The following is a 115,343-nucleotide window of genomic DNA, read 5'->3' as shown; positions in this document are numbered from 1 at the left end:
CAGCCCAAGCGGCCATGAATGGCTTAAAGTGCATTGTTGTACAGGAGTGCTATGATAATGATAAAATGGGCCAGCCTGAAATTTTGGAAAAACAGCGTATTTGTGAGGCATATGGAGCAGAAGTGGTTCAGCTTACTGTTGGGCCTGAACTGTTTACAACATTCCTTGGTCTTTTGGAAGAAACAGGATACTTTAATGCTTCTTTATATACTCCATTTGGCATAGCGGGAGTGGAAACACTGGGTTATGAATTGGCAGAGCAATGTAGGCAACGTTATGGTAAAGATCCAGATGTGGTTGTTTGTACCAATGCAGGTGGTGGCAATTTAACTGGTACAGCCAGGGGGTTAATTAAAGCAGGGGCAACCAAAACACAGGTGGTTGGTGCCAGCATTGACTTAAAGGGCTTACATATGGCTTCAAACGGAGATTTTAACAAGAAGTCTTGTACCACAGGTCACACTGGTTTCGCAATTCCTTTTGTAACATGGCCTGACCGTTCTGATTGCCCTAGAAATGCAGCCAGAACACTACGTTATATGGATCGCTATGTCATTGTAAAGCAAGGGGAAGTATTTTATATGACACAGGCATTGGCCATTTTGGAAGGCTACGAAAGAGGCCCTGCAGGAAATACATCTCTGACGGCAGCATTTGTGCTAGCACAGGAGATGAATGAGGATGAAATTATTATTGTGCAGGAAACAGAATATACAGGTGCGGGTAAACATACTATGCCTCAGCTAACTTTTGCAAAACAAAATGGTGTGGAAGTTCTTTTTGGTGATCCCGATACGGAAGTGCCAGGTAAAACTTTGGTATTCCCCGAAGATCCTGGTATGATTAAGGCTAGAGAATACGACTTATCTAAGGCAAAGAAATCATATATTCATAATTGTGTGAAAAACTACGACATGGCTATGGCCTCAGAAGAAGATATAAACTACATTATGGATGAAATTCAGGAAAGTAGAGAGTTTGTACTTGCTGAATTAAATGAAGCTGGAATTACAATATAAAACAATTTAATTGGACTGGGTGAAAAAAGGCTATAAAGTGTCTAAGTTTATGGCATATGATGCTTTTTTAGACAATCCAGTTATAAATCATCAAATTAGTTATGATTTAAAAGAATAGCTCTTTGTATTTCATGCGATACAAAAAGAGTGTTTTCTTATTCTTTTAACTTTGACAGAACCCCTTCCCAAGAAACCCCTTCAAAATTTTGAGGGGTTTTTCTTTGCTGTTTTCATAAGGGATTTGGTCACTTTTTGATTGCGGAAAAAAGTTGATAGCCTATAAAATTTCTTTTATGAAGCAATACTGAAGAAGATGTTCAAAAGTTTTTCCCTAAGAATGCATTGAGTTACATGGCTTGATGTGGTATGATTTTTTCTAAACAGGCCAATTTGCGTTAGAATATTAAAACTTTTTTCTTGTACGGCGGAAGAAAATTGTCATTCCCTGCCGTCAAAAAGGGATATTAACGAATGAATAAAATAATAAAAATGAAAATTGGTTAGAATACTAATAAAATAGTCTTATTAGAAATAAAAAACTAGGTTTAATTGTAAAGTTAGAAAGGTAGGTTGGCTTATGCCAGAAATTTGGTTTCCAAATTTGGGAATAGAAATTGATCACTTAAGCAGAGTTGCTTTTACAGTTTTCGGAAATGATGTTTATTGGTACGGTATTTTTATTGGCACCGGTGTGTTTCTGGGAATTTTATTGGCAATGAAAGAGGCTAAGAGAACGGGGCAAGATCCAGAAATCTACTTGGATTTTACACTGTATGCTTTGATTTTTTCCATTATTGGGGCACGATTATATTATGTCTTATTTTCCTGGGAGTATTACAGCCAAGATATCTCAAAAATATTTGCCCTTAGAGAAGGTGGGCTTGCTATTTATGGCGGCGTTATTGGTGGCGTTTTAACAGCATTGGTTTATTGTAAAATAAAGAAGTTGAATTTTTGGCAATTGGCAGATACTGCTGCACCAAGCTTGATTTTAGGGCAAATGTTAGGACGTTGGGGAAACTTTTTTAACAGAGAAGCTTTTGGCGGTTTTACCGATAACCTATTTGCAATGCGCTATCAGCTTTCCCAAGTTCGCCTGGGGGATATTTCCGACCAAACTTTGAGTCAACTTCAGGTGGTTAATGGGGTTGAATATATTCAGGTACATCCCACATTTTTGTATGAATCTTTGTGGAGCTTAGGTGTATTTATCTTATTAATTTATATGAGTCGTCGGAAGAAATTCCATGGGCAAATTGCGGGGTTGTACTTCCTTGGTTATGGATTGGGCCGTGTGTGGATTGAAGGTTTGCGTACAGACCAGTTGATGTTAGGTGGCTTTGCTGTTTCTCAAATCTTATCTGCAGTGCTGATTGTTGTAGCGGCAGGGTTCCTGGTTTGGAAAGGTAGGCAAACTAAGCTTGCCCATGCATCTGTTGGTGGGGATGGTTCGTCCCAAGACCATGAAGGGGAAGACAAATAAGAAAATTAAGAAGATTTATTGGCCTCTGCCATTTTTATGGCAGGGGCAGTGTTACATATTGGAGGAAGATATATGGTTTTATTAACGGCAGAACATATACAAAAAAGTTATGGAACAAGAGTTATATTTGATGATATTTCATTTAGTATCCACGAGGGAGATAAAATCGGCGTTATTGGGGTTAATGGTACAGGCAAAACAACCCTGTTAAAGATTGTAGCTGGGGTTGGCCATGCTGATGGTGGCGAAATCATTACCATGAATGGGATGAGAATTGCGTATCTTTCTCAAAATCCAGAGTTTTCAGTGGGAACAACCGTGTTACAGCAGATTTTTGCTGGGGATAATCCAAAGCTTGCATTAGTCCGTGATTATGAGGAGACTATGGCTAAACTGGCGGAGAACCCTGAAGATAAATCGTTGGTTGCCTTGTCGGCAAAGCTCACAGAGGAAATGGATAAGGCGGAGGCATGGTCCTTGGAGAGCGAGGCCAAAAATATTTTAACTCGCCTTGGAATTACTGATTTTGGCCAAAAGGTTGATAACTTATCGGGCGGGCAGAAAAAAAGGGTTGCTTTGGCAGCAGCACTAATTGCTCCAGTGGAACTTTTGATTTTAGATGAACCTACAAACCATATTGACCATGGTACTGTTGAGTGGCTGGAAAAGCATCTTGAAAAGTACTCAAAAGCGTTATTAATGGTTACCCATGATAGATACTTCTTGGACCGTGTTGCCAACAGAACTTTAGAGTTGGAACAAGGAAAGATATATTCCTATCAAGCCAACTACACAAAGTTTTTGGAGATGAAAGCTGAACGTGAGGAACTGGAAGCCGCAGGTGAAAGAAAACGACAAAATTTTTTACGCACAGAGCTTGAGTGGGTGCGCCGTGGGGCACAGGCAAGAACAACGAAACAAAAGGCTAGGCTCCAACGTTTTGATGAAATATCCTCTGTTAAGGCACCTGAAGAAAAACAGAATGTGGAGTTATCCTCTGTGGGTAGCCGCCTTGGGAAAAAGACTATTGAATTAGAAAATATATCTAAGGTCTATGATGATAAGGAGTATATCAAAGATTTTAGCTACATTCTCCTTCGTGATGATCGCATCGGTATTACGGGGAAAAACGGATGTGGAAAAACAACACTACTCAAAATTATGACAGGAAAGCTACAACCCGATGGTGGTTTGGTGCATTGGGGCGAAACGGTCAAGATAGGTGTGTTTGCCCAGGAAAACGATGAGATCGACGAGAGTGTAAAGGTAATCGACTATATCCGTGACGTTGCTGAATACATTCAAACTGGCGACGGTAGAATTAGTGCATCCCAGATGCTGGAGAAGTTCTTATTTCCCATGGATATGCAAAGGGGACCTATCTCCATGCTTTCAGGTGGAGAGAAACGTAGACTTTATCTTGCTAAGGTTTTGATGAGCTCACCAAATATTTTGTTTTTAGATGAACCTACCAATGATTTGGATTTGGAAACCCTAATGATTTTAGAAGATTATCTAGAAGGATTTCAGGGGGCAGTTGTGGCGGTATCCCATGATCGATATTTCTTAGACAAAACAGTTAATCGTATTTTTGCATTTTTGGGAAATGGGAAGATAAAACAATATGAAGGTGGTTATTCTGATTACAAGTTGGCTAGAGAAAAAGAAGCACCGGTGTTGGACGACATAAAAGTTAAAAAAACCGAACCAGTTAAGGGTAAAGGACCAGCTCCCATCACGAAAATGAGCTATAAGGATCAGCGGGAATATGACACCATTGGTGATGAAATTTCAAAATTAGAAGGAAAAATTGAAAATATAGAAAAAAGCATGGAATCTTGCATGGCTGACTACACTAAACTTCAGGAATTATCCCAAGAGAAGGAAATATTGGAAGGCCAATTAGAATGCAGAATGGAACGCTGGATGGAATTAATGGAATTGGCGGAAGAAATTGAAAGAAACCGCATAGATCGGGGATAAATTTGATTTTTCTCTAGACGGGAAGAAGCTTTTATGGTATCTTGTTATATTGTAAATAAGGATGGGTTTTTTAGAAATGGAGAGTGATTTTAGTGGACGGTGCCAGTCCGTACCTGATAGGGCTTTTATTATTTTTAGTATGTTGTTCCGCATTTTTTTCTGCCTCAGAGACAGCTTTGACTTCACTTAGCAAGATAAGGCTTCGGAATATGGTGGAGGAAAAAATAAAGAACGCAGATAAAATTAGCAGACTTTTGGATGATCCAAATCGATTGCTCAGCTCTATCCTAGTAGGCAACAACTTGGTAAACAACGGTGCATCTGCATTGACAACAGCTTTGGCAATTCAGTTGTTTCATGGAGATGCAGGCAGTGGAGCCAGTGTTGCAACGGCATTTATAACGGTTGTAATATTAATTTTTGGTGAAATTACGCCAAAAACCATCGCAGCCCAACAAGCGGAAAGGGTTGCATTGATTGTTGTTAATATTATTGCGGCAGTAGTGTTTATTTTACGTCCTGTGGTTGCAATTTTAAATGTGGTAACAGGTGCGTTGATTCGATTTTTTGGATATAATCCCAACCAGAAAACCCCTACTATCACAGAGGCTGAATTGAAAACCATTGTGAATGTTAGCCACGAGGAGGGCGTTTTAGAGTCGGAAGAAAGATTTATGATTAATAATATCTTTAACTTTGGGGATGCCAAGGCAAGAGATGTAATGACACCCAGAACAGATATGTTAACAGTATCTTGTGATGTTTCGTACGAAGAGTTTGTTACTTTAGTGAAAGAGGAAGGATTTTCTCGTCTGCCTGTTTATCAAGAGGATATTGATGATATTGTAGGGATTCTTTATGTAAAAGACGTGTTTTTCGTTGACGAAAGTGAGTTCTCAGCGGAAAAGTATATGAGGGAGCCTTATTTTACTTACGAAAGCAAACCTGTGGCTGAACTTTTTGCCGAAATGAGAGCAAACCGATTAGCGGTTGCAATTGTTTTGGATGAATATGGCGGAACATCGGGTTTAGCAACCATGGAAGATATTGTGGAAGAGATTATGGGCGAAATTGCTGATGAATATGATGATGAGCAGGATGAAATAGAAATCATTAAAGAAGATGAGTTTGTAGTTGATGGTAGTACACGTCTAGAAGAATTTAATAATTTAGTAGGTAGCCAGTTGGAATCTGATGAAGTGGATACCATTGCAGGTTATGTTTTGATGATTTTAGGGAGTTTCCCAGAGGGCGGGGAAGAATTGGAGTTGGATGGATTAAAATTTATCGTGGAAGAGATGGATAAGAATCGTATTTCTAAGTTACGGGTTTATTTAAATCAGCCTTCTAAAACAGAAGAAGAAAAATGAACAAAAGAATCATAGCCCTTTTGGTAGGCACTTATATGACGGAAGTAAAAACGGAGAAACGGCGTAGCTTTGGCTATGCCGTTTCTCCGTTTTGCAGGTCATTGAGTAAGACCAGAGGGTGTATTCCCACAAGGCTGCAGTTAATTTCTATTTACTGTTATTATGCACCTTTGAATGGTCTGTTCCTCTCCGCCTTGTCAGCTGCCAAACTTTTTAATATCATAAAGGTTAGATAGTAACAGCCAATTTTGAATGAATGGCCGCATGATATTCCAATATCCCACGCCTGCGAACCCATATTCAGAGGCTGTTTTCAATTTGGCTTCTATGCTTCTTGCATCCTCAAACCAAACAACATGGGCTCTGCCAGTATCATCAGTATAGTAGAAGTAGGGGCTTTGACTGGGTTCGTCAAAAAGAATTTCTGCGCGTAAGTCCATAGCCATTTGCGCAGCTGCTTGGTTTCCTATGGAGAGTGCCTTGTCATCGCCCCTTAAGAAAGGCAACGTCCAGTCGTATCCATAATTAGGAACTCCCATAATAATTTTTTCGGGCGGGATTTCGGTAATGGCATAGTCTAAAACGGCCCGAACGCTGTTTAGGGGGGCTACAGCCATTGGGGGTCCATATGCATATCCCCACTCGTAGGTCATAAGCAATATAAAGTCTGCTATCTCGCCAATTCTTTTATAGTCGTGAGACTCGTAGAGCAATCCTTGTTGTCCAGCGGAGGTTTTTGGTGCTAGTGCAACAAAAACCTTATATCCGGCGGCACTCATTACTGCTTTTAAATCAGAAATAAATGCAATAAAAGCATCTTTATCCTCAGGGAAAACATATTCGAAATCAACATCAATACCATAATAACCTTTTTCGTTCATTACGGTTAATAGGTTTTGAATGAGGGCCTCCTTTGAGGAGGGATTATTTAGCATTTTAGAGACCAATTCGTTGCTAAATTTTCCGCTTTCATCAAAGGGGGTTAACACTAAAATTGGAGCAGCCCCATACTTTGCAGCTGATTCAAGCAATTGTCTATCATCTAATGGGATTAGTTGGCCGTCTTCTTTAAAACCATAGGAAAAGACGGAGAGTAAGGATAAATAGGGAACCGTTTGGTTTAATAAGTCTGTGTTTATATGTGGATAGGCATAACCGTTAACCAAATATTGCCCTATGGGGTTTTGCTTAAAAGCAATAATTAAACTTTGACCAGAATAAATATATTCTTGCGATGTTACTTGAGGGTTATTTTGCAACAAAACATTTTGGGAAATTCCAAATTGCTGGGCTATGGTAAAAATACTATCACCCGGTTGCACAATATATGTTACTTCAGGTTCTAAAATCAACAATGCCTGCCCTTTGGTTAAAAGATTAGGATTGGTGATAGCGTTGTTTTGCATAATTTGTTTTGCTGGTACGTTATATTTTGCTGCAATAGAAAAAATTGTTTCACCAAGATCAACAACATGGATTATCATTCCGCCACCTCCGGTAATATTTTATGCCAAATTTTATAAAAAAGAATTGAAAAAAGAACGTATCCGAGAGATACGTTCTTTTTAAAATCATTTTTTAGGTTTTACTTCGTTTAACATTGATTCGGTTGTGGTGATATAATTACCCAAATCTTGGACTCCCTCAAGTTTTTTAGACAGAGGCTTCCCTGTGTTATCAACAAAAATTGTTGTAGGCAATCCCTGTAAATGTTCGATAACCCAAGATGCCATATTTTGATCCGGAACAATTGTTGTAAAGGTTACACCTGCTTCTTTTTGGGCTTTTTTAACAATTTGTTCGGCTTCCTCACCGGGGGTATCAATAATAACTTGTACAAAGTTAACGTTTGGGTATTTTTGCTTTAGCTGCTCATAAAAAGATTGCAGGGTATCTAGTTCATTTATGTCTGGATAACAGTAGGAAGCCCAAAAGTTCACAACAGTTAAATCATAATCATAAAACATTGTACTTGTAATTGAGTCACCATCTAGTGTGGTAGACATAAAGTTTAAATATTTTTTATCTTCTTCCGTTTGAGATTTTACAACGGTTTCATCGGGCACAAACGTTTCAATTGAGTCTCTGAGAAGGGGTAAATCTGCTTTTAGGGCATCAAAAATTTTCTCGGCGTTTTTGGTAAATTTGGGGACAGCACCGATGTAATCTGTTAGATAGTAGAAACGGAAACCATCTTGCAGAGGTAATTCTTCACAATTTTCATATAGGTCTATTTCGTCTTGGACAGTGTCGGAATCAACATTCTCATCTCTTACAACTAAGAGGGTAAAAATAGGAATCATTAATTCTTCCACAGGGATTTGAGAGTCAATATTATTTAACTCATCAAGATTTTCACTTGGAGCATAGTCATATTCAACCTTAGCGTAAATCTCCCCAGCGGTGTCTACAAAGCTTACAGGAATTAAGTTCACATTTTCCTGTTCTAACCATTGCATTGGCAGACTATATGCCAAACCACATTGTTCAAAGCGGTAATCTGTTTTTAATTCAGTGTTTTTGTTTTCTGCTGGAGCGGTATCCTTTTTTCCACACCCGCCAAGGATGCTAAAGCTCATAATCAGCACAAGAAAAAGTGCTATTTTTTTAATCATTGTTATTCCTCCTAAAAATGATTGCGTAAAAAGCTGAAAATTCATTTTTATTAATTGAATTTTAATTGCTTAACAAAATGCAATTACTTGTAATTTTTAAACATACTACATTATTATACAGAAATAAATGGCCTGTCGCAATGGTAAAAACTATGGAAAATAAACAATTATTATGATTTTTAATTGCATTTTAATCCGTCGACAATATGCTTTTAACTGCAAAAATGTATACTGGATTTAAATTGTGGATAAATAAAGCTAGAATATTTTATAAACACAGGCATGGTTTTTTTATACAGTAAATTAGTTTTTTTATACTCTGTGGAAAAGTAGCTGAAAAATTTTGTATATGAAACAAACTACAGTTGTGATATGTGATATGCAGAAAGAGGATAGGAGATTATCGGATCCTACCTATAAGCAAAATAGTCATAGAAACACTAAAGAGCCAATTGAATTTCACTTTACCTGTTTTTTGTCTAGTTTTATAGGTTTTATGGTATAATAAACCAACAATATGAAAAGGAGAATTAACATATGGCACAGAAGAAGATTCTTTTAATTGAAGATGAAGTGAAGCTAGCAAGATTTGTCGAGTTAGAGCTCAAATATGAAGGGTATGAAGTGAGTGTAAGCCATGATGGACGCGAGGGCATGGCATTAATCAACGAAGAACACTTTGACATGATTCTCTTGGATTTAATGTTGCCTGGGTTAACAGGAATAGAAATTTGTCGCCGCGTCCGTAAAACATCTAATGTGCCAATTATTATGTTAACGGCAAAAGATGAGGTTATTGATAAGGTGGCAGGTCTTGATAGTGGTGCTGACGACTATTTGACAAAACCATTTGCAATCGAAGAGCTACTGGCTAGGATGCGTGTGGCTTTCAAGCATTGTGAAGATAGAATGACCAAAAAGGTATTGTTGCAGGTGCAAGATCTAGAAATTGATACAGAAAAACGTTTGGTTACGGTTGGCGGTATTGTTGTTGAACTTACGAAAAAAGAATATGAGCTTCTTTTATATTTGGTGCAGAACAAAAACATAGTGTTAACAAGAGAACAGATTTTAAACGAAGTTTGGGGTTATAGTTATATTGGTGAGACTAATGTTGTGGATGTTTATGTTCGTTATTTGAGAGCGAAAATTGATGAAGCTTTTCAAAAGAAATTTATCCATACCATTCGTGGGGTAGGCTACTATGTCAAAGAAGAATAAAAGAACATTTTTTGGCGGAATACGACACATGGCTATCGCTAAAAAAATCACACTATTATATGGTGGAATTTTCTCCTTTTCCCTGTTTATCATTAGTTTGTTTATGACATTAAATATTACTGCAATACAACAGCATAATATTCGCAGGGAGCTAACCTATACTATTTCAAATATTGAAAATTATTTGAAACAAGGGAAGAAACTGAGCAATGAAGCACTAAGAGGTTTGCTAGACAACAAATATGTTGAGATATGCGTATACGATCAGATAGAAGATTGCTTTTATTATAGTCACTTTGGGGAAGGTCCTTCGCTAATTCAGTCTCAGGAGTTTAACTTGCAAAAAGACAATGGCAACCTTGTAAAAGATGAAGAGCTGAGAGAAAAGAGGAAGAAAGCTTTTGAAGAGGATGGCTTTAAAATTACCGTTCAAAAAGAAAGCGCAGGTAATAGCACAGAGTATATTTTGGAAAACAATAGAAATCAACAGCTTATGTTGATTTCTACATCAATTCCTACAAAGGATAGAGTATACCGTGTTGAAGCGTTTAAGCTGATTGACATCAATTCCAATTTCTTAAAAGGTTTCATCGTCAAGTTGACAATGATAGATTTTATTGGAATTTTTTGTGCATTCTTGATTGGTCGTTATATTAGTCGGCGTATGCTACAACCAGTGGAGGCAATTCGCTCAGCGGCAGAACGCATTACCATTGAAGACTTAAGCCAGCGAATAGATACGGATGGGCCGGATGATGAGATGAAAGAGTTAACAGTAACGTTTAACTCTATGATCGACCGTTTGGAAAGTTCGTTCCAGCGGCAAAACCAGTTTGTGTCGGATGCTTCTCATGAATTAAGAACACCCATATCTGTCATTCAAGGATATGCGAACCTAATCAATCGTTGGGGCAAGAGTGATCCTGATATATTGCAAGAGTCCATAGACTCGATTTTAACCGAAACAGAGCATATGAGTGCGTTAATACGTAAACTTTTATTTTTGGCGAAGGGTGATCAGAACCGTATGCTTGTGCAGAAGCAGTCAGTGACACTAAACGAAATTGCCAATGAAATCGTAAAGGAATTAGAGATCTTGGAGGTAAACCGACAAGTGATTTTTGATGGGCAGGATAAGGCTGAAATTTGGGGCGACTCTGATTTAATCAAGCAGTTGCTATGGATTCATGCTGAAAATGCTTTGAAATACACAAAAGATGGTGATCTAATAACGATACGAGTTTGGAAGGATAAAAAAAATGCATATGTGTCAGTAGGTGACAATGGTGCAGGAATTTCGAAGGAGCATCTGGGCAAAATTTTCGATCGATTTTACCGAGTAGATCAATCTAGAAACAAAGGGATTTCTGGTACAGGATTAGGACTTTCAATTGCGAAGTGGATTGTTGACAGCCATTTTGGTCAAATTTCCGTAGAAAGTCAAGAAGGCAAAGGCACAACTTTTACGAATGCTTTTCCGCTTATCATGAGGCCCAAAAAGGAAGAATTGAAAAAAGAAAGCTAGTCTTACAACATTTAAGAATTCCTTAAGGTTTCCCCTTTTGTTTGATAAAGGAAATTAAAGGGAGTATAATTATTGATACACATCTGTGTAAACAATATTTAAGGGGGAAATACTTATGAGAAAGAAGTTAGCAGCACTACTATGTGCAGTAATGTGCATCACAGCATTTACTGGGTGCTCCAAGGCAGAATTAGGTTATCTGCAGATGAGCGTGGATATGTTGAACAGCCTTGAGGTTTGTGAAGCATCTGGAAAGGTTAACGTAGATTTAGATGTAGACGCAATGAAAGAGTATGTTGCAGAATTGTCTAAGGTAGCGGGGTACACCGATGAGGTAACTCAGGAATCTTTAAAAGAACTTGGCACTCTGAAAGGAAAGCAATCTGTTGTAATAGACTATACTTTAAAAATGAACATGGATACCCTTGATTACTATTTAGGCATGGATATGACTTATGGCGGTAAGAAGTATGCTATGGGTGATATGTATTTTGGTATGACAGATGGTATTTATGTTTCCAGCAAAACAATTTGGGGCATATATGAATTGACAAGAGATATGGCAGGCGCTGACAAAACAAGTTATTTGTTAGATGAAAATTTTGCAAAAGAACTGAAGGCTACTTTGGACCAAAGTAAGTACATCAACCTGATTTCTATGGAGGAAATGGGTTTGACGGAAGAAGAAATGGCCCAGATCTCACCTGATGGTGGTTTCAGTGAGTTGTACGCATCCGTATTTGAATTTTATAAGAATGCGTTTGCCGGCTTCACTACAAATATGGTAAGTGAAGTTTCTGGTGGATATAAAGTTCAGGCAGATGGCAAGGCAGTGGCACAATTGGTAGTCGATTTATTAGACTATGTGGGCAGTAACCCAGACACCGTAATGACTGCGACAACAGCATATATGATGGACGTAATGAAAGTAATGAAGTCTTCCGAAGAAGAAATTGCCGAGTTTAAAGCACAGATGGATGCTGTAAAGGGTGAAGTTGCTTCTATGAAAGAAACAACGGATGCATTAAAGGCAATGATCCAGCAGGCAATAGCTACACCAGTTGTTTCTGATGTTTTGGATAGTTTTAAATATGAAGCAACTATTACAAGGTCTGGAGCAGGTTATAATGCAAAAGAATCTTTTGGCATCACAAATGGATCTAAGAGTGTATTGAAAGTTACAAGTGATAGCGCAATGAAAGCTGGAAGCGGCAAAGTTGTTATGCCAACATCCAGTGTAAGTGTATCTGCTTTCCAAGAAAAATTAGTGGGTTTGACAGAAAAATATAACCCTGTGACCGCTATTTCCGTTCTTTGGGGATGGGAAGGCGATTCAGAGGCTATGTTGACAAAAGAAAGAGCGGAAGTCTCTTTGGCTTCTAATGATACAGAAATGACGGACTATGTTGTGAAAGACGGTCGTGTATATTTACCTTTGCGTATGATTTGTGAAGCAATGGGTGAAACTGTTGAATGGAACAAAGATGATAAGACAGCTTATGTAGTTCGTGAAGGTGGCAAGACTGCCATGGACGGTGTATTGCAGGATGGAAAATCTTTTATCAGCGTTCGTGACTTTGAAAAATTGGGTTATACCGTTGACTACAAAGCTGTAGATGGCTTAAAAGAAGCAACTGTATCCAAGTAAAAAGAATTTTAAAGCAAAGAAAAAGGGCAGCATCAAATGGATGTTGTCCTTTTCATATTGCAGCAATATTTTTGTGCTTGCAGTAAGGGGCGATGAAGAAAGGGCTTTGCCTAATTTAGCCTAACCCTTTGTTTTTCTCTTTATTATGATTTCTTAGATTTTCCCAAATAGAGTAGGGTATGGCAAGGTTGCCTCTGCCTGTGCCTAAGCGAATAAGTGGTTTATTTTCACCATGAAAGTCACTTCCGCCGGAAGGGCATAAATGATATTTGTTTGCAAGCTTTATCATATTTTTTCTTTGGGAAGGTGTATAGGAGGAGTAATAACATTCGATGCCATCTAAACCTAGCTTTGCTAAGTCATCACAAAGAATATCCAATTGGTCTTGGGCGAGGGCGTAAAGAGTGGGATGGGCAAGTATACTGATTCCACCAGCTTGATGGATCATTTGAATGCATTGCTCCGTTGTAAAAAGGGTTTTGGCCACATAAGCTGGCATTCCGGGGGAAAGGAATTTTACAAATGCCTCATCCCGGGTGTATATGTACCCCTTTTTAAGCAGAACATTGGCAAAGTGGGCTCGTGTTATGATTTCGCCACCAGCATTTTGCATGATATCTTCAATTGTAATGTCTAACCCTAATTGCGCTAGTTGATTCACCATTTTAATGTTTCTATCCATGCGGTTTTGACCCATGGTTTCCATTTGTTCATTTAAAATTGGGGCTTTTGGATCCAGACCCAAACCCACAATGTGTAGCTCGGGTTGATGAAAGAGATGGCATTGGCCACCAAGTTCAATTCCAGGAATGGTTTCTATTCCGTGTTTTTTACCTGCTTTCATGAACTCTTCTAATCCGTCAATGGTATCATGATCTGTAAGAGCAATTGCCCTAAGTCCCTGTTTTTTTGCCAATATAACAAGGCCCTCTGGCGAGTAGGTGCCATCGGAGCAATAAGAGTGGGTATGCAAATCAATAGTATTGTTTTTATTCATAGTCCTACCTCCTTTGTTTCCTTTTAGTATAACATATTAAAAGGTGAGCGGACGGGCAATGGAAGTTTGCTCTTGAAGTATGTTATGACAGTTTTGTTATGAGCAATATAATAATGACACAACTGCTTTAAAATAGATTTACCTGTTAGAGTAACCACAGTACAATCATTATAACACAAAAGTAGAGCGTTTAAACTGGACGGAGAAAAAAACAATATGAACTGAGCTGAGTTTTGGCAATCTCACAGGATTTTAAGATTGTATCATAATTATCCTGCTCCTCCCATAAAATAAACCAAAGCAAATTGGGAGAGGATATCTTTGGAAAAGAAGAAGAAGGAAAACAAGAAAAAAATACAGAAAAAAAGAGAGAGTATGGAAAAGCAAGGAGGGCAGGGCTGGATTTGTATGGTGAAGGGGATGGCTGTTGCTTATGCAATCACCTGTATATTCTTTATTGCCTATGGGCTTATTCTTACATACACAAATATTTCCGAACAAAGTTTACCCATGGTTGCGCTGGTATGTACTGCCTTGTCTTCAGCGGTTGCTGGGTATGACTGGGCCAAATGCCGTAAAAGAAAGGGCTTTTTAATGGGTTTAGCGGCGGGTCTGGTTTACACGGTCATTCTTTTTATTGTAACAGGTTTGGCCAGTGATACATTTACTATAGGTATGTCTAAAGTCATGACTCTAATCGTTGCTCTTGCAGGTGGGGGAATTGGTGGTATCATGGGTGTTAATGGAAAAAAATGAAAAAACACTTGAAAATTTTCTTCAGTGTGATATACTGACTGCTAAGAGAGTATACAATTTTCTAAATCAAAATTGTGTGAGCTTTGCAAATAAGTGCGAAATAGGCTGGTTTCTCCTTTTATACAAAAAGGAGAGCCGCCTTTCTTTTGTGCAAAAACTTAAGCACAAAGATTTCAGGAGGGAATCAGGATGAAGACAAAGGGAAGATTAATGCTATTGCTTATGCTGGTTGTGGCATTGGGATTAAGCGCATTAACCTATTATGGACTAGGGCGGGACAAGCAATTTAGCGTCAATGACATCAAACAGGGCCTGGATTTAAGTGGCGGCGTTGACATTGTGTATGAGGCAGATAAAGAGAATGTTACAGCAGAGGAGATGGCAGCGGCAATTTCTTTGTTGCAAGGGCGTTTAGACTGGAACGGTTGGACAGAGGCGGAAGCCGCCAAAGAAGGTACTAATAGAATCCGTGTGCAAATTCCTGGTGTAGATGATGCAGAGGAGGCAATACAAGAAATTGGACAAACAGCACAACTTGCCTTTGTAGATGAGGCAGGGAATGTTTTACTTACGGGTAGCATGATAAAAAATGCAACCAAACAGGTTGGGGCAACCTCAAAAAATGGTCCCTCAATTCCTTATGTTTCTTTGGAATTTAATGAGGAAGGAAAAGAGAAATTTGCACAGGCCACGGAGGAGAATATTGGGAAGACCATACGCATTGTAATGGATGATGAGGTGATAAGCGCACCTGTGGTTCAGACTAAGATTACGGATGGCAACGCTATGATTTCCGGTCAATTTACAGGTGAAAGTGCTGAAAATTTGGCTGCTTTGATTCGTGCAGGTTCTTTGCCATTTAACTTAAATGTAATTCAAATGAAAAATGTTGGCGCAAGGTTGGGAGCCGATGCACTTTCCACTGGCGTTTTAGCTGGTTTGGTTGGCATTGCGCTGGTGCTTGTATATATGGTATGTACTTATAGAATGCTAGGCCTTGCTGCTGACTGGGCTTTGATAATCTATATTGCCCTAGACTTAATTGTTTTGAGCCTGTTTAATGTTACACTGACATTGCCGGGTATTGCAGGTATTATTCTCTCTATTGGTATGGCAGTTGATGCCAACGTCGTTATATTCGAGCGTATTAAGGAAGAGTTGATTTTGGGCAAGACCCTGCGTTCAGCGGTTAAGACCGGATTTTCAAGAGCATTACCTGCAATCATTGATGGCAATGTGACAACATTAATTGCAGCTATTGTATTGTTCTTCTTAGGCTCGGGTACAGTTAAGGGCTTCGCAACAACGCTAATGATTGGTATCATAATTTCTATGTTTACTGCTTTGGTTGTAACAAGAGTTATTGTAAATAGTTTGATAAAGGCAGGGTTTCATAACCCTAAAAACTATGGATTTAGAGTGAAATAAGGAGGTGGCAAAGATGAAGATAATTGAAAATAGAAAGAATTTTTTTGCCCTTTCCTTGATTATGATTTTCATTGGTTTTGCGGCAATGTTTTACCAAAGTACTCAGAGTAACGGAATGCTCAATTGGGATGTAGAGTTTACAGGCGGTACATCCATGGAAATTGATATGGGCGAAGAATACGATCATGAAAAGTTAAGAGAAGTGATTTTTGATGTGACAGGGCAGAGAAGTCCCCAAATTCAGGACGTAATAGGAACAAATGAAGTTGCTGTGAAGATGCAGTCTATTGATAGTGTAACCAGAGGCAAATTGGCAGAAGGAATTCAAGCAGAATTTCCTTTGTCTGAAATCAAAACAACATCCGATGTTAGTGGTACTGTAAGCTCGGAGATGCAAAAGGCTGCAATTAAGGCATCTTTGCTTGCTTGTATTGCTATGTTAATTTACATTTCTATTCGGTTTAAGGATATTAGAGCTGGTAGTAGCGCCATCATTGCTCTGGTACACGATGTTTTAATTGTTATTGCAGCTTACGCAATTTTCCGTATACCTGTGAATAACACTTTTATTGCTGTGTTGCTGACCATTTTGGGTTACTCTGTAAATGCGACTATTGTGATTTTTGACCGTATACGTGAAAACCATGATAAGTTCCCCCATCGTGAAACGGCAGAAAAAATTAATAAGAGTGTAGCACAAACTTTGGCTAGATCCATCAATACATCCATCACCACCTTTTTTACAGTTGGTGCAGTGTATGTCATTGGGGTTCAATCCATTAAAGAATTTGCTCTGCCTATGATGGTAGGTATAATTGTAGGTGCGTATTCTTCGATATGCATTTCTGGGTCGGTTTGGTATACATTATTACCCAAAAATGAAAAATAAAAAGTGGCAGGAAATGTCCTACTCAAATAATTATGATTTCGAAGGCGGTAGTCATGAAGGTTCTCATGGCTACCGCCTTTCACTTTTTTAGTCATGACAATACCCCAGGATTTCCCAATAAGGATGTGCCTTACCACAGCGGTTCTGTGGTTGTGACAAGGTTATTCTCATGTTATAATGGAGAAAGGACAAATTTTAGGTTTGGATATGTCTTAACTGTTGAACGAAAAACTCAAGTTTATCGCTGAGGTGATAAATGTCATACAAAAAAATTAGGGCATCACCGCTGAATCAAACGGTGGTGCCCTAAACATCCTTATTGGAGGAGGCTAAAAATTTTTGCTGGTTTTTCATTGTGTGAAAATAATGGGGTGGACTCTTCTACATAACCTTTTATTGTGTGATATAATGAAAAAATTAAAGGAGTTGTTACGGTTGAAACGATGGTTATTAAAAAGGTCTAAAATAGATTCGGCTACTATGGCAAGGGAACTGGGAGTTAGTCATACAGTTGCTTGTGTTCTGGCAAATCGAGGTCTTAATGAACGCCAGAATGCCAGAAACTTTATATATGGAACAATTGATGACCTAAGAGATCCATATTTAATGAAGGATATGGAGTTGGCAATAAAGGTAATAAAACAGGCCATCATAGAGGGCAAAAAGATTGCGGTTTATGGTGATTATGATGTGGATGGGATTATGAGTACCACCATTCTTTTTCGTGGAATATTAAGATGTGGGGGAAACGCAGTTTACTATGTACCCCATAGGCAAAGGGAAGGGTATGGCCTTAACCTAGAGGCTGTAGAACAATTGGCAGAGGAAGGAGTAAAGGTGCTCTTTACCTGTGATAACGGAATTGCTGCCCTAGAAGAAACAAAAAGAGCAAAAGCGCTTGGTATGGATGTTGTGATTCTAGACCATCATGAGCCGGGATTTAGAGACGTAGATGGGATTGTTGAAGATATTCTTCCAACGGCAGATGCGTTAATTGACCCAAAGCAAAGCAAGTGTAGGTATCCCTTTCCCATGCTCTGTGCCGGGGGGATTGCATATAAATTTGCTATCGCTCTATTAAGAATCTTTAAAATACAGGATAGAAATTTAGAAAAGGAGTTTTTGTGCTTTGCTGCCATTGCCACAGTTTGTGATATTGTGGATTTGTTAGATGAAAATAGAATTCTGGTTCGTTGTGGGTTGCAGGAGATACGAAAAACAACGAATGTGGGCTTAAAAGTATTACTTGAGGAAACTGGCGTGGCGAATAGACCTATATCTGAGTATCATCTAGGATTTATTATTGGCCCTTGTATTAATGCCACTGGGCGTCTAGAAAGTGGCAAAAAGGCTGTTGAACTTTTCTGTGAAAAGGATGAAGGTAGGGCTAGGGAGATTGTAAAAACTTTAATAAAACTGAATGAAGAACGAAAAAATCTAACGGTTCAGGCCGCCCAGCGAGCCGTAGAACGTATTGAAACAGAAGGTTTCCTTCATGATAAAGTTCTCGTCTTATATGATGGGGATACGCATGAAAGCATTGCCGGGATTGTTGCAGGGAGAATAAAGGAGCGCTACTATCGGCCTGTCATTATGATAACTGCAGGGGAAGATGGAGGGAAGGGTTCTGGAAGAAGCATAGAAGGATTTCATTTATTTCAAGCTCTTTTTCGTTGCAAATCTCTTTTTACCCGGTTTGGGGGCCACGCCATGGCAGCAGGACTGTCTTTGCCCCTGGAAAACATCCCTTTACTAAGGGAAAAGTTAAATGAGGATTGTGACTTGACCAAAGAAGATATGACACCCGTTTTACGACTGGACAAGCAATTGTTATTTTCGGAGATAGACATGGAGCTAGCCAAGGAATTGGAAATGCTGGCACCGTTTGGGAAAGAAAATCATGCACCATTATTTGGTTCTAAAAGTATCTCTGTGGATAGGATAGATTTGATTGGGAAAAATAAGGACATTCTTCGGATGACTTTATCTGATGGTGCTAGCGGCAAACGTTTTGGGGCATTGTCATTTGAAGGTTACGAACAAATGCTGAATTTACTAAAAGAATTGTATCCAGAAGAAGAATGTGTTAAAATCATGAGTGGTGGAAAAATATTGCGAAAATTTGACTTTGTATATAGCATAGAGATTAATACATATAACGGTAGAAGTTCTGTGCAATTAATGATTAAAGACTTTAGGCTTTCGAAATGAGGAGGAACAACAAATGGAATTGAAAGATAGAATCAGGTCTATTCCCGATTATCCTGAAAAGGGAGTTATGTTTAGGGATATTACTACTTTGCTAAAGGATGCAGAAGCTTTGGTAGAAGCGGTAGATCAAATGCAGAAAAACTTAGAGGGATTGGAATTTGATTTGATTTTAGGGCCTGAGTCAAGAGGCTTTATTTTTGGTATGCCCATTGCCTATAATCTGAAAAAGGGCTTTATCCCTATTAGAAAAAAGGGTAAACTGCCTTCAGAGGTTGTTAGCAAAGAGTATTCTTTAGAATATGGCACAGCTACCATTGAAATGCATAAGGATGCGGTGCTCCCTGGACAGAAGGTAGTTATTGTGGACGATCTGTTGGCTACTGGCGGCACAGCAAAGGCGATTGTAGATATGGTGGAAGGTGTTGGTGCGGAGGTTGTTTCAATGAACTTCCTCATTGAGTTGGATTTCCTAAATGGCAGAAAAGTGTTAAATGGATACAATGTAAACACTGTAATTCACTACTAAAATTCTAAATTGTTGAAAATAATAAAAAGTGTTATATCCCATTCGATATAATACTTTTTTATTGTGCTCATGAAAGATTGATTAGAATTTATGAGTAATTATTGACTCTGTAGGGTATGGTTGATACAATAACGCTTAAGATTGAAGGAGTAAACATAATCTTATTAGAATTTTATAAAACTGAAGCGATTAAAAGGAGAGAGAAGATGGCGTTAGCAATTTTATCATATGTTTATTTAGGAATGGGGCTAGTCAGTATTTTAGGCATTGCTTTATTATATTTCATGAAAAGCCAAAAGGCTAAAAGAACTTTGCTATATTGCTTAGCTGTATGGGCAATTATTATTGCATTTATCAGTAGTACAGCGTTACCAAAAAATTATGTGTTACAGAAAATCATTACTTGGGGCATTGGCCTGCTAAGTATGGTTGGTATTGTGATTGATTGGAAGTTTGGTAAGGAAAAGCAACCTTTAGCCTATGGGCTGGTGGTGGCATCCGTTATTTTAGGAATGGGCAAGATGTTATTTTTCTAAATAGAACTTATGAAGATGGCTGATATCATTGGATATCAGCCTTTTTTAGTTAGGTTCTAATAAAAGCTATGGTTCCAAAGGATAGAATGAAACAGTGAAAATGAAAAATTATTTTTTGGGGGATTGAGGGGAAAAATAATGTGATGTTTTGTTATTTCTTGATATTTAAAAATTTCTTTGGTAAGATGAAATTATTGGAAGTTGAAATAGCTTAGAACAAAAAAATATCATTCAAGCATATTTGGGGTTTAGAATCACAGATTGGTAAACAAAAGAATTTTTAATTACAAAGGAGAAAATTATGTTTGGTCAGTTTTTTGTGTTATTTGCTTTGATGGCTGTGGGCTATGTTTGCAGCAGAAAGAAATTTTTAAACCAAGAGATGACAATCGGGGTTGGCAATATTGTGTTATTTTTTACAATCCCTGCGTTGCTATTTTCAAGCCTAGCAAATACGCAGGTTAAAAATGATATGCTGATTAATTTTGCCACAATGGTGGCATTACAGTTTATCAGTATGTTGGTTTTTGGACGACTGATTCGTATGTACTACCTTTTTCGGAAATTTGAAAAAAGCCATTTAAATATGTTGGAGGTTACAGCAGTTTCCGTAAATAATGCTTTTATTGGTTTTCCCATTGCCCTGATGTTTTTTGGAGAAGAGGCTGTTGTCTATATGTCTGCCAGTGTTTTAGGCTTAAACCTATACGTTTGGAGTATCGGTTTATATATAATCAAAGGGATAAAAGGAGAGCGCTTGGGTGCCATGATTCGTACCCTAATTAAGGGGGCAGTCAACCCCAATATCTCATCTATTTTACTGGGACTTTTTGCATCGGTTGTTGGCTTCATGGCGTATGTGCCTGATTTTGTTCAGGAATTCATTAACTCCTTGGGGAGTATTTCAACCCCTCTTTCGCTAATTTACATAGGTGCGTTAACAGGAAATAGTGGCCTTAAATATTTATTAAAAGATCGGGAATCCTTAGAAGCGAGTCTTACAAAAATGATTTTTATGCCTATTTTAGCCTTTGCATTTATTTATTTTATGCCGGTACAGCCGATCGTGAAAATCGTATATTTTATTGCTATGGCGCTCCCTTCTGCAGCAATTGTGCCTATGATTGTTGGACGGTATGGTGTTGGTGTTGAGGTTTCTTCAAAAATGGTAATGCTTACGACGGCATTTTCTATGGCTACAGTACCTGTTTGCGTTGCAATTAGCTATATCTGGGTATAGATTTGAGAAAAATATAGAATTATTAGGAAAATAGCATGAAAGTGCTTGCACACTTTTTTTAGATATGTTATAATTCTGAATTGTGATTACGGATGGTCCAATGATGCATCAAAGGGATGGCATTAAGAACGTCTTTGGAGGAAGGAGGAAACAAAATGGATATCATTAGAGAACTGGAAAAAGAACAGCTGAAAAGCGAAGTAACTCCTTTTAACGTTGGTGATACAGTTCGTGTTTATGCGAAGGTTGTAGAAGGCACCAGAGAAAGACTTCAGATGTTCGAAGGCGTTGTTATCAAAAGACAAGGCGGCGGCATCAGAGAAACTTTTACAGTTAGACGTATCGCTTCTGGCGTTGGTGTGGAAAGAACTTGGCCTTTACACTCCCCTAGAATTGACCGTATTGAGGTTGTAAGACGCGGTATCGTTAGACGTGCTAAACTTTTCTACTTGAGAGATAAAGTTGGTAAAGCAGCAAAAGTTAAAGAAGTATTGAGATAAGAAAAGTGGCCTCGGTGGAATTGTTTCATCGAGGTTTTTTTCGTAAAAGGCAAAAATCTTTGCCTTTTACGAAAAAAACAGAGATGAATAAATGGGAAACAAATTAGAAAATTAGCAACATTTTATCTTCGGTTTTGAGTCTGACAGGGGGTTTGCAAAATGGAACAGACACAAGAACAAATTGAGTATGAGGGGAAAAATAGAGAACTGGTAAAAAAGAAAAAAGAGTTTCCTCTTTGGGTTCAACTTCTTCTTTTATTGGCTTTGGTTTTTGTACTTAGAACCTTTGTGTTAGGAACTGTGTACGTAAAAGGGTCTTCTATGGAGCCGAATTTTTATCATGGAGATTTGGTGTTTATCAATAAATTAGCTACATCTGTAGCTTCTCCCCAAAAAGGTGATGTTGTTATCTGCCGGTTGAACTCCGATGGTCAAGAGGAGAATATTATAAAACGCGTTATTGGCCTGCCAGGAGATGAGATTGATATTGTTTGGAATGGAGATAGTGAAAATGTAGAATACTATTTGTATGTTAATGATGAACGGATTGAGGAGTCTTTTTTGGGAGAGCCAATGATGACAAAAGGGGACATAGAGTATCCGTTTGAGGTACCCGAGGGCAGTTATTTTGTGATGGGTGATAATCGAAATGCCAGCTCAGATAGCCGTAGAGTTTCCATTGGTGCAATTGAAAAAAAAGATTTGGTGGGAGAGGTTGTTTTCCGCCTTTATCCTTTTGATAAGTTTGGCTTTATTTCGTAAAGGAAGGAAAGAGATGATATGAATATACAATGGTATCCGGGCCATATGACGAAAACTCGCCGTATGATGGAAGAAACCATTTCACTGGTTGATATTGTTATTGAGTTGGTTGATGCGCGTATTCCATATAGCAGCAAAAATCCTGATTTGGATTCCCTTGCAAAAAACAAACACCGGATTATTTTGCTGAACAAATGTGATTTGGCCGATGATAGGGCCACGAGTATTTGGACTGAATATTTTGAGAAGCAAGGGTTTCGTGTTATTCAGATGAATGCCTTAAAAGGCACGGGCATGAATGAAGTTACTGAAGCGGCTAGGAGTCTGATGAAAGAAAAGATCGAAAAGCTGAAGGCCCGAGGACGCATTAATGTTCCCATTCGCAGTATGATTGCAGGGATTCCAAATGTGGGGAAATCCACGTTCATTAACAAATATGTTGGCAAAACTACGGCTAAAACAGGGGACAAACCCGGTGTTACCCGTGGGAAACAGTGGATAAAATTAAAAAAGGACTTTGAACTTTTAGATACACCTGGTATTTTGTGGCCTAAGTTTGAGGATCAGGAAGTTGGGCTTAAACTTGCTTTTACGGGAGCAATCAACGATGATATATTAGATGCAGAAACATTAGCCCTTTCTTTTATTGACCATATGCTCCTTCGCAATGCGGAGTGTATTAGAAAACGATATCAAATTACCTTTGATACCGTTGAAGAGCCTCACGTGGTTTTAAAACAGATTGCCGAGGCAAGAGGTTTTAAATTAAAAGGTGGAGAGCCTGACACGGAGAGAGCAGCAAAGATTTTGTTGGATGAATTTAGAGGTGGCAAGCTCGGACGAATTACCTTAGAATTGCCTGAAGACATTGATGAAATGTTGGAGGCTAAGGTGGCAAAAGAAAAGCTTAAGGCTGTTGACGATAGGGTAAGAAAAGAAAACTATAAAAGAAAAAATAAATAAAAAAATACTTTCGGTTATCGGTTTTGAGATGAACCCCAAAATTAGTCAAAAATTTGTATCAAGCAACCCCATAGGGCTTGTCGTCTGTGAATAGCAGGCGGCAAGCCCTTCAGTTTTACCTTGATTCTTCCTTTGTTGTAAGTAATCCAAATTTTTGTTCAACTTCGTCTTAGACTGATTCGTGGAATTGAATTTTTTGCCGATATAGCAGTCGTTTTTGAGCAAACCAAAAAAATTCTCAATCACGGTATTATCAAAACAGTGCCCCTTCCCACGCATACTTTACTGGATTCCTTGTTGGTAAGCAACTCCTCAAATTGTTTATGCTGATATGGCAACCTTGGTGGAAACAAAGAATAAGATTTGTTCCATTAGAAAGCTGTGTAAGCCCCTTGTCCAACATAGTTGTTACCATCAAATGCACCAGTCTAAGTGACATGGTGTAGCTGTTAATTTTCCTACTGTATATATCCAGCATTGGTGAGAGTTATAGCCTGTGTTCCCACAAATATTCCGTTCCTTTTTTTAAAATTTCCCCTGAAATCCTAGGTTGGGTATCCCTTTTATCATAGACCAACCCCTTTTGTTTTATGAATAACATATTGTTTCACAAAAGGGGCGCAGCTCAGTTTTATGTTAACCTAAGAGGTTTTTTATTCTTGATTAATATAATGAATTACGTTCTGAATAACTTGTGCTGTAAAGCCCCATATGGTATGACCCTTATATTCGTAAAACAACTCAGGTATACGACATTTGCTAAAGGGGTAGTCTTTGCCTCCCTCAATGCGATGGTAGGGGAAGGTGTCAATAATAACGGATTCCCAAATCATATCGTGGATTTCTGGGGGTGTTTCTCTAAAATAGGAGAGAGGAACAGTGAAAATTTGTGAAACCTCATCATCATTTGGGCAAGAAGAACGTAATACATCGTAACATACATATCCCACAAAGGGTTGGATGACTCCCCGATAGATAGTAAGCATATAGTCGCTTTTACCTAATATGGAAATTTCACTTTGGGGAATGCCCAATTCCTCTTCGGTTTCTCGTAGGGCTGTTTCCAACAAGGTTTCATCAGCTTCTTGATGCCCCCCGGGAAAACAAATATCTCCGGGCTGGCGAACTCCAGGAGCCCGTTTGTTTAAAACGAAGCATAACTCTCCGTTTTTTTCTGTAATTAATGCCAGAATTGCATAGCGGCGAAGCTTAAATATTGGTTGAGCCCTATGGTTTTTAAAAACATTTGATATTTTCTGAATACTCAGTTTCTGATCAACCATTGTTTCAGTCCTTTCTTAATTTAATATAAGAGGCGGCTTTACGTCGTCTTTGATCTTCAATTTCAGCATAGTGTTTTTTGGTGGTGTTTACATCGGCATGGCCTAAAGTATCCGCCACCAGATAAATGTCCCCTGTTTCTTGATATAGATTTGTACCAAAGGTGCTTCTTAATTTGTGGGGGGAAATGTTTTTTATGGTAACTCCAGAAGCATATTTTTTAACTAAATTTTGAACTGCACGAACAGTGATACGTTTACCTTGAGAAGAAAGAAATAGGGCATCATCTCCTTCTTCTTTTGTAAATGCTTGTCGGCGATTTTCTAAATAATTTTGTAAAGCTTCTTCAACCTCGTCCCCGAAGTACAAGAAAACTTCATTTCCACCTTTGCGGATAATTTTAATCCTATTATTTTTAAAATCGATATCTTTTATATTTATGCCGACACATTCAGAAACGCGCATACCAGTTCCTAAAAGTAGGGTGATTAGTGCTAAATCTCTTTTTTTAGTTCGTTCGTGAAAGGCTTTTTGGTGGTCGGACAGTTTTTCGCCAGACTCTACGGCATCTAAAAAATCTGCCATTTCATTTACATCCAAGCGGATGATTTGTTTATCGTGTATTTTTGGAGTTTCTACAATGGTGGCAGGGTTAGCAAGAATTTTCTTTTTTCTATAGAAGTATTTAAACATGGAGCGAATTGCTGCAAGTTTTCGAGATTTCCCTTTTTCATCATTATGTAACTCCGTGTTATTTTCCGGGTTTTCATAATTTTGCCGAATATAATAAGTTAGGTATTCCATAAAGGAATCAATATCGTCGGAGGTAACCTCATTTAAATGTTCAACAGTAAGGTCTTTTATTTCAATTCCGCCAAGGGCTCTATGTTCTTCATACAGATATCGGAAAAAAATCCTCAGGTCATAGGCATAACCTAGCCTTGTTTTGGTTGAGGTTGTCTGGGCGATTCCCCGAAAAAACTCCACTAAAAAAGGAGGAAGTTCTTTTTGAATCTCCCGAAGCCTTATCGTTTCTTTATTTTTTAGGTTTTCATGGTATGTTGACATGGATTATATCTCTCCATTCCAGCCCTTTAAATTAGAGCGTTTGATAGCCCCGAATACTTTTTCCTGCAGATTGTCATATTCCTTTGAGAGTTCGGCCAAAAGTTCTTTTGTTTCTTGACGTTTTGTATTACCATCGGCAAGGCAGGGGTTCTTAACAATGTTAATTCCATTTTTCACAACAAAGCTTTTTGCTTCCCATTCCGGTACATACATTAATGGTCGGATGGAATATAACATTTTACGATCCAGATAACTTACAGGGGCAAAACAGTTTATTCTCCCTTCATAGAAAAGGGACATAAAAAATGTCTCCACAACATCATCTTTGTTATGCCCTAAGGCTACTTTGTTACATCCTAATTTTTCTGCGGCATCGTTTAAAGCGCCTTTTCGCATTTTGGCACATAGGGAACAAGGATTTTTTTCCTTTCTCTCTTCAAAAATAATCTGCCCTATGTCAGTATGGATAACGGTATAGTTTACACCGATTTCATCACAAAGGGTTTGTATATCATCATATTTTGCCCCGGGCAATCCAAGGGAGACGGTAACAGCTTCTATTTCAAAGTGTTTTGGATAAAATCGTTGCAAATTCTTTAGGGCAAGGAGCAAGCAAATGCTATCTTTTCCGCCTGAAACACCAATGGCAATTTTGTCCCCTTCCTCAATCATATTGTAATCATCTACGGCACGACGCACATAGCTAAGTAATTTTTGTAGTTTCATAGGTTTGATCTCCTTTGTTAATTCATAGTTAAAAGATATTATATCATAAAAGGGTAGAAGATGGGCGAAAATCAGATGGAATGCCAGGAAAAGCATGGAGATAATCTAGGACGATACCAATAATAGGTATAAATTATCAAACGATTAAATAATAGCAGATTTAGGGTTATTTTCAATTGGGTTTTAGGTAAAGCAACTTTAAACTAAGCTTGGGTAAATAACACTACTAATATTTCCTCTTTGAAAGTTAAGCTTATAATAATTTTATATATTATATCGGAATTAAAAGAAAAATAAAAGGAATACTGTTCATTTTTAGGGAAAAAGGCTATAATGTTAGCATACAAAAAAAGGGGGCGTAGTATGAAGCATTGGTTAATAGGGCTCTTAGCAGTACTATTATGCTTTGGGACAGGCTGTGGAACAGCGGCTAATGAACAAATACAAGAAGAAGTAACTAAAACAGCTGAAGAAATCAGACTTGAAACCATAGAGAAGAAAATCCACTCCATGTCTGTTGAAGAAAAGATTGGACAGTTGCTTATGGCTGATTTTAGAAGCAACCTGGATGGTAGTGGAATGACGGTTTTAAGGCAGGATGTTGCAGACAGTATTCAGGGATACCACCTAGGAGGCGTCATCTTGTTTGCAGAAAACCTAGACACATTAGAGCAGACACAGATACTGATACAAGAGATGCAAAATGCTGCAAAAACACCATTGTTTATTGGAATAGATGAAGAGGGGGGCCTGGTATCCCGCTTAAAAAAAAGCAATATTCCCCACCAAACGATGCTTTCTCCCGGAGAAATGAAAGACCCCAAGGAGGCGGAAGCAGCAGGAAAATCCATTGGTGAAACATTATACTCTATGGGTGTTAATGTGGACTTTGCCCCTGTGGCGGATATAAATACGAACCCAGACAACCCTGTCATTGGGATTCGCTCTTATTCCGATAACCCTGAAGAGGTGGCAGGGATGGTGTGTGCATTTATTAAGGGATTGCAAAATGAAGGGATTAGTGCTACGGTAAAGCACTTTCCAGGACATGGAGATACCAAAGCAGATAGTCACAAAGCAGAGGTATTTGTGACCCATGATTTGGAAAGACTGAAAGCAATTGAATTTGTTCCTTTTTCGAAGGCTATTGAAGCTGGCGTTGCATTTGTTATGGTTGGGCATATAAAAACTCCTAATGCAACAACAGATGGTTTGCCTGCTACACTCTCATCACAAACCATAGCATTGCTAAGGGATGATTTGAAGTATAATGGTGTTGTTATCACGGATGCTATGAACATGAAGGCAATTACCGAGTATTATAGTGTTGGGGAGTCGGTAGTTATGTCTGTTTTGGCAGGAGTGGATATGGTTCTAATGCCTGGGGATATTGACGAGGCATATCAGTCTTTGTTAGAGGCCACGAAGGAAGGGCGAATTACTGCGCAACGATTGGACCAGAGTTTGCACAGAATATTGGGTTTAAAGTATGACAAGGGGTTACTTTGAAATAATAGAATTTCCTTGAAAATATAGGTTTTAAAAGGTATAATCAATTTTACAGGTTTTTTGACATTGAACAACAAAAAATGACATATTAATAGAAAAGTAGGGAGGTGATGGACATGGCGACAGCAGATGAAATGTATCAAGAGCTAGTGGAACGGATCAAGATGTATCATCCATCAAAAGATTATACTATGTTAGATAGGGCGTATGAGCTGGCAGCGGATGCCCACAAGGAACAAAAGAGGAAGTCAGGCGAGCCATATGTAATCCATCCCCTAAAAGTTGCGTATATATTGGCGGAGTTAGAATTAGACATGGAGTCTATCGTCGCCGGTATACTCCATGATGTAATTGAAGATACGAATTATGGACATGAAGACATCTCTAAAATTTTTAGTGAGGAGGTTGCTTGTTTGGTAGATGGTGTTACCAAATTAGGTAAGCTCTCTTACACAACAAAGGAAGAAATTCAGGCGGAAAATTACCGTAAAATGTTTTTGGCAATGGCAAAGGATATTCGGGTTATTTTAATTAAGCTGGCAGATAGATTACACAATATGCGAACGCTGAACTACATGACGCCGGAAAAACAACGGGAAAAAGCGCAAGAAACATTAGACATTTATGCGCCCTTGGCACATAGATTGGGTATTTCGAAAATTCGCACAGAAATGGAAGACCTTTGTTTTAAGTATCTGAATCCAGAGGCTTATTTTGACCTAGCGGCTAAAATTGAGAAAAAGCGAGCGGAAAGAGAAGCTTTTGTTCATGATATTGTAACGGAAGTGAAGATAAAAATGGATGAAGCTGGAATTTCAGGGAAAATTGAGGGACGAAGTAAACATTTTTTTAGCATTTATAAAAAAATGGTCAATCAAAATAAAAATTTGGACCAAATTTACGACCTTTTTGCAGTGCGAGCAATTGTAGATAGTATAAAAGATTGCTATGCAGTTTTAGGCATCGTGCATACCATGTATACGCCAATGCTAGGTAGATTTAAAGATTATATTGCGATGCCCAAGCCAAATATGTACCAGTCGTTGCATAATACTTTAATAGGCCCCGGTGGTCAGCCCTTTGAAATTCAGATTAGAACTTGGGATATGCATCGCACCAGTGAATATGGTATTGCTGCCCATTGGAAATATAAAGAAGGAAAAACAGGGGATCGTACCAATGAGACAGAAGAGGCGAAACTGGCCTGGTTACGCCAAATTTTGGAATGGCAAAAGGATATGTCTGATAATAAGGAATATCTTGATACCATCAAATTGGATTTAAATGTTTTTACCACCCAGGTTTATGCTTTCACACCTCAAGGCAGGGTGATTCAATTGCCCAAAGATTCTACGCCCATTGATTTTGCATATATGATTCACTCTGCTGTTGGGAATAAAATGGTAGGGGCTAGGGTCAATAATAAGATGGTCACCATTGATTATAACATTCAAAATGGGGATATTGTAGAAATTATGACCTCCCAGAATTCGAGGGGGCCTAGCCGAGATTGGCTTTCATTGGTAAAGAGTTCTCAGGCTAGAACCAAAATTAAGCAGTGGTTTAAAAAGGAAGAAAAGGAAGAAAATATTCTTCGTGGTAAAGAAATGCTTATCAGTGATATGAAGAAGAAGGGGTTTGCACCCAATGATCTTCTGCGTCCAGAATGGATGGAGCTGGTAATGAATAAATATGATTTTAAAGACTGGGATGCCATTATGGCAGCTGTTGGTTATGGTGGGATTAAAGAAGGTCAAATTGTAAATCGGTTGAAAGATGAATATTTAAAAGAAAAGAGAAAAACACAAACTGCAGAAGAAATGTTGCAGGATTTCGAAAAAACCGTTGACCAAAAACCCATCCAGAAAAAGAAAAAAAGCAAGAGTGGCATTGTTGTTGAAGGTATAGGCGATGTAGCAGTGCGATTTTCAAAGTGCTGTAGCCCTGTACCAGGGGATGAAATCATTGGCTTTGTGACACGAGGTCGAGGCGTAACAATTCATCGAACAGATTGTGTGAATGTGATGAATTTGAATGATGAAGAGAGAGGCCGCTTGATAAATGCTGAATGGGAGGCCCAATACACCCATGGTGATGTGGTGAATGCAGCGTATTTAGCAGAAATACGTGTCATTGCCAATGACAGAACAGGTCTGCTTTTTGAAATTAGCCGCCTTTTGGCCGACGAAGATATTGCGGTAAAAGGATTTAATATTCGTACCACCAAAGATATGCTAGCAATATTTAATATCACCCTTGAAATTCGAACCAAGGATCAGTTGATACGAATTACAAAGCGTATTAAGAGTGTAAAAGACGTGATTGATATCGAGCGTGTATCTGGATAAGGATGGAAATAGGAGGGTTTTATGCGTGGGGTATTGCAAAGAGTAGCAGAGGCAAATGTAACAGTGGATGGACAGGTGATTGGACAGATCAACAAGGGTGTTATGGTCCTCATGGGGATGCTGGGAACAGATGATGAAAAAACCATGGACTATATGTTAGACAAAGTTGTAAACCTTCGTATTTTTGAAGATGAAAATGGAAAAATGAACCTTTCTTTGCTAGATATTAAAGGGGAATTATTGATTGTCCCTAATTTTACTCTTTATGGAGATGCAAGAAAAGGCAGAAGACCGGGATTCTCTGGTGGAGCCGCACCAGATGTGGCAGCAAAGCTGTTTGAAAGATTATGTGAGAAAGCAAAGGAGATGCCTATTAAAAAGGTTGCAACAGGTCAGTTTCAGGCGGATATGAAAGTATCCTTGGTAAACGATGGGCCAGTAACATTGTTATTGGATAGCGAAAAATTATTTTAAAGCAAAGGGATTCATGATGATACACTATATTCTTCAAGGACATGAACTACAAAATGATGTGCAGACAATGATTCAGGTGTTTTACCCAAATCTTCATTATATGCCTACGTTAGAGGTTTCTTCTTCGGGTTTAACGGTAATCAGTAGCATGGAAAAAGGCATTGTGTCTGCAATGCTTTATCGTGACGGCAAAAAGGTAAATTGTTGGTCTAGGGAAATTCAAATGGAATCAGGAGAAAAAGAACAAAAGCGGTTGGTAAAACACACAATCTATGAGCTGCTGAAAGAGGAGACTGGTTTGCGCCCGCAATGGGGGTTACTGACTGGTGTTCGTCCTGCGAAGATTATTAGCGGCCTTTTGACCGATGGGAAAAGCCAACAGGACTGTTTGGACTATTTGACTAAAGAATACTTGGTTATGGAGCATAAGGCAAAATTAGCCCTTTCCGTAGCAATGGCTGAACAAAAGATACTGGGTGAAAACAAGCCTAGGGATATCAGTTTATATATCGGTATTCCATTTTGCCCAACCAGATGCCTATACTGTTCTTTCACAGCGTACCCTTTGGCGCAGTATAAAGATAGAGTGGATGAGTATTTGGACGCTATGTTCCAAGAATTAGATTTTCTAGCCCAGCATTCTAAAGGTTTTGATATGAAAAATATTTATATAGGTGGAGGGACACCTACTTCTTTGACGGAGGAACAGCTAGAACGACTTTTGATAAAAGTAGAAACACTTTTTGACACACACAACATCGAATATACCGTAGAGGCGGGGAGGCCCGATACCATTACCAAGGAAAAGCTTCGGTTAATGAAAGAATATGGGGTGAACCGTATTTCTATCAACCCCCAAACCATGAATGAAGAAACATTAAAGCGAATTGGAAGAAAGCACTCCGTAGAAGATATTCGCCGTGTTTTTTATGAAGCAAGAGAGCTGGGACATGAAAATATAAATATGGATTTAATTTTAGGGCTGCCTGGTGAAGAACCCCAGGATGTGAAAAATACTATGGAGGAGCTTTTAAAGTTAGCCCCTGATAATATTACGGTGCATACCCTTGCAGTAAAAAGAGCATCTCGATTAAAAGAAGAATTTGATCAACATACTTTAGCTACGGCACAGGCACTGGAAAAAATGCTTTCTATTGCGGCGGATTATGCTCTAAGAATGGGAATGGTTCCTTATTATATGTACCGTCAGAAAAACATGGTGGGCAATTTTGAAAATGTTGGTTACTGCCGCCCGGGTAAAGAAGGGGTTTATAACGTTCAAATCATGGAAGAAAAGCAAACGGTTTTGGCAGTGGGCGCTGGCGCCAGCACAAAAACTGTGGATCCCCGTACGGACCGCATCCAGCGAATTTTTAATGTAAAAAGTGTGGAGGATTACATCAGTAGAATCGACGAAATGATTGAACGTAAGAAGCAAGGATTACCTAAAGGAGGATTGCAATGATACAGTTGGTAAAAGGAACAAAAGATATTTTTTCCGCAGAAGTAAAAGTTTGGCAGGATATTGAAAAGAAAATGAGAAATATTTGCGAAACATTTGGCATTGGTGAAATCAGAACACCAATTTTTGAATTTACAGAGTTGTTTGTACGTGGAGTAGGTGAAACAACAGATATTGTTCAAAAGGAAATGTATACCTTTACAGATGATGGTGATAGAAGTTTAACTTTGCGTCCAGAAGGAACAGCAGGCGTTGCTCGTGCATATATTGAGCATGGTATGCACAATCAGGCACAGCCAACCAAGCTTTATTACATCTCTCCTACCTTCCGTTGTGAAAACACTCAGGCAGGACGCCAGCGCCAATTCCACCAGTTTGGTGTTGAAATGCTAGGCTCATATAGTGCTGCACAGGATGCAGAGTCCATTTCTGTAGCGGCAAACTTGTTGGAAGAAATGGGTATTAAGGGCGTTGAGTTACGCATGAATAGCTTAGGTTGTCCCGAATGTCGTAGTCGATATAATCAAACATTGAAAGATTTTATAGGGCAGAATTTGGACAAGCTTTGCCCAACTTGCAAAGAGCGCTTTGAAAAAAATCCTTTACGGGTTTTGGACTGCAAGGAAGAAAGCTGTAAAACAATTATTGCAAATGCACCCTCTGTTTTAGATTGTTTGGATGAAGAATGCACGGAACATTTCCAAAAGGTTCAGGACATTTTAACGGAAATGGGCATTTCATTTACCATTGATCCCAAAATTGTGAGGGGGCTGGACTACTACACAAGAACCGTGTTTGAATTCATTTCTGATGGATTAACAGTTTGTGGTGGTGGACGATATGATAACTTGGTAGAAGAGTGTGGTGGAAAGCCCACAGGTGCCGTTGGCTTTGGCTTGGGAATTGAACGACTTGTAATGATTCTAGAAAAACAAAAAGGTGAAATCACAGAAATTCCAAAGAGAGATGTATTCATCGGTTCTATGGGAGAAAAAGGTTTCTTGAAGTCACAAGGCTTGGCATTAGCACTCAGAAAAGCTGGGATTTCTGCCGATTGTGACACCGTGGAAAGAAGTGTTAAGGCACAGATGAAATTCGCCAATAAAATTGGCGCCAAGTTCGCTGTAGTAATTGGAGATAGTGAGTTGGAAAACGGAGTGGTTGAGCTAAAAAACATGGAAACAGGTGAAAAAAGTGAAGTTTCCCTTTCAGAGCTATATACTGTTCTAGCACAAAAATGCAAATAAAATCTTCTAATTTGATAAAAACGTCTCACATTTTATAAAGGAGGCGTTTTTTCTATGTAGCATGAGAATAAGAGCTGAGTAATAAACGGAATTACCCTTGTATTCAAGGTAGGGAAGTGTTAATATATTGGGATAATGGATGGACCTTGTCCACAAACTATAGAATAGGCAGGCTTCAAGGAGGAAGTAAGTTGAAAATCGTAATTGTAGGGGACGGTAAAGTGGGCAGCACCATAGCCAACCAGCTCTCCATAGAAGGACATGATGTTATTGTAATAGACAATAATTCTGCGGTGTTGGCCCAGTCTGGGAATACAATGGATATTTTTTGTATTGAGGGAAATGGAGCAACAGTTTCAGTTTTGCAGGAAGCAGGCGTAGCAAATGCAGATGTTTTGATTGCTGCAACTTCTGCGGATGAAGTGAATATGATTTGTTGCTTATTGGGTAAAAAGCTAGGCGCAAAGAATACCATTGCCCGTGTACGTAATCCTGAATATTACGCACAGATGGGCATGATTAAGGATGAATTGGGGCTAAGCATGGCAGTAAACCCTGAATATGCTGCAGCAACAGAGATTTCCCGATTACTGCGTTTTCCTTCTGCAATTCAGATTGAACCTTTCGCCCGAGGCAGAGTTGAATTGGTTGAGTTGAAAATTCCGGAACATAGCTCTCTGGATGGGATGCCTCTCTGGGCTATTTATAAAGAATTTCAGGTAAAAATTCTTATTTGCGTTGTGCAAAGGGATGAGGAAGTTTTTATTCCTAGCGGTGATTTTGTATTAAAATCAGGTGATAAAATTAACATTACTGCATCTCACTTAGAAATTGCAAATTTCTTTCGAGCAATTGGGATTTTCCGCAGTGGTGTAAAGTCTGTAATGATTATAGGTGGGGGGCGCATTGCATATTACTTGGCAAAGGAGTTAAGTACTGTTCATGTGAAAGTCAAAATTATTGAGAAAGACTTAAAACGTTGCGAATACCTTTGTGAAATGTTGCCCGACTCGGTAATTATCCATGGAGATGGTACCGACAAAGAGTTATTGCATGAAGAAGGTATGGAAAAAACGGATGCATTTATTACTTTGACAGGGATGGATGAAGAAAATATTATAGTTGCTTTATATGCCAAAGAGAAAAAGGTATCTAAGGTTATTGCCAAGGTCAACAAGATTTCATTCCATGAAATTTTGGATAATTTGAACATTGATAGCTTTATTTCGCCTAAAACCATTGCAGCCCAGAATATTGTGCGTTATGTTCGTGCAATGAAAAATTCAATGAGAAGTAATAATGTAGAGACATTGCATACTTTAATTAACAATCAGGTTGAAGCCGTAGAGTTTAAGGTTCGGGAAGAATCATCTGTTGTTGGGATTCCTCTGAAAAACTTTAAAAGAAGAGATGGCCTTATTGTAGCTGCAGTTATTCGAGGCACACAAATTATTATCCCCAGTGGAAACGACACAATTGAAAAAGGCGATAATGTTATTGTTGTTACCACAAAAAGGCACCTAACAGATCTAAACGAAATACAAAATTAGACGGAGAATAATCATGAATTATCATATGATGGCCTATATATTAGGCAATATATTGCGGGTTGAAGGGTTATTTTTAACTGTGCCTGCGTTGCTTGCCGTGTATTTTGGCGAAAGAGGGGCACTTTTTGCATTTATTCTAACAATTTGTATCACGCTTCTAATCGGTACAATTCTTGCAAAGGCAGAGCCTAAAAATAAAAGAATCTATGGGCGCGAGGGATTTGTTATTGTGGCTCTTGCCTGGATAAGTATGTCCTTTTTTGGTGCAATGCCATTTTATTTTAGCGGTGCCATAGAAGGTGTAGTAAATTGTTTTTTTGAAACAGTATCTGGTTTTACGACAACAGGGGCATCCATACTGACAGAAATCGAAAGCTTGCCAATGAGCATTTTATTTTGGAGAAGCTTTACCCACTGGATTGGTGGTATGGGTATATTGGTGTTTATGCTTGCGATTATGCCCGCAGTGGATGAACGCTCTATGCATTTAATGCGTGCTGAGGCACCGGGACCAGTGGTCAGTAAACTTGTACCCAAGGTAAAATCAACAGCGAAGTTGCTGTATGGTATTTATGTAATTTTGACTCTAGTAGAGGTGATTCTGCTCTTTGTAGGCGGAATGCCTTTGTTTGATAGTGTTGTGAATGCATTTTCAACGGCGGGAACAGGTGGTTTTGCTATTAAAAATGCCAGCATAGCCGCATATGAGACGCCTTACTTTGAATATATTATCACCATTTTTATGTTCCTATTTAGTGTGAACTTTAATTTATACTACTTACTTTTGATTAAAGATACTAAAAATGCCTTTAAAAACGAAGAGTTAAGATATTACTTAATCATTATTTTAAGTTCAATTGCAATTATTACAGTCAATATTCTGAATCTATACCCAACCTTAGAAAGTGCGTTCCGACATGCAGCTTTTCAGGTTTTGGCGATTATAAGTACAACAGGCTTTGCTACCGCCAATTTTGATGCATGGCCAGAGCTGTCAAAGTCACTACTAATAATATTGATGATTGTAGGCGCCTGTGGCGGTTCCACTGGTGGTGGTATCAAAATATCTCGTTTGATTATCTTGCTAAAAATGGCAGGGCGTGAGGTACGCCACATCATCCACCCTAGATCGGTAAATATCATCAAGTTGGATGGGCATAAGGTGGATGAGGAAGTTATACGTGGAGTGGCAGGATTTATAATCGTATACCTGTTTTTACTATTTGGATCCTTCCTCTTAGTTTCCTTAGATAATTTCGACTTTACCACATCCATTACCTCGGTTTTGACTTGTCTTGGTAATGTTGGCCCAGGGCTTAGCATGGTTGGCCCTGTGGAGAATTACAGCTTTTTCTCTGATTTTTCGAAGCTGGTTTTGTGTTTTGATATGTTATTGGGAAGATTAGAAATTTTCCCCATTGTTATGCTTTTTGCACCCTCTGTATGGAGAAGAAGTTATATGTAAAAAAATATTGATAAAAAGAAAAAACAGCCTGTTCGGCTGTTTTTTCTCAATTAAGGGGAGAGGGTACTAGTTATGTCAACAAAATATTGTGGTTAGCTATTTCAATATTGGCCTATTGGTACTTTTTTATTAAAGCACGAGAACCATTTTTTATCCCAATTTTTTTGGAAGGGGGCCAGTGGCTGTTCGGGGAAGGAGCCACTGGCAGAAGTAAAAGGGGGCGTCCTTTTGACTTCTTCTAAAGTTTACAATACAAATATGTACATTTTATGAATGGAAGCTTAAGTGACGCTTAAGGATTTTTAAGAAAATATATAGAAAAAGTAAAGAAAACCATATGTTTTCCAGATAGCCATGTTTAAGTAGTTGTTTGTGTAGGTTTATGGTATACTGATGGACAAGAAATAAGAATAACACTAGAAAGGAAGAGGACAATGCAAGGCTCTGAAAATAACGACAAACACCAAACGAAAATGGAATTTATTTTTCAAATAGGTGTAATTGTATTTGTACTTTTAGGCACATTGGTAAAACAGTTCTCTTGGCCATTTTGGATACTTGGTATCATTTGTGCCATTGGTTGGGTTTTTTATGTTCAAAGGGAAAATCGCAAAGAGAAAAAAGACAAGTCATCTTCATGATTGCGATTGAGAAGAAAATCTCTAAAGCACATGAATTTCTTTGACTTGACCAGCTTTTTTATGATATAATCGGTAGGATTTTAGTGGAGAAGAATTGGCGTTTATGCCGTAACATTTGATAGCATTGGGCGTAAAAGAATATTTCTAACCCAGATAATAGTCTCTACAAGTAAATATAGATTTTTAGGAGGGGAATTCATGTCCGACAGACAAAAGAATATCCGAAATTTTTGTATCGTGGCCCATATAGACCACGGTAAATCCACCTTGGCGGACAGACTGATTCAGAAAACAGGCTTGCTTACTGATAGAGAGATGCAGGAGCAAGTTTTGGATAATATGGATTTAGAAAGAGAAAGAGGCATCACTATTAAGTCTCAGGCGGTGCGTCTTATTTATCGTGCAAATGACGGTGAAGAATATGAGTTTAATTTAATTGATACCCCTGGCCATGTAGACTTTAACTATGAGGTTTCAAGAAGTTTGGCAGCCTGTGAAGGGGCTATTTTAATTGTGGATGCTGCCCAGGGCATTGAGGCACAAACATTGGCTAATGTTTATTTGGCGTTAGATAATAATTTAGAAATATTACCAGTAATTAATAAAATTGATTTGCCCAGTGCAAACCCTGCATGGGCAAAACAAGAAATAGAAGATATTATCGGAATTCCAGCAATGGATGCACCGGAAATTTCTGCAAAAAACGGAATCAACATTCAGGATGTTTTAGAACGTGTTATCACTGATATTCCAGCACCAAGTGGTGACCCAGAAGCGCCATTAAAGGCATTGATTTTTGACTCTGTTTATGATCAATATCGTGGCGTAATCGTATTAATGCGTGTGTTTGATGGCTGTGTGCGTAAGGGAAGCAAAGTGCGAATGATGGCAACAGGTAAGGAGTTTGATGTAATAGAAGTTGGTATCTTTGGTCCTGGTAGATATCTGCCAACGGATGAATTGAAGGCAGGAATGGTTGGTTATTTTACAGCAAGTATTAAAAATGTTGCGGATACCCGCGTTGGTGATACGGTTACAGATGCATCGAATCCTACGACTGAGGTTTTACCTGGATATAAGAAGGTAAATCCTATGGTTTACTGTGGTGTGTTCCCTGTGGATGGAGCCAAATACCCTGATTTGAGGGATGCCTTGGAAAAATTGCAATTAAACGATGCGGCATTATTTTTTGAACCAGAAACATCAGTTGCATTGGGATTTGGATTCCGTTGCGGTTTTCTAGGGCTGCTTCATTTGGAAATTATACAAGAAAGATTGGAAAGAGAATATAACTTGGATTTGGTAACAACAGCACCAAGTGTTATTTATAAAGTATATTTGACGGATGGCACTTGTTTTGATTTGTCTAACCCAAGTAATATGCCTGATCCAGCCCGTATTTTAAAGATGGAGGAGCCTATTGTTAAGGCTGAAATTATGCTTCCCAAGGACTTTATTGGGGCTATCATGGAGCTTTGCCAGCAAAGACGAGGGGAATATATCAGTATGGAATACTTGGACGATAGTAGAGCTGTGCTGACATATGAAATCCCTTTGAATGAAATTATTTATGATTTCTTCGATGTGTTGAAATCTAGAAGTCGGGGGTATGCATCCTTTGATTATTCCTTGATTGGTTATAAAGAAAGTGAACTAGTCAAATTGGATATCCTGGTCAATAGAGAAGCGGTAGATGCCCTTTCCTTTATTGTGCATAAAGACTCTGCAACAGAAAGAGGCAGAAAAATGTGCGAAAAACTGAAAAAGGAAATCCCAAGACATCAGTTTGAAATTCCCATTCAGGCCGCCATTGGTAGTAAGATTATTGCAAGAGAGACCATTAGCGCCCTGCGTAAGGACGTTTTGGCAAAATGCTATGGTGGAGATATCTCTCGTAAGAAGAAGTTGTTAGAGAAGCAAAAAGAGGGTAAAAAACGTATGCGCCAGATTGGTAGCGTAGAAGTACCTCAGCAGGCATTTATGAGTGTTTTAAAGCTGGAAGAAGAGTAATAAGATTAAAACAAGAGGTGACGTTGCTAGCGGCAACGAAGCCTCTGTTTTTTTAGGGGTTTTCGGCGGTGGAAAGGTAAGTAGAGTTGGGTTTAAATTGGCGTAGGGAGAATAGAATATGAATCAGTGTAAACAATGCGGTCAGAGCTTTGAACAAAGAGAAAACTTTTGCTCCAATTGTGGTGCCAGGCGAAAAGATCAAGAAGAAAACGTGACTATATTATCCCAGGGTGAGATAATTCCTGGTAGCGTTATCAAAAAAGTTTCTATTCTAAATTTCTTTGCCAATATATATCTGATTTTTGCTGTTGGATTTTTGTACTTGACGGTAACCAAGGGGATAATTTTCCTTTCATGGGTTGTTATGATGATTATATTGGGTCTTACATTAAAAATTCTAAATAATAATGGGGTGAACAAGAAAGTAACATTTTTGAATAGGGAAGTCAATAAGACTATTTTTGGCTTTATTGGGGTTTTTACATCCATTTTGATGTTATATTTGGTGCATTATATTTTGGAAATTTTACATTTGCTTTAGGAAGAAAACACGCTTATGGGTGTTTTTCTCAGCAGTGCACTTTCTGGTTCATGTATATTGAGCATATTTATAGGCCTAGACAAAGTTAGAAACCAAGTCTAGGCCTATAAATTATCAGTCTTTATTGGGGATAAAAATGATAAAAGGAGTTATGAATTAACCAGCTTTTTGTTCCAAACGTAATCTATCTGCAATGAGTGCGATAAATTCACTATTGGTTGGTTTGCCTTTATGGTTGTTAACAGTATAGCCAAATAGGGCATCGATAGCATCAACCTTACCTCGATTCCATGCTACTTCAATGGCATGGCGAATTGCGCGCTCTACACGAGAGGGAGTTGTGTTGCATTTTTTGGCAATTGATGGGTAAAGCTCCTTTGTGATGTAATTTAACACATCCATATCGTTTACACTCATAATGATAGCTTCCCTCATGTAATGATAGCCTCGAATATGAGCCGGTACGCCAATTTCATGTAAAATGTTTGTAACTTTTGTTTCTAGGTCATAGGCCATTGTAGGTTGAGGTTGATTAAAGGAGGGGATACCACTTTTAATCATGGGTTTTTCTTGCAATAGCTGTCTAATGCGCTGTGTCAAAGCTTCCATATCAAAGGGCTTTACCATATAGTAAGAAGCGCCTAAGTCTAATGCCTTTTGAACAACTTTATCCTGAGATAGAGCAGAGAGGATTATGGTAACTGGCTGATGAGTATCGCTGTTTTTTTGTAGTCTTTCTAAAACGCCGATTCCATCTAGGCGAGGCATGATGCCGTCGATAATTGCAACATCTGGTTCCGTATCCCTAATTTTGTTCATGGCATCAATACCATCTACGGCTACTGCGACAACCGTCATATCGTCTTGTTTACTTAGATGACTGACGATCACATCGCAAAAATCCTTATTATCATCAGCTAACAGCACTTTTATTTTATTTTGATTCAAAATGATCCCTCCGATTGTTGTTTAATGAATGAATATGCAAATAATACTTGCTTTTGGGTTGATTATAGTACAGGAATAATCTGGTGACAAGGTGTTTTCGCCAGACAAATTAAGACTGGAATTTTAACAAAGTTGTAAAATACTGCATCGTTTTTAGTGGGGAATATTACCCTTGTTGAATCATGCAGATTGATGACAGTGGGAAATAGGGGAAATGAAGAAAAAAGGCGTCTTTTGTGGTGGAAAATACGATTTTTTTCTTGTCGAGTTTTTCATTTTCCTTAGAATTTAAAGGAAAAAAACTTCGTTAATAAAGATAACACCCAAATGGTTTAAGTAAATTGTAAGTTTTGACAAATCAAATCCTGATATATTTTTAACGTAATTTTCCCTTATCCTTCTGCATTCTTCTTGATTTTGTTCTAATTTTTGTAGAATAGCAAAAATATTGGTGAATTTTGGAGTATTTTTATACATACATACCCTAATTGGAAATTAGGACTGAAAAATAATTTTTGTTGCAATTTTGACTCAAAATCTGACATAACAAGTTAGTTTTTTTGCAAAATGAGCCCAAAAAACTGGCTAAGGCAAAACATAATTTGTTTTGTCATAGCCAGTTTTTATAGTTATAACCGAATTAGCCGTGTATTTTGTCGAAAACAGCATCTGTTAAAGCTGCAAACTCATATATTCCTAGGGCTTCTCCTCGAATGCGTTCATCCCAGCCTAAAGAAGTAATGATTGCAGTTAATTCTTCTTTTGATAGGTTGAGTTTCCCCTGATTATTTAGGCTGTTAAGCAGTGTTTTCCTACGCTGTCCAAAGGCGCATTTTACCAAATGGAAGAATAAAGACTCGTCTTTTGTTTTTACTTTTCGCTCTGGCAAAACTTTAAGGGTAATAACCGCCGATGCAACTTTGGGTCTAGGCATGAAGCAAGAGGGCTGCACAATCATATCTAAATTAGCGTCACAGTAATATTGAACAGCTATAGACAACGCACCATACTCTTTTTCCCTTGGGCCTGCCTGCATACGTTCGGCAACTTCCTTTTGAACCATTACGGTGATGGTGTCAATCTTACGTTCTTTTTCCAATAAATCCATAATAATGGGAGTGGTGATATAATAGGGTAGATTTGCAACAACTTTAATAGATTTACCTTCATTTTTTTCTTGGATTATTTTATTAATGTCGGTCTTTAAAATATCTTGGTTTAAAATCTCCACATTGTTGTAGTCCTTCAGAGTTCGTTTCAGGATGGGGATTAGGGTATTGTCTATTTCAACAGCAACAACTTCTCGTGCATTTTCAGCTAGCACTTGAGTCAAAGAACCTATTCCTGGGCCAACCTCTAACACACAATCATCCTTTGTGATACCTGCACAAAGAGCGATGTTGTCTAAAATATTTGTATCAATCAGAAAATTCTGCCCAAAGTTCTTTTTAAAGAAAAAGCCATTTTCCTCGATAATTTGTTTGGTTTTTGAAGGGGTAGAAATGCGTTCTGCCATATGTGTTCTCCTTTACGCGCCAAAACCTAAACTGCCTAATAAACCGAAGGACAGAATAGATACAATAATACCAGCAGTTAATACGCCAAGCACAATAACAGGAAATGTTTTTTTAGAGTCCATGTTTAATAAAACACTGATTAAAGCACCCATCCAAGCGCCTGTTCCTGGCAGGGGAATAGCCACAAAAAGGAACACGCCCCAATATGCATATTTACGTATCTGGTCGCTTTTTTTCTCCGCTTTGTTTTCGCACCATTCCACAAAGGAACGCAAAGGTGTGTTTTTCAATATTCTAAAAATATAGCGGATAAAAAGCAAGATAAATGGAATTGGAACCAAGTTGCCGATAAAAGCAATCATAAAAGTTGGCAGCCATTGCATTTGCATGGCAAAGCCAGCAATAATGCCGCCTCTTAGTTCTAAAATTGGTAGCATCGAAACAATAAAAACAATGATTTCCCTTGCCATTGAATCTTGTAGGTTTGTTACAAACCAGGTTGCAATCGTCTCAGCCAATTGAATTCCTCCTGAAAAGAGCATGGGAAGCGCCCCATGCTGATTTTTTTGCTACTTTGAGACTATATTATATACTATTATCATTTTTTAAACAACAACAAAGTCGTGAAAAAATTCTTAATCTTTTCTTTTCAACCCTTTTGTTGTTTTTCGGTTGAAATTGATTGTCCTTTATGGTTATAATGTAATAATAGGAATATATATACTTTTTTATATTGTTATTGGTAATCAAATTGGTAATTATATACGGATTCATATATCATTTTTTATATGCGAAAGGGTGAATGGTTTGACAGAGGAGTTAAGAGCCCAGTTAATGGGCGTGAAGCTAACAAAAAAAGAAAAATTAATTGCAGAATTCATTTTAGACAATTTTGCAGAGTCTTGTTTTATCACCTCCACAGAAATTGCGAAAAGATTGCACGTTAGTGATTCATCAGTAATTCGTTTTACACGTACTTTAGGATATTCAGGGTTTATGGATTTTCAAAAAAGCATCAGAAAAACTTATACTGAAAGAATTAATAGTGTTTCAGACAATATTACAATTCCGTCTGAAAGATTAAAGTTGTCTATTGGCAAGTTAGGCCAGAGCGACATCGTTGAGAGCTATTTTTCCAATGTTCTGCAAAATATGAAATATTGTATCAATCATAATGATACATTAGCTTTTGAGCGAGCAGCGGGGTTGATTGCAGGCAGCAAAAGAAAGTTCATTGTAACATCAAGGGCAAACACCTGTATTGGTGATATGATGCTGTTGTTGTTAAAACATTTATTGCCTGATGTGTATGAAACATCCCATCCTGCTTTAAATGTAATTGACCATTTATGTGATATTACTGAAAATGATTGCATTATTGCAGTTAGTTTTCCCAGATATTCGGAAATGGATTTGTTGGCGGCACAGATGGCATATGACTCAGGGGCAAAGATTATACTGATTACAGATAAGGCAAGCTCACCTTTGGCTCAGTATTCAACGCAGTTGTTGACAGTCAGTGTGGATAGCAACACGTTTTTCAACTCATATGTCTCTGTTTTGTTTACAATGGAGCTGTTATGCTCCTTTATTAGTAGGAAGATGGGATACTCCACAGAAGCCAAGTTACAGCTAATTGATCGGTATATTTCCAAGGTTGGTTTGTTCTGATGAAGGGGCGGAAAAGAAAAAAGGGCGTGGCTATATAAACCTTATTTCAAGATTATTTTGTACATACAGTATTGTTTATGGAAGTTATACAAACGAAAGGCGGGTATCAAAAATGGGATACCTGCCTTTACTTTTTATTCTGGGCAATTGGGTTCCTGTTAAAACAAACAGAACCCTTTTTTATATTTACAAATTCTATGATCTACTTATAAAGGAACAGACCTGTTTGTGAGGACATAGAAAAAAGTTAAGGAATTTCTACGCGTAGTTTATAAATAGAATTAATATCTATGATTCACATATTCGTCAATGAGCGACTTACGACTTTCCTCATAAAACACCCCTTCTTCCCGTAAACATTTGAGAATAAGAGAACTCGTTGAGTGCAAAATAACACCCTCGTAGTCAATAACAATTTCAAAGAGCTTTCCTTTTAGGTATTTACTATGAACTTTAACAAAGTAGGCTTCAATCCCTTGGTAGTCCAACATTTTCAAAACTGCTAACGTTGCTTTATCTTTTTTGTTATAATAGTAATTACTTTGATTCAAGTAGTCCCTTTTCAGTTCGTAATCCATGTCTTTTGTGGTACTAATGGATTTTTGTTCTTTGGCTAAGGCGTTATAATACTGATAGTTAAACAGTGCTTTTTCAATGGAATCCATATTGCTAAATGGGCCAATGCCACCGTACACAACTGCTTCATAATTTTTCTGGAGATATTCCCTTTTGGTCATGTCCCCTTTCATGTATTGGTCAATCAGGTTTTGGCGATACTTAAAGTATTTTTGAATTGCATTCATCGTTTGCCTCACTTCCATCCATTCCCTGTGGCATTAGGAGCTATCATCCTGTTACAATGAAGAAAGAATACTTAGGGGAGAGGATATATATGCAGACTTTTTTAGAATTTTATAAAAGGGAGATTCAGCCTAGGATTGAGGCTATTGATATATTTTTAAAATCTGAACCACAGCCCTATGAGATGGGGCAGGTTGCAGAGCTATTATGCTTAACTGCACCAGAGCTTACAAAAATGTTAGAGCAAGAAAAACTTGCCATTATCACGAAAGGTACTTTTTTGCACCTCATGCAAATTGCACCTTCCCCCTTTTGTAAGATGTTCCGGCGGGAAGTTTCCTGTGGGATGTCTAACACATACACATTACAGGAGATTTCATACATATATGATTTAGCACCAAAGGATGTAGAGGTAGCTGCCGAAAAAATTGGGAAAGATCGTTTTTCCTCCGCGGAACTACCCCTTCTTTTTGGGGAAATTTTTATTTCTGATAGACAATATCGGCTGTAAGGCGTTCGGCTACTTCTTTACCTGCAAAAATCTCAACTAATTTTAGAGCAAAAGGGATTGCTGTGCCAGGACCCCGAGAAGTGATAATTGTTCCGTCAGCACAAACAGGGCTAACCGAGGGCATTGCGCCAGTTAGCTTATTTTCCATGCCCGGATATATCGTTGCCGTTTTTCCTGCAAGGAGATTTAATGTACCTAGAATTAGCGGTGCAGCACAGATTGCACAAACATACTTTTGTGCATTATAATATTCTTGAATCAGTGTGCACAGGCCCTTATGGTCTAAAAGGTTTAGGGTGCCGGGCATTCCACCAGGCAAGACAATACCGTCAGCCATGGTAGTGGGTAGTTCATCAAATAGGATATCTGCAATAAAAAGGATATCGTGTGCCCCTTGAACCTGCAAAGTTTTTCCAATAGATACAAATTTTGCATCTATGCCAACGCGACGCAGTAAATCTAGGGGGGTTATAGCTTCAATTTCTTCAAATCCTTCTGCAAGGAAAATATAAACCGTTTTCATGAGTTAAGCCTCCTGATGTTGTTTTTCTTTGCTTCTGTATAAAAGTTTATAAGGTTTATTATATTCTAAAAGCTACGAATTATCAAGAATCCCCTTGACAGCATGAAATCAAGGTATTGTTCTGAGGAAAAATTGGAGGTGGAGCTTTGGAGATTGAAAGAAAGTTTTTGACAAAGAAAATTCCTTTTGCGCTCGAAGGGTTTGTTTGCAAACAAATTGTTCAATCCTATATATCTTTTCAGCCAACCATTCGTATACGTCAAAGTAATGACAAATATTTTTTGACGGTGAAAGGTAAAGGGTATATGATAAGAGAGGAGTTTGAAATAGCAATCAGTCAGCAAGAATATGAGCGTTTGTATATGAAAATTGAGGGGAATGAGGTTCGGAAAAGACGCTACCTCATCCCACTTCAAAGTGGTTACACAGCAGAGCTAGATGTATATGAGGGATCATTAGAAGGCTTATTTACAACAGAAGTTGAGTTTGAAACCATGGAAGACGCAAATGGATTTGTTGTGCCAGAATGGTTTGGTACTGATATTTCCTATGATCGCCGTTACAAAAATACATCTCTTGCCCTTTATGGCAAGCCTAAAGACAACAACTAAGCATCCAAAATGGATGCTTTTTTTATATATTGGAATTTTTCTTTGATTTTGCGCATAAGTTATAGCGATGGACAAGAGCGAAATGAAGGGGAGAGGCCGAGTATGTATAATAGAAGATATGACAAGGTATTTTTGATGCTTAGACAAGAGACGGCAGGTTACAGCTTAGGGCAAAGAGCGCCTTGGGGCAGTTGTGTGATGGAAATTAAAAATGGAATGGGAAGAATCACTTTGACAGTACAAAGTTTGCGCCCCATCCACCGCGGTAAATATGCAGTATATGCAATTGCAGGCGAAGGTGAAATGCAAAAAAACTTTTTTTGCGGTGTTTTGAAACCAGATACTGCTGGTCATTGTGAGCTGAAGTGGGATTTTAACCCTGATAATTTAGAAGGAAAGGGTGTAGTTGTTGAGAACCTTAATACCGTTGCCATTTTGGCAGAGGCTGACGGAGGATTTTCTGTTCCTCTCACGGCATATTTTGGTAGTAAGGTTGAATGGCGTACATACTTTAAAAAGAACACAAGTAAGATTTCAGTACAAAAGGAAGTGATTAAAAAAGTGGAAATCCCAGCTGTAGAGACAACCCAAGAAGTAACCTTGGTTGCAGCTGAGGCACCTGCTTTAGATAAGGCTTCTTTTGAATTCCCTAAAATAAATTGGAAAAAAGACGAAGAAAAAGAAGAGAAAAGAAAACCTATAGAAACAAAGGCAGAAAACTATCATGGTAGTTTTAGAGGGCTGCTGGAAAAATTCCGACAAGAGTTAGAAGAACTGCAAGATACAGGGGTTTTCACCGAAAAAGATATGGAACGCATCGAACGGGCTGGAAGAAGAAATCTACAAAATGGAGTTGTGACAGAGACAATTGACTTAAAATCTGCGGAAGAAATAATGGCAGATGGGAATGAGGAAATGGAAGAAACAGAGATGGTAGTGCCTGAGGACACCATGGAGAACCAGGAGCAACAGGAGGAAGAAATCCAAACAGAGTCCATGAGCATACCCGAGGAGTATGTCATGCTAAAGGAAAACAAAGAGATATTTCCCTTTGAGGATGAGGATTTACCATGGAAGCTAATCACACTAGAAGAGACGATGCTTTTAGAGGGTATTCCACTTTCTTGGCTTAAAGATTATTTCTTCCTGATGCCCATGAGAAAGTATCATCATTTTATTTGGAAACCTGAGGCTGAGGGTTATTCTATTGGCATTCCTGGTACGGATTCGTCTGATAACCAACAGAGGGCGCAGGAACTAGGGTTTGGTGAGTTTAGAAAAATGAAAAACGATGACTTGGGTTATTGGGTTATGACAAAAAAATAGGGATTTACACTAGACAAATTCCATAGTGTGATAACTATAGAATGGGTTATAAAAAGCTTTTTGGGCGGCGTAAAATCAAAGAATTTTAGGATTTCGTAGAAAATCAGTGTGAAAATTTCTTTGGTTTTACAGCCGCCTTTTTCATCATTTGATGGGTTACAGGAGAGTATACTTCCATTGTGTTTCTCCATTTTGGACATGGTATCTGGAATAGAGGTCTAAAATGATTCATTTATATGGGATAAAAAATGACATAAATTTACACAACTTGACGCAAATTGACACAAACCTAAGGGACATTATCGTTTTTGTAACCATGGACAAGTTGTAAGTCGATTTATTGAGAATAGTATTCGTTAATGTAAGGAATAATACATGAACGAAGGGAGTGTATATTATATGTTTAAACATGAAAAACAGTTATTTCATCCAGTTAGTGTAGAAAGGCCTAACCCTCAATATGCTGTTTTAATGCAGGAGCAATTAGGTGGTGGAAATGGAGAGCTTAAGGCTGCTATGCAATATATGTCTCAAAGCTTTCGCATTAAAGACCAACAGATTAAAGATTTATTTTTAGATATTGCAGCGGAAGAACTAAGTCATATGGAGATGGTAGCCCAAACCATTAACCTGTTAAATGGACATGATGTAGATGCATCTGCAGTTGGGGCAGGGGAAATTCAGAGCCATGTTATTTTAGGCCTTAACCCTGGACTAATTAATTCTTCTGGATACTCATGGACAGGGGACTATGTTACAGTAACCGGTGACTTATGTGCCGATTTACTTTCTAACATTGCTTCTGAACAGAGGGCAAAGGTTGTGTATCAGTACCTTTATCGACAGATCGATGATAAAAAAGTAAAGGATACCATAGATTTTCTCTTAAATCGAGAAGAAGCTCATAATGCTTTATTTAGAGAAGCATTTAATAAGGTTCAGGATACTGGTTCGAACAAGGATTTTGGAGTTACAAAAGATTCTAGGATTTATTTCGATCTTTCAAGCCCGTCTCCAAGTAATGCATTTGGTGATACAAAGGCAAATCCCCCAAGTTTCAATAATCCAAATGTTTAATGTAACTCATTTAAAGATAAAATACGGTTTATGTATGATCTGAACTAATTCGTTTAACCACACACAAGAGGGGATTTTTATTGTCCAAATCACGACCCAGAGAGAATGAAAAAACTCCTAAATGATCTGACCCCATAATGTTAGACAAAATTCAATGAAGCTACAAATAAGGATTGAATCCTGTATATTACAGGGTTCAGTCTTTTTTCTTTTAGTGGTTTCTGTAGGTATTTAATAATTTAAATTTTTTCTTTGAATCTTTCAATCTATCTAGTTACTAAATTTTCTTAGATAAACCACTCCGATTTGGACAAGACAAAGGCATGCTCCATAATTGAATGATCTAGACGATTCCCTTTTTTCATACACTTTAAGAATATTTTTTTGAACAAGTTTAATAATTTATGTTGGTACAGAACTCTTAATCGCAATGAAAAATAAGCTTATGTTATCAGGAATCTTCGCAAAAACTATGGCCGCAGTTTTGTTTAATGTCAAAAGTTCCTAAAATAGATTTTTTAACCTGACTTGAGGTTTAAAGAAATTGTAATATATTCGGTTTTTTACCAAACTTGTTTGATGTTTTAGAGTTGCTTAGAGTAGATTTTAGTTGTACAATATAGCTTTATAAGATTTTGTTTGATTAAAGGAGATTGTTATGAGAATCAGAAAAAAGCCTTGGGCTGAAGAAGAACTTGAAAATAATAGCAGAGTTATTCAGGATGCTACTACAAGAAAAGGAAAATGGTCAGAGTTTTTTGGCAATGACAATCCCATTTATGTGGAAGTCGGATGTGGCAAAGGGGGATTTATAACAAAAAATGCCCAGGCATACCCCGAAATAAACTTCGTTGGTATTGAAAGACAACAATCGGTAATTGCTCTTGCTGCAAGAAGAACGGATGAGGATCTGCCGAATCTAGCATTGATTTGGGAAAATGCCGCAAATCTTTCGGATTTATTTGAGGTTGGGGAGTTTCAAAGACTTTATTTGAATTTTTCTGACCCTTGGCCTAAAAAGAGGATGTACAAACGAAGACTGACTTATCGAGGGTTTTTAGAAAGCTATCGTAATAACATGGGGGATCATGCGGAGGTGTTTTTTAAGACGGATAATCGCAATTTATTTGAATTTTCCCTTAATGAATTTTGTGCAGATAATTGGAAGTTATCAAACATTTCATTGGATTTACACAATAGTGAATATGAAGGTAATATTATGACGGAGTATGAAGAAAAATTTTCTGCTCAGGGCATGCCTATTTACCGCCTAGAAGCACGGTTTGATAAATAATCATTAAAATTAAAAAGAGGTTCTCTTGCAATGCAGGATGAGCCTCTTTTTTTTGAAAATAGGAGGTTGTTACAACATTAGTTGTCCTTCTTGCGGTTTGTGAAGATCTATAAATATATTCCAAAAGCTTTGAGCTATTGGCGTGATCAAATTAAGAGTTCATGTCATCTTGTTAAACAATTTAAAAAGCGGCAATTTATTTTAAATATAAATAGCCGCAAAAAAAATTAACTTCATTATGTATTAGGTTAATTTGCAATCTTCAGAGGTTGGCTCAGGAAAATTTTCTGATCTTGCTTTAAATTCAATGGGAATTTCATCATCACTTACAACCAAAGCAGTTAAGAAGGAACCGTAGAGATGGCTCACATTTTTGCGCCAATTTCTACAAATTTGCTGCGCTTGTTGTTTTGAGACAACGGAAACACTGAGTTCCATTAGGGGCGCACCATCGTCGTCACAAAGCCCACACTTTACAAGAAAATCACCATTGAACTCGGGAAAGTAGTTTGCGGTTACTGCATATTCAGCACGGATACGCTTGCTATTTTCTTTAACATAGATACTAATATCCTCTTTTACACTCTCTTTGACGTGGTTTTGGAAATAATTAATCACTTCCTCACCTTCATCAGTAAGGGTATATCGAGTGTTATTGTGTTCTTTTGATTTTTCCAACCATCCTGCATCTACTAATTCTGCAAGATATTGTTGAACGGAGAAATAATCCATATACTCTTTGTTCAACAAGAACTGGCAGATTTCACTATTAGAAAGGGAGATCCCCATTTTTTGCACGAGGTGCAATATAATCAATTTATGTTCTGCTAATTGTCGAATGGGATCAGCCACAGTCAAGCTCTCCTTTCAAAATAATTTATATTCTAACATAAAATTCAAGAAAAAAACAGAGGGAATTTTAAGTATAATAGGAATCGCCTTGATGAATCCTATTTTTTTTTAACATCTGATGGAGACAATTTAGCACATCTCGCTTATGTAAGCTCCATAAAGGTGCTAACAGTTTATGTTTATCACCATCGCCGGTTAGACGGTGGATGACTATATCTGGGCGTAGATGAGAAATACATTCACATAAAATGTTTAGATATTCCTCTTTTTCTAAAGGGATATAACTACCGTCCTGATATAGGTTTGCTAAATCAGTGTCTACAAGAACATGCATTAGCTGCAGTTTAATGCCATGAACGGGTAGGCAGTTAATAAATTGAATGGTTTTTATCATATCTTCTTTCGTTTCACCAGGCAAGCCTAAAATAACATGGGCAATCACGGGAATTTGAAGTTGGTGTAGATCCTCAACGGCTTTGATAAAAACGTCATTTGAATAGCCACGGCGAATATTGACTGCGGTATGTTCATTGGCTGTTTGAAGACCTAACTCTACCCAAATTTTTGTTTTTTCACATATGTCTTTTAGTAGGATTAGAACGTCTTCTCCTAAGCAATCTGCTCGGGTGGCGATAGAAATCCCCTCCACTTGGGGTTGGGCTAAAGCCTCTAGGTATTTAGCACGCAAAACCTCAACAGGAGCATATGTGTTGGTAAAGGCCTGAAAGTAGGCAATATAACAGGCATCAGGCCATTTTTTCTGCGTTTGCAGTTTGCCTTTTTCAATTTGCTTGGCTATGGACAAGGCGGCATCTTCTGCAAAGTCCCCTGAACCACCGACGCTGCAAAAAATGCAGCCACCGGTGGATAGGGTACCATCTCTGTTTGGGCACGTAAAACCGCCATCCAGAGAAATTTTAGCAGTTTTTTTTCCGAACAGGCTTCGGTAATATTCATTTAGGCTTTTGTAAGGATACGTTGCCACAAAGGGTGCTCCTCTCATGGGTTTTAAGAAAGATTTTTTTGTCTTAGTCCTTCACACAGAGACATCACAGCTTGCCATTTTCCGTCATCCTTGGCTGCATGACGAACCAAAAGGAGAAAATCAGCCTTACTGCTTTCTAGAAAAGAGTGGGCAAGATATGGACAATCATCTTTTTTATAAGCGGACAAAAAAAGTTGAAGACTTTCTTCTGTTATGGCCAAGGGAATACAGTTTTCCATCTCTATTAGTATTTCTTCAACTGTTACATCACCACAAGGGCGTTTTGAAAAATAATAATAGAAGCTACGACTATCAAAAAAACGAATATGAGAAGGTGGAAAATTTCTACCGTCGGTCATTGTTTCTCGTAATAGATTTAAATAGCCGCAAAGTTCATTGCGGCTGATTGATTGTTTCAAATTAATCACCTCAAAACCTTTGGGTTTTGAAAGTAATATGTGCGTGAATGGGGAAAAAAATGATGTCAGTTTTTTACTCTATCAGTAGTTTGAGCTCTTTTAGTAAGGCAGCATTATCTTCCGGTGAAAGAATACAAAATCGTAAAAATTTATCATTTAAAAATGTAAAACTGGATGCATCTCGAATCAACATTTTCTTTTGAATTAAAATTTCAAATAGCTCTGCAGCTGTTATTTTATCCGTTAGAAGTTTTAACAATATAAAATTTGCTGAGGATGGAAAGGCTTTTATGTTTTTCCAAGTTGATAATTCTTGAAAGGCCTTTTTTCGCTGATCGGAGATTAGTTTTTGTGTAGTGGTATGATATTCTGTGTCTGCAAACATTTTTTCACCTGCAAAGGCCGCTAGGCTATTTACACTCCAAGGATCTTGGTTTGTTTTTAAGCGATCCAAGAAGTTTTGATTGGAAGAAACGCCATAGCCCAAACGAATCCCCGGGGCAGCAAAAAATTTTGAAGTGCCACGCACCACAAATAAGTTATCAAACTTTGAGGCCAAAGGAATGGCACAGATAGCATTTAAGTTATCTGAAAATTCGATATAAGTTTCATCTACCATAACAGAAGCGCCTATGTTTTTGCAGTGATGCAAAATTTCTTCTAATTGGGAAGATGTGAAGGCAGAGCCGGTAGGATTGTTTGGATTACAAATAACCAGCATACCTACGTCTTTTGTTAGAGCATTTAGCAATGCAGGCAAATCAATACAGAAGTCCTCCTCCTCTTTTAACGGAAAGTATGAAAAAGCACCGCCACAAAGGGTCACTTCCCGCTCATACTCTGAGTAGGATGGTCCAACGATAATACTTTGACGTGCATGAACTGTCTGGATAAAAGTTGAAATCAGCTCAGTTGAACCGTTACCTACAACAATATGCTCAGCCGCGGCCCCTGTATACTTGGCAATGGCCTGACGTAAGGAGGTGTATTTCTTATCAGGATAGGTGGATATAATGCCCAGATTTTCAGCCAAAGCTTTTTCGGCTGCTTTGGGAAAACCTAGGGGATTGATATTTCCACTAAAATCTTTGATTTCGTTTTTGGGGATTCCATAATTTCTTTCAATAGCGTCTAAATCGCCGCCATGCTGATGAACTAACTGCATCACCATACGCTCCTTCTTATTTAAAAAATCTCATCAAATTTTTCCAATTCTGTTACAGCCGGACTTTGTGCCTTTACACGGGGATATAGAATAAAGGGGTCACCTCCTGTGACTTCCAAGACTTCCAGTGTAAGCTGGTTTGTTTTCGAAGTGGCAAGGGAGAAAATATCTCCTTTTTCCAACCATAGGTGTTCAATGGTTTTATCCCCAGTTTTGTTGATGCTTTTTTTCGATCCCACAGGAGAGTATTCCAAAGGGAAGTTGTTTTCATCAAGAATAGTTAGTACGTAATCAGAAGTGTCATCCATACAGAAGGCGGCACATAAATCACGACAAAACTCATCTAAAGGGGTGGTAATTCCAACTTCTATGATTTTCCAGAACTCAGGTTGATCTTTTCTTGAGGCGTGAATAGAAAGAATATCCTTTTCTGCACCCATATAAAACACTTCTTCAAAACGGGTGATCTCAATTTCCCTGTCTAATGCCTCTAAAATTTGATCATAAGAGAGCTTATTAGGCATTTTATATTTTTCTTCTTCCTCGGTTCCATCGCCAAAAAGGGATTGACCCAAAGAAGTGAGGGTATAATAACTAGGTGGGGTGAATATTTCTGCCCCAATATTATGTTCCATAATGAGTAGTGCAGACAGGTTATTTACAAGGCTAAAATACTTAATTGGTGTAAAAGAAATTGGCCTAATAAGACCAAAAAAGCTACTCATGGGAGAAATGAACCATTTATCTAACATGATGCCTGTAAATAGAAATGAGGAGATAATGGCTTTATCATCCTCTGTTAGATCATTGGGCTGTGTTTGCCAAATGTCTTCGATGTCTACGTCAACCCGTTTATAAAAATCAATGAAGATTTGGTCTGTTTCTGCGGGAGCCACAAGGCACTTCAGAAAGAAGGAGGGGGTTGCAATGCCTTGTTCCAAATCCATGGAAAAGGAAAATCGCTCTGCTGCTAACTCGCAGGCCGCCTCTGCCGCTGTTTTTAAGATGAATTCTGTGCTTTGGGCAAAGAGTGTATCACAATAAGGGGCACGTTGCACCTTTTTTGTATGGATTGCAGGCATATAGACAAATAGCCCCATCCACCATGCTAGTCGGGTTAAGTATTCCAAATAAAACTCATGTTTATGAGAAAGCTCTTTTAGCAATGTGTTTTTGTCTTCCTCCATAAAAAATAGATTTTCATCCATTTTACATGCAGGGACACAGAAGTTTGTAATTTTGCGCAAATCATCCACAAGGGGATGACTTTCCAGTGAGTAAGAAAGTAGCATGAACTCGCTTTTATTTAAATCTTGCTCAAGGGGGTCTAACTGGAGGGTATATTGGTATTCTTTATCCTCATTCTTGCTGTTCAGATCCTGAGCAATAATATTTGCTGGGGATAATAATGTATCTGCCGCAATTGCAGTGTAGTACCATTTAGAGAATACCAAAGGGGCCGCTTCTTTCAACCCTTTTTGGCAGGTTAAGTCCATATGGGCACACATGCCTGTGTAGCCATTTAAAAACAAGCTCAGCAATTCAATATGCCGTGGCTGGGTAGTTTGTTTTTGATTCATTCAAAAGCTCCTTTTAGGGGATTTGTTTAGATTCTTTAATAATTACTAAAAATACGATTCGCTTTATGTATATTCAAAACGTATCTTTAACAATAATTTACATAATAATTCATAAATTTGGGGTTTAAAATCTTTAAAAATTTTAGAATTTATCTATTAGAAATACGTAGAAATACGCTTTTAGTGATACAAAGAATAAATAAGTCTTGATTCATATCTATTTGTATTCATATAGAAACTTGGTAAAATCACCATAAAACTGCTAAAAATGGGGATGTGAAAATCTTTGTATCAAGTATTGTCTTTCTATGAAACTACAAATATAATGAGAAAGATACTAAAGTTAATTGTATCAGATATAACCTTAAAATGAAACAATAAAAGGTGAAAAACCTTTAGCAATTTGTACTGTATGGATACAGAGATTGATTTGTTTTTGTGCAAAAGACAGATTTCCAAAAACTTTGTAAAATTTTAAAGTATAGATGTTGAAAAGAAATATAATTTGTGTTATATTCCTTGTATTGAAAACAAATGTTTTTGGTAAAAAAACAGGAGGAGTAAAAGTGAAGGAAGATAAGAATTTTTTTATTGTGGATAAAAGTGTATTACCAGAGATATTTTTAAAGGTAATGGAAGTTAAAAATCTTCTAGAAAGCAAGAAAGAAAAAACAGTTCAAGATGCTGTAAATAAAGTTGGAATTAGCCGCAGTGCGTTTTATAAGTATAGAGATGCTGTCCACCCACTTTATGAAAATACAAGAGGAAAAACGGTTACCATTTCTACCAATTTGGATAACACCCCTGGGCTTTTGTCTGCTGTTTTAAATAGTATAGCCACAGAAGGGGCAAATATTTTGACCATTAACCAAACAATTCCAATCAATGGGATTGCAAATGTTACCATAACCATAGAAACAAATGCCATGCAAGGTGATTTTAGCCGTCTGATTAACCGTATCGAAGGGTTGCAAGGGGTTCAGTCACTTAAAATTATTGGTAGAGAATAAACTTGAACCAAGACGAATCAATTGTATTGATTTTTAAGGCTCCTCTTGGAGGAGCTTTGTTTTGTCTAAAACGCTTCTGTTGAAATAAAACTGTGTTTTTTTTAGCGTAGAACCATATACTTTAAGTTGTAAGAAGTGGAGGAAAGCATTATGATACATATTCAGATTCCTGCTACATCGGCTAATATGGGGCCAGGTTTTGATTGCATCGGTGTTGCATTGGAATTATATAATCATCTTTGGGTTGAAAAAATATCATCTGGATTAATCATTGAGGTAAAACGAAAACAAGAAATAGAAATCCCTACAGATGAAAGCAACCTAATTTATCAAACGATGAAATATTTTTATGATCAAAAGGGTTTAACGATGCCTGGAGTGCACCTGATTCAGGAGGATTATATTCCTATGGTAAGGGGATTGGGCAGTAGTGCGGCTTGTATAGTTGGGGGCTTGATTGCAGCCAACGAATTAGCTGGAAAACCTTGCGATAAAGAGGAGCTGGCTCAGATGGCTGCAAAGCTTGAGGGGCATCCTGATAACTCTAACCCTGCTATTTTTGGTAGCATGGTTGTTGGCGCATTGGATGATATGAAAATGCAGCATGTGCGCCTTGATTTGCCAGAGGATTTAGTGTTTGCCACAATGGTTCCTGATTTTCCTGTTTCTACAGCAGCGTCTAGAGGGGTATTGCCCGAGGGATATTCTCGGGGAGAAGTTGTATTTAACGTCTCTAGAGGTGCTCTTTTGGTAGCATCCATTTTAAGTGGTAAATATGAAAATCTACCTATGGCCATGGAAGATAAAATTCACCAACCTTTTAGAAGTAGATTGATTCCAAATATGGAAGAAATTTTTCAACAGGCAAAAAACTATGGCGCACTGGCTTGCTATTTAAGCGGTGCTGGTTCGACGCTAATGGCTATGGTGAAAAAGGAGCAGGCACAGCAGTTCCAGAAAGATATGTCCGACTATTTACAGACCCTTCCTGACAACTGGCAGCTAACACTGCTTAAGGCAGACTTGGAAGGTGCAAAGGTCGAGACGGAATAACAGGAGGAAAGAACGATGTTAATTGTGCAAAAATATGGTGGCAGTTCTGTTGCCAACGCAGAAAGAGTCTTTAATGTTGCCAGAAGAATTATGAAAGCAAAAGAGGAAGGCAATGATGTAGTTGTAGTTTTATCTGCCCAGGGAAAAACAACTGATGGATTAATTGCAAAAGCGAAAGAGATTAACCCTAAAGCAAGCCGTAGGGAGATGGATATGCTTTTAGTTACAGGCGAGCAGCAATCTGTTGCTCTTATGGCAATGGCAATCAACGCCCTGGGAGGCAGAGCAATTTCCTTGAATGGCGTTCAAGTAGGTATCGAAACAACAAATACATATAGCAATGCGAGAATTCGTAAGATTCAAACAGAGCGTATTGAAAATGAATTGGAAAGAGGAAATATTGTGCTTGTTACAGGATTTCAGGGGGTTAATTCTCATGGGGATGTAACTACATTGGGCAGAGGTGGCTCTGATACCTCTGCGGTGGCATTGGCTGCAGCATTAAATGCTGATGTATGTCAAATTTACACTGACGTTGACGGTGTTTATACGGCGGATCCAAGAGTTGTGAAGGATGCCCAAAAACTGGATGAAATTAGCTACGATGAAATGTTGGAATTGGCTTCTTTGGGGGCGAAGGTTTTGCACTGCCGTTCTGTTGAAGTTGCGAAGAAATATAATGTAAAGTTATCAGTGCTTTCCAGTATGACAGATGCAGAAGGTACAGAGGTGAAGGAGGAATGTAAGATGGAAAGAATGCTGATTAGCGGTGTAGCAGCAGATAAAAATGTATCCCGAATTTCTATCATGGGTATTAAAGACGAGCCTGGTAAGGCTTTTGAAGTATTTACTTTAATGGCAAGAGAAAAAGTAAGTGTGGACATTATTTTACAATCAACTGGACGTGATGGTAAACAAGATATTTCCTTCACCATAGGCAAGGATGATTTAGATATCGCATTAAAAGCTTTGGAGGAAAACAAAGTAAGATTGACAGCTGAAACAATCCAACATGATGATAGTGTTGCAAAACTATCCATCGTGGGTGCTGGTATGGCATCCAACCCTGGTGTAGCTGCGATGTTCTTTGAAGCAATGTATGATGCAGGGGTTAATATTCAGATGATATCGACATCAGAAATTAAAATTACTGTTTTGATTTCTGAAAAAGATATTGATACTGCTATGGTTGCAGTACATGATAAGTTTAAAAATGCATCGGTAAATATGAGAAAAAATTAAATGTATGTAAAAAGGTATCCTCAAATGTGGGGGATACCTTTTTTGGTTTTATGATTAGAATATGCGATGGTGTTAGTTTGAATTTTAGTGTTTTTTGGGAATGAGCAGAGTTATATAAAAGGATTTTTAACCAATTTTAATCGTCACAGCCATATTTATTCATAAAGAAATAATGTTGCTGATTCAAATAATCTCTGGCAATATCTAATGCTTCACCAAAACGCTGGAAGTGAACAACTTCTCTTTCGCGCAGGAAGCGTAAAGGTGCCAATACGTCGGGATCATCTGTTAGGTCAATCAAGTATTCATAGGTGCTACGCGCTTTTTGTTCAGCTGCCATATCTTCATAAAGGTCAGTAATTGGATCCCCTTTTGACTGGAATGCACAAGCACTAAAGGGAACCCCTGCAGCAGACACGGGATAAACACCCAAACCATGATTTACATAGTATGCATCTAGGCCTGAGTTGATAATTTGCTCTTTTGTTAGGCCCTGGGTTAATTGATGGAAGATTGTTGCCATCATTTCTGAGTGAGCAAACTCTTCCGTTGCAATATCGTTTAACGTAGCTTTAGCTTCGGGCGTAACCATGGTGAATTTTTGGCTAAGATACCGCAAGGAAGCACCCAATTCACCATCGGGACCGCCATACTGCTCCAACATAATTTTGGCTAAACGTGCATCAGGTTTTTTAATGTTAATGGGAAACTGTAATTTCTTTTCATAAATCCACATTTACATACACTCCTTTCCTGCAAAAGAAACATTTGCTTCTTTTTGCCATGGCCAGGGGTTATTTTGCCATTGCCAATGATTTGTGTCCGTTGCATAACTACGGAAGGAGCATAAAGGTCCATATGACTCTTCGAATTTAAGACGCAAAGCGTCTGCTGCGGTGATAACCTGATTATACGTATCAATTGCTTCAGTATTATCGGGATGAGTATTCAAAAAAAGTCCTAAGTCCAGAGAAATAAAATCTAATTCCATCAGCTTAGTAAGCATATCATTGCGTGTCATTGCTCAAACCTCCTTTGCAAGTTGAAATAGGTGCCAACCGGAACAATAGGGCACGACTAAATCGGAAAAAACGGTGCCGCAAACCAGACTTTGTGTTTGGCCCATTGGGGCGGTATAGGGTTGGAGTGGAACATAAGCCTGGGCTAATTCCATGGATTCTTCGATGAGCATATTATAATCGGGAATCATATTATCGGGCATTTGGACTTTAACGCAGGAACAGTTATCGGAAACAAAATGTTTACACATTTCCTTCATAAGAAAAGCCTCCTTTTGGTTTTTACAATATCATGATATGGAAGTTAAATAATAAAGTGCTAGGACCATACAAAGATGGAATTGCCTATGTGGAATTCAATTGAAAGACAAATTAAAATGAAAAAATGAGCAAATAAAAAAACCTTAAAAATTTTCAGTTTTTAAGGTTTTCTGAACTTAAACTAATTGCAATTTAAAATCAGCTTATGTTCTAAGGTAGTGCTGTACTTTTCTGCCAACAACACAAGAAATAAAGATTTTAACAATATCTAAGGGAATAAAAATAAGTGCTCCTGCGGGTAATGTGTTTAGGAAACTAGCATTGGTGACTGTTGCCATCCAATAAGTGCCTATGATGTAAGTAACAATTGTTCCAATGAGGGCCCCACTCATTTGAAGAAAGGGGGAGTTAGGATATTTGCGCACAAAAGTTGCGCTAATTGCAACTAAAAAGAGATACCCTACGATATAGCCTCCTCCTGGCCCAGCAAATTTTGCGAGGCCGGCGGTATAACCGGAAAAAACGGGTATACCGATAGCACCTATTAAAATGTATAATGCAGTTGCAGCAACTGCCTGTTTTGGACTTAAAACATAAGTAGATAAATAAAGGGCAAAGGTGCACAGTGTTAGAGCAACTGGACTAGCAGGTATAGGAATGCTAATTGGTGCCAAAATACAAATGATAGCCGTCATAAGGGCAATCTTGGTTAAATCCTTTGTTTTCATTGTAAACTCCTTTTTATTTTTTGTTTGGATTGTAAATGGAATAATGAAATTTGTCAACTAAATTTATAAAAATGGTTTACAATAGTAACATTAAGAAAAAGTATAAGACGAAAACGGTAAAATATGATAAACTGAGTACAAAAGAATATATTTGCTTGGAAGGATGAAATGGATGAGTAGACAGTGTAATCAGTGTGGACAAGAGGTAGGACATGAAGATCTTTATTGCATAAATTGTGGCGTTTTATTAAAAAAAAATGAAGAGAATAATATACAAGCCCATAAACAGACTGAGCCTCCTAAAGGTGGATTATATGCGCCCTTATCTTTGGGCGATTATCTTTTGATTGGGTTAATACTGGCAATTCCTGTTGTAAACATTATTGTCCTTTTCATTTGGGCTCTTGATAAGCATGGAAATCTAAACAGAAGAAACCTAGCCAAAGCTGGGTTAATATATTTAGGGATATGTATTGGCCTAACTGTTGTATTTGGTATTGGTTTGGTAAGAGCAGTGAGGTTGGACCAACGGATGTATCCAGAAGAAAAATTTTATGAGTATTATATTGAGCATCCTGATTTTGAGGAGTGGATGCAGTTACCATATAGCACAGATGAAACTTAATAGCTAATTTTAGAATGTGACAATGTTTATAAAAGAAAGATATACATTAAATGAGGAGCGAGTAGTGACTGAGAGTTACTACTCGTTATTTTTTTGCAAGAAAAAAGAATACATCGGAAGATACATAACACGAAAGTATTACTATATGTAGTGGTATTTTCTTAGAATGTAGGGGATAGGTGTACCCCAAATCGTTGAAAGAATATTTTAGACATTAGTATGGCAAAATAGTATGGTTCATTCTGTCGTACAATCACTATAATTTAATGCATGGATAGTTTTAAAGGTTAGCCTAAAAAGGGGAGCATTTAGAAGCTGGCATTTTTGAGTCATAATTTATACAACGAAAGAAATATAAAATTAGGATGTTTTTTGTTTCTCATGGATAGATTTTTATTTTTTCGAGATACTAATACCAGAAAAATGAAAAAGGGAGAGGATCTTGTGACTGGATGGAATGTACTCACAATAGTACAATTACTTTTTTTTGGTATGGGTGCGTACTATTTTTTTACGAAAAGCAAAAAGAAGTTGGTAGGAGGTGGTTTTTCCCCCGACGAAAACTTAAAGCAAATGGAAACACTCGAGAATATGAGAGAACGGATGTTGACGGAGCCTTTGTCTGAGCAAACACGTCCTAGGGATTTATCAGAAATCATCGGTCAGGAGAAAGCAATTAAGGCGTTAAGGGCAGCTTTGTGCGGGCCTAACCCTCAGCATATATTAATCTACGGTCCTCCTGGGGTAGGAAAAACAGCGGCGGCGCGCCTAATATTGGAAGAAGCGAAACATAAGGAGTGCTGCCCTTTTGACGAAAAGGCAAAGTTTGTAGAAATTGATGCAACTACCCTTCAATTTGATGAGAGAAATATTGCAGACCCCCTTATGGGTTCAGTGCATGATCCAATTTATCAAGGGGCAGGCGTATTTGGACAAATTGGGGTGCCACAACCAAGGCCAGGGGCCATTTGTGAGGCCCATGGTGGCGTTTTATTCATTGATGAAATTGGGGAGTTACATCCTATTCAAATGAATAAGCTTTTAAAGGTCTTAGAGGATAGAATTGCACGGTTTCAAAGTAGTTACTATAACCGTGATAATAAACATACTCCGCCATACATTCATGAAATCTTCCAAAAGGGTATACCTGCGGATTTCCGTTTAATTGGAGCTACCACAAGGAACCCTTCGGATATATCCCCTGCGCTACGTTCTCGTTGCACAGAAATTTTTTTTGAAGGTTTAGATGAAAAAGCTGTGGAACAAATTGCTAGAAATAGTTTGAATAGAGGCAATATTCCCTACGAGGAGGGGTTGTGCGAAAGAATTGCCTGTTATGCTCGTGGGGGCAGAGATACGGTGAATATGGTTCAATCCTTAACTTCATTAGCTACCATGGAAGGAAATCGAAAAATTACTTTTGATGATTTAGATTGGGTTGCCGAAACAGGGAGGTATCAACCAATTTTGCGTAGGAGAGTTAGTAAAAAAGCTCAGGTTGGTGTGGTAAACGGTATGGCAGTTGCTGGCGGTGGCGGCGGTACCCTATTAGCCGTAGAGGCAACGGTACAAAAATCGACAAAGGGTGTTTTAACAGTAACAGGCATTGTAGAAGAAGAGGAAATAAAGGGAAGACAACGATCTAGTCGACGCAAAAGCAATGCACGAAGCTCTGCAGAAAATGTCTTGACTGTCTTAGAAAAATACGGATTTATAAAAGACGAATATCAGGTGCATATTAATTTCCCAGGGGGAACTCCTGTGGATGGTCCATCAGCAGGCATAGCTATGTTTTTGGCTGTATACTCTGCTTTTACAGGCGTAGCAGTAGATGGTGACATTGCCTTGACTGGAGAAATTGGTTTGCGGGGGCAGGTATTACCTGTTGGTGGGGTGGCTGATAAATTGGCAGCAGCTGTTGAAGCTGGTGTGAGATGGGCATTTATCCCCAAGGAGAATTGGAGGGAGGCTTACACCAAACTTGGTATTACTGTGGAACCCTTGGAAAATGTGGATGACCTCTTGGAACAGGTTTTCAGAAAAGACGGAGATCGTACTGTTATTGATGAAAGCAGTATATTAACAGCCAAAGAAAGGGATTAATAGTAGAAGTTTGGGAATATTCCTTGCCGATTTGACCGCAAGATTAATTTGGGGTATAATATGTAAAGTTTTAGCGGAGAACCGTGAATGCAGTATTTTTTTCTTTGAACTCTCATAAATATAGTGTTTTTTTAAATCGAGAGGACTTCTTTTTTACTTTATTTTAGTCTGTTAGATATTATTGACAGTGTCCTTGAACATGTAAATGCTATGACTGGAGCACAAAGCATTTTGTGTTTAAGATATGAAATGAACTTTAATGAGAGTAAAAAGCAAAGCCTGTATGCTTTCATTTAGTTCTCCGCTTATATTCTAAAATAATATATTTTTGTTGAATATAGAAAATAGAGGTGGAAGAATGGAGAAAAAGCAAACGATCAAAGTACCGATGATCGCGCTTAGGGGGCTAACAGTTTTCCCTAGTATGGCTATTAGTTTCCCGGTTAGTAGGCAACGCTCGTTAGATGCGGTAACGGCAGCAGAAAGCAGTGGTGGGAAGGTGTTTTTGGTGACGCAGATTGACCCTGCAACTCCTGACCCAGAACAGAAAGACTTATATGAAATTGGTACTTTATGTAGCATTAAGCAGGTGTTAAAGCTTCCTGGAAATGTTACTCATGTCATCGTAGAGGGACAAGAGCGAGGAAGGTTAGAAGGAGTATGGATGAAATCATCCACTGATTTTGCAGAAATTACATCCTTGGAGCAAGACTTTATCGATGAGCCTGATGATTATTTAAAGGCTTATATGCGTGTAGTGACAGAAAGCTATGAAGAATATATCAAGTATGTACCAAATGGTACAGCGGCAGACCTATTAAGCAGTGTTATCGCAGCAACAAAGCCAGGGAAATTAGCTGACCTTATTGCGGCAGGGCTTGAAATTTCTTTTGAACGCAAACAAAAAATTTTAGAAGTAATGAATCCTTTTGAGCGTTTGGAAGCAGTTTTGGAGGTAATGCAAAATGAGAAACAAATTCTAACCATTAAAAAAGAGATTGAGGCAAAAACCAAATCTCATATTGAGCAAAACCAAAGAGAATATTACCTAAGGGAGGAACTAAAGGTAATACAAGAGGAACTGGGAGATAAGGATGGTGTTGGAGCCGATGCCCAAAAATATCGCCAACAGTTAGCAGAGAAAAATCCTCCGGAAGTGGTGCAGCAAGCCATTGAAAAAGAAATCAACCGAATGTTAAAAATTCCTGTGACCTCCCCTGAATCAAATGTCTCTAGAAATTACATCGAGACGCTTTTGGGGTTGCCTTGGAACGAAACCACCCAAGAAAACTTTGACTTGGTTGGTGCAGAAATGTTATTAAATGAAGAACACTACGGCTTGGAAAAGGTTAAGGAACGTATTTTAGAATATTTGGCTGTGCGTCAGAATGTTCCCGAAGAAAGACCTACCATTCTTTGCTTGGTTGGACCTCCGGGGGTTGGTAAGACTTCTATTGCCCGCTCTGTGGCCAAAGCGTTAAACCGAAAGTACATCAGGATGTCTTTGGGCGGCGTAAAGGATGAGGCTGAGATAAGGGGCCATAGAAAAACATATATTGGGGCTATGCCGGGTCGCATTATCAATGCAATGAAGCAGGTGGGAACGGTAAATCCTTTGATGTTATTGGATGAAATTGATAAGCTGGGCGTTTCACATAATGGTGATCCCGCAGCGGCATTGCTTGAAGTTTTAGATGGGGAACAAAACAGTACATTTCGGGATCATTTTATTGAGTTGCCCTATGATTTATCTAAAGTGCTTTTTATGTGTACAGCAAATAGTTTGGAAACCATTCCTAAGCCACTTTTAGACAGAATGGAAGTGATCTCCCTTGGTAGTTATACAGCCCAAGAAAAATTACATATCGCTAAGGAACATTTGATACGAAAGCAACGCAAACGCAATGGACTAACCGCTGCCCAAATGAAACTTAGGGATGATGGCATTGAGGCATTGATTGATGGCTATACAAGAGAAGCAGGCGTTCGCCAGCTGGAACGTGTGATTGGTGAAGTTTGCAGAAAGGTAGTGAAGTCAATCCTAAGTGGTGACAAAAAGACAACCACCGTTACAGCAAAAAACTTGGAAAGCATCCTTGGGAAAAGAAAATATTCTCAAGATTCCATTTATAAAGAGCCGCAAGTGGGCATTGTACGTGGCTTAGCATGGACATCTGTGGGAGGAACTACGCTCTCCATTGAGGTGAATGCCATGGATGGCGATGGTAAATTTAAGCTTACGGGAAATGTTGGCAAAGTCATGTCAGAGTCGGCGGAGGCGGCCATAAGTTATATTCGCTCTCAGGCAAAGAAATTTGGCCTTCCATCAGATTTTTATAAAATGAAGGATATTCATATACATATCCCGGAAGGGGCAACGCCTAAAGATGGACCCTCTGCAGGGATTACTATGGCCACCGCCATAATTTCTGCATTAACAGCAGAAAAGGTGCATCATGATGTGGCTATGACGGGGGAGGTTACAATCCGTGGTAGGGTTCTTCCCATTGGTGGGTTGCAAGAAAAAGTGCTTGCGGCAAAAAGAGTTGGTATTAAAACGGTAGTTTTGCCATGGGAAAATGAAAAGGATTTATTGGAAATCAGCGATGAAATCAAAGACGGGATGGCATTTGTATTAGCAAAGACCATGGATGATGTGCTGAAAGTTGCATTGGTGAAGGGAGCGGACATATGGAAGTAAAGAATACTTCATTGGCGGCAATAGGAACAAATTTTTCTCACTATCCTGTTGATGGAAAGACGGAAATTGCTTTTGCCGGCAAGTCAAATGTGGGCAAATCTACATTAATCAATGCGATGTTGGGACGTAAGGCTTTGGCCAGAACAAGTTCTCAGCCTGGCAAAACAAGAACAATTAATTTTTATGATGTAAACGATATGATGTATGTTGTAGATTTACCTGGTTATGGTTATGCCAAAGCCCCAAAAACAGAAATTGCAAAATGGGGACAAATGATTGAGGAGTATTTGGAAAAGAGAGAAGAGTTGAAGGCAATTATTCTTTTAATCGATATTCGTCATGAACCAGGTAAGAACGATGTTATTATGTATGAATGGTTAAAACATTATGGATATGACATTGTTATTGCGGCTACAAAGTCAGATAAATTAAATCGAAGTCAAATACCCAAGCATTTAGCAGTAATACGAAAAACATTCGGTCTTGGACCGGAAGATGTTTTAATTCCTTTTTCAGGGGAAAAGAAAACAGGCGTTGATGAACTTTGGGCTGTAATTGAATCTTTTTTAGACTAAATAAAACCCATATACAATTTTTGATACAGACCCCTTTTATTAGAGAAACATAAATCTAATGAAAGGGGATTTTTGATCAATAAAGAGGATAAAGTTAGTATTAGCACCATATAGGAGCTGATCTTTTGAAACAACAACAAATTTCAAAATGCGTGCCAATGATGGATAAAAAGAGACGATGTATTTAGGCTGAGGAAGGTAAAGAAGCCCTTTATCAAGATGGGATCTTTGTAACAGGACTTTTAGATGGCAAATACTTGGTTTGTATAAAGGTAAAAACATAAGCTATTACATCAGCAAAAGACTATTGTTTGTATAAGGAATAAATATGGTTGGGAAAGCCTTCAAAAATTTTCGTATTTTTTTAAACTGTTTTTTTCATTCGTAATTATTTGATAGAACCCTTTTTGCTTTGGTTTCTAGTAGTCAGATTATTTTTTATAGGTGCCTAAACTTAGAAAATTTATAAATTCTTAAAAAAGATTAAAAGAAATCCAAATAACAATGAGATATACTAAATTATGTAAAAAGCAATTATAATATAAATTTTTTGGAGGTTACAGTAATGAAAAACAAGAAAAATTCTTTCTTTACGTTTTGTTGTTCCTTGGTTCCAGGTGCTGGGGAAATGTATATGGGGCTTTATAAGCAGGGAATAAGCCTAATGCTGATTTTTTGGGGTGTTGGAGCTTTTGGTGGATGGGCAAACCTAGAAGTATTGTGGGCGATTATTCCTGTTGTATGGTTCTATAGTTTTTTCCACACCCATAACTTACGCAGTATGCCAGAAGATGAGTTTTTAGCTCAAGAAGATAGATATTTGGTTTTTAATGATGTTGATTTTGCCAAAGCAGATGAAGTATTAAGAAGAAACAAGAAATTGGTTGCAACAGTACTCATATTTTTCGGCATCTGTATGTTGGCTCAAATAGGAATGAACATTCTTAATCCTTTTATTGATGGGTTTTTGTGGGAATTGGCGTGGAGGTTGAATCACAGTGCAACCCGTATTGTACTAGCTATTGCAGTTATTTTTGGGGGAGTTGTATTGCTTAAAGGTAATACAAAAAAGAATGCTTTAGAAGAAGTAATAGAAGAATCATGATTTTGGTATAATAAACAAAGGCTTGGAAAAGAAATTTTCCAGGCCTAATTTTAACGTCAACATTCCCCAAGCATTAGTTATAGACAATGAAAAGTTTTCATAAATGCAACACATATTCCAAAATATTCTCTTGTTCTTTATTAGGAAACGGTTGACGTAGTATTAAAAACTATTATAATATGAAGAAAGATTAAAAATTGATTATATTGGCATTTGCCGTTTCATTAAAGGAGGAATAAAAATGGTACAGATTATTACGGACAGCACTTGCGATTTATCTAGGGAAAGACTAGAGGAAATCGGTGTTGTATGTGTACCTCTAACGGTGCATTTTGGAGACCAGACGTTTATTGATGGTGAGAATATGACGTCAGAGGAATTTTATCATCACCTCAGAAATAGCCATGAAATTCCTACAACAGCCCAACCTACGCCACACTCCTTTGAACAGGCTTTTCAACAAGCTTTAGCAAAAGGGGATGATGTTGTATGTATATTAATTGGCAGTAAGTTAAGTGGAACTGTTCAGTCTGCAAATATTGCTAAAGCATCTTTGGAAAGGGATAATATTTGGATTGTGGATACCCATAATGTTTGTTCCGCTTTGGGGCTTCTGGTGGAGATTGCAGCCAAACGTGCAAAAGAAGGGGCAACTGCTGAAGAATTGTTCCAAGAGATGAGTGACTTATCTGGAAGAGCAAAAGTTTATGCTGCCATCGAAACTCTAAAATATGTTAAAAAAGGGGGAAGGTTGTCGGGTAGCGCCGCCATTGTAGGAACCATGTTGAATCTTCATCCTATTATATCAACGGAAGATGGCTTAGTCATTAATGTAGCAAAGGCAAAAGGCAAAAAAAGAATGTTTTCCAAGATGAAAGAGTTGGTAATGGCAGACAATGTGGATGAAAACTATCCGATTATGTTCTGTCAGGCAGAGGCAGACGATAATATTACTAAGTTAAAAGAATGCTTTGCCGAAGAATTTGATATCTCTAATTGTCTAAATGGATTTATTGGGCCTGTTGTTGGTACCTATGCAGGTCCTGGTGCCGTTGCCGTTGGGATAATTTATAAAAAATAAGTGGTTCTAGAAACAGTTTCATTAAGCAAATAAAAAACAATTTAAAAAGTTGTGAAATGGTTTGGCAGACATTGAAATTCTCCTCAATGTCTGCTTTTTGATTGCAGAAAGATGGTTCATATTATCCTTGTTTTAATAAGCTTTCTTAAGCTTACGTAAATTTAATTTTTCTGAATTTTATCAATATAAGGAGTTAAATGATTTTAGTAAATCAATGTATCGTGGGCATATTTGGGGTAAGATATTCGAGTGGTTTGGAGGAATCAGTGTTCAAAATAGAGGTGGAAAAATGAGTTGAGTTTTTATTCAATGTTGGGAGTGGGTATTTGATTTAAGTTTCCTGGGAATAAAGAATATGCCAATCTTTTCTTAGGTTAAAAAGCGTGTTATACTGTTTTAAAGTGTTTTAGGAGGCGATTGGATGACGGAAAGATTATATTATCAAAATGCATACGCAACCAAGTTTATGGGGCGTGTGATTTTCTGTAAAGAGGCTAATGATGGCTGTTTTCATATAGTTTTGGACAAGACCTTGTTTTATCCTGAGGGGGGAGGTCAACCTGGAGATAATGGGGTGTTAGGGGGAGTTCGAATTCTGGATACCCAGGAGGAAAATGGACAAATTATCCACTATGGAGATAAGCCTCTAGAGGTTGGCATTGAGGTGAGAGGGGAGGTCAACTGGACATGGCGTTTTGATTTGATGCAGAACCATTCGGGAGAACATATACTTTCAGGAATTATTTGTAATAAATATAGCTGTGACAATGTTGGCTTCCATATGGGCAAAGATAGCGTTACCATTGACTTCAGTGTACAAATACCAAGCCAGGATTTGCTTTGGTTGGAGGAAAAGGCAAATGAGGCAATATGGAGAAATACACCTTTATCTATTACCTATCCAAGTAAAAACACCTTGGAACAGCTGGAATACCGGAGTAAGAAAGAACTTTTTGGTGAGGTGCGTATTGTGCAGGCGGGAGAATATGACTGTTGCGCTTGCTGTGGAATACATGTGAGATTTGCCGGTGAAATTGGCATGATTAAGATGATTGGTGCACAGAATTATAAAGGCGGTACGAGAATAGAACTGCTTTGTGGAAAAAGAGCGTTGACTTATTTGCAAAGGGTGAACCAAGCTGCTAGTGAAGTTGGGAGAAAGCTTTCCGTTCCAGAGGATAAAATTGACGAAGCTGTAAGCAAGATTCAGAGTGAGAGGGATATGCTAATACAAGAAGTGAAAAAATGGAAATGGCAATCTTTCTTAATGAAAATTGAGCAATTGCCGGAAAATGCGAAAGATGTGTTGATTTTGGCGGATGAATTAAGCGGAAAAGATATGGCAAAATTGGCGGATTTGGCCGCAGAAAAAAAGAATGGGAGAGCTATGGTTCTTACTCCTTCCCAAAGAGGATATGCTTTTGTTTTGGTTAGTAGAAAAAAAGATGCCCATGTCATTGAAACTGAATTAAAAAAACAATTTAACTGTAAGGGTGGGGGAAAAGAAGAAGCAGTGCAAGGTATTATTGAAGGAGATGAAAATATTCTTATTCAATTTTTTGAAGAAAAAGGTTTTATTTATGCAAAGTAAATTGCATTATAAATTTTAAGGGAGATACACTTGTTTTTATGAGACTTTATAGAGTTTTAATTTGATTGAACAGAGAAAAAATACAGTATTAAAAAATGTGGTTCTGAAAGAAAGTGTTTTTAATGCAATCCTTTCGGTTCAACTTGGCAAAAAAAATCTATGTGTCTCACGCCTGTTCTTTTAAAAACTTAAAGATGCGCGATTTCTATATAAGTTTTTGGTATTAGGTTGCTAGGTCAAGATTTTTCAAAAGTAAAAGATTAATAAAATCTTTTGAATTTCATTAGAGTTTCTTAGAATTCCAAAAAACAAAGTATGATAGAATATATAGGAGAGGTTTGGTGGTTCATATGGGTAACTTTGAAAACAATAGGGCGAAGCTGGAAGGTCGTTTGACAGAAAACAGTGTAGCCATACTTTTTGCAGGGCAGGCGCCGTATAAGAGGGGAGATGAGCAATATCCCTTTTCACCCGACCGAAACTTTTATTATGTAACAGGGATTGAAAGAGAAAACTGCATTTTTTTTATGGCAAAGACAGCATCAGGCATCACAACAACCCTTTATATCCCCAGGGATAATGGCATTTTAGCAAAATGGGTTGGTTCCAATATTACCGTTGAGGAAGCTAGGGAACAATCAGAGATTGAACAGATTGAGTTTGTCGATAGCTTTCTCAAGGATTTTGGTGCATTTTTATTTAAGCATAACATTAAGACCGTTTATTTGGACTTGGAAAACAGAGACTGGAATGCATCGCCCACAGCATCCCTTTCCTTTGCTAAGGAATTGGGAGAAAAATATCCTGCTATTCAGCTCCAGGATTTATACCCCATTTTTAGTGATCTAAGGCTAATTAAAGATGAGTGGGAATTGGAGCGTATGCGTAGAGCCATGCATATTACCGAGGAGGGTTTTTTTGCAATGATGGAAAATGCCCGAGGAGGTATGATGGAATACGAAATCGAGGCATTTTTTGATTTTGTATTGACCAAGCGAGGTGTACGTCATAAGGCGTTTCAAACCATTGCAGCAGCGGGGAAGAGAAGTACTATTCTCCATTATGTTGAAAATAACCAGCAAACCAAAGATGGCGATTTGATTTTGGTGGATGCTGGTGCACAAGTGGGGTGGTACAATGGGGATATTACCCGAACTTTCCCCGTTAGTGGGCAATTTACTGAAAGACAAAAGGTTATTTACAACATTGTTTTGTCGGGGCAGAAAAAGGTGATCGAGACCATCCAACCAGGAGTGGCCTTTTCTCGTTTAAATGAAGTTTTAAAAGATCACTATCTGATAGAACTGAAGAAATTGGGTTTGGCAGAAACCATGGAGGATATAACAAAGTACTATTATCATGGTGTTAGCCACTATTTAGGAGCAGAGACCCATGACATTGGTAGATATATGGATCGGGATTTACAGGAAGGCATGGTTCTGACTGTGGAGCCTGGGCTGTATATTGAGGAATGGAACATCGGTATTCGCATTGAGGATGATGTGTTGGTAACCCATGATGGGTGTGAGGTTATGACCCAAAATATGCTCCGTACTGTTGATGAGATAGAGGCTTTTATGGCTAAGGGAAGAAAGGTATGAGTTTAAAAGAAACAGACCTATATGAGCCAATTAAGGTGTTTTTGGAAGATGAGGGCTATAAGGTGCAGGCTGAGGTGAAACATTGTGATATTGCAGCCATAAAAGAAGGCCAAACCCTAATTGTTGAATTGAAAAAGAGCTTTAACCTTAAGCTAGTATATCAAGCTTTGGAGCGGCAAAGTTTAACGGATCAGGTTTTTGTTGCGATCCCTCGTCCTGAAAAGGGGCAGGGAGACAGAACTTGGAAGGACATGATAAGGCTTTTAAAGCGGCTAGAAGTGGGACTCATCACTGTTGCATTGGATAGTCCCTTAAAAACAGTAGATGTGGTGTTAGAACCCGCTGATAGCATGATTCGGAAAAATCGAAAAAAGCAGGAGCGATTACAGGCTGAAATTCATAATCGTCATGTTGCAGAAAATGTTGGGGGAATGACCCGACGAAAGATAATGACTGCATATCGAGAGAGAGCTATCGAGCTTTGCTGTATCATCGAGGAGTTTGGACGAATTTCTGTAAAAGAGCTACGTTTGATGGGGAAGGAGGAAAAGTATTCCTCAATCTTGCAAAGTAATGTGTATCAATGGTTTGAAAGGTTAGAAAAAGGTGTTTATGGACTTTCACCCATGGGTGAAGATGCCTTGAGGGCAGTGGATTATGAAAAAGTAATCGGCTTTTATCGGTCTGTATATAGGAAGGAAAAAGATAAGTGAGTATTTTAGGAAACATTTTGTGGTTGGTTTTCGGAGGAATATTTTCTGCAATCGGCTGGTTTTTGGCAGGAATAATTTGTTGCATTACTATCATAGGCATACCAATTGGTTTGCAATGTTTTAAATTTGCTAAAATGGTGATTTGGCCCTTTGGTACCCAAATTGACTATGGAAACTTAAATTCAGGGTCTATTATTTTAAATGTGATTTGGATATTATTTTGTGGAGTTGAGTTAGCAATTAGCTCTTTAACCATGGGCGTTATGTGCTGTTTAACCATTATTGGGATACCCTTTGGTATTCAGCATTTTAAATTTGCGGGGCTTGCGTTGTTGCCTTTTGGCGCGCAAATTCGCAGATTTATATAAAAACTTATAAAAGAGAGGGGTAAGAACATGATTGTAACAACAACAAATGGAATTGAAGGAAAAGAAATTGTAGATTATAAAGGTATCGTGTTTGGTGAGGTCATTGCTGGGGTGAACTTTGTGAAGGACTTTGTTGCGGGGTTAAGCAACTTTTTCGGCGGAAGATCTGGTACATATGAGGAAGAATTGATTTCTGCCAGAGAGAATGCAATTGCAGAAATGGTAAAAAGAGCAGGTGCCATGGGTGCAAATGCAGTTGTAGGGGTAGACGTGGACTATGAAGTTTTAGGCGCAGATAATGGTATGTTAATGGTTACAGTTTCTGGCACCGCAGTTGTGTGCAAGTAATTCTACAAAAAAGAGGATAGTAAACTATACTCTTGTATTAAAGGTAATTTGAAATGATGAGTGAATTTGCCCTTAGAGCCAAGATTATGATTATGAGTTAAAACGTGTTTTTTAACTTGGGTGGTATATCAATGGTTCACGGGGTACTTTCTAATACAAGAGGAGTTTGACCAAGGTGGTTATGAGGTTTATTGGTCCATGTTGATTTTTTACATCTATTATGGACGTGTATTTCCACTAAACCAGGATTCTTGTGGGCTGTGAATCAAGGCAGCTATTGAGAATGCCCCATTATAATTAGTAGTAAAGGTAAAGGCATGGCTTTATGAAAAAAAGCTATGCCTTATTTTTGTACACATGATTGTGATGTTGCATAAAGGACAAGGGGCAAGTATACTGAAGGAAGAAGAAGTTAAAAACAGGAGGAGGATTTCATGAAAGAGGAATTTAAGCTTGTTCAATATGATAGGGCAAACAGGCAAAAGGCAGACGTGAGTCTTTTTGCATTAGAAATTGCTAGAAAAGTACATGCATTTCACAGCAGTTTTCCTTTGTACCAAAAAACACCATTGGTTTCATTGAAAAATACAGCCAAGGAATTAGGATTGGGCAATGTTTATATCAAGGATGAATCCTACCGATTTGGATTAAATGCGTTTAAGGTGCTAGGGGGTAGTTTTGCAATAGGAAATGTATTGGCTAAGAAGATTGGCATGGGTATAGAAAATATTTCTTATAGTCATTTGACTTCTGACGAAACTAGAAGTAAACTTGGCGAGATTACATTTGTTACGGCAACGGATGGAAACCATGGTAGAGGTGTTGCATGGACAGCGAAAAACTTAAAGCAGAAGGCTGTGGTATATATGCCTAGGGGAAGTGCTAAGGAACGCTTAGATAATATTTTAAACCAGGGGGCAAATGCTAGTATTACAGAGCTAAATTATGATGATGCCGTGCGTTTTGCCCATAGACAGGCAGAAGAAAAAGGTTGGATTATGGTGCAGGATACCGCTTGGGAGGGATATGAGGATATACCCACTTGGATTATGCAGGGATATGGCACCATGGCATATGAGGCATATTGCCAGCTAGTTGAAAAGCCAACGCACATATTTTTACAGGCGGGTGTAGGCTCTATGGCTGGGGCAGTAACGGCTTTTTTTGCCGCAGTTTATAAAGAGGAGTGCCCAATCATTACCATTGTTGAACCTAATAAGGCAGACTGCATCTATCAGACAGCAAAAGCTGGGGATGGTAAGCTTCACTATGTAACGGGAGATATGGACACCATCATGGCTGGTCTGGCCTGCGGGGAACCTTGTAGCATTGGCTGGGAAATTCTAAATTCATATGGGGATAATTTTATTTCTTGCCCTGACTATGTAGCTGCTGAAGGTATGCGCATTTTAGGTAACCCTATTAAGGGTGACTCACCAATTATCTCCGGTGAAAGTGGTGCAGCAACCTTTGGGTGTGTTGCAGAAATCATGAGAAATCCTGATTTGAAGCATTGGAAAGAAAAGCTTAAGCTCGATGAAAGTGCAAAAGTGTTATGTTTTAGCACAGAAGGGGATACGGATCAAGGAGGGTATCGATCTATTGTTTGGGATGGCGCTTACCCAAGGCCGTAAAGCTTTTACTATCATATTGACCTAGTGTATGAGAATAAAAGGTTGCTTCTTAAGAAGGAGCAACCTTTTTTGTTTAGAAAAACCTATGTTCGATGGAAGATTTACTTCCGTAAACATAGGTTAGATGTTTTAAATCAATATTTTTTTAAGTCAGAAATATAGTTTTTACCAATGAGCATATCATAAGTCATAAGTTCGTGCAATTCCCGCATTTTTTCTCGCCTATCCTCATCCCCCGTTGGTGTGTATAGGTTGTAATATTTGCTGATAACAGGGCAAGTTTTGTATAAATCTAAAAGGAAATTAGTTTGCACGCACTGTGGGGCATCGATATAGTCCGCCATAAGTGCTGGAAGCAAATATGGAGAGACATATTCCTTATCTGCAAGGTATTCTCTGCCTGTATCATAATTTGTAAAAATCAAATAGGGGGTAGAGAACATGGTGTATTTTTCGTCCTCTGTCCACTCTACGGCGGTGGAGGAGTTGATGGTACCAGTGGAGGTGTATGGATCAAAGTCATCCCCTAAGGTAGGTAAATGATCGCCGTACCAAAGTACAACGGTGGGTTTTTCTCGGTTCATGACAAAATCATAGATTTCTTTTAATGCAAGGTCAGAGTTTCTTACACCAGCAGCATAGTTTTCCAAGGTTAAAATTTGCTGAGGTGTTAGAGTATCCCCCTGTACTTTTATCACTCTATCTTCCTCATCATATTTATCGTGATACATACTGTGATTTTCCATGGTGATTGCCATTACGAAAACACCAACATCATGAGGTTGTTCCAGCTGATAGATTATTTCTTCTGCTATGGTTTCATCAGTGATGTAAGGGCCACTGTTCCAATGATGTTCTGCATGGAGATCGTATTCTCCAAGAAAATCATCAAACCCCATAAGAGGGTAGGATTTGTTTCGGTCGTAAAAGGTTTTCTGATAGGTATGGATGCCAATAGCATCATAACCTAAGTTTTTATAGATTCTTGGAAAGGAGAAAATTTCACCTTTCACATATTGCTGATAAGGGATGTTACCTGGTGGTAGAGCGCTGGTGGACATTCCAGTTAGAATTTCGAACTCTGGGCGTACTGTGCCACCACCAAAGGTGGGTGAAACCATTCTGCCACTGGGATTTGTCTCGGCAATTCCCCTAAAATTTACAAGAGGGTCCGCGGAAAATGTAACTCCATTTAAAACCGATGGATCCCAATATGCCTCAGAGAGTACTACAACAATATCGGGGCTTTGGAAAGAGGCACCACTGCTTTCCTTGGGTAGGTATTTCTCAAAGGCGTGATGGATATAGCCCTTGTTATAATTTTGAGGCTCACCCAGATTAAGAGAACCAAAGTTTAGGGCAAAGGCAGTTAAAAACCCATGTTCAGCATACAGCTCTGTTTGATCAGTGGTTTCTTCTAATGAAATTCCGAACACAGGGCCATAAATTTGCCGAATGCCACTGTTGGTTACAAACAGAACAAGGGTAATTAAAAAAATAGGTGAAAGGGGTCCACGGTATTTCCATTTTATTGGAACAGATGGCGACAGTAGATAGATAAAAATACAGTAGAATAGGGTACTGATGACAATTTCCCAGACGGATTGGGTAATTTCAATAGAACCTAGGAATTCTGTAAAGCTTGAAGCGTTTTGAGCCAAATAAATATCCCATGGTAAGAAATGGGTTTTTAAAATAACAAATTTAAAATAATCAACCAAGGATAGAATAATAAAAATAAGAGATGTGATAACAGTGGCTACTGATAGACTGGGCATAATAGCCGAAAGGAACAAAAAAACCAGCCATACTAAAATGGCACCATAAACAAAGGAGCCTGTGTTTGTAGTGATTAAGGTAACCAGTTGATCTGTATTGCCATAGGAAAGATAATTGCTTATAACAGCAATATAAAAAGGAAATACAAATAAGGCAAGCCACTTAAAAGTTTTTAAGGCTAAATTGCCATTAAAAAATTCGGAGATTTCTTCTTTCATTTCACGAAAAGCATTCATAGGTAAGAACCCTCTCATTTCTAAGAATTATAATGTTAGAACTATAGATGTTGGTATGATTATGCAATTAAAAAGTATAGCATAATTATACCTTTTTTTCAAGGACAGGCTATGTTATCATGGGGGGGAGAAAGGATGAGTTATGATGAAAACAATGGGACTTTATGTTCATATTCCTTTTTGTAAGAGGAAGTGCCTATATTGTGATTTCCCATCCTATGGAGATATGGAGGAGAAATATGAGGCGTATGTTTCTGCATTGGAAATGGAAATTGAGAAACGGGGAAGTGTATGTAAGGGGTGGGATGTAAGTTCTATCTTTTTCGGCGGTGGAACCCCTACCGTTCTTTCCAAAGAGATGCTAAAACGTTTGATGATAAAAATTAAAAATAGCTTCTCTATTCTAGAAGAAGCAGAAATAACCATCGAAAGTAATCCAGGCACAATTGAAAAGGAAAAGGCAGAAGCGCTAAAACAGATGGGTTTTAATCGGTTGAGTATGGGAGTGCAAGCGTGGCAGAATCGTCTTTTAACTACCCTTGGGCGCATTCATAGCATCGAGGAGTTTCAAAATAATTTTATGATTGCCAGGGATGCAGGGTTCCAAAACATTAATGTGGATTTGATGTTTGCGTTGCCATCCCAAACATTAGAAGACTGGAAAGAAACTTTGGCAAAAATCACGGAAATGAACCCAGAGCATATTTCGGCATATAGTTTGATTATCGAGGAAGGGACTCCTTTTTATGATAAGTTTGAAAAGGGAGAGTTGCAAGAAATTGAGGAGGAACTTGACCGAAAGATGTATCATTATGCAGTTTCTTTTTTGGCTGAAAATGGTTATAGGCAGTATGAAATTTCAAATTTTGCTAAGAAAGGGAGAGAAAGCCGTCACAATCAAATTTATTGGGAAACACAACCATATTTAGGGCTGGGATTGGGTGCACATTCCTTTTTTGATGGTAGTCGCTTCCATAATACCTATGATATGGACAAATATATTTTGGCACAAGGGGAAATAACTATAATTGAAGAAAATAGGGAAGCGGAAACAAAAAAGGATGAGATGGAAGAATTTATGTTTTTAGGGTTAAGGATGACAAAGGGTGTGTCATTTGATAAGTTTTATAGACGCTTTGGCATCGAGATGAAGCAAGTGTATGCAGAGGCGATTGCTACATCGATTCAAAGTAATTTTTTGAAAGAAACTGAAACAGGAATTGTTCTTACTGCCAAAGGTGTAGACCTAAGCAATCAGGTGTTTATCCAATTTTTATTAGATCAATAGAAGCTTGAAAATATTTTGTATTCTATTGTGCAAAATTAAGATGAAATTTATAATTTACGCTTGACATCTAAGGTGTCAAGTGCTATCTTATGTATATGAATTAGCACTCGTGCTAAGTGAGTGCTAACAATGATGAGGAAGGGGGCGGCTAGATGTCGTTGAATGACAGAAAAATACAAATTCTGCAAGCCATTATCAATGATTATATTGAAACGGCGGAACCGGTCGGCTCCAGAACCATAGCCAAGAAATATAACCTTGGTATCAGCTCTGCCACAATTCGAAACGAAATGAGCGATTTGGAGGAAATGGGCTTTATTATGCAGCCGCATGCATCCTCAGGGCGAATTCCTTCGGACTTAGGATATAGACTCTATGTAGATCATCTGATGCAAAAGCGAGAGCTAAGCAACGAGGAACAAGGGTATCTACAAAGCCTGATCTCAAGGGACATCAATCAAATTGATTATCTTATGGAGGAGACTGCTAAGGTTATTTCGGCTTTAACAAATTATACTACATTTATTTCAGAACCTGTTGGCCAACGAGCCAGAATCAAACAAATTCGTTTGTTGCCGTTGGATATGGTTTCCATACTTCTGGTCATTGTAACGGAAGATAATTTTATGAAAAACCATGTGATTAAATTGGGTGCGGTGCCTGATGAAGAAAAAATCTTTGAAATTGGTATGTATTTGAATCGGGCATTTCAGGGCTGTGCATTACAGCAAATAGATGAAACGGTAATCAGACGATTACAGTTTGAACTTGGGGAGTACAAAGACTTGTTGCGACCAATTCTTCGTGCCTTGGAGGCAACAATGGAGGCGGCAGAAAAAGTTCAAGTTCATATGAGCGGAACAAAAAATATTTTAGCTTTTCCTGAATTTTCTGACATCAGCAAAGCCAAGTCATTATTCCAAACTTTGGAGGAAAAAGATGTTTTGGTTACATTGCTGGAAGAAGGCAAAAGCAATGACTTGCAGATTTTAATCGGCAGTGAAAATACAGTGCAAAGCATGAGAGATTGTAGTGTAATTACAGCAACCTATAAGCTAAGCGATGACACTCGGGGCACAATTGGTATTGTAGGCCCTACCAGAATGGACTATTCCCAGGTGGTATCCGTATTAAACGGAATGGTTCAAAATATCGAGAGAGTATTACGAAACTTGACAGATAATAATAAAGATGGCTAGAGAAAAGAGGGAAATAAGTGGAAGAGAATAAAGACAGAGATGAGACCATAACAGAAGAAATTCTTGATGCCCAAGAGCAGGAAGTGCAAAAAGAAGAAACTGTTGAAGCAGAAGTGGTTGATGAAACTGCTGAAAAGATTGCAAAGTTAGAGCAGCAAGCAGCTGAAAACTTTGATAAATATCAAAGAAGCTTGGCAGAATTTGATAACTTTAGAAAACGCACAGCTAGAGAAAAAGCATCAATGTATGACGATGGAGTAAGGGATACGGTTGAAAAGCTTTTAATGGTAGTGGATAATTTGGAAAGAGCCGTTGCAGCGCAAGAAGGTAAGGCTGAGGAAAACGACGGTTTCTTCAAAGGGGTGCAAATGACCTTAAAACAATTCCAGGATGTTTTGCATAGTTTGGGTGTAGAAGAAATTAAGGCCTTGGGAGAACAATTTGATCCCAACCTTCATGCGGCAGTTGCCCATGAGGATGATGAAAATTATGGTGAAAATGAAGTGATTTTGGAAATGTTAAAAGGTTATAAATATAAAGATAAAGTGATTCGCCATAGCATGGTGAAGGTAGCCAACTAAGAAATTAAATATTCATATATTTTAGGAGGAAAAGATTATGGGAAAAATTATTGGTATTGACTTGGGTACAACCAACTCTTGTGTAGCAGTTATGGAAGGCGGTCAGCCCGTTGTTATTGTAAATAGTGATGGTGCAAGAACCACACCTTCGGTTGTTGGGTTTGCAAAAAATGGTGAAAGACTAGTTGGTGAAACAGCAAAACGTCAGGCTATTACAAACCCTGATAATACGATTAGCTCTATTAAAAGAAGAATGGGCGAAAATTACAAAGTAAATATTGAAGATAAAAGTTATTCTCCTCAGGAGATTTCTGCTATGGTATTACAGAAATTAAAGGCTGATGCAGAAAGCTATTTGGGAGAAACTGTTTCTGAAGCTGTTATTACTGTTCCTGCTTACTTCAATGATGCTCAGAGACAGGCAACAAAGGATGCTGGTCGTATTGCAGGCTTAGAAGTAAAGCGTATCATTAACGAGCCTACATCTGCTGCTTTAGCTTATGGCTTAGATAATGAAAATGAGCAAAAAATTATGGTTTACGACTTAGGTGGCGGCACATTCGACGTTTCTATTATCGAAATTGGTGATGGTGTTATTGAAGTACTTTCTACAAATGGTAACACTCGCTTGGGTGGTGATGATTTTGATGAGAGAGTCATCAACTATTTAGTAGCAGAATTCAAAAAAGCAGAGGGCATGGATCTGAGCAAAGATAAGATGGCAATGCAGAGATTAAAAGAAGCTGCGGAAAAAGCCAAAAAAGAACTCTCTACAGTAACAACAACCAATATCAACTTGCCTTTCATTACAATGAACCAGGATGGCCCTAAGCACTTAGATGTAACACTGAGCAGAGCCAAATTTGATGAACTGACAGCTGACTTAGTAGATGGTACTATGGGTCCTGTTCGTCAGGCATTGGCTGATGCTGGACTAAGTGCAAATGAAATTGATAAAGTATTACTGGTTGGTGGTTCCACAAGAATTCCGGCAGTTCAGGATGCAGTTAAAAAATATACAGGAAAAGAGCCTTTTAAAGGAATTAACCCTGATGAATGTGTTGCTGTTGGTGCGGCAATCCAGGGTGGTAAATTAGCTGGCGATGAAGGTGCTGGTAGCGTACTTTTATTGGACGTAACACCCTTGTCTTTGGGTATAGAAACATTGGGCGGTGTAGCAACAAAGCTCATCGACAGAAACACAACAATCCCTACAAACAAAAAGCAGGTATTCTCCACAGCAGAAGACAATCAAACAGCGGTAGATATTCACGTTGTTCAGGGTGAAAGACCTTTGGCAAAAGACAATAAAACCTTGGGCCGTTTCAAACTGGACGGTATTGCCCCTGCAAGACGTGGTGTTCCTCAGATTGAGGTTACTTTCGACATTGATGCCAATGGTATAGTAAACGTATCTGCTAAGGATTTGGGAACGGGCAAAGAACAGAAAATTACCATTACTGCTGGTTCTAACTTGAGCGATGATGAAATTGAAAAGGCAGTAAAAGAAGCAGAACAGTTTGCAGAGGCTGACAGAAAGAGAAAAGAAGCCATTGATGCAAAAAATGAAGCAGACTCTTTGGTTTTCCAGACAGAAAAAACTCTGGGCGAATTGGATGGCAAACTGGCCGATGATGAAAAGAATGCGGTGGAAGCCGAACTGAACAAATTGAAAGATTTGGCAAAGGATATGAACCCCGAAACTATGACAGAGGCCGATGTTGAAAGCTTAAAGGCAGCGACCGAAGCCTTGACACAGGAGTTTTATAAAATTTCCGAAAAATTATATCAGCAGGCACAGGCAGCGCAGGGCGCAGACCCCAACAGCCAAGACCCAAATGTAGTTGACGGGGAAGGCAAAGAACTGTAAAATAAAGTGGTTGTGCATGGCAAGGGCGGGTGAACCGCCCCTGCTTTTGCTGTTATAAGACCTTGAAAGAATAAAGGTGGTGAGGAAATTGGCTGAGAAAAGAGATTATTACGAAATATTGGGGGTAAGCAAAGGAGCTTCTGATGCAGAGTTGAAGAAGGCTTACCGTAAGATGGCGGTGAAATACCATCCAGACCAAAACCCCGGAAATAAAGACGCTGAAGATAAATTCAAAGAAGTCAATGAAGCCTATGAAGTTTTGAGCGATCCTCAAAAAAGAGCACAATATGACCAATTTGGCCATTCAGCCTTTGAGCAAGGCGGTGCAGGCGGTGGTTTTTATGGCCAGGGCTTTGATATGGGAGATTTGGGTGATATTTTTGGCAGTATGTTTGGCTTTGGGGGCTTTGGTGGCGGTGCCCGAAAAAATGGACCTAGACGAGGCAATGATGTAAATGTAAATATTCAGCTTACCTTTGAGGAGGCTGCTTTTGGGTGTACTAAGGAAATTTCTGTTGCAATTTTAGATGAGTGTGAAACTTGTCATGGTACAGGCGCAAAGACTGGTACTCATGCAGAAAGTTGTCCAAAGTGTAATGGTACTGGACAGGAGAGGTTTGTTCAGCAGTCCATGTTTGGTGCAGTTACTTCTGTGCGAACTTGTTCGCAGTGTCATGGCTCAGGCAAGGTTGTTAAGGATCCTTGTAATACTTGCCAGGGAGCTGGAAAGGTTAGAAAAACCAAAAAATACGAAGTTAATATTCCAAAAGGAATTGATAATGGCCAAACCATTCGTTTGGCAAACAAAGGCGAAGTTGGTGAAAATGGCGGTGGTTATGGAGACTTGTTGGTAACTGTCTACATTCAACCAGACCGTGTTTTTGTTAGAAAAGGCTTTGATGTCTATTGCGATGTTCCCATAAGTTTTGTTCAGGCAGCATTAGGTGGAGAAATTGTAATTAAGACCATTGATGGTGAACAAAAGCACACCATTAAACCGGGCACGCAGCCCGAAACTGTGGTAACTCTTCGCGGTGTTGGTATCCCGAACCTTCGAAATCCTAAGGTGCGAGGAAATCAAGTTGTAACTTTGAAGGTGAAAATTCCTACGGATTTGAGCGAAAAACAAAAAGAATTGTTGCGTATGTTCTACAACGATGATTCCGAAGCTACGCAAGAACATAAAAATGGAAACGAAGAAAAGAAATCCTTCTCAGAAAAAATGAAAGGATTTTTTAAAGAGTAAGAGTGTCTGCGGACACTCTTTTTTTATAAAAAACTTGACAATAGGGGATGTCATATATTAAAATCATGAGAACTGATCAGGCAATGGGGAAATCTACCATGTGGCCGGGCATAAGCAGCAGAGAAACGTCTGTGGGACAGTAATTGTTCCTATAGGCGTTATTTTTATACAAATTTTTTTACCTATTTTGGGTAGAATAAACAATATGAATGGGAGGGCTTGTTTTGGAGAAGAAGGATAGAAAAATTATAGAAAACGAGAAAATCGTTATGAGGGTATCTGTTAATTCTATGATTGTAAACTTGGTCTTGTCCATTGGTAAGGTGGCCGCTGGTTTTGTTGCGCGTTCGGGTGCAATGATTTCAGATGGTATTCATTCTGCTTCCGATGTGTTTAGTACCTTTGTTGTAATAATTGGGTATAGGATGTCAGCCAAGGAGTCAGACGACAACCACCAATATGGGCATGAGCGAATAGAGTGCGTCGCAGCATTGTTGCTGGCGATGATTTTATGTGCAACGGGTATTGCCATTGGCTATGGAGGCGTGAAAAAAATCATTCATGCGGATCAGCTAAGTTTGGCTATGCCGGGGGTTTTGGCCTTAATAGCAGCAATTATTTCTATTGGTGTGAAAGAGGGCATGTATTGGTATACCAGAGCAGCGGCTAAAAAAGTCAACTCAGGGGCTTTAATGGCGGACGCATGGCACCACCGTTCAGACGCAGTGTCTTCCGTTGGTAGTATGGTGGGTATTATTGGTGCAAGGCTGGGCTATCCCATTTGTGACCCATTGGCCAGTGTTATTATCTGCGTTTTCATTGTGAAAGCCGCTTATGATATTTTTAAAGATGCTGTTAACAAAATGATGGATACTGCCTGTGATGTAGAAACCATAGGGAAGATGAAAGAAGTGATACTATCCCAGGCAGGTGTGGTTGGGATAGATCAAATTCAGACGCGTTTGTTTGGTGCCAGAATTTATGTAGATGTTGAAATTGCAGCAGATGGTAGCATGACATTAGGTGAGGCCCATGAAATTGCAGAGCAGGTACATGGAGCCATCGAAAAGAATTTTGAAGAAGTAAAGCACTGTATGGTCCATGTGAATCCTTCTGAGAAACCAGTTTTGGAATGAGAAACTGGAAAGGGACAATTTCTTAATTTAGAAATTGTCCCTTTTTATTATTGTTTGCTTAGGCTTGAAAAAACCAATTGCTATGCAGATAACAGGAATGGTTTTTATCTTGGCTGTTAGGCCTTTGTTTTTTGAAATGAATAACAAGAGGATATTCAACACATTTAGAAAAATCAAAAAAACTTTTGCCAAGCCGGGGGTTGGTTCATAAAAATGTTTCCAATGATCTCTCAGGCATTGAGAGTAGCAGTCCATTATAGGTAATGTGGTGCTCCTAATTCATATTTATGAGCCTGTTATACGTCGTTCGTTGTCTTTTAAAAGTGCATCTAATCTTTTTAACCCCGATTCCAGTTCCTCTTTCGTATCTGTAGAAGTAAGGGAGATACGAAGAAATTGTTTTCCATGGGGAGGACCCACTAAAAAGCGATTAGAGTGAAAAAGATTCAGCCCTTTTTCTTGAGCAAGTCGCTCCAGTGGCAAATCGGTTAAGGGAAGTGGAATGGGAAGCCAACGGGAAAATGATAGAGGTATGGGCTTTTTGCTAGGAAAAAATTGATGGAACAGGAGATTTCTAGCTGTGGCCTCTTGTCGTTTTTTTTCAATGACCTGGTCGGTGATACCATTATGAATCATATAAGCTGCTGTTTCCACACTTATGGATGAAGTTTTTACGTTGATATTGTAGATACCTTTAGATATTTGGGGTGAAAATCGATGCGGCACCGATAAAAAGGCCACACGAAGCCCAGGACAAATTGCCTTGGAAAAGCTAGCAATATAACAACCGTTTTGGGGACATAAGGTTGTAAGGGGGATATTCTCTTTAGGGGATAAAAATGCATAAATATCATCTTCAATTAAAATTAGATGATGATTTTTAATGATTTTTGCTAGGGCAGATTTGCGGCAAACATCCATTAGTGTCCCTGTGGGATTGCTGTATGTAGGCATTAAATATACTCCTCGAATTCCTTGCTGGCGGCACTGCAAGTCTAAATCTTCGGGTATCATTCCAAATTCATCGATGGGTATGGGAACAAGCTGGATATTTAGCATATTAGCCAGTTCAATAAAATTAGAGTATGTAAATTCATCGGTAGCGATTTTATCTCCGTGATGAAACAGTGTCACTAGGATAACGGCAAGGGCGTTTTGTGCGCCTGTAGTAAAGAAAATATTCTCTACTTTAGGGTGTAGACCCAATTGGTAACACCATTTTATTGCGGCACTTTTTTGAAATGCTGTTCCAAAGGGTGCTGAATAATTTAGCAAAGATTCATTTGGGGTTTTTAATAAGACTGTCTTAACGGCATCTTGGGTGTAGTGATTCAAGAAATCCAAGGGCTTAATTATACCCATTTCTATGAAAGGGGAATCTATATTTGTATCTTGGATGGAAATAGAGACACCTGCATTAGGAGATACAAAAGTACCTCTACCAGTTATAGCATAAAGGTATCCATCAAGCTGGCAAAGTTTAAAGGCTTTTGTCACTGTGCTAAGGTTGATGTCCAGATAATCTGCAAGTTCTCTTTGTGGTGGCAGTTTTGTGTGAGGTTGTAAAGTACCGTTTTTGATATCTCGTTTCAGAAGTTTTGCTAAAGAAACATATAAGGGGTGGGATAGGTTCCCTTTTTCCGGCTTCCAGGACATGGGGTAGTTTTCAAAAGAATTGATTGGCATTGTTTTTTCTCCTTATCTGTAGGGCATACAATTACTTGCTTGCAGCCATACAATTTGTACCATATACTAGGATTATAAACAAATGGAATTTTATTGGCAAGGAAAGGAGAAAATTTCATGAAATATTACGTTGTTGATGCATTTACCCAATGTGTTTTTGGAGGGAATCCCGCAGGGGTTTGTGTGCTTGAGGAACCATTATCAAGGGAAATTATGCAATATATTGCCGCAGAAAATAACCTTTCGGAAACAGCCTTTGTCTATAAGAATAAGGTTGGTAAGTACGACTTGAGATGGTTTACACCAAAAGCGGAGATTGACTTGTGCGGCCACGCAACATTAGGTACAGCATTTGTTGTTTCCCATTTTGTCGACCCATGCGTCCAAGGTATGGAGTTTTCTACGTTGAGCGGCATCTTAACTGTGAAGAGAAAGGGGAATCTGTTTGAAATGGATTTTCCGAGGCGCATACCAGAAAAAATAAATATTACCCAAGAAATGATAGAGGCCGCCGGCGTAAAAGCAAAAGAAGCGTATTTATCTAGAGATCTAATTTTGGTGTTTGAGGATGAAGACAGTGTTGTCAATCTGAACCCGGATTTCCAAAAGGTTTTGGAACTGGAGGTTGGGTTGGGATTAGTAGCTACGGCAAGAGGCAGTAAATATGACTTTGTTTCACGTTGTTTTTATCCAAAGTTAGGGGTTAATGAGGATCCTGTCACTGGTTCAGCCCATAGTAGTCTAATCCCGTTATGGGCAGAGAAATTAGAGCGAAGCACTCTACGGGCAAAGCAAGTTTCAAATCGGGGCGGGGAATTATTCTGTGAAAATGCAGATGAGCGAGTAAAAATTGCTGGAGAAGCAATTTTATACTTACAGGGGGAAATTAACCTTTAATATAATTCTAAAAAAAGAAGTGCATATATAAGAACGGTCCCCTTAACAAGAAATTTGCTTTTAATGGGGACCGTTCGATAGTTTAGCCACACTTTTTAATTATAAGTATTGTTTAATGGGTATATGCTTTCTTTTTTGCTGTCAGCTTGTTGTTTTAGGATAAACCCAAGGAAGGCCTCTAGCCCTTCTATAATATCTAAATGTGTAACATCAAAATCACCGGAATACCAAGGATCTGCAATGTCTCTTGGTTGGTGGGTAAAATCTAAGAGGCGATAAACCTTGTTTTTGGGGTCCTCTTTTAAAATTGTCATCAGGTTTCTGGCGTTATAACTTTCCATAACCAAAAAGTAATCAAAATCTTGGTAATCCTGTTGGGTTACCTGCCTTGCTGTTTTTTGACAACAATCTATTCCTAATGAAGATAGTTTTTCTTTTGCGGGGGGATAAACACCATTTCCAATTTCCTCACGGCTTGTGGCAGCTGAGGCAATATAAAAGCTTTGTTCAAGGCCTTTTTTTCTAAGCATATCCCGAAATAAAAATTCTGCCATTGGAGAACGGCAAATGTTGCCGTGGCAAATAAAAAGTACGTGAACCATAAGTTGCTCCTTTCAATTTTCCATGCCTCTTAAGAGTTGAGAGTATAGCTGAGGTTTTCTATCAGCCTTTAGAGGGAAGCTATTGCGATAAGCCTGTGCATCTTCTGGTGAGATATCAACGACAGTGAGGCTTTGTCCCTCGCCTCCATGAGCCAAAACATCTCCCAAAGGAGAAATTGCCATGCTATCACCTGCGTACTCCAATCCACCACCTATGCCGGCTCGATTGACGCCAACTACAAAGGCTTGATTTTCCATGGCCCTTGCTTTTAAAAGAGTTATCCAATGCTCTCTACGAGGGCGGGGCCAGTTGGCAATCACAATTAATAATAAGCTCTTTTCAGATGACACTTGAAAAATTTCAGGAAAGCGCAGATCATAGCAGATAAAAGGTGATGTTACAACTCCATTTATTGTGCAAGAGCTGAGAGTATGCCCACCTGAGTAATAGTCAGCCTCAGTTCCAAAGGAAAAAGGATGAATTTTTGTATAATCAACCAATAGGTTACCTTCAGCGGAGATAATAATACAGTGATTTTCAGCTTTATCAAATCTCTTTACGGGTAAGCCAAAGGTAATTGCTAGTTTATGAAGTTGAGCATTTTTTTTGAAAAAATGTATGGTTTCACTATCTTCTAAACATTCTGCCATTTCGTTTGTTTTCATTGTAAATCCGGTTAAGGTCATCTCGGGAAAAATCAAAAGGTCAACTTGCTGATTTGCAGCAGAGCATATCATATCTTCACAAAGTTTTTTTGCAAAGGCTTTGTTTTCAAAGCCCATGTCTATTTGTGCAAGTCCAATTCGCATTTGAAATCCTCCTTTTAGGTCCAGTTTTTCCAAACATCAGGGCAATAACCTAATGTAAAATCCTTTCCATTTCTAACAATAGGGGTTAAGAAGAGGCTAGGATTTTCAAATAAGGCAACCTCGCGTTTACTTTCGTCAATATAATCCATAAATAATGTTTGATAGGCTTTTGCTTTTCTGTCAATCATATCCTCAACGGGAAAACAACGCTTTGCAGATTCAAACACGCTTTTACTCATACCAAATTCATGAATATCAATATATTGATAAGTTATTTTTCTTTCCTTAAAATATCGTTCAGCTTTCTTCGCATCAAAGCTTTTTTTGGAGCCATAGATTTGGATATTCAAAATGCTCACTCCTTTCGGTTCATATACTAATTTTAACGTAAAACTCTATAAGAAACAAGACAAAGAAAGACTGCTATGTTATAATTATGAATACTTGGTGAGGGATAATTACTATTATTTCACAATCTTAGGTGGTTAAGACACAAACTGAGATTTACGAATTGGCAGGATATATTTAACATAAGGGATTGATTACCAACGAACCAAGGAGATAACAAATTTAGACTATGTTTAAAAGTTTTGATTAACTTCAGATAAAAGAGAGGATGTGTTTTTATTGAGAATGATTTCTTGGAATGTAAATGGCTTGCGAGCGGCAGTGGGTAAGGGTTTTATGGAATATTTTAATGAAGCTAATGTGGATATATTTTCTTTGCAGGAAACAAAGCTGCAAGCAGGGCAAATTGAGCTTGCCACTGATGGTTATTTTCAGTACTGGAACTATGCTCATAAGAAGGGATATTCCGGTGTTGCCGTTTTTACAAAAAAGGAGCCATTAACAGTATCCTACGGAATTGGAATTGAAGAGCATGATATGGAAGGTAGAGTGATAACGCTGGAATTTGATGATTTTTATCATATAACGGTGTATACTCCTAACTCTCAACAAGAAAATGCTAGGCTTGGCTATCGCATGGAATGGGATGATGCTTTTCGAGAATATGTTTGCAATTTGGATAAGGTAAAACCTGTTATCATTTGTGGAGACTTAAATGTGGCTCATAATGAAATAGATTTGAAAAACCCATCTAGTAATCGCCGCAGTGCCGGATTTACCGATGAGGAAAGAGGAAAGTTTACAGAGTTGTTAGGCGCAGGATTTGTTGATACATTCAGATTTTTTTATCCAGATTCAGTTGGAGTATATTCTTGGTGGAGTTATCGGTTTAATGCAAGGAAAAACAATGCGGGTTGGCGCATCGATTACTATGTTGTATCTGAAAGGTTAAAAGACAAGCTGGTGGATGCTAAAATCCATAGCGAAATTTTAGGTTCGGATCATTGCCCTGTGGAATTGGTAATACAGATATAATTAAAAGACCCGTGGGAACACGGGTCTTTTTTCATCTATATTTTCACACAAGTTTTGAAACTTAAGCAGCTTTCTTTTTACCGAAGATAACACGACAACCTTCTACGGCCAAGTCAATTGCTAAAGCAATTAATAAAATGATAAAAACAATCTGTAAGCCTTCGGTGGAAAGACTTGCACTTCCCGCCATGAAACCTTTGACGTTTTTGATCAGTGTGATTACCAATGCACTTAATGTTGCAATAAGCATGAAAATCATAGGGAACAAAAACATTTTATTATTTTTACCAATATTACCTAACCATGCAGCGACAGCCAATAGAGCCAAAGCAGCCAGTAGTTGGTTGGCGGAACCGAATAAAGGCCAAATTTTTGCATAACCACCAACAGCCATTAAACCGCCAATTACAACGGTAACTAATGTTGCAAAGAAGGGGTTCGCACAAACCTTTTTGATACCTGTTAATGTTCTTGGGTCAGTTCCTTCTGGAATAAAGAACTCTTGGAACATATATCTTGCAAGTCTTGTGGATGTATCCAAAGAAGTTAAGCAGAAGGCGGATACAGCTAAAATAATGATAGCATATGCTGTATCATAAGCTGATTCTAAACCTAAGTTAGCAATCATTGTTGCAATACCTGTGGCGAAAACCTGAGTAGGGGTGCCGCTAGGCATTGCACCTTCGCTAAACAGTACGCCCACAGTAATCAAGGAGAGCACTGCTAACCCACATTCGATTAACATACCGCCGTAACCAATGAGTTTTGCATCCTTTTCTGTATTTAGCTGTTTTGATGTTGTACCGGAGCCTACCAAGCTATGGAAGCCAGAAATTGCACCACAAGCAACAGTGATGAACAACATAGGAAACATAGGGCTATTGCCATTAATACCCTGGAAGCCAGTGAATGCAGGCAGGTTAATTGTAGGGTGGCTTCCAGCAACACCGATAATGGCTGCAATCATCATACCATACAACAAGAACGAGTTTAAATAATCTCTTGGCTGTAGCAAAATCCAAACGGGTGTAACAGAAGCAATGAAAATATAGGCTAAAACAATGAGTAACCATACTGTTCCCGACAGGTAAATTGGAAACTTTAAGCCGATGGCAATACATGCCACGATTGCAACTACACCAACAACCGTTGCTACGCTCAAAGGAGCATTTTTACGGTATACCAATGCACCAAAAATAATTGCTAAAAGAATAAATAATACCGAGATAGTTGCAGTTGAGCCATTTGCAGGAATGATATCACCCTCGGGCGTAAAGCCGTTAAATGTTCCTACAACAATACTGGTGAACGCGGCAACCACGAGGAGTAGGGTGAGATAGGCAAAAAGCAGAAATAATTTTTTTGCTTTTGGCCCAACGTTTTGTTCGATAACGTGGCCGATGGATTTACCTTTGTGTCGAATAGAAGCAAAAATAGAGGAAAAGTCCTGAACAGCACCAAAGAAAATACCACCAATGAGAATCCAAAGTAATACGGGCACCCAACCAAAGATAGCCGCCTGGATAGGACCATTAATAGGGCCTGCACCAGCAATAGATGCAAAATGGTGTCCCATAAGAACAGGAGCTTTGGCAGGAACGTAGTCTTTGCCGTCCATCTCTGTATGGGCGGGTGTTTCTCTTTTTGGGTCAACACCCCATTGTTTTGCCAGCCAACTACCATATGTAAGATAACCAATGAATAATACGGCGATGGCAATTAGTAATAATACCAGCGAATTCATAAAATAGCCTCCTTCCCAAGGTTATGTATGAAAAATATAGATGATTAAGAAAAAATATTTTGCAGCAACGGAAGGAGCTCATTACCCCTTTGATTTGAATAGACCTTTCCGTTGCTGAGGTCTACCGCAGCAATTCTCAAGTACATCCAGCCATGAAATGAAAATAGATATGTTTTGTGAAACTTGGTTTTTTGAATTTCATTAATTACTTCTTGGGGAAGTAAATCTGCAATTAAAATTAATGAGACATAGGAATACATATGCTCACTATGGGGTTTGATTTGCGATAATCCTGATTTAAGAACATCTTGCTTTAAAGATTGATAATCATCTAAGGTTGGCACATCAGCAAAGGTGAAATATGCATATTCGTTCATTTCTGTTGCCCAGATTTTTGCTGAGCGTACCAAAACATATTTTTCTGAACGTGAGTGAAACTCTGCCGTGGCTGGATATTGACGGGAGCCTATTTGCACATCGTATTTGATATCAAAAAATGATTCGTAGGATGGTAAAAGCTTCTGTAAAAAAGTTTCTTTCGTCATAGTTCACCTCCTAAAAAAGCACTCGTTTTAAATTATTATACTCCTGGGGAAAGTGGTATTACAACTTCGAAGATAATTTTTTATTCGTTTCGGCAACTTAAATACATTTTATTTAAAAATAAGTGAAATATTTTAATTTTTTACTAATTTATGTAAATTATGGAAAGAATAAATATGCATTCTGACTAGCATAAACTTATTGTTTAAGAATTGATTGGATAAATTGATGAATTGCCTTTCAAAATATAATAGGTTGAGTTTGAATAATTGAATAAAATTTAGATACTAGTTAAAATACAAAATAAAAAAACCCCCTATTAAGGGGAGAGTATTTCGCATACAAGCAAATAATGTGGGGTAACTTTGCCCCACATTATTCCGTAAACCTATTTGAAATTAAAAATTTTTATACATACAATGCGCAAATAGATGTATATTATTTATGGATTTCAAGAGAAGCTAATTTTTCCAGTATTGTATTACTACGGTCGATAAAACGAGTCATTTCTTCGGAAGAAAGAGGACGATGGCTCATCAAAGCCAAGTCATATACCTGATGGCACAGTATCTCTGTGTCCTCTTTCTGATCTTCTTTTTCGCTCATTGCCAACAGATATTTAACTAAGCCATTTGAACGATTTAGCACCAGAGTTTCTTCAGGCTTAATATTGGCAAACATAGCTTTTAAGTCAGCTCCGCTTCCATATGCCTCCATCATTTCCATCATACGGCGGGAGTCCTCGCTTAAAAGAATCATAGCAGAAACATTTTCTGTTTTAAGGCTTTCTACGTTTACTTTAATTGAGTCATTATTTAAGAAGCCGCGGAATAAGGTTTCCATTCGGTTGTTGGTATATTCATCAGCTTGCTTTTGTGCCTCGGAAATTTCTGTATCTTCTTTTTGATGTAGGGTATCAGTGATATCTGCATCAATACGCTGTACCTTTAAGCCTGGATTCTTATATTCAAGGAATGAAACAAAAGGCTTATCAACCGTTGTGGAAAGAATTGCGGCTTCTAGACCTTGTTCCTTGAACAGGCGAATATATTGTGCCTGTAAATTTTCATCGGAAACAAAGAATAGTTTGTTTTCATGATTTTCTTTGTTTTTTTCTAGGTATTCTGATAAGGTTTCGTAAACGCCATCCGTTGTTTTATATAATAAAGAATCTTTCACTTTATCATAGAATTTTTCTTCCCGCATACAGCCATACTTAATGAAAATTCCGATATCATCCCAGAAACCTTCATAGGCGGAACGATCATTCTTAAATAGCTGTGTTAGCTTATCAGCTACTTTCTTGGTAATATAGCTATTCATTTTTTCCACGTAGCCATCATTTTGTAATGCGCTACGGGATACGTTTAATGGCATATCGGGGCAATCTAAAACACCTTTTAATAAAAGTAAAAACTCAGGGACTACTTCTTTTATGTTGTCAGCAATGTACACCTGATTGGAGTAAAGTTTAATTTCCCCCTCCATCACATCCATATGCTCAACAAGCTTAGGAAAATACAAAATACCTTTTAGGCGGAAAGGATAGTCCATATTTAAGTGAATCCAGAACAACGGATCATTCATATCTAGGAATACTTTATGGTAAAAAGCCTTATAATCTTCGTCAGTACAGTCTTTAGGTTGTTTTTGCCATAGGGGGGTGGTATCGTTTAAAGGTTTGGGCTCCTCGGCATCTTCTATATTTTTTTCTCCAAGCTTTTCTAAAGCACCTTCTTTTGTCAGGCCTGCTGCATCTTCGGGTGAGATGTGAAGGGTGTTTGCTTCTTTTTTCTCAGCTGCTTTTTCTTCCTCGCTTAGTTCTTTGATAACATCAACAAAAATAGGCACAGGCATAAAAGAGCAATATTTTCTTAGGGCCGAATAAAGGGTAGACTCTTCTAAAAATTCTTTGCCATCTGCACCTAAAAACAGAGTGATTGTAGTACCTCTAGAGTCTCTGCTTCCGCTGGCCATTTCGTAATCGATGCCACCTTCACAAATCCATTTGGCTGCTTGAGCATCTTTTTGGTAAGAAAGGGTATCAATTTCAACTTTATCTGCTACCATAAAGGCAGAATAGAATCCTAACCCAAAATGGCCAATGATTTCATTTTCTTGTTCTGCCTTTTCTTGGAATTTGGCAAGAAAGTCAGTTGCACCGGAAAATGCAATTTGATTGATATATTTTTTGATTTCGTCAGCCGTCATACCAATACCATTGTCCATAATTTGTAAGGTGTGCTGATCTTGATCCAAAACAACATGAATTTCAAATTTTTCATTTTCAGAGATTTCTGCCTCACCTAAGTGTGATAGTTTTTCAAGCTTTGTAACAGCGTCGCAGGCATTGGATACCAACTCACGCACAAAAATATCTTTGTCGGTATACAGCCACTTTTTAATAATAGGCAGGAAATTTTCGCTATTGATTGATAGATTTCCTTTTTCATTCATTTTACATGACCTCCTAAAAACACTAAATGTTTGTAGTTTGTATGATACATCTGTAATTTTAGCTAGTACAAAGTAAAAAGTCAATACAAAATTAGCACTCATTTAAATTGAGTGCTAACAAATTTATTCAATTTTCAATTTGTATGGGTATTTCATGTTTTTTAAAAAAATTCAGCACATCTTCATCCCATTGTTTTGTTGCTTTTTGTTCCAAAGAAAAGGTTTCCTCTGCCACAGAAGTGGTGCAAAGCAAAGAGCCATCTCGAAATAAGAGGTTTAAAAATACTGCCTTTGCGTTTGGATAACGTTCTGTTTTTTGTTTTGGCAGTGAGAAAACTAATTTCATGCTTTTTGGTAACTTTTTTCCTCTTACCGTTTGGAAAACAAAGGGTTTGATATCTGCCCAAAGGCAGTATAGCTCGGGATCCTCATCTGTAATATAGGATTCTTCTTTTGTTCCGTTTATGCTAAATGATGCGAAGGAATTGACTTCTGCTTGTCGTATTGTGAAGTGATCAAAGAGTTCTCCTTTTAATAAATGGGCCATGAGTGTTTTATTATCATAAACTGTAAAAGCCAGCACGGTTGCTCCTCCTTTGAAACGATGGTGATGAAAATGAATGTGGTAATTTAGCAATTCTTGTGTTATGCAAATAAGAAAATCGTAATTGTAAAAGATTCAGTTCATAATAGGTATCAGTAAAAATAGGAGAAACAAAGAATGATACCAAGCTTTCCTCCTAATATTAAAAAACTATTTTTTTGTTTGTTCTATTTTACTATGGAAAATGAGAAAAAACAAATGTTATTCAAACTGTAAGAAAAAATATGAAAAGGTAAATTTTGTTTTGGAAACTAATTGCGTTTGTAGACAGGCTATATTATAATAATATAATTATGAAAAAGTGGTTCCTCTTTCCTTGATCACAATGAGAGATTAAATAAAGTTTAGGCAAAGGAAAATAGTAACTGCAGCTACTGGAAGAATAATTAAGTTATTTAAATTTGTAAAACTACGTTTGAAATACGAAAAAATGGAAATCCTTTTATAAATTTTAATTATTTCTGTTTTAGAGTAGTGTTTTTACACGTGGCAGCAGATAAAAGAACCACGAACTTTGGGAGGAAAACAAAATGGCAGAAGAAAAAATCATGGAAAATGGCGGCTTAGGTGCTACTGGTAACTTTATACATAGTTATATTCAGGAGGATTTAAAGGGTGAGTTGAATAAAATTCACACAAGATTCCCGCCTGAACCTAATGGCTATTTGCATATTGGACACGCAAAATCCATCTGCCTAAATTTTGGTTTAGCCAACCTTTATGGAGGCAAATGCAATTTGAGATTTGACGATACAAATCCTACGAAAGAAGATGTAGAATATGTGGATTCTATTCGGGAGGATGTAAAATGGCTGGGTTTTGATTGGGAAGATAGACTATATTTCGCCTCCAGTTATTTTCAACAGTATTATGAAGTTGCTTTAAAGCTTATCAAAGAAGGAAAAGCTTTTGTTTGCGATTTGAATTCTGAACAAATGCGAGAGTACCGTGGAACATTGAACTCACCAGGAAAAGATAGCCCATACCGCAATAGAAGTGTTGAGGAAAATTTAGATCTGTTCGAACGTATGAAAAATGGTGAATTTCCTGATGGTTCTCGCACATTGAGAGCAAAGATTGATATGTCCTCTCCTAATATTAATATGAGAGACCCTGTTTTATATAGAATTGCTCATGCAACCCATCATACAACGGGGGATGCGTGGTGTATTTACCCGATGTACGATTTTGCACATCCTTTGGAAGATGCCATTGAAGGTATTACCCATTCTATCTGTACCATGGAGTTTGAAGATCATCGTCCCCTATATGATTGGGTGGTAAAAGAGGCAGGCTATACAGTAAATCCTCCTAGACAGATTGAATTTGCGCGTTTAGGAATGACAAATACTGTTATGAGCAAAAGAAAGCTTCGTGCTTTGGTTGAGGAGGGTTTGGTTGACGGTTGGGATGACCCTCGTATGCCCACTATTTGCGGTTTGCGCCGCAGAGGCTATACGCCTGAAGCTATTCGTGATTTCTGCGAGCGTATTGGCGTTTCAAAAGCAAACAGTATGGTAGACAGTGGTTTATTGGATTATTGCATACGTGATGATTTGAAGGCCAAAGCAAAGGTTGTTATGGCTGTATTGGATCCTTTAAAGGTTATTATTACAAATTATCCTGAAGGACAGGTTGAAATGATGGAGCTGGAAAACAATCCGGAAACGCCTGAATTGGGAACCAGAATGGTTCCTTTTACAAGAGAGCTTTACATCGAAAGAGAAGATTTCATGGAAGAACCGGTGAAAAAATTCTTCCGTTTAGCACCTGGCAAGGAGGTACGTCTAAAAGGTGCGTACTACGTAACTTGCACAGACTTTGTAAAGGATGAAAACGGTAATGTTGTAGAAGTACATTGCACTTACGACCCTGAAACAAAAAGCGGCAGCGGCTTTGAGGGTAGAAAAGTGAAGGGAACGCTTCATTGGGTAAGTGCAACTGAAAATGTTCAGGCCACAGCGAGACTGTATGACTACATGATGTTAGATAATCCAGAAGACCCCAATGGGGAAATGATAATGAACCCGAAATCTTTAGAGATAAAAGAATGTTTTGTTGAGCCTTCTATCAAAGAAGCAAACAAAGGAGAACGTTACCAGTTTATGCGTAACGGATACTATATTGTTGATACAAAAGATACAACAGAGGAAAAATTGGTTTTCAACCGCATCGTTCCTTTGAAAAGTTCTTTCAAATTATCATAATTCATATGACCGACGGGTATGGGATAACCTATATTCGTTGGTCTTTCTTTTATACTCTTAAATATGTTTTTATACTTATCTGGGAGTCATATAAGCGAAGCCCCTCAAATGTAATTTGTTTGGGGCTGGAGGTTGATACAAAGACATTTTTCTTGCTAACCATTTTAGAAAATTTTATGGAGTACCTTTAGATACAATGATCTATTGTTCACTTACCAGCAAAAAAATAAGCATATAGCTTAACATTTCTAGGAATTATAAAGAAACCCTTAATTTTTTATTTGGAAAAGCAAAAGTCCTTTTTTACATAGGAAAAATATAGTATACTTTGTCTATACATAGGTATGGGAGGGATCATTGTGAGGGAGTTATTGAAAAATTGCAGACGCGTTGTGGTGAAAGTCGGTACTTCAACGATTACATATCCAAATGGACTTTTAAATCTTAAGCGCATGGAGGAGTTGGCTTGGGTATTAACAGACCTAAGAAATAGCGGCAAAGACGTTGTTTTGGTTACCAGCGGTGCCATCGGGGTTGGAGCGGTGCGTATGGGTATGAAGGAAAGACCTACGGTAATTCGACAGAAGCAGGCAGCAGCAGCAGTTGGTCAAGCAATGATAATGCAAATTTATCATAATTTTTTTGATCGATATAACCAGACGGTTGCCCAAGTTTTATTGACAAAAGAGGAAGTTGGTAGCGAGGAACGATATCAGAACACTAAGAATACAATGGAAACATTGATGGAACTTGGGGTTATCCCTATTGTAAATGCAAATGATAGTATTTCCACTTATGAAATTGAGATTTCCGACAATGATAGACTTTCGGCTATTGTTGCGGAAATCATTGGTGCAGATCTATTAATATTGATGACAGATATTGATGCCCTATATGATCAAGATCCTAGATCAAACCCAGAAGCCAAGCGAGTTTCTTGTGTGGATTGGGTTACAGATGAGGTGAGAAAGATGGCAGGGGATAAGGGTTCCGCTTTCAGTGTTGGTGGGATGCTTACAAAATTACAGGCAGCGGAAATCTGCCAAAATGCAGGTGTAAAAATGGCCATTGTTTTGGGGGAAGATCCTACAATTATTCATCGTGTAATAGATGGTGCGGATGTAGGAACTTTCTTTAATAGCAAGAGAACATAAATGTAAGGAGTGATTGAAATGAGTTATTGTCCAAAATGTGGGAGGCAAATTCTAGATGAAAGTATGGGGTGTCCAGTTTGTAATTTAAAGGAAAATGCTTCAAACCCTAATCCAGAAGTTCAGGAGCATGCAGAAGTGATAAAGGATTTTACTGTGGAGGATGAAGACGGAACATCTCAAAAGTTTGAAACAGAAAGTGAACCAAGAAGCTGGGATGACTATAAAACGTCGGAACCCAAGCCTGTTCAGGAACAGACAGTACCCACAATCTTAAAGGTGATTATTATTTTAGCAATCGTAATTGCTGGGGGTGTTGGTCAGATTGCAGGTTTGATTGCTGGTGTGGTTTTGTTGAAAAGCCCAATTGAAGACTATCGTAAATTTGGTAAAACTTTAATCATTGTCAGCTGCATTATGCTGTGCATCTGGCTGTTATGTTGCGTTATTGGTGGATTGTTTGGTTTTGTTGGAAATATGTTTTACTATTTTTCATATTAATTAGAGTTATGGAGATATTTGATTTTTTTGGCTCTGCTGTCTGTCACCAGATGGCAGAGCGTAGTTTTATATTTGGGAAAGTACCCCTACCTGTTTGTGCCCGATGCACAGGAATATATTCAGGTATATTCTTTTCTATGGTTTTCTTTACTATTTATAAAAGGCTGGGTGGAAATCAGCCTTACACCACAAAAGGCTTAATCATAGGGGCTTGCGCCTTTATTCCAATTTCCATTGATGGTTTTTTCAGTTATATGGGGTTTTGGGATAGCAATCAGTTTCTACGGGTTGTTACTGGGGCTTTAGCAGGGTCATCACTAGTTGGGTTTCTACTTTTGGGTGCTAATTTTGATGTAAAGACAGAAAACACAAAGCCCATTTTTCAATGGGAAAAAGAACAGCTTTTGGTCATGTTTTCTACCCTAGTTTGGGGAATTTTACTCTGGATGAATGTTGGAAGTTACTTCATTTCCTCGGTTATTATTGTATTAGGAATTCTATGCTTTTGGGCGAATATTATTTATTTGATTTTGAAAAATCTGGCTGCTAACAAGAGACTTCCGTTTTGGTTGTTGTCATTTGGTGGCAGTTTCATGATTGCTTTTTCAATAGGGGTGTTGCGTTAATGAAAAATGCGTTGAGGCAGGCGATATTACAAAAGAGAAAGGCACTGGGCCAAGATGAAAGACTAGAGTTTAGCAAAAAAATTACTGACTTTATCATAGGCAGTAAAAGGTATGAAAAAGCAGAAATGATATTTACCTTTGTAAGCATGGGGCAAGAGGTAAATACATATCCCTTGATAAAACAGGCCTGGCAAGATGGTAAAAAGGTTGCTGTCCCTATTGCCAAAAAAGGGGGTAAGATGTATTTTGTAAAGCTATCTTCTTTTCAAGAGCTAAGAAAGACAGGTTTTGGAGTGATGGAGCCGCAAATTGAGGAAGAACAAGAGGTTTTACCCAACGAGAGGGATATTTTCCTCGTTCCTGGAAGCGTTTTTGACGAGAGAGGAAATCGTTATGGCTATGGTGGCGGTTTTTATGATAGGTATTTTGAACGGTTTCCAAAACTTTATAAGATTGGTGTGGCATTTTCTTTTCAGGTCGCAGGGGTTGATTTACAGGTTGAATCATTCGATATTGCTGTTGATTGTATCATTACGGAAAAGGGTTTGACAGGGGGTTCTAATTATGAGTATTTTGACTGAAATGGGACAAAAAGCAAAGGAAGCATCCGTTGTACTATCGGTTTTGTCTACGCTTAAAAAAAATGAGGCTCTATGCTGTGCAGCACAAGGGCTTCTGGATGCATCGGCGAAGATTTTAGCTGCCAATAAGGCAGACGTTGATGGGGCTCTGGCGGCAGGAATCAAAGGTGCATTTATTGACCGATTGACTTTAACACAGGTCCGCCTTGAAGAAATGGCAGAGGGACTTCGTCAGGTTGCAGCTTTAGATGACCCTGTGGGTGAAGTTTTGTCCATGAAGACTTTAGATAATGGTTTGACCATTGGACAAAAACGTGTGCCTATGGGAGTAATTGGGATTATTTTTGAAGCCAGGCCAAATGTGACTGCGGATGCCTTTGGGTTATGCTTAAAGGCCGGAAGTGCGGTAATACTAAGAGGTGGCAAAGAAGCTTTTCAAACAAACCAAGCTGTTGTATCTGTATTTCGTCAAGCTGTACAGGAATTAGGATTGCCAGCTGATATAGTACAGGTTGTGCCTGATACATCAAGGGAAACAGCAAATGAAATGATGCGGTTAAATAGATACCTTGATGTTTTAATTCCTCGAGGCGGTGCAGGATTGATTCAAAGTGTTGTGCAAAACAGCACAGTTCCTGTTATTGAAACTGGTGTTGGTAACTGTCATATTTTTGTGGATGATACTGCGGATTTGGAAAAGGCGGTGGCAATTATATTAAATGCCAAAACCCAACGCCCAGGTGTCTGCAATGCATGTGAAAGTTTATTGGTTCATGAAAAAGTTGCAAAGGAATTTTTACCTATGGTGGGCGATGCTCTTAAAAGTAAGGCTGTGGAAATTCGTGGAGACGAGACAACTTGTAGCATGATCTCGGGTTCAATACCTGCAATAGAAGAAGATTGGGCAACGGAATATACAGACTATATCATCTCTACCCGTGTTGTAAAGGATTTGGATGAGGCCATAAGTCATATTCGTAAATATTCAACGGGCCATTCTGAAGCAATAATTACAGAGAACTATACAAATGCACAGCGGTTTTTAAATGAGGTGGATGCTGCTGCAGTTTATGTTAATGCTTCTACCCGTTTTACTGATGGCGGACAGTTTGGATTTGGTGCGGAAATTGGCATTAGTACACAAAAACTTCATGCGAGGGGGCCAATGGGCTTAAAGGAACTGACGACAACAAAATATATTATTTATGGAAATGGGCAAATAAGAAAATGACGGGAGGACTTCCTGGTGGGAATCACTAGTAAAACAGGTTTTTTGGATGAATGGATACATGTTCCTCTTTGCAACTTTGGAGAGAAACTATATCACTATACGACGGCAGAAGGTGTTCAGGGGATCGTTGCCAACAAGCAATTCTTAGCAACGAAAAGCGACTTTTTAAATGATAAGATGGAATTTATGTATGCCTTGGAGGTTTTAGACCAATTAATTGAAACCTATATTGTTGATAGGGTGGTAGGAAGGCGGTTATTCCAAATTGTAAAAGGAAAGATGGATGAACTTGCTATTGTTACTCCATCTTGTAGCATTGTTTGTTTACCAGAAAAGGAACAAATGAGTTTTTATGTGGTTTCTTTTTCAAAGCTGGAAAACAGTGCATTGTTATGGGCGGAATTTACAGACTTTAAGGGGTATTGTCTTGGTTTTGATTATGAAAAATTAGTGCAGGGATTCTCCGGTAGGTCTTTTCTACATGGTACAGTGATTTATGATTCCCAGGTACAGATTTCTTGTTTACTAGAAGCCTTACTATCCTGCATTCGCCGAGCCATTCAGGATGGGCTAACGGACTTGGAAACTATTTTTGAAGAGGCACCTGAGGTTAGCGAAGAATCTTTATCAGAAATTGGCAAGGATATGGCCATGGTTTGTTCTGTTTATGCCATGTTTTTTAAGAGTGAGTTTTTTAAGGGTGAGGAGGAATATCGTTTTGTATTCTCACCTTCCATGGACGAAAGAGGAGGACAGCCTAGATTTCGAATTTTAGACCAGGTTTTTTTGCCATACATTATGGTGGAGTTTGATGGCATGGATACACCCATCCCCTTGGAGTCTGTGATGGTAGGCGCAAAAAACAATAGTGACATTGCTGTGAGAGGTGTGAGGTCTTTCTTGAAGGGGCAAGGCTTAGATATCCCTGTTACCCTTTCTGATATACCCCTTAGATACTAAAAACAGGAGGTAACCCGATGAAAATTGCAATTTTAGGTTTAGGTGGTGTTGGTGCAACCGTTGCCGGAGGATTACGAAAATATGAGAAGGACCTGATTTTTATTGCACGTGGGAAGACGAAGGAAGCTTTGCAGGAAAAAGGCCTTTATCTTGAATCAGAAATGTTGGGAAATGAAGTGATTCGGCCAGGGCTGGTGTCTGAAAGTGTAGAAGAAATTGGCGTGGTTGACATTTTGATTCTTTGCAGTAAAAGCTATGGGTTAGAGGGTGCTTGCAAAAAATATGCAAAAATTGTTGGAGAAAATACTTTAGTTGTTCCCCTACAAAACGGCGTTTCTGCATCAAAATACGTTTCAAAGTGGTTGGATGGCAGGGGTGTCGTTAGTGATAGTTATATTTATTGTTTTTCTAATATAATAGAGGCAGGACATATCACCAATATGGGGAATCTTTTACGCATCGGTGTGGGTTTTTCTGATGGAAAAGATAACGAGAAAGCAAGAAAACTAGTTGATATGCTAAATGAGTGCGGTTTACCCTCTACTTATGGGCAAGATATAATGAAGGCGCTTTGGGAAAAATATGCCATGATGTGTGGCAATAGCTGTGCATTCATTTATTTTGATTCCCCTGCCGGTAATATCCAGGAGGATAGCCGTAAAATGGAGTTTTTACGGGGTATATATGAGGACATCAATCGTTTGGCCAAGGCAACAGGTGTAACAGGACTGGATACTATGCCTAAAAGGTATGTAGATGAGTTTATGAAACTTCCCTCCCAAACCATATCTTCTTTATACAGAGATATTATTGCTGGAAAAGAAGAAACAGAATTCGAATGGTTGGTGGGTAGCAGTTGTCGCTTAGCCACAGAACTTGGCGTTGAGATTCCTTTTATGCAGAAGGTTTATGAAAAAAAGAGCAAAGAGAAATAAACGGGATACATAAAATGGTATTTTACTTGGGATAAGAAAGAACATAAACAAATATGTGTGATATCATGATTAGTAATGAATAAAAAAGATGCCTTGGCTGCGGAATTTGTACCCAGTTTTTGTTTACAAATAAGCTTTTAGGGCAGTGCAGGCAAGTATGTTTCATAAAAAATTTAAAAGGAAATTGCAAGGACATTGAGTTTTGCAATTTCCCTTTTGAAATGTGCTTAATACATTTTTTCAACAAGGTGGCGGATAAACAGAATTAGGATTAAATCCCCACAAAGCAGGAAGAGAAGAGTATAGAAAATAGTTTCGGAGAAGAAGCCGGAAATCAGCATGGAGATATATAGAATACCAATGGAAACATAGGTGAAAATGGTATAGCTTACCCTTATAATCAGTATATTTCGCTCATCTGTTTCTAGGAGTTCCATTTTCCGCATTTTGTTAGGGTCTTTTATCAGCTTTTTGTTTCGAAAGAACAAGGCTAAGGAAGCAAAGAACAGCCCAGCCAGAGCACCAGAGTACATAGGCATTAGGTAAGCAAAGCTTTTGTTAAAAAGTACAATAGCAAAAAGACCAATGGCAACAATCATACATCCGATGTTTGTATAAAGTCTGTAGTTCAAGCGTTGTTCAAAGGTAACGGTTTTCATAGGGCATCCTCCTCGTCAAATAGAAACACATCTTCAATGGTCAAATTAAAATGGTGGGCGATTTTATAAGCTAGAATCAATGAGGCAGTATATTTGCCAACCTCAAGGGAGGTAATGGTTTGGCGAGTAACACCCACTGCTTTCGCCAGTTCCTCTTGGGATAGTTTATGCTGTCGTCGTAATTCAGAAATTTTTGTTTTCATGTTACCCTTCCTTTCTGCAAAGCTTGCTTTGCATTAGTATAGTTCGCTTTGCATTATTTGTCATGGGCGCTTTGCAAAATAATATAGGGAGATAATAATAACAAGAGAAGGGCTTGTGAAATTGACTGCTTTTTGAATTTCTGTTATCATTATAAATTAAGAAAGAATTTTCTTTGGAAAGGAATTTGATAATATGAATTATTTTTTGATTTTTTTGGCTAGCATACCTGGAATTATTGTTGCAACTACGATGCATGAATTTACAAGGGCTGCAGTTTCTTCAGCATTGGGTGATACTTTACCAAAGAGTAAAGGTCGTTTAACATTAAACCCAGTAAAGCACTTTGAACCCATTGGATTTTTACTGCTGTTTTATAGCGGTGGATTTGGCTGGGGGAAACCTGTTGAAACCAGTGGGCTATACTATAAAAATAGAAAAAGAGATACACTGTTGGTAGCAATTTTACCCTCTTTGGTAAACTTATTTTTGGGTATGATATTCTTAGCTTTATACACCAATGTATCTGTTGGTAACACATATGTATCTATGATTTTAAACTATTTATGTTACTATAATGTTGGCTTAGCGGTTTATAATATTTTGCCTGTTTCCCCCATGGACTGCGTGAAGGTACTTTCTGTATCATTACCTGCGAATAAGTATTTTCAGTATTTGCAATACGAAAAAATGGTGCAGATGTTCTTCTTATTCCTGTTATTCTTCGGCTTCTTTAGCGGTATTTTCGGTGGCATTACGAACTTCTTAATCAACTTCTTGGGTAATATTTTCTTTATCATTTAAGCAGAGGGTGTTTTGATTTGGACAGAATAACAATTCGACTAGATGCTTTTGAAGGGCCGTTGGATCTTCTCTATCATTTGATTGAGAAGAATGAAATTGATATTTACGATATCCCTATTGCCCGTTTGGCAGATCAATATTTGGAGTACTTGGATGCTGCAGAAGATAGAGATATGGACGGTATGAGTGAGTTTTTGGTATTGGCAGCTACCCTGCTGGAAATCAAAAGTAAGCTCCTTTTACCAAAACCTAAAAATGAGGAAACGGAGGGTCCTGACCCAAGAGAAGAACTGGTGCAGAGATTATTAGAATACAGAAAGATAAAGGAAGTTACAGAGGAATGGAGACAGCGGGAAGAGGAGGCCTCCCTCGTATTTTACAAAGAGGCAGATCAGGCTGTGAAACAGTTGAAAGGGAAAGAACCCCAAGCATTGGAGGACTTTTTGCAAGGGGTTACCATGGAAGATTTATATTTAGCCTTTCAACAGGTTATGAATCGAAAGGATACAAAAGTTGACCGTGTTCGTAGCTCATTCAAAGCTGTCCCCAGAGACTTATTTACTGTTCAAGAAAAGATGGAGTATATAAGGGACATACTAATTTTGTGCCCTAAGGCTACATTCTTTTCTATTTTTCGGGAGAATGCCCGTAAAATGGAAAAGGTAGTAACTTTTTTGGCTTTGTTGGAATTGATTAAGCGAAAAGAGGTTCAAATTGCCCAATCAATGACTTTTGGTGAAATAACAATATCTAGATATGATGGAAAGGATAGTGTATGAGATTATCTGAGTTAGAGGCGGTGGTGGAGTCCTTGCTTTTTATTTCTGGGGAGGCGGTGCCTTTAGGAGCAATTGCCCAAACCATTGAGATGGACAAGGCTACCGCAAAAGCAATCATTCATACCTTAGCTGATAAATACGAAAATGAAAAGCGGGGAGTTCGTATTGTAGAATTCGAAGGATCCTACCAGATGTGTACAGCCTCGGAATGTTTTGAATACATACGGAATATGTATAAAAGCCCCAATCGTCAGGGCTTAACGCAATCGTTACTAGAAACCTTAGCGATTATAGCTTATAAACAACCGATCACCCGTGCACAAATTGAGGAAATTCGTGGCGTTAGTGCGGAGCACGCAGTCAGCAAATTAGTGGAAAAAAAACTGGTTTGTGAGGTGGGGCGCATGGACAGCCCGGGTAAACCAATCATGTTTGGTACAACAAATGAGTTTTTAAGATACTTTGGTTTTAAAAGTGTTTTGGAATTACCCGCTTTGGATGAAGCGCCTCAAGCAGAGGAGGGCGCCTGTGCCGAACCATAAATTTATTCGGGAATTTGAGTTAGCATACAAATACCCACACGGTATCCACAGAGTTGCAGAAGGTTGTGCACAAAAATGGGTGAGTAATGTGGATAACTTTAAAAGTACCAACATAACAATGTGGATAAAAGTGTAGTTACGTATAGTTACGGTGGCTTGAAATAATTTAAGCCATAAGTATCAAAACTTTTTTTGTATGAAAAGGGAAAAAAGAGAATAGACATAGCAGGAGAGGGGTGATGCACATGAGGCGTGTGGGGATCTTATTTCTCCTGCTTTTTTTATGCAGCTCACTGGTTTATGGAGGGGAGCCATCCATAGGCGCACAGGGAGCCGCACTGGTAGATGGTAATACAGGTCGATTGCTTTGGGGAAAAAACTCGGAGGAGCCATTGGCCATGGCAAGCACAACAAAAATCATGACAGCGATTTTGGTTTTTGAAAAGGCCAACTTAGATGACGTTGTTACAATTAGTAAAAATGCAGCTAGACAGCCAGAGGTACATATGGATTTAAAAGCCGGTGAGCAATGGAGGGTTGATGATTTGCTTTCGGTTATGATGCTGCGCTCATACAATGACACTGCCGTTGCTTTGGCAGAGCACATATCTGGAAGTGTGGAAGCGTTTTGCCAGTTGATGACAGAAAAAGCGGCAGAAATTGGAGCAAAGGATACGGTATTTGGTTCTCCAAATGGTTTAGATAGCCAAATTCCTTTTGAAAAACATCATTCAACGGCCGAAGACATGGCTTTAATTGCTACGTATGCGTTAAAGAATGAAGCGTTTTGCAAGGTTATTTCCCAACCCGAAGTAACGATTTATGAGGCAACGGGCGAAAGACAATATCATGCCACAAATGCGGATCGCTTTTTGCGTGAGTATCAGGGAGCTATGGGGGTAAAAACAGGTTACACAAATAAGGCAGGTCACTGTTTTGTTGGTGCAGCAGAAAGAGATGGGATACGTTTGGTTACTGCTGTTCTAGGCAGTGGCTGGGGAAACACGGGTAAGGAAAAGAAGTGGACAGATACAAAGGAATTGATGAACTATGGTTTTGCCACGTTTTTTCCTTATGAAGTGGTAAAAGCAGGGCAAAGCTGCGGTCAAATTCCTGTGCTGCACTCTCAAATTGGTGAAGTAGGCACAGTCTTAAAAGAAGGGTATAAAGGACTATTTTCCAAGGAAGAGCAGGGGAATATAAAAATACAAATTACGTTACCCGAAAGTATAGAAGCACCAATTCAGGCCGGTCAACAACTTGGAAATGCTCAGCTTATTTTGGGAGATGAATTGTTGAGAGAAATACCAATTCTGGCGGACCGCTCAGCTCCAGCGTACACTTTGGTCGATTGGTATTTATTTTTATTCAAAAATTGGACCACTTGGTTTTAGAGTTTTTTTGACTTTCCTTTTATGGTAGGGTATACTGATTCCAATGAGCAAAGAGACGGAGGAACAGTATGGAAGAAAGACTACAGAAATTTCTTGCGGAAGCAGGTGTGGCATCCCGCCGAAAGGCAGAGGAGCTTATTGTTGCAGGAAAGATAAAGGTGAATGGCAAGGTAGTTACAGAATTAGGAACAAAGATTGACCCCAAGAAGGATGAGGTCTTTTATCTAGATAAAAAAATTAGCAACAAAGAAGTAGAGATGGTATATATTATGCTTCACAAGCCAGAAGGCTATGTTACCACTGCAAAAGAGCAGTTTGGTCGTCCTGGTGTAATGGATTTGGTTAAGGATATTGATGCAAGAATTTTTCCTGTGGGTCGATTGGATTACGATACTTCAGGGCTGCTACTATTGACTAATGATGGGGATTTAACTTATAAGTTGACCCATCCAAAGCATGATGTGGATAAGACTTATGTTGCAAAGGTTTATGGAACACCTGATGATATGGACCTTCAAAAATTCCGCAGAGGTGTTGTTATTGATGGTAGAAAAACAAAACCTGCAAAAATTCAGATTTTGGAAAAAGGCGATCGCCAGTCAACGGTGGAAATTGTAATTCATGAGGGTAGAAATCGACAGGTGCGTAAAATGTGTGAAGCAATCAAGCATCCCGTTGCCCAGTTAAAAAGAGTTGCCACAGGAGAACTTAAGATGGGGGATTTACCAAAGGGGAAATTCCGTCACCTTACTGCAAAAGAGGTGAAATATTTAAAAGGTTTATGAGAAATGATTTATGCTTGAATTTCTAGAGGTAAAATAACTTGGAAATTTATTTGATATTTGAAAGCTCCAAGACATATTGCTGTAATTTTTGGACCTTTTTGAATACCTTACATGAGGATTCTAAGGTTTCTTTGCAGACGGATATGCCTTTTGGGGCTTTTTTCTTGAAAGCAAAGGGATAATAACGTATAATATATTGTTAAGATTTCGCAAAAAAAGGAATGATAAAAGATGGAACAGGAAAAAACTAGATTATACTTAATTCGTCATGGTGAGACGGAGTGGAATAGAGGCGGGCGCTATCAAGGATGGACAGACATTGAACTTTCTGAACAGGGTCAGTGGCAGGCAAAGCTTTTGGCAAAACGTTTTGAGTATATGCCGTTGGATGCCATTTATGTTTCACCACTAAAACGTGCTATTGCTACTGCAGAGCCAATTGCAAAGCTAAAAGGCCTTCCCTTAATTGTGGACGAGCATTTTAAAGAAATTAACTTTGGGGAGTGGGAAGGGCATACAGTGGCAGAGCTTACGGAGAAATACGGAAAGCCCTACACCGATTTTTTTGATAATCCTTTCCATCACACTATGCCTGGAGAGGGATCTTTTCATAAAGTAGCTGAGCGTTCCATTGCTGGCTTTCAAGAGATCATGAAAAAGCATAGAGGGCAGCGGGTTGCAATTGTGTCACATGGTGGTTTGTTACGTGTGTTTATGATTCAGTTGTTGGGTTTGGATTTAAATATGTATCGTAGAATGTGGTTGACAAATACTTCAATCTCTATGGTGGATATTTCTTCAGACGATAAGAAGTTTTTGATGACTTTGAATGATAAAGCTCATTTGGAAATGGCAGAATTATTGAAAAACAGGTGAATATATGGGAAAAATTATCGTAGTGGGTGGCGGTGCCGCCGGAATGATGGCCGCAGGTAGAGCGGGAAGTCGTGGACATGAAGTACACTTATTTGAAAAAAACAATCGACTAGGAAAAAAGATTTTAATCACAGGAAAAGGTCGTTGTAATATTACGAATGATTGCGATGTGGAAACCTTGTTAGAAAATATCCCGGGAAATCCTTATTTTATGTACAGTGCATTTTACCATTTGGATAGTCCCCAAACGCAGGAACTTTTTCATCGATTAGGGCTTCAAACAAAAGTAGAAAGAGGAAGAAGAGTTTTTCCTGTTTCAGATAAATCTTTAGATGTTGTGTTTGCCTTGGAGCAATATTTAAAAGAAAATAAAGTAAAGCAACATCTGGACAGCCCTGTGGATGAGATTTTGATTTCTGATGGAAAGGCGGTTGGGGTGAGATTAAAAAAAGGAACTGTTATAGAAGCCGATGCTGTCATTGTGACAACGGGAGGGTTATCCTATCCTGCTACGGGTTCAACAGGGGATGGATATCGCTTTGCAAAAAAAGCAGGCCATGAAGTGACGAAGTTGTATCCTTCATTGGTTCCGTTAAAAACAGCAGAACAATGGTGCAAAAGCTTAATGGGTCTTAGCCTTAGGAACATCTCTATTCAGGTGAAAAATAAAAAAGGCAAAACGGTCTTTGAAGAATTTGGTGAAATGTTGTTTACCCATTATGGTGTTTCGGGTCCCGTTATTCTGAGTGCTAGCCGACATTTGATTTTTTCTATGGATGAAGGATATATGCTTTATATTGATTTGAAGCCGGCTATGGATGAAAAGAAACTAGATATGCGTTTGCTAAGAGACTTTGAAAAGTATGCAAATCGTGATTTTATTAATGCACTGGATGATTTGTTGCCAAAAAAACTGATACCTGTCATTGTGTCTCTTTCGGGCATTCAAGAAGATAAAAAGGTAAACAGCGTTACAAAAGAAGAAAGAAAACGTCTATTGACTTTATTAAAGTCACTTCCACTAACGATCACGGGGACAGCCGGATATAACGAAGCGGTGATTACCTGTGGTGGGATTTGTGTAGATCAAATTGATCCTTCCAACATGGAAAGCAAACTGGTGAAAAACTTACACTTTGCTGGAGAGGTGTTGGATGTGGATGCCTACACAGGGGGATATAATCTGCAGATTGCTTTTTCCAGTGGTTTTACTGCTGGTGAAGGTGCTTTAGCAGAACGACAGGAGGGATAAACATGAAAAAGTTTGCTATTGCGGTTGATGGACCGGCGGGTTCCGGCAAGAGTTCCGTTGCCAAGGCAGTTGCAAAAGAATTGGAAATCATTTATGTTGATACAGGTGCAATGTACCGCGGTGTTGCCTATTTTTGTATACAAAAAGGAATTGACCCTTCAGATGAAGTTAGTGTGTTGGCTTTGCTGGAAGAAATAAATTTAGAGATACAACCTCAAAAAGGTGGACAAAGAATTCTGTTGGATGGCGAAGATATTACCAGCAAGATACGAACCCAGGAAATTGGTCAAGGTGCCTCTGATGTGGGAAAGATCCAATCTGTACGGCAGAAACTGGGTGATATGCAAAGGGACATGGCAAAAAGAAGTTCTGTGATTATGGATGGTAGAGATATTGGTACTTTTGTGCTTCCTCAGGCAGAGGTGAAAATCTATATGGATGCAGGTGTTGATGAGAGGGCTAGGCGTCGTATGGAGGAGTTGGAGGCGAAGGGTGAAAAGCCGAATTTTGAAACCATACGCCAAGAAATTATTCAGCGTGACGAAAATGATATGAATCGTGTGCATAGTCCATTATGCAAGGCTGAGGATGCAGTTTATTTAGATACCACATTTATGAGTATTGAAGAGGTTGTAAACAAAATTTTAGAGATATGCAAAGATAAAATAAGTGAGGTGTGATTATGTCCTTATATCCTTTTGTTAAGGCTATTGTAAAGATATATTATAAAATTATGTTTAAAGTAACTGTTGTGGGAAAAGAAAATGTACCTAACTTTGGAAATGGTGTTTTGTGTTGTAATCACATCAGTAATTTTGATCCCCTAACTATGGCTGTGTACCTAAATAGGCTACCAAGATTTATTGCGAAAAAGGAATTGTTTCAAAATAAGATTTTAGGTGCTTTGCTGAAAAATTTGCAGGCCTTTCCTGTTGATCGCCAGGCAACTATGGATATGAAAGCCTTTAAAACGGCGGTTAATGTGCTTAAGGGTGGAGAGTTATTGGGGATTTTTGCAGAGGGGACCCGTGTGAAAGAAGGGGAGGAAAAAGCGGCTAAAGCTGGTGTTGCGATGTTTGCTTTAAAGGGTGATGCGCCAGTTATTCCGGTGGCAATTTCGGGGAAATACAAATTCCGTAAAGAAGTTAGAATTGAATTTGGTGAGCCAATTACCCTTGAAGAATACCGTGTAGAAAGAATAAATACAGCATTGATGGAAGAAATTACAGAAAAAATAATGGAAAAAGTCCAAGGAATGAAGGTTGATTTATGAGCAAGGTAGAATTGGCCCAATCGGCAGGGTTTTGTTTTGGTGTAAAACGGGCCATAGAGATGGCATATAAACAAATTGAAAATAATGAAAAAACTTATTCCTATGGTCCTTTGATTCACAACAAAGCGGTAACAGGAGACTTGGAGGATAAGGGCCTTAAAATTATTGAGAGTCTGGACGAGATAAATAAGGGTACTGTTTTAATTCGTTCTCATGGAGTTGGCAAATTTCTTTATGATGAATTGGAAAAACAGGGTATAAAAGTGATTGACGGCACCTGTCCCTTTGTAAAAAAAATCCATAATATTGTTAAGGAGCATCATGCTTTAAATGAGGGCGTAATTATTGCAGGAAATAAGGAGCACCCAGAAGTAATTGGGATCAATGGATGGTGTGATAACAAGGCCAAAATCATTGAGACAACGGAAGAAGCTATTGCATTAGACTTGACAGATGGGGGAAAATATATTCTTGTGGTGCAAACCACCTTTCGTCAAAGTCGTTTTGAAGAGATTATAAATGCATTGATGAAAGAAAACATCCGCTTGGAAATATTTAATACAATCTGTTCTGCAACGGAAAAAAGACAAGCTGAAGCTGTCACTTTATCCCAAAAAGTCGACAAAATGATAGTCATTGGCGACAAAAAAAGCTCTAATACCCAAAAGCTAGTGGAGATTTGTAGAAAAAATTGCGATAATACCGTTCACATTGAAACAATTTGCGATTTGGTGTTGAATATTTTTTCAAAGAATGATAAAATAGGAATAACTGCGGGTGCGTCTACACCACCTGCAATAATTAAGGAGGTAGTTGTTACTATGAGCGAAGCATTTGACAATGCAGTACAAAATTTAGGAGGAAGTGAGGAAATTTCATTCGAACAAATGTTAGAAGAATCTCTCGTTACCCTGCACACAGGCGATGTTGTAAAAGGCACTGTAATTCAGATTGTAAATGAAGAGGTTTCTGTGAATCTCGGCTATAAATCCGATGGTGTTATTCCCAGAGGTGAATTTAGCAGTGATCCAACAGTAATTCCTAGTAAAGTAGTTCAGCCCGGAGATGAGATCGAAGTATTCGTAGTTCGTGTGAACGACGGCGACGGCAATGTTCTTTTGTCCAAAAAGCGTATTGAAGCGCAGAAGGGTATGGAAGACATTGAAGTGGCATTTAACGAAAAAGCTGTTGTTACAGGTATTGTAACAGAAGTTGTTAAAGGCGGCTTGATTGCAGTTGTTAACGGCGTAAGAGTATTTATTCCCTCTTCTCAGGTTTCAAATAGATTTATTGAAGACTTGAGCGTTTTCAAAGGCCAGGAATTGGATTTCAACATCATTGAAATGGACAGAGTAAAGCGTCGTATCATTGGTGGTAGAAAAGCTTTAGTAGAACAGGAAATCAATGCAAAGAGAACAGCTTTGTTTGCATCTATCGAAGCTGGTGCTAAAGCTACTGGTACAGTAAGCAGATTAACAGACTTTGGCGCATTCATTGATTTGGGTGGGGTTGATGGCTTGATCCATATTTCCGAAATGAGCTGGGGAAGAATCTCCAACCCTAAGGAAGTTTTAAAAGAAGGCCAGACAGTTGAAGTTTTTGTTTTGGACGTTGACAAAGAAAAAGGCAAAATCAGCCTTTCTTTAAAAGACAGCAATATGAATCCTTGGAAGCTTGCAGTTGAAAAATACGCTGTTGGCACAGTTGTAGAAGGCAAGGTTGTTCGTATGGTACCTTTTGGTGCCTTTGTTGAACTGGAACCTGGTGTTGATGGTCTGGTACATATCTCCCAGATCGCAAACAAGCACGTAGTTAAGCCTGAAGATGAACTTAAGGTTGGCGAAATAATCAATGTTAAAGTTTTGGAAGTTAACTCCGAGCAGAAAAAAATCAGCCTTTCCAAAAGACAGGCAGAAGCTCCTGTTGAAGAAGAAACAGTTTCTGAAGAAGCTGTTGTAACAGAAGCTTAATTAAGAGTAAAATATTACAAAAAAGCGTTGCTAAAAAGCAACGCTTTTTTCTGTATATGTGTACGGTAAAAGAACAAAATAAGAAAGGAAATGGAATGAAAAGCTTCATTTTATTTCCACAGGAGATAAAAATTCACATAATTTATGTGAGAATTTAATAAAAAACACTGACTTATAGAAAAAAATTAGGCGAACCGATTGAAAAAACGACATTGTTGTCATGTTCTATTTATGATATAATTTTCTAATGTGTGAATACAAGGAGGATGAAATATGGAAAAGCAGTTGATTCTTAGCCACATCGATCATACTTTACTGAAACAAGATGCTACATGGGATCAGGTTCGGGAAATATGCAAAGAAGGAATGGAACAAAAAACTGCATCGGTTTGTATTCCACCCACCTTTGTTTCCCAGGCTGCGTCCTTTGTGGGAGGACAGGTGGCAATTTGTACAGTCATTGGGTTTCCAAATGGATACCAAACAACAGCGGCCAAAGTTTTTGAAACCAGAAATGCCGTGGGAAACGGAGCAGATGAAATTGACATGGTTATCAATTTGGGATGGTTAAAAGAAGGGCTTTATGATAATATTTTCCAGGAGATTAATGCTGTTAAAGAGGCTTGTGAAAATAAAATTTTAAAAGTAATTGTTGAGACTTGTTTGCTAACGGATGAAGAAAAAATTAAAATGTGTGAAGTTGTTAGCCGCTCCAAGGCGGAATACATCAAAACAAGTACTGGTTTTGGCGGTGGTGGTGCAACATTGGCGGATATCCAGCTGTTTCAAAAATATGTTTTCAATGAAACAAAAATCAAGGCGGCGGGCGGAATAAAGAGTATTCAAGATGCTAGAGAATTTCTTGCAGCTGGCGCAGACAGACTAGGCAGTAGCTCTTTATTGGGCATGTTGTGTAAATAATTTTGACTTATGGAATATGGCAGTAGCTGTATTAGCATAAAAAACTTGAAAAGAAAAAAGGGAGGAAATAGAAATGAGTTTATTTAAAAAAGTAAGTGTAACGGCTATGGCTTTTGCTATGGTAATGGGTTTGGCTGCTTGTGGTGGTAGTGATAGCAGCAGCGCAGATGCAACGGAGGGCACAGATACACCTGCTGATGCTAAGAAATATATCATTGCAACAGATACAACATTTGCACCTTTTGAATTCCAGAATGAGTCCGGTCAGTTCATTGGTATTGACTTAGATTTGTTGGCTGCAATTGCTGAGGACCAGGGTTTTACATATGAACTAAACCCCTTGGGCTTTAATGCTGCAGTACAGGCGTTGGAAGCAGGTCAGGCTGATGGCGTTATCGCTGGTATGAGCATCACAGGAGAAAGACAGCAGAAATTTAATTTCTCCGAGCCTTACTTTGATAGCGGTGTAGTTATGGGTGTAGCTGCAGCCAATGATGAAGTTAAAACCTACGAAGATTTAGCAGGTAAGACAGTTGCAATCAAAATTGGTACAGAAGGAGCAGCTTTTGCCGAATCCATCAAAGATGAGTATGGTTTTAGTA

The 115,343-nt window shown here is 38.4% G+C and carries 109 protein-coding genes and 1 riboswitch (2 of these 110 cut by a window edge); of the genes, 77 read left to right on the top strand and 32 right to left on the bottom strand.

The genetic code is table 11. The features are described from left to right. The 5 genes from ortB to ABVZ64_RS08595 form a co-directional block, all read left to right on the top strand. Nucleotides 1-1,019, top strand: partial view of a 2-amino-4-oxopentanoate thiolase subunit OrtB gene (ortB, locus tag ABVZ64_RS08615; protein WP_352400606.1) — the 3' portion only. The gene continues 400 nt to the left of window position 1, outside the view; the window shows 1,019 of its 1,419 coding nt (coding positions 401-1,419); its start codon lies beyond the left edge, outside the window; it ends in the stop codon at nt 1,017-1,019. A 577-nt stretch (nt 1,020-1,596) separates the two neighbouring features. Next, the gene (gene lgt / locus ABVZ64_RS08610; protein ID WP_352400605.1) at nt 1,597-2,502 is read left to right on the top strand and encodes a prolipoprotein diacylglyceryl transferase; all 906 of its coding nucleotides are present in this window, start codon (nt 1,597-1,599) and stop codon (nt 2,500-2,502) included. Between the two features lie 72 nt (nt 2,503-2,574). After that, on the top strand, nt 2,575-4,485 hold the full coding sequence (locus tag ABVZ64_RS08605; protein ID WP_352400604.1) for an ABC-F family ATP-binding cassette domain-containing protein: 1,911 nt from the start codon (nt 2,575-2,577) through the stop codon (nt 4,483-4,485). Between the two features lie 83 nt (nt 4,486-4,568). Further along, entirely contained in the window at nt 4,569-5,855 is a 1,287-nt protein-coding gene (locus ABVZ64_RS08600; protein ID WP_352400603.1) for an HlyC/CorC family transporter, read from the top strand. Continuing rightward, nucleotides 5,852-6,091, top strand: a complete 240-nt coding sequence (locus ABVZ64_RS08595) for a hypothetical protein (protein ID WP_352400602.1) — start codon at nt 5,852-5,854, stop codon at nt 6,089-6,091. Before ABVZ64_RS08600 ends, ABVZ64_RS08595 begins: the two co-directional genes overlap by 4 nt. Here the strand turns inward: ABVZ64_RS08595 and ABVZ64_RS08590 are convergent. Both ABVZ64_RS08590 and ABVZ64_RS08585 read right to left on the bottom strand, forming a co-directional pair. Continuing rightward, nucleotides 6,053-7,339, bottom strand: a complete 1,287-nt coding sequence (locus ABVZ64_RS08590) for a glycosyl hydrolase family 18 protein (protein WP_352400601.1) — start codon at nt 7,337-7,339, stop codon at nt 6,053-6,055. The two genes, ABVZ64_RS08595 and ABVZ64_RS08590, sit on opposite strands and share 39 nt — an antisense overlap. 87 nt (nt 7,340-7,426) lie before the next feature. Beyond that, nucleotides 7,427-8,470 carry a TlpA family protein disulfide reductase gene (locus ABVZ64_RS08585; RefSeq protein WP_352400600.1) on the bottom strand — a complete coding sequence of 348 codons (1,044 nt, stop codon included), beginning with the start codon at nt 8,468-8,470 and terminating at the stop codon, nt 7,427-7,429. 537 nt (nt 8,471-9,007) lie between these two features. Here ABVZ64_RS08585 and ABVZ64_RS08580 point away from each other — a divergent pair. From ABVZ64_RS08580 to ABVZ64_RS08570, 3 genes are all read left to right on the top strand, one after another. Then, complete coding sequence (locus tag ABVZ64_RS08580) at nt 9,008-9,691, top strand: response regulator transcription factor (RefSeq protein ID WP_352400599.1); 684 nt, start codon at nt 9,008-9,010, stop codon at nt 9,689-9,691. Beyond that, nucleotides 9,675-11,216 (top strand): sensor histidine kinase, encoded by a 1,542-nt coding sequence (locus ABVZ64_RS08575; protein ID WP_352400598.1) that lies wholly within the window; start codon nt 9,675-9,677, stop codon nt 11,214-11,216. Before ABVZ64_RS08580 ends, ABVZ64_RS08575 begins: the two co-directional genes overlap by 17 nt. 115 nt (nt 11,217-11,331) lie before the next feature. Next, nucleotides 11,332-12,864: a stalk domain-containing protein gene (locus ABVZ64_RS08570; protein WP_352400597.1), complete on the top strand. Its 1,533-nt coding sequence runs from the start codon at nt 11,332-11,334 to the stop codon at nt 12,862-12,864. A 115-nt stretch (nt 12,865-12,979) separates the two neighbouring features. On the opposite strand, the gene ABVZ64_RS08565 is transcribed toward ABVZ64_RS08570, so the two are convergent. After that, nucleotides 12,980-13,861, bottom strand: a complete 882-nt coding sequence (locus ABVZ64_RS08565; RefSeq protein WP_352400596.1) for a PHP domain-containing protein — start codon at nt 13,859-13,861, stop codon at nt 12,980-12,982. 321 nt (nt 13,862-14,182) lie between these two features. Between ABVZ64_RS08565 and ABVZ64_RS08560 the strand changes: the two genes are divergently transcribed. From ABVZ64_RS08560 to ylqF, 10 genes are all read left to right on the top strand, one after another. Further along, on the top strand, nt 14,183-14,617 hold the full coding sequence (locus ABVZ64_RS08560; protein ID WP_352400595.1) for a TIGR04086 family membrane protein: 435 nt from the start codon (nt 14,183-14,185) through the stop codon (nt 14,615-14,617). 189 nt (nt 14,618-14,806) lie between these two features. After that, nucleotides 14,807-16,045, top strand: coding sequence for a protein translocase subunit SecD (gene secD / locus ABVZ64_RS08555; RefSeq protein WP_352400594.1), 1,239 nt, complete (start codon nt 14,807-14,809; stop codon nt 16,043-16,045). Between the two features lie 13 nt (nt 16,046-16,058). After that, nucleotides 16,059-16,934, top strand: coding sequence for a protein translocase subunit SecF (gene secF, locus ABVZ64_RS08550; protein ID WP_352400593.1), 876 nt, complete (start codon nt 16,059-16,061; stop codon nt 16,932-16,934). 435 nt (nt 16,935-17,369) lie between these two features. Next, a complete protein-coding gene (gene recJ / locus ABVZ64_RS08545; protein WP_352400592.1) occupies nt 17,370-19,145 on the top strand; it encodes a single-stranded-DNA-specific exonuclease RecJ in 1,776 nt (591 codons plus the stop codon). Nucleotides 19,146-19,158: 13 nt separating this feature from the next. After that, entirely contained in the window at nt 19,159-19,671 is a 513-nt protein-coding gene (locus tag ABVZ64_RS08540) for an adenine phosphoribosyltransferase (RefSeq protein ID WP_352400591.1), read from the top strand. A gap of 206 nt (nt 19,672-19,877) precedes the next feature. Then, nucleotides 19,878-20,207, top strand: a complete 330-nt coding sequence (locus tag ABVZ64_RS08535; protein WP_352400590.1) for a hypothetical protein — start codon at nt 19,878-19,880, stop codon at nt 20,205-20,207. Between the two features lie 301 nt (nt 20,208-20,508). Then, the gene (locus ABVZ64_RS08530) at nt 20,509-21,447 is read left to right on the top strand and encodes an AEC family transporter (protein ID WP_352400589.1); all 939 of its coding nucleotides are present in this window, start codon (nt 20,509-20,511) and stop codon (nt 21,445-21,447) included. Between the two features lie 155 nt (nt 21,448-21,602). Beyond that, a complete protein-coding gene (gene rplS, locus ABVZ64_RS08525; RefSeq protein ID WP_313529516.1) occupies nt 21,603-21,947 on the top strand; it encodes a 50S ribosomal protein L19 in 345 nt (114 codons plus the stop codon). 159 nt (nt 21,948-22,106) lie between these two features. Beyond that, nucleotides 22,107-22,709, top strand: a complete 603-nt coding sequence (lepB, locus tag ABVZ64_RS08520) for a signal peptidase I (protein WP_352400588.1) — start codon at nt 22,107-22,109, stop codon at nt 22,707-22,709. A gap of 18 nt (nt 22,710-22,727) precedes the next feature. Then, a complete protein-coding gene (gene ylqF / locus ABVZ64_RS08515; protein ID WP_352400587.1) occupies nt 22,728-23,672 on the top strand; it encodes a ribosome biogenesis GTPase YlqF in 945 nt (314 codons plus the stop codon). Nucleotides 23,673-23,717: 45 nt separating this feature from the next. Here the strand turns inward: ylqF and ABVZ64_RS08510 are convergent, their stop codons facing one another. The 4 genes from ABVZ64_RS08510 to ABVZ64_RS08495 all read right to left on the bottom strand — a co-directional run bounded on the left by ABVZ64_RS08510 (nt 23,718) and on the right by ABVZ64_RS08495 (nt 26,747). Next, a complete protein-coding gene (locus ABVZ64_RS08510) occupies nt 23,718-23,951 on the bottom strand; it encodes an IS3 family transposase (RefSeq protein ID WP_352400586.1) in 234 nt (77 codons plus the stop codon). A 374-nt stretch (nt 23,952-24,325) separates the two neighbouring features. Next, entirely contained in the window at nt 24,326-24,955 is a 630-nt protein-coding gene (locus ABVZ64_RS08505) for an NUDIX hydrolase (protein ID WP_352400585.1), read from the bottom strand. A gap of 4 nt (nt 24,956-24,959) precedes the next feature. Next, nucleotides 24,960-26,021 carry a tyrosine-type recombinase/integrase gene (locus tag ABVZ64_RS08500; protein ID WP_352400584.1) on the bottom strand — a complete coding sequence of 354 codons (1,062 nt, stop codon included), beginning with the start codon at nt 26,019-26,021 and terminating at the stop codon, nt 24,960-24,962. Between the two features lie 3 nt (nt 26,022-26,024). Then, nucleotides 26,025-26,747, bottom strand: a complete 723-nt coding sequence (locus ABVZ64_RS08495) for a tRNA 2-thiocytidine biosynthesis TtcA family protein (protein ID WP_352400583.1) — start codon at nt 26,745-26,747, stop codon at nt 26,025-26,027. Between the two features lie 363 nt (nt 26,748-27,110). Between ABVZ64_RS08495 and ABVZ64_RS08490 the strand changes: the two genes are divergently transcribed. The 9 genes from ABVZ64_RS08490 (at nt 27,111) to ABVZ64_RS08450 (ending at nt 39,994) form a co-directional block, all read left to right on the top strand. Next, the gene (locus ABVZ64_RS08490) at nt 27,111-28,256 is read left to right on the top strand and encodes a glycoside hydrolase family 3 protein (protein ID WP_352400582.1); all 1,146 of its coding nucleotides are present in this window, start codon (nt 27,111-27,113) and stop codon (nt 28,254-28,256) included. 110 nt (nt 28,257-28,366) lie between these two features. Continuing rightward, nucleotides 28,367-30,604, top strand: coding sequence for a RelA/SpoT family protein (locus tag ABVZ64_RS08485; protein WP_502892591.1), 2,238 nt, complete (start codon nt 28,367-28,369; stop codon nt 30,602-30,604). 21 nt (nt 30,605-30,625) lie between these two features. Further along, nucleotides 30,626-31,078 (top strand): D-aminoacyl-tRNA deacylase, encoded by a 453-nt coding sequence (gene dtd / locus ABVZ64_RS08480; RefSeq protein ID WP_352400580.1) that lies wholly within the window; start codon nt 30,626-30,628, stop codon nt 31,076-31,078. Between the two features lie 16 nt (nt 31,079-31,094). Continuing rightward, nucleotides 31,095-32,543 carry a coproporphyrinogen dehydrogenase HemZ gene (gene hemZ / locus ABVZ64_RS08475; protein ID WP_352400579.1) on the top strand — a complete coding sequence of 483 codons (1,449 nt, stop codon included), beginning with the start codon at nt 31,095-31,097 and terminating at the stop codon, nt 32,541-32,543. Beyond that, nucleotides 32,540-33,787: a histidine--tRNA ligase gene (hisS, locus tag ABVZ64_RS08470; protein WP_352400578.1), complete on the top strand. Its 1,248-nt coding sequence runs from the start codon at nt 32,540-32,542 to the stop codon at nt 33,785-33,787. The genes hemZ and hisS overlap by 4 nt, the downstream gene beginning before the upstream one ends. A 191-nt stretch (nt 33,788-33,978) precedes the next feature. Then, nucleotides 33,979-35,337, top strand: coding sequence for a Trk system potassium transporter TrkA (trkA, locus tag ABVZ64_RS08465; RefSeq protein WP_352400577.1), 1,359 nt, complete (start codon nt 33,979-33,981; stop codon nt 35,335-35,337). Nucleotides 35,338-35,350: 13 nt separating this feature from the next. Continuing rightward, on the top strand, nt 35,351-36,802 hold the full coding sequence (locus ABVZ64_RS08460; protein ID WP_352400576.1) for a TrkH family potassium uptake protein: 1,452 nt from the start codon (nt 35,351-35,353) through the stop codon (nt 36,800-36,802). 839 nt (nt 36,803-37,641) lie between these two features. After that, on the top strand, nt 37,642-39,453 hold the full coding sequence (gene lepA, locus ABVZ64_RS08455) for a translation elongation factor 4 (protein WP_352400575.1): 1,812 nt from the start codon (nt 37,642-37,644) through the stop codon (nt 39,451-39,453). Between the two features lie 118 nt (nt 39,454-39,571). Continuing rightward, nucleotides 39,572-39,994, top strand: coding sequence for a hypothetical protein (locus ABVZ64_RS08450; RefSeq protein WP_352400574.1), 423 nt, complete (start codon nt 39,572-39,574; stop codon nt 39,992-39,994). 156 nt (nt 39,995-40,150) lie between these two features. Here the strand turns inward: ABVZ64_RS08450 and spo0A are convergent, their stop codons facing one another. The 3 genes from spo0A to ABVZ64_RS08435 form a co-directional block, all read right to left on the bottom strand. Continuing rightward, nucleotides 40,151-40,942, bottom strand: a complete 792-nt coding sequence (spo0A, locus tag ABVZ64_RS08445) for a sporulation transcription factor Spo0A (RefSeq protein WP_352400573.1) — start codon at nt 40,940-40,942, stop codon at nt 40,151-40,153. Nucleotides 40,943-41,582: 640 nt separating this feature from the next. Continuing rightward, entirely contained in the window at nt 41,583-42,458 is an 876-nt protein-coding gene (gene rsmA, locus ABVZ64_RS08440; RefSeq protein ID WP_352400572.1) for a 16S rRNA (adenine(1518)-N(6)/adenine(1519)-N(6))-dimethyltransferase RsmA, read from the bottom strand. A 12-nt stretch (nt 42,459-42,470) separates the two neighbouring features. After that, a complete protein-coding gene (locus tag ABVZ64_RS08435; protein WP_352400571.1) occupies nt 42,471-42,977 on the bottom strand; it encodes a COG2426 family protein in 507 nt (168 codons plus the stop codon). 289 nt (nt 42,978-43,266) lie between these two features. Here ABVZ64_RS08435 and ABVZ64_RS08430 point away from each other — a divergent pair, with 289 nt between their 5' ends. After that, complete coding sequence (locus ABVZ64_RS08430; RefSeq protein ID WP_352400570.1) at nt 43,267-44,130, top strand: MurR/RpiR family transcriptional regulator; 864 nt, start codon at nt 43,267-43,269, stop codon at nt 44,128-44,130. A 281-nt stretch (nt 44,131-44,411) separates the two neighbouring features. On the opposite strand, the gene ABVZ64_RS08425 is transcribed toward ABVZ64_RS08430, so the two are convergent. Continuing rightward, entirely contained in the window at nt 44,412-44,933 is a 522-nt protein-coding gene (locus ABVZ64_RS08425) for a DUF6648 family protein (RefSeq protein ID WP_352400569.1), read from the bottom strand. Between the two features lie 89 nt (nt 44,934-45,022). Between ABVZ64_RS08425 and ABVZ64_RS08420 the strand changes: the two genes are divergently transcribed. After that, a complete protein-coding gene (locus ABVZ64_RS08420) occupies nt 45,023-45,442 on the top strand; it encodes a hypothetical protein (protein WP_352400568.1) in 420 nt (139 codons plus the stop codon). Here ABVZ64_RS08420 and ABVZ64_RS08415 read toward each other — a convergent pair. Next, nucleotides 45,414-45,965, bottom strand: a complete 552-nt coding sequence (locus ABVZ64_RS08415; protein ID WP_352400567.1) for a DJ-1 family glyoxalase III — start codon at nt 45,963-45,965, stop codon at nt 45,414-45,416. The two genes, ABVZ64_RS08420 and ABVZ64_RS08415, sit on opposite strands and share 29 nt — an antisense overlap. Before the next feature lie 146 nt (nt 45,966-46,111). Here ABVZ64_RS08415 and ABVZ64_RS08410 point away from each other — a divergent pair, with 146 nt between their 5' ends. From ABVZ64_RS08410 to trmB, 4 genes are all read left to right on the top strand, one after another. After that, the gene (locus ABVZ64_RS08410; protein ID WP_352400566.1) at nt 46,112-46,576 is read left to right on the top strand and encodes a CYTH domain-containing protein; all 465 of its coding nucleotides are present in this window, start codon (nt 46,112-46,114) and stop codon (nt 46,574-46,576) included. 102 nt (nt 46,577-46,678) lie between these two features. Beyond that, complete coding sequence (locus ABVZ64_RS08405) at nt 46,679-47,902, top strand: DUF7922 domain-containing protein (protein WP_352400565.1); 1,224 nt, start codon at nt 46,679-46,681, stop codon at nt 47,900-47,902. A 399-nt stretch (nt 47,903-48,301) separates the two neighbouring features. Further along, the gene (locus ABVZ64_RS08400; RefSeq protein ID WP_352400564.1) at nt 48,302-48,979 is read left to right on the top strand and encodes a manganese catalase family protein; all 678 of its coding nucleotides are present in this window, start codon (nt 48,302-48,304) and stop codon (nt 48,977-48,979) included. Nucleotides 48,980-49,637: 658 nt separating this feature from the next. Continuing rightward, nucleotides 49,638-50,273 (top strand): tRNA (guanosine(46)-N7)-methyltransferase TrmB, encoded by a 636-nt coding sequence (gene trmB, locus ABVZ64_RS08395; RefSeq protein ID WP_352400563.1) that lies wholly within the window; start codon nt 49,638-49,640, stop codon nt 50,271-50,273. Between the two features lie 243 nt (nt 50,274-50,516). Here trmB and ABVZ64_RS08390 read toward each other — a convergent pair whose 3' ends face one another. The 5 genes from ABVZ64_RS08390 to ABVZ64_RS08370 all read right to left on the bottom strand — a co-directional run bounded on the left by ABVZ64_RS08390 (nt 50,517) and on the right by ABVZ64_RS08370 (nt 55,274). Beyond that, nucleotides 50,517-51,125, bottom strand: coding sequence for a DUF4364 family protein (locus ABVZ64_RS08390; protein ID WP_352400562.1), 609 nt, complete (start codon nt 51,123-51,125; stop codon nt 50,517-50,519). Between the two features lie 67 nt (nt 51,126-51,192). Next, nucleotides 51,193-52,110, bottom strand: a complete 918-nt coding sequence (gene mnmL / locus ABVZ64_RS08385) for a tRNA modification radical SAM protein MnmL/YtqA (protein WP_352400561.1) — start codon at nt 52,108-52,110, stop codon at nt 51,193-51,195. 23 nt (nt 52,111-52,133) lie between these two features. After that, nucleotides 52,134-52,529, bottom strand: coding sequence for a hypothetical protein (locus tag ABVZ64_RS08380; RefSeq protein ID WP_352400560.1), 396 nt, complete (start codon nt 52,527-52,529; stop codon nt 52,134-52,136). A 73-nt stretch (nt 52,530-52,602) separates the two neighbouring features. Beyond that, the gene (locus ABVZ64_RS08375; protein ID WP_352400559.1) at nt 52,603-53,700 is read right to left on the bottom strand and encodes a pyridoxal phosphate-dependent aminotransferase; all 1,098 of its coding nucleotides are present in this window, start codon (nt 53,698-53,700) and stop codon (nt 52,603-52,605) included. 14 nt (nt 53,701-53,714) lie between these two features. Continuing rightward, nucleotides 53,715-55,274 (bottom strand): hypothetical protein, encoded by a 1,560-nt coding sequence (locus ABVZ64_RS08370; RefSeq protein WP_352400558.1) that lies wholly within the window; start codon nt 55,272-55,274, stop codon nt 53,715-53,717. 566 nt (nt 55,275-55,840) lie between these two features. On the opposite strand from ABVZ64_RS08370, the gene ABVZ64_RS08365 reads away from it, so the two are divergent. From ABVZ64_RS08365 to ABVZ64_RS08355, 3 genes are all read left to right on the top strand, one after another. Further along, nucleotides 55,841-56,284: an ACT domain-containing protein gene (locus tag ABVZ64_RS08365; RefSeq protein ID WP_313529447.1), complete on the top strand. Its 444-nt coding sequence runs from the start codon at nt 55,841-55,843 to the stop codon at nt 56,282-56,284. Nucleotides 56,285-56,434: 150 nt separating this feature from the next. Continuing rightward, entirely contained in the window at nt 56,435-57,337 is a 903-nt protein-coding gene (thrB, locus tag ABVZ64_RS08360; protein ID WP_352400557.1) for a homoserine kinase, read from the top strand. Between the two features lie 15 nt (nt 57,338-57,352). Next, nucleotides 57,353-58,579 carry an aspartate kinase gene (locus tag ABVZ64_RS08355; RefSeq protein ID WP_352400556.1) on the top strand — a complete coding sequence of 409 codons (1,227 nt, stop codon included), beginning with the start codon at nt 57,353-57,355 and terminating at the stop codon, nt 58,577-58,579. Nucleotides 58,580-58,715: 136 nt separating this feature from the next. Here ABVZ64_RS08355 and ABVZ64_RS08350 read toward each other — a convergent pair whose 3' ends face one another. The 4 genes from ABVZ64_RS08350 to ABVZ64_RS08335 all read right to left on the bottom strand — a co-directional run bounded on the left by ABVZ64_RS08350 (nt 58,716) and on the right by ABVZ64_RS08335 (nt 60,587). Next, nucleotides 58,716-59,315, bottom strand: coding sequence for a manganese catalase family protein (locus ABVZ64_RS08350; RefSeq protein WP_352400555.1), 600 nt, complete (start codon nt 59,313-59,315; stop codon nt 58,716-58,718). Beyond that, on the bottom strand, nt 59,316-59,600 hold the full coding sequence (locus ABVZ64_RS08345; protein WP_352400554.1) for a spore coat protein CotJB: 285 nt from the start codon (nt 59,598-59,600) through the stop codon (nt 59,316-59,318). 3 nt (nt 59,601-59,603) lie between these two features. After that, nucleotides 59,604-59,858 carry a spore coat associated protein CotJA gene (locus ABVZ64_RS08340; RefSeq protein WP_352400553.1) on the bottom strand — a complete coding sequence of 85 codons (255 nt, stop codon included), beginning with the start codon at nt 59,856-59,858 and terminating at the stop codon, nt 59,604-59,606. Nucleotides 59,859-60,062: 204 nt separating this feature from the next. After that, nucleotides 60,063-60,587 carry a biotin transporter BioY gene (locus ABVZ64_RS08335; protein ID WP_352400552.1) on the bottom strand — a complete coding sequence of 175 codons (525 nt, stop codon included), beginning with the start codon at nt 60,585-60,587 and terminating at the stop codon, nt 60,063-60,065. 172 nt (nt 60,588-60,759) lie between these two features. On the opposite strand from ABVZ64_RS08335, the gene ABVZ64_RS08330 reads away from it, so the two are divergent. The 12 genes from ABVZ64_RS08330 (at nt 60,760) to dpaL (ending at nt 75,032) form a co-directional block, all read left to right on the top strand. Beyond that, the gene (locus ABVZ64_RS08330) at nt 60,760-61,212 is read left to right on the top strand and encodes a hypothetical protein (protein WP_352400551.1); all 453 of its coding nucleotides are present in this window, start codon (nt 60,760-60,762) and stop codon (nt 61,210-61,212) included. A gap of 444 nt (nt 61,213-61,656) precedes the next feature. After that, on the top strand, nt 61,657-63,315 hold the full coding sequence (locus tag ABVZ64_RS08325) for a S16 family serine protease (protein WP_352400550.1): 1,659 nt from the start codon (nt 61,657-61,659) through the stop codon (nt 63,313-63,315). A gap of 358 nt (nt 63,316-63,673) precedes the next feature. Next, nucleotides 63,674-66,016, top strand: coding sequence for an endopeptidase La (lon, locus tag ABVZ64_RS08320; RefSeq protein ID WP_352400549.1), 2,343 nt, complete (start codon nt 63,674-63,676; stop codon nt 66,014-66,016). Further along, nucleotides 66,007-66,591, top strand: coding sequence for a ribosome biogenesis GTP-binding protein YihA/YsxC (gene yihA / locus ABVZ64_RS08315; RefSeq protein WP_352400548.1), 585 nt, complete (start codon nt 66,007-66,009; stop codon nt 66,589-66,591). Before lon ends, yihA begins: the two co-directional genes overlap by 10 nt. A gap of 565 nt (nt 66,592-67,156) precedes the next feature. Continuing rightward, on the top strand, nt 67,157-67,696 hold the full coding sequence (locus ABVZ64_RS08310) for a hypothetical protein (RefSeq protein WP_352400547.1): 540 nt from the start codon (nt 67,157-67,159) through the stop codon (nt 67,694-67,696). Nucleotides 67,697-67,937: 241 nt separating this feature from the next. Continuing rightward, the gene (locus ABVZ64_RS08305; protein ID WP_352400546.1) at nt 67,938-68,777 is read left to right on the top strand and encodes a DegV family protein; all 840 of its coding nucleotides are present in this window, start codon (nt 67,938-67,940) and stop codon (nt 68,775-68,777) included. A 421-nt stretch (nt 68,778-69,198) separates the two neighbouring features. Beyond that, nucleotides 69,199-70,368: an alanyl-tRNA editing protein gene (locus ABVZ64_RS08300; RefSeq protein WP_352400545.1), complete on the top strand. Its 1,170-nt coding sequence runs from the start codon at nt 69,199-69,201 to the stop codon at nt 70,366-70,368. A gap of 350 nt (nt 70,369-70,718) precedes the next feature. Then, nucleotides 70,719-71,969, top strand: coding sequence for an aminopeptidase P family protein (locus tag ABVZ64_RS08295; RefSeq protein WP_352400544.1), 1,251 nt, complete (start codon nt 70,719-70,721; stop codon nt 71,967-71,969). Beyond that, nucleotides 71,966-72,682 (top strand): DUF2161 domain-containing phosphodiesterase, encoded by a 717-nt coding sequence (locus ABVZ64_RS08290; RefSeq protein ID WP_352400543.1) that lies wholly within the window; start codon nt 71,966-71,968, stop codon nt 72,680-72,682. The genes ABVZ64_RS08295 and ABVZ64_RS08290 overlap by 4 nt, the downstream gene beginning before the upstream one ends. Beyond that, nucleotides 72,679-73,050: a YccF domain-containing protein gene (locus ABVZ64_RS08285; RefSeq protein ID WP_352400542.1), complete on the top strand. Its 372-nt coding sequence runs from the start codon at nt 72,679-72,681 to the stop codon at nt 73,048-73,050. The genes ABVZ64_RS08290 and ABVZ64_RS08285 overlap by 4 nt, the downstream gene beginning before the upstream one ends. Nucleotides 73,051-73,077: 27 nt before the next feature. Then, nucleotides 73,078-73,398, top strand: coding sequence for a putative heavy metal-binding protein (locus ABVZ64_RS08280; protein ID WP_352400541.1), 321 nt, complete (start codon nt 73,078-73,080; stop codon nt 73,396-73,398). Between the two features lie 434 nt (nt 73,399-73,832). Next, entirely contained in the window at nt 73,833-75,032 is a 1,200-nt protein-coding gene (gene dpaL, locus ABVZ64_RS08275) for a diaminopropionate ammonia-lyase (RefSeq protein ID WP_352400540.1), read from the top strand. Between the two features lie 134 nt (nt 75,033-75,166). Here the strand turns inward: dpaL and ABVZ64_RS08270 are convergent, their stop codons facing one another. Then, on the bottom strand, nt 75,167-77,047 hold the full coding sequence (locus ABVZ64_RS08270) for an LTA synthase family protein (protein ID WP_352400539.1): 1,881 nt from the start codon (nt 77,045-77,047) through the stop codon (nt 75,167-75,169). 142 nt (nt 77,048-77,189) lie between these two features. Here ABVZ64_RS08270 and hemW point away from each other — a divergent pair, with 142 nt between their 5' ends. From hemW to ABVZ64_RS08240, 6 genes are all read left to right on the top strand, one after another. Beyond that, entirely contained in the window at nt 77,190-78,335 is a 1,146-nt protein-coding gene (hemW, locus tag ABVZ64_RS08265) for a radical SAM family heme chaperone HemW (RefSeq protein WP_352400538.1), read from the top strand. A gap of 152 nt (nt 78,336-78,487) precedes the next feature. Further along, complete coding sequence (hrcA, locus tag ABVZ64_RS08260) at nt 78,488-79,534, top strand: heat-inducible transcriptional repressor HrcA (protein ID WP_352400537.1); 1,047 nt, start codon at nt 78,488-78,490, stop codon at nt 79,532-79,534. A 17-nt stretch (nt 79,535-79,551) separates the two neighbouring features. Further along, the gene (grpE, locus tag ABVZ64_RS08255; protein WP_352400536.1) at nt 79,552-80,115 is read left to right on the top strand and encodes a nucleotide exchange factor GrpE; all 564 of its coding nucleotides are present in this window, start codon (nt 79,552-79,554) and stop codon (nt 80,113-80,115) included. A gap of 37 nt (nt 80,116-80,152) precedes the next feature. Beyond that, nucleotides 80,153-81,985 (top strand): molecular chaperone DnaK, encoded by a 1,833-nt coding sequence (gene dnaK / locus ABVZ64_RS08250; protein WP_352400535.1) that lies wholly within the window; start codon nt 80,153-80,155, stop codon nt 81,983-81,985. Between the two features lie 79 nt (nt 81,986-82,064). Then, the gene (dnaJ, locus tag ABVZ64_RS08245) at nt 82,065-83,231 is read left to right on the top strand and encodes a molecular chaperone DnaJ (RefSeq protein WP_352400663.1); all 1,167 of its coding nucleotides are present in this window, start codon (nt 82,065-82,067) and stop codon (nt 83,229-83,231) included. 62 nt (nt 83,232-83,293) lie between these two features. Then, nucleotides 83,294-83,373: riboswitch (NiCo riboswitch) on the top strand. Between the two features lie 127 nt (nt 83,374-83,500). Continuing rightward, a complete protein-coding gene (locus ABVZ64_RS08240) occupies nt 83,501-84,367 on the top strand; it encodes a cation diffusion facilitator family transporter (RefSeq protein WP_352400662.1) in 867 nt (288 codons plus the stop codon). Between the two features lie 285 nt (nt 84,368-84,652). Here the strand turns inward: ABVZ64_RS08240 and ABVZ64_RS08235 are convergent, their stop codons facing one another. Beyond that, nucleotides 84,653-86,053 (bottom strand): aminotransferase-like domain-containing protein, encoded by a 1,401-nt coding sequence (locus ABVZ64_RS08235; RefSeq protein ID WP_352400534.1) that lies wholly within the window; start codon nt 86,051-86,053, stop codon nt 84,653-84,655. Nucleotides 86,054-86,170: 117 nt separating this feature from the next. Here ABVZ64_RS08235 and ABVZ64_RS08230 point away from each other — a divergent pair, with 117 nt between their 5' ends. Next, the gene (locus tag ABVZ64_RS08230) at nt 86,171-86,950 is read left to right on the top strand and encodes a PhzF family phenazine biosynthesis protein (protein WP_352400533.1); all 780 of its coding nucleotides are present in this window, start codon (nt 86,171-86,173) and stop codon (nt 86,948-86,950) included. Nucleotides 86,951-87,045: 95 nt separating this feature from the next. Here the strand turns inward: ABVZ64_RS08230 and ABVZ64_RS08225 are convergent, their stop codons facing one another. The 3 genes from ABVZ64_RS08225 to ABVZ64_RS08215 are packed head-to-tail and all read right to left on the bottom strand — an operon-like array spanning nt 87,046 to nt 88,721. Further along, complete coding sequence (locus ABVZ64_RS08225; protein WP_352400532.1) at nt 87,046-87,552, bottom strand: low molecular weight protein-tyrosine-phosphatase; 507 nt, start codon at nt 87,550-87,552, stop codon at nt 87,046-87,048. A gap of 12 nt (nt 87,553-87,564) precedes the next feature. Further along, the gene (locus ABVZ64_RS08220; RefSeq protein ID WP_352400531.1) at nt 87,565-88,362 is read right to left on the bottom strand and encodes a nitrilase-related carbon-nitrogen hydrolase; all 798 of its coding nucleotides are present in this window, start codon (nt 88,360-88,362) and stop codon (nt 87,565-87,567) included. A gap of 14 nt (nt 88,363-88,376) precedes the next feature. Further along, on the bottom strand, nt 88,377-88,721 hold the full coding sequence (locus ABVZ64_RS08215; protein WP_352400530.1) for an arsenate reductase family protein: 345 nt from the start codon (nt 88,719-88,721) through the stop codon (nt 88,377-88,379). A gap of 268 nt (nt 88,722-88,989) precedes the next feature. Here ABVZ64_RS08215 and ABVZ64_RS08210 point away from each other — a divergent pair, with 268 nt between their 5' ends. Then, on the top strand, nt 88,990-89,745 hold the full coding sequence (locus ABVZ64_RS08210; RefSeq protein ID WP_352400529.1) for an exodeoxyribonuclease III: 756 nt from the start codon (nt 88,990-88,992) through the stop codon (nt 89,743-89,745). Nucleotides 89,746-89,806: 61 nt separating this feature from the next. Here the strand turns inward: ABVZ64_RS08210 and ABVZ64_RS08205 are convergent, their stop codons facing one another. The 4 genes from ABVZ64_RS08205 to ABVZ64_RS08190 form a co-directional block, all read right to left on the bottom strand. After that, on the bottom strand, nt 89,807-91,489 hold the full coding sequence (locus ABVZ64_RS08205; RefSeq protein ID WP_352400528.1) for a carbon starvation CstA family protein: 1,683 nt from the start codon (nt 91,487-91,489) through the stop codon (nt 89,807-89,809). A 44-nt stretch (nt 91,490-91,533) separates the two neighbouring features. Next, a complete protein-coding gene (locus ABVZ64_RS08200) occupies nt 91,534-92,034 on the bottom strand; it encodes a DUF8052 family protein (RefSeq protein WP_352400527.1) in 501 nt (166 codons plus the stop codon). 436 nt (nt 92,035-92,470) lie between these two features. Then, a complete protein-coding gene (htpG, locus tag ABVZ64_RS08195) occupies nt 92,471-94,489 on the bottom strand; it encodes a molecular chaperone HtpG (RefSeq protein WP_352400526.1) in 2,019 nt (672 codons plus the stop codon). Nucleotides 94,490-94,616: 127 nt separating this feature from the next. Then, on the bottom strand, nt 94,617-95,072 hold the full coding sequence (locus tag ABVZ64_RS08190; protein ID WP_352400525.1) for a DUF5721 family protein: 456 nt from the start codon (nt 95,070-95,072) through the stop codon (nt 94,617-94,619). 551 nt (nt 95,073-95,623) lie between these two features. Here ABVZ64_RS08190 and ABVZ64_RS08185 point away from each other — a divergent pair. The 8 genes from ABVZ64_RS08185 to ABVZ64_RS08150 all read left to right on the top strand — a co-directional run bounded on the left by ABVZ64_RS08185 (nt 95,624) and on the right by ABVZ64_RS08150 (nt 103,285). Then, on the top strand, nt 95,624-97,300 hold the full coding sequence (locus ABVZ64_RS08185; RefSeq protein WP_502892590.1) for a glutamine--tRNA ligase/YqeY domain fusion protein: 1,677 nt from the start codon (nt 95,624-95,626) through the stop codon (nt 97,298-97,300). Between the two features lie 359 nt (nt 97,301-97,659). Next, nucleotides 97,660-98,454, top strand: coding sequence for a glutamate 5-kinase (gene proB / locus ABVZ64_RS08180; protein ID WP_352400524.1), 795 nt, complete (start codon nt 97,660-97,662; stop codon nt 98,452-98,454). 18 nt (nt 98,455-98,472) lie between these two features. Beyond that, on the top strand, nt 98,473-98,952 hold the full coding sequence (locus tag ABVZ64_RS08175) for a hypothetical protein (RefSeq protein ID WP_352400523.1): 480 nt from the start codon (nt 98,473-98,475) through the stop codon (nt 98,950-98,952). Nucleotides 98,953-98,960: 8 nt separating this feature from the next. Beyond that, the gene (locus tag ABVZ64_RS08170; protein ID WP_352400522.1) at nt 98,961-99,578 is read left to right on the top strand and encodes a DUF2085 domain-containing protein; all 618 of its coding nucleotides are present in this window, start codon (nt 98,961-98,963) and stop codon (nt 99,576-99,578) included. Beyond that, nucleotides 99,578-100,159: a 5-formyltetrahydrofolate cyclo-ligase gene (locus tag ABVZ64_RS08165; protein ID WP_352400521.1), complete on the top strand. Its 582-nt coding sequence runs from the start codon at nt 99,578-99,580 to the stop codon at nt 100,157-100,159. Before ABVZ64_RS08170 ends, ABVZ64_RS08165 begins: the two co-directional genes overlap by 1 nt. Then, nucleotides 100,143-101,390, top strand: a complete 1,248-nt coding sequence (locus ABVZ64_RS08160) for a glutamate-5-semialdehyde dehydrogenase (RefSeq protein ID WP_352400520.1) — start codon at nt 100,143-100,145, stop codon at nt 101,388-101,390. The genes ABVZ64_RS08165 and ABVZ64_RS08160 overlap by 17 nt, the downstream gene beginning before the upstream one ends. A gap of 15 nt (nt 101,391-101,405) precedes the next feature. Next, entirely contained in the window at nt 101,406-102,350 is a 945-nt protein-coding gene (locus tag ABVZ64_RS08155) for a DUF2971 domain-containing protein (protein ID WP_352400519.1), read from the top strand. A gap of 17 nt (nt 102,351-102,367) precedes the next feature. Further along, the gene (locus ABVZ64_RS08150) at nt 102,368-103,285 is read left to right on the top strand and encodes a ketopantoate reductase family protein (protein ID WP_352400518.1); all 918 of its coding nucleotides are present in this window, start codon (nt 102,368-102,370) and stop codon (nt 103,283-103,285) included. Nucleotides 103,286-103,512: 227 nt separating this feature from the next. On the opposite strand, the gene ABVZ64_RS08145 is transcribed toward ABVZ64_RS08150, so the two are convergent. Together ABVZ64_RS08145 and ABVZ64_RS08140 are read right to left on the bottom strand one after the other, a co-directional pair. Beyond that, nucleotides 103,513-103,944 (bottom strand): hypothetical protein, encoded by a 432-nt coding sequence (locus ABVZ64_RS08145; RefSeq protein WP_352400517.1) that lies wholly within the window; start codon nt 103,942-103,944, stop codon nt 103,513-103,515. After that, nucleotides 103,941-104,147: a helix-turn-helix transcriptional regulator gene (locus tag ABVZ64_RS08140; protein ID WP_352400516.1), complete on the bottom strand. Its 207-nt coding sequence runs from the start codon at nt 104,145-104,147 to the stop codon at nt 103,941-103,943. The genes ABVZ64_RS08145 and ABVZ64_RS08140 overlap by 4 nt, the downstream gene beginning before the upstream one ends. Before the next feature lie 193 nt (nt 104,148-104,340). Here ABVZ64_RS08140 and ABVZ64_RS08135 point away from each other — a divergent pair, with 193 nt between their 5' ends. The 13 genes from ABVZ64_RS08135 to ABVZ64_RS08075 all read left to right on the top strand — a co-directional run. Further along, nucleotides 104,341-104,949 carry a site-2 protease family protein gene (locus tag ABVZ64_RS08135; RefSeq protein ID WP_352400515.1) on the top strand — a complete coding sequence of 203 codons (609 nt, stop codon included), beginning with the start codon at nt 104,341-104,343 and terminating at the stop codon, nt 104,947-104,949. A 17-nt stretch (nt 104,950-104,966) separates the two neighbouring features. After that, nucleotides 104,967-105,728 (top strand): segregation and condensation protein A, encoded by a 762-nt coding sequence (locus tag ABVZ64_RS08130; RefSeq protein ID WP_352400514.1) that lies wholly within the window; start codon nt 104,967-104,969, stop codon nt 105,726-105,728. Then, nucleotides 105,725-106,270 (top strand): SMC-Scp complex subunit ScpB, encoded by a 546-nt coding sequence (gene scpB / locus ABVZ64_RS08125; RefSeq protein ID WP_352400513.1) that lies wholly within the window; start codon nt 105,725-105,727, stop codon nt 106,268-106,270. The genes ABVZ64_RS08130 and scpB overlap by 4 nt, the downstream gene beginning before the upstream one ends. Continuing rightward, entirely contained in the window at nt 106,257-106,406 is a 150-nt protein-coding gene (locus ABVZ64_RS08120) for a hypothetical protein (protein WP_352400512.1), read from the top strand. The genes scpB and ABVZ64_RS08120 overlap by 14 nt, the downstream gene beginning before the upstream one ends. A 109-nt stretch (nt 106,407-106,515) precedes the next feature. Then, on the top strand, nt 106,516-107,664 hold the full coding sequence (locus ABVZ64_RS08115) for a D-alanyl-D-alanine carboxypeptidase family protein (RefSeq protein ID WP_352400511.1): 1,149 nt from the start codon (nt 106,516-106,518) through the stop codon (nt 107,662-107,664). A 68-nt stretch (nt 107,665-107,732) separates the two neighbouring features. Then, entirely contained in the window at nt 107,733-108,449 is a 717-nt protein-coding gene (locus ABVZ64_RS08110; RefSeq protein WP_352400510.1) for a pseudouridine synthase, read from the top strand. A 231-nt stretch (nt 108,450-108,680) separates the two neighbouring features. After that, entirely contained in the window at nt 108,681-109,325 is a 645-nt protein-coding gene (locus ABVZ64_RS08105; RefSeq protein ID WP_352400509.1) for a histidine phosphatase family protein, read from the top strand. 4 nt (nt 109,326-109,329) lie between these two features. After that, a complete protein-coding gene (locus ABVZ64_RS08100) occupies nt 109,330-110,577 on the top strand; it encodes a BaiN/RdsA family NAD(P)/FAD-dependent oxidoreductase (RefSeq protein ID WP_352400508.1) in 1,248 nt (415 codons plus the stop codon). A gap of 2 nt (nt 110,578-110,579) precedes the next feature. Further along, a complete protein-coding gene (gene cmk, locus ABVZ64_RS08095) occupies nt 110,580-111,257 on the top strand; it encodes a (d)CMP kinase (RefSeq protein ID WP_352400507.1) in 678 nt (225 codons plus the stop codon). Between the two features lie 2 nt (nt 111,258-111,259). Then, nucleotides 111,260-111,850 carry a lysophospholipid acyltransferase family protein gene (locus tag ABVZ64_RS08090; RefSeq protein WP_352400506.1) on the top strand — a complete coding sequence of 197 codons (591 nt, stop codon included), beginning with the start codon at nt 111,260-111,262 and terminating at the stop codon, nt 111,848-111,850. Next, nucleotides 111,847-113,820 (top strand): bifunctional 4-hydroxy-3-methylbut-2-enyl diphosphate reductase/30S ribosomal protein S1, encoded by a 1,974-nt coding sequence (locus ABVZ64_RS08085; protein ID WP_352400505.1) that lies wholly within the window; start codon nt 111,847-111,849, stop codon nt 113,818-113,820. Before ABVZ64_RS08090 ends, ABVZ64_RS08085 begins: the two co-directional genes overlap by 4 nt. A 273-nt stretch (nt 113,821-114,093) precedes the next feature. Beyond that, on the top strand, nt 114,094-114,741 hold the full coding sequence (gene deoC / locus ABVZ64_RS08080; protein ID WP_352400504.1) for a deoxyribose-phosphate aldolase: 648 nt from the start codon (nt 114,094-114,096) through the stop codon (nt 114,739-114,741). A gap of 73 nt (nt 114,742-114,814) precedes the next feature. Continuing rightward, on the top strand, nt 114,815-115,343 hold the 5' portion of the coding sequence (locus ABVZ64_RS08075) for a transporter substrate-binding domain-containing protein (RefSeq protein WP_502892589.1). It continues 272 nt past the right edge of the window; the window shows 529 of its 801 coding nt (coding positions 1-529); its start codon is at nt 114,815-114,817; its stop codon lies off the right edge, out of view.

This window comes from Anaerotignum sp. (assembly GCF_040307045.1).
Classification (GTDB): domain Bacteria; phylum Bacillota; class Clostridia; order Lachnospirales; family Anaerotignaceae; genus Chakrabartyella.
Note: the sequence above shows the minus strand (reverse complement) of the source record. Positions and strands in the feature narration are given on the sequence as shown.

Excerpts from the sequence above, each read along its gene's own strand:
- htpG (WP_352400526.1), bottom strand. The coding sequence starts at position 94,489 with ATGAATGAAAAAGGAAATCTATCAATCAATAGCGAAAATTTCCTGCCT.
- scpB (WP_352400513.1), top strand. The coding sequence starts at position 105,725 with ATGAGATTATCTGAGTTAGAGGCGGTGGTGGAGTCCTTGCTTTTTATT.
- rplS (WP_313529516.1), top strand. The coding sequence starts at position 21,603 with ATGGATATCATTAGAGAACTGGAAAAAGAACAGCTGAAAAGCGAAGTA.
- hemW (WP_352400538.1), top strand. The coding sequence starts at position 77,190 with ATGATGAAAACAATGGGACTTTATGTTCATATTCCTTTTTGTAAGAGG.
- yihA (WP_352400548.1), top strand. The coding sequence starts at position 66,007 with ATGGAAGTAAAGAATACTTCATTGGCGGCAATAGGAACAAATTTTTCT.
- ABVZ64_RS08580 (WP_352400599.1), top strand. The coding sequence starts at position 9,008 with ATGGCACAGAAGAAGATTCTTTTAATTGAAGATGAAGTGAAGCTAGCA.
- ABVZ64_RS08510 (WP_352400586.1), bottom strand. The coding sequence starts at position 23,951 with ATGCGTGGGAAGGGGCACTGTTTTGATAATACCGTGATTGAGAATTTT.
- ABVZ64_RS08225 (WP_352400532.1), bottom strand. The coding sequence starts at position 87,552 with ATGGTTCACGTACTTTTTATTTGCCACGGCAACATTTGCCGTTCTCCA.
- dtd (WP_352400580.1), top strand. The coding sequence starts at position 30,626 with ATGCGTGGGGTATTGCAAAGAGTAGCAGAGGCAAATGTAACAGTGGAT.
- ABVZ64_RS08530 (WP_352400589.1), top strand. The coding sequence starts at position 20,509 with ATGTTTGGTCAGTTTTTTGTGTTATTTGCTTTGATGGCTGTGGGCTAT.
- ABVZ64_RS08140 (WP_352400516.1), bottom strand. The coding sequence starts at position 104,147 with ATGAAAACAAAAATTTCTGAATTACGACGACAGCATAAACTATCCCAA.
- ABVZ64_RS08330 (WP_352400551.1), top strand. The coding sequence starts at position 60,760 with ATGAGTAGACAGTGTAATCAGTGTGGACAAGAGGTAGGACATGAAGAT.
- thrB (WP_352400557.1), top strand. The coding sequence starts at position 56,435 with ATGATACATATTCAGATTCCTGCTACATCGGCTAATATGGGGCCAGGT.
- ABVZ64_RS08160 (WP_352400520.1), top strand. The coding sequence starts at position 100,143 with ATGAGTATTTTGACTGAAATGGGACAAAAAGCAAAGGAAGCATCCGTT.
- lgt (WP_352400605.1), top strand. The coding sequence starts at position 1,597 with ATGCCAGAAATTTGGTTTCCAAATTTGGGAATAGAAATTGATCACTTA.
- ABVZ64_RS08495 (WP_352400583.1), bottom strand. The coding sequence starts at position 26,747 with ATGAAACTACAAAAATTACTTAGCTATGTGCGTCGTGCCGTAGATGAT.
- ABVZ64_RS08405 (WP_352400565.1), top strand. The coding sequence starts at position 46,679 with ATGTATAATAGAAGATATGACAAGGTATTTTTGATGCTTAGACAAGAG.
- ABVZ64_RS08420 (WP_352400568.1), top strand. The coding sequence starts at position 45,023 with ATGCAGACTTTTTTAGAATTTTATAAAAGGGAGATTCAGCCTAGGATT.
- ABVZ64_RS08200 (WP_352400527.1), bottom strand. The coding sequence starts at position 92,034 with ATGACGAAAGAAACTTTTTTACAGAAGCTTTTACCATCCTACGAATCA.
- ABVZ64_RS08185 (WP_502892590.1), top strand. The coding sequence starts at position 95,624 with ATGGCAGAAGAAAAAATCATGGAAAATGGCGGCTTAGGTGCTACTGGT.
- ABVZ64_RS08505 (WP_352400585.1), bottom strand. The coding sequence starts at position 24,955 with ATGGTTGATCAGAAACTGAGTATTCAGAAAATATCAAATGTTTTTAAA.
- ABVZ64_RS08450 (WP_352400574.1), top strand. The coding sequence starts at position 39,572 with ATGAATCAGTGTAAACAATGCGGTCAGAGCTTTGAACAAAGAGAAAAC.
- ABVZ64_RS08295 (WP_352400544.1), top strand. The coding sequence starts at position 70,719 with ATGGGTAACTTTGAAAACAATAGGGCGAAGCTGGAAGGTCGTTTGACA.
- lepB (WP_352400588.1), top strand. The coding sequence starts at position 22,107 with ATGGAACAGACACAAGAACAAATTGAGTATGAGGGGAAAAATAGAGAA.
- ABVZ64_RS08375 (WP_352400559.1), bottom strand. The coding sequence starts at position 53,700 with ATGGTGATGCAGTTAGTTCATCAGCATGGCGGCGATTTAGACGCTATT.
- ABVZ64_RS08335 (WP_352400552.1), bottom strand. The coding sequence starts at position 60,587 with ATGAAAACAAAGGATTTAACCAAGATTGCCCTTATGACGGCTATCATT.
- hisS (WP_352400578.1), top strand. The coding sequence starts at position 32,540 with ATGATACAGTTGGTAAAAGGAACAAAAGATATTTTTTCCGCAGAAGTA.
- ylqF (WP_352400587.1), top strand. The coding sequence starts at position 22,728 with ATGAATATACAATGGTATCCGGGCCATATGACGAAAACTCGCCGTATG.
- secD (WP_352400594.1), top strand. The coding sequence starts at position 14,807 with ATGAAGACAAAGGGAAGATTAATGCTATTGCTTATGCTGGTTGTGGCA.
- ABVZ64_RS08585 (WP_352400600.1), bottom strand. The coding sequence starts at position 8,470 with ATGATTAAAAAAATAGCACTTTTTCTTGTGCTGATTATGAGCTTTAGC.
- hrcA (WP_352400537.1), top strand. The coding sequence starts at position 78,488 with ATGTCGTTGAATGACAGAAAAATACAAATTCTGCAAGCCATTATCAAT.
- rsmA (WP_352400572.1), bottom strand. The coding sequence starts at position 42,458 with ATGGCAGAACGCATTTCTACCCCTTCAAAAACCAAACAAATTATCGAG.
- ABVZ64_RS08540 (WP_352400591.1), top strand. The coding sequence starts at position 19,159 with ATGGAATTGAAAGATAGAATCAGGTCTATTCCCGATTATCCTGAAAAG.
- secF (WP_352400593.1), top strand. The coding sequence starts at position 16,059 with ATGAAGATAATTGAAAATAGAAAGAATTTTTTTGCCCTTTCCTTGATT.
- ABVZ64_RS08460 (WP_352400576.1), top strand. The coding sequence starts at position 35,351 with ATGAATTATCATATGATGGCCTATATATTAGGCAATATATTGCGGGTT.
- dnaK (WP_352400535.1), top strand. The coding sequence starts at position 80,153 with ATGGGAAAAATTATTGGTATTGACTTGGGTACAACCAACTCTTGTGTA.
- cmk (WP_352400507.1), top strand. The coding sequence starts at position 110,580 with ATGAAAAAGTTTGCTATTGCGGTTGATGGACCGGCGGGTTCCGGCAAG.
- ABVZ64_RS08415 (WP_352400567.1), bottom strand. The coding sequence starts at position 45,965 with ATGAAAACGGTTTATATTTTCCTTGCAGAAGGATTTGAAGAAATTGAA.
- ABVZ64_RS08310 (WP_352400547.1), top strand. The coding sequence starts at position 67,157 with ATGAAAAACAAGAAAAATTCTTTCTTTACGTTTTGTTGTTCCTTGGTT.
- ABVZ64_RS08575 (WP_352400598.1), top strand. The coding sequence starts at position 9,675 with ATGTCAAAGAAGAATAAAAGAACATTTTTTGGCGGAATACGACACATG.
- ABVZ64_RS08290 (WP_352400543.1), top strand. The coding sequence starts at position 71,966 with ATGAGTTTAAAAGAAACAGACCTATATGAGCCAATTAAGGTGTTTTTG.
- ABVZ64_RS08595 (WP_352400602.1), top strand. The coding sequence starts at position 5,852 with ATGAACAAAAGAATCATAGCCCTTTTGGTAGGCACTTATATGACGGAA.
- ABVZ64_RS08105 (WP_352400509.1), top strand. The coding sequence starts at position 108,681 with ATGGAACAGGAAAAAACTAGATTATACTTAATTCGTCATGGTGAGACG.
- ABVZ64_RS08590 (WP_352400601.1), bottom strand. The coding sequence starts at position 7,339 with ATGATAATCCATGTTGTTGATCTTGGTGAAACAATTTTTTCTATTGCA.
- ABVZ64_RS08500 (WP_352400584.1), bottom strand. The coding sequence starts at position 26,021 with ATGTCAACATACCATGAAAACCTAAAAAATAAAGAAACGATAAGGCTT.
- ABVZ64_RS08280 (WP_352400541.1), top strand. The coding sequence starts at position 73,078 with ATGATTGTAACAACAACAAATGGAATTGAAGGAAAAGAAATTGTAGAT.
- ABVZ64_RS08370 (WP_352400558.1), bottom strand. The coding sequence starts at position 55,274 with ATGAATCAAAAACAAACTACCCAGCCACGGCATATTGAATTGCTGAGC.
- ABVZ64_RS08425 (WP_352400569.1), bottom strand. The coding sequence starts at position 44,933 with ATGAATGCAATTCAAAAATACTTTAAGTATCGCCAAAACCTGATTGAC.
- ABVZ64_RS08340 (WP_352400553.1), bottom strand. The coding sequence starts at position 59,858 with ATGAAGGAAATGTGTAAACATTTTGTTTCCGATAACTGTTCCTGCGTT.
- ABVZ64_RS08485 (WP_502892591.1), top strand. The coding sequence starts at position 28,367 with ATGGACATGGCGACAGCAGATGAAATGTATCAAGAGCTAGTGGAACGG.
- lon (WP_352400549.1), top strand. The coding sequence starts at position 63,674 with ATGGAGAAAAAGCAAACGATCAAAGTACCGATGATCGCGCTTAGGGGG.
- deoC (WP_352400504.1), top strand. The coding sequence starts at position 114,094 with ATGGAAAAGCAGTTGATTCTTAGCCACATCGATCATACTTTACTGAAA.
- ABVZ64_RS08100 (WP_352400508.1), top strand. The coding sequence starts at position 109,330 with ATGGGAAAAATTATCGTAGTGGGTGGCGGTGCCGCCGGAATGATGGCC.
- ABVZ64_RS08205 (WP_352400528.1), bottom strand. The coding sequence starts at position 91,489 with ATGAATTCGCTGGTATTATTACTAATTGCCATCGCCGTATTATTCATT.
- ABVZ64_RS08085 (WP_352400505.1), top strand. The coding sequence starts at position 111,847 with ATGAGCAAGGTAGAATTGGCCCAATCGGCAGGGTTTTGTTTTGGTGTA.
- ABVZ64_RS08240 (WP_352400662.1), top strand. The coding sequence starts at position 83,501 with ATGAGGGTATCTGTTAATTCTATGATTGTAAACTTGGTCTTGTCCATT.
- ABVZ64_RS08345 (WP_352400554.1), bottom strand. The coding sequence starts at position 59,600 with ATGACACGCAATGATATGCTTACTAAGCTGATGGAATTAGATTTTATT.
- ABVZ64_RS08090 (WP_352400506.1), top strand. The coding sequence starts at position 111,260 with ATGTCCTTATATCCTTTTGTTAAGGCTATTGTAAAGATATATTATAAA.
- ABVZ64_RS08110 (WP_352400510.1), top strand. The coding sequence starts at position 107,733 with ATGGAAGAAAGACTACAGAAATTTCTTGCGGAAGCAGGTGTGGCATCC.
- ABVZ64_RS08300 (WP_352400545.1), top strand. The coding sequence starts at position 69,199 with ATGACGGAAAGATTATATTATCAAAATGCATACGCAACCAAGTTTATG.
- lepA (WP_352400575.1), top strand. The coding sequence starts at position 37,642 with ATGTCCGACAGACAAAAGAATATCCGAAATTTTTGTATCGTGGCCCAT.
- ABVZ64_RS08305 (WP_352400546.1), top strand. The coding sequence starts at position 67,938 with ATGGTACAGATTATTACGGACAGCACTTGCGATTTATCTAGGGAAAGA.
- ABVZ64_RS08355 (WP_352400556.1), top strand. The coding sequence starts at position 57,353 with ATGTTAATTGTGCAAAAATATGGTGGCAGTTCTGTTGCCAACGCAGAA.
- ABVZ64_RS08605 (WP_352400604.1), top strand. The coding sequence starts at position 2,575 with ATGGTTTTATTAACGGCAGAACATATACAAAAAAGTTATGGAACAAGA.
- hemZ (WP_352400579.1), top strand. The coding sequence starts at position 31,095 with ATGATACACTATATTCTTCAAGGACATGAACTACAAAATGATGTGCAG.
- ABVZ64_RS08150 (WP_352400518.1), top strand. The coding sequence starts at position 102,368 with ATGAAAATTGCAATTTTAGGTTTAGGTGGTGTTGGTGCAACCGTTGCC.
- ABVZ64_RS08400 (WP_352400564.1), top strand. The coding sequence starts at position 48,302 with ATGTTTAAACATGAAAAACAGTTATTTCATCCAGTTAGTGTAGAAAGG.
- ABVZ64_RS08235 (WP_352400534.1), bottom strand. The coding sequence starts at position 86,053 with ATGCCAATCAATTCTTTTGAAAACTACCCCATGTCCTGGAAGCCGGAA.
- ABVZ64_RS08165 (WP_352400521.1), top strand. The coding sequence starts at position 99,578 with ATGAAAAATGCGTTGAGGCAGGCGATATTACAAAAGAGAAAGGCACTG.
- ABVZ64_RS08145 (WP_352400517.1), bottom strand. The coding sequence starts at position 103,944 with ATGAAAACCGTTACCTTTGAACAACGCTTGAACTACAGACTTTATACA.
- ABVZ64_RS08175 (WP_352400523.1), top strand. The coding sequence starts at position 98,473 with ATGAGTTATTGTCCAAAATGTGGGAGGCAAATTCTAGATGAAAGTATG.
- ABVZ64_RS08115 (WP_352400511.1), top strand. The coding sequence starts at position 106,516 with ATGAGGCGTGTGGGGATCTTATTTCTCCTGCTTTTTTTATGCAGCTCA.
- ABVZ64_RS08490 (WP_352400582.1), top strand. The coding sequence starts at position 27,111 with ATGAAGCATTGGTTAATAGGGCTCTTAGCAGTACTATTATGCTTTGGG.
- trmB (WP_352400563.1), top strand. The coding sequence starts at position 49,638 with ATGAGAATCAGAAAAAAGCCTTGGGCTGAAGAAGAACTTGAAAATAAT.
- ABVZ64_RS08220 (WP_352400531.1), bottom strand. The coding sequence starts at position 88,362 with ATGCGAATTGGACTTGCACAAATAGACATGGGCTTTGAAAACAAAGCC.
- ABVZ64_RS08135 (WP_352400515.1), top strand. The coding sequence starts at position 104,341 with ATGAATTATTTTTTGATTTTTTTGGCTAGCATACCTGGAATTATTGTT.
- ABVZ64_RS08170 (WP_352400522.1), top strand. The coding sequence starts at position 98,961 with ATGGAGATATTTGATTTTTTTGGCTCTGCTGTCTGTCACCAGATGGCA.
- ABVZ64_RS08270 (WP_352400539.1), bottom strand. The coding sequence starts at position 77,047 with ATGAATGCTTTTCGTGAAATGAAAGAAGAAATCTCCGAATTTTTTAAT.
- ABVZ64_RS08350 (WP_352400555.1), bottom strand. The coding sequence starts at position 59,315 with ATGTGGATTTATGAAAAGAAATTACAGTTTCCCATTAACATTAAAAAA.
- ABVZ64_RS08565 (WP_352400596.1), bottom strand. The coding sequence starts at position 13,861 with ATGAATAAAAACAATACTATTGATTTGCATACCCACTCTTATTGCTCC.
- ABVZ64_RS08230 (WP_352400533.1), top strand. The coding sequence starts at position 86,171 with ATGAAATATTACGTTGTTGATGCATTTACCCAATGTGTTTTTGGAGGG.
- dpaL (WP_352400540.1), top strand. The coding sequence starts at position 73,833 with ATGAAAGAGGAATTTAAGCTTGTTCAATATGATAGGGCAAACAGGCAA.
- ABVZ64_RS08535 (WP_352400590.1), top strand. The coding sequence starts at position 19,878 with ATGGCGTTAGCAATTTTATCATATGTTTATTTAGGAATGGGGCTAGTC.
- ABVZ64_RS08570 (WP_352400597.1), top strand. The coding sequence starts at position 11,332 with ATGAGAAAGAAGTTAGCAGCACTACTATGTGCAGTAATGTGCATCACA.